Origin of the sequence: Streptomyces sp. NPDC049541 (assembly GCF_044465725.1) — a bacterium.
GTDB lineage: Bacteria > Actinomycetota > Actinomycetes > Streptomycetales > Streptomycetaceae > Streptomyces.
In genome coordinates, this window is sequence record NZ_JBITLY010000001.1 from 311,798 (window position 1) to 423,128 (window position 111,331).

Annotated in this window: 102 protein-coding genes, 1 tRNA gene and 3 pseudogenes; 45 read left to right on the forward strand and 61 right to left on the reverse strand. The window is 69.5% G+C overall.

The annotated features are described in order from the left end of the window. Window positions 1-431: 431 nt before the first annotated feature. Window positions 432-590, forward strand: a pseudogene (locus tag ACIBW9_RS01430) (N-acetyltransferase); the annotation flags it as partial. On the opposite strand, the gene ACIBW9_RS01435 reads toward ACIBW9_RS01430, so the two are convergent. After that, window positions 517-1,515, reverse strand: coding sequence for a LysR family transcriptional regulator (locus ACIBW9_RS01435; protein ID WP_398950069.1), 999 nt, complete (start codon window positions 1,513-1,515; stop codon window positions 517-519). The pseudogene ACIBW9_RS01430 and the gene ACIBW9_RS01435 overlap by 74 nt on opposite strands. Before the next feature lie 50 nt (window positions 1,516-1,565). Here ACIBW9_RS01435 and ACIBW9_RS01440 point away from each other — a divergent pair, with 50 nt between their 5' ends. Next, on the forward strand, window positions 1,566-2,150 hold the full coding sequence (locus tag ACIBW9_RS01440; protein ID WP_398950071.1) for an RBBP9/YdeN family alpha/beta hydrolase: 585 nt from the start codon (window positions 1,566-1,568) through the stop codon (window positions 2,148-2,150). 10 nt (window positions 2,151-2,160) lie between these two features. On the opposite strand, the gene ACIBW9_RS01445 is transcribed toward ACIBW9_RS01440, so the two are convergent. From ACIBW9_RS01445 to ACIBW9_RS01465, 5 genes and pseudogenes are all read right to left on the reverse strand, one after another. After that, the gene (locus ACIBW9_RS01445; protein WP_398950073.1) at window positions 2,161-2,961 is read right to left on the reverse strand and encodes a sugar phosphate isomerase/epimerase family protein; all 801 of its coding nucleotides are present in this window, start codon (window positions 2,959-2,961) and stop codon (window positions 2,161-2,163) included. A gap of 11 nt (window positions 2,962-2,972) precedes the next feature. Continuing rightward, window positions 2,973-3,905, reverse strand: coding sequence for a GNAT family N-acetyltransferase (locus tag ACIBW9_RS01450; RefSeq protein WP_398950075.1), 933 nt, complete (start codon window positions 3,903-3,905; stop codon window positions 2,973-2,975). A gap of 101 nt (window positions 3,906-4,006) precedes the next feature. Further along, window positions 4,007-4,606 (reverse strand): annotated as a pseudogene (locus ACIBW9_RS01455) (dihydrofolate reductase family protein). A gap of 82 nt (window positions 4,607-4,688) precedes the next feature. Beyond that, complete coding sequence (locus ACIBW9_RS01460; RefSeq protein ID WP_398950077.1) at window positions 4,689-4,868, reverse strand: hypothetical protein; 180 nt, start codon at window positions 4,866-4,868, stop codon at window positions 4,689-4,691. A gap of 167 nt (window positions 4,869-5,035) precedes the next feature. Continuing rightward, window positions 5,036-6,082: a LacI family DNA-binding transcriptional regulator gene (locus ACIBW9_RS01465; protein ID WP_398950079.1), complete on the reverse strand. Its 1,047-nt coding sequence runs from the start codon at window positions 6,080-6,082 to the stop codon at window positions 5,036-5,038. 316 nt (window positions 6,083-6,398) lie between these two features. Between ACIBW9_RS01465 and ACIBW9_RS01470 the strand changes: the two genes are divergently transcribed. Genes ACIBW9_RS01470 through ACIBW9_RS01485 form a run of 4 tightly spaced genes read left to right on the forward strand, consistent with a single transcriptional unit; the run spans window position 6,399 to window position 9,893 of the window. Beyond that, window positions 6,399-7,556 carry a Gfo/Idh/MocA family protein gene (locus tag ACIBW9_RS01470; RefSeq protein ID WP_398950081.1) on the forward strand — a complete coding sequence of 386 codons (1,158 nt, stop codon included), beginning with the start codon at window positions 6,399-6,401 and terminating at the stop codon, window positions 7,554-7,556. Then, the gene (locus tag ACIBW9_RS01475; RefSeq protein ID WP_398950083.1) at window positions 7,553-8,704 is read left to right on the forward strand and encodes a dihydrodipicolinate synthase family protein; all 1,152 of its coding nucleotides are present in this window, start codon (window positions 7,553-7,555) and stop codon (window positions 8,702-8,704) included. Before ACIBW9_RS01470 ends, ACIBW9_RS01475 begins: the two co-directional genes overlap by 4 nt. 35 nt (window positions 8,705-8,739) lie before the next feature. Then, window positions 8,740-9,537: a sugar phosphate isomerase/epimerase family protein gene (locus ACIBW9_RS01480; RefSeq protein WP_398952049.1), complete on the forward strand. Its 798-nt coding sequence runs from the start codon at window positions 8,740-8,742 to the stop codon at window positions 9,535-9,537. 53 nt (window positions 9,538-9,590) lie between these two features. Continuing rightward, window positions 9,591-9,893 carry a hypothetical protein gene (locus tag ACIBW9_RS01485; RefSeq protein ID WP_398950085.1) on the forward strand — a complete coding sequence of 101 codons (303 nt, stop codon included), beginning with the start codon at window positions 9,591-9,593 and terminating at the stop codon, window positions 9,891-9,893. A 12-nt stretch (window positions 9,894-9,905) separates the two neighbouring features. On the opposite strand, the gene ACIBW9_RS01490 is transcribed toward ACIBW9_RS01485, so the two are convergent. From ACIBW9_RS01490 to ACIBW9_RS01510, 5 genes and pseudogenes are all read right to left on the reverse strand, one after another. After that, window positions 9,906-11,339 carry a hypothetical protein gene (locus ACIBW9_RS01490; RefSeq protein WP_398950087.1) on the reverse strand — a complete coding sequence of 478 codons (1,434 nt, stop codon included), beginning with the start codon at window positions 11,337-11,339 and terminating at the stop codon, window positions 9,906-9,908. 13 nt (window positions 11,340-11,352) lie between these two features. Next, entirely contained in the window at window positions 11,353-12,741 is a 1,389-nt protein-coding gene (gene eccD / locus ACIBW9_RS01495) for a type VII secretion integral membrane protein EccD (RefSeq protein ID WP_398950089.1), read from the reverse strand. A 336-nt stretch (window positions 12,742-13,077) separates the two neighbouring features. Continuing rightward, on the reverse strand, window positions 13,078-13,467 hold the full coding sequence (gene rbsD / locus ACIBW9_RS01500) for a D-ribose pyranase (RefSeq protein WP_398950091.1): 390 nt from the start codon (window positions 13,465-13,467) through the stop codon (window positions 13,078-13,080). Next, window positions 13,464-14,369, reverse strand: a complete 906-nt coding sequence (locus ACIBW9_RS01505) for a ribokinase (RefSeq protein ID WP_398950093.1) — start codon at window positions 14,367-14,369, stop codon at window positions 13,464-13,466. Before ACIBW9_RS01505 ends, rbsD begins: the two co-directional genes overlap by 4 nt. A 134-nt stretch (window positions 14,370-14,503) precedes the next feature. Next, window positions 14,504-15,250: pseudogene (locus tag ACIBW9_RS01510) on the reverse strand (substrate-binding domain-containing protein); the annotation flags it as partial. 49 nt (window positions 15,251-15,299) lie between these two features. Between ACIBW9_RS01510 and ACIBW9_RS01515 the strand changes: the two are divergent. Both ACIBW9_RS01515 and ACIBW9_RS01520 read left to right on the forward strand, forming a co-directional pair. Continuing rightward, the gene (locus ACIBW9_RS01515; RefSeq protein WP_398950095.1) at window positions 15,300-17,564 is read left to right on the forward strand and encodes an ATP-dependent RecD-like DNA helicase; all 2,265 of its coding nucleotides are present in this window, start codon (window positions 15,300-15,302) and stop codon (window positions 17,562-17,564) included. A 262-nt stretch (window positions 17,565-17,826) separates the two neighbouring features. Further along, window positions 17,827-19,116: a citrate synthase gene (locus ACIBW9_RS01520; RefSeq protein ID WP_398950097.1), complete on the forward strand. Its 1,290-nt coding sequence runs from the start codon at window positions 17,827-17,829 to the stop codon at window positions 19,114-19,116. A 690-nt stretch (window positions 19,117-19,806) separates the two neighbouring features. Here ACIBW9_RS01520 and ACIBW9_RS01525 read toward each other — a convergent pair. The 3 genes from ACIBW9_RS01525 to ACIBW9_RS01535 all read right to left on the reverse strand — a co-directional run bounded on the left by ACIBW9_RS01525 (window position 19,807) and on the right by ACIBW9_RS01535 (window position 23,094). Next, on the reverse strand, window positions 19,807-22,056 hold the full coding sequence (locus ACIBW9_RS01525) for a heavy metal translocating P-type ATPase (RefSeq protein WP_398950099.1): 2,250 nt from the start codon (window positions 22,054-22,056) through the stop codon (window positions 19,807-19,809). 20 nt (window positions 22,057-22,076) lie between these two features. Next, window positions 22,077-22,316, reverse strand: coding sequence for a heavy-metal-associated domain-containing protein (locus ACIBW9_RS01530; protein WP_398950101.1), 240 nt, complete (start codon window positions 22,314-22,316; stop codon window positions 22,077-22,079). Between the two features lie 106 nt (window positions 22,317-22,422). Continuing rightward, window positions 22,423-23,094, reverse strand: a complete 672-nt coding sequence (locus tag ACIBW9_RS01535; protein ID WP_398950103.1) for a TetR family transcriptional regulator — start codon at window positions 23,092-23,094, stop codon at window positions 22,423-22,425. 131 nt (window positions 23,095-23,225) lie between these two features. Here ACIBW9_RS01535 and ACIBW9_RS01540 point away from each other — a divergent pair, with 131 nt between their 5' ends. Continuing rightward, window positions 23,226-25,508, forward strand: a complete 2,283-nt coding sequence (locus tag ACIBW9_RS01540) for an MMPL family transporter (RefSeq protein ID WP_398950105.1) — start codon at window positions 23,226-23,228, stop codon at window positions 25,506-25,508. After that, window positions 25,459-26,502 (forward strand): zinc-dependent alcohol dehydrogenase family protein, encoded by a 1,044-nt coding sequence (locus ACIBW9_RS01545; protein WP_398950107.1) that lies wholly within the window; start codon window positions 25,459-25,461, stop codon window positions 26,500-26,502. The genes ACIBW9_RS01540 and ACIBW9_RS01545 overlap by 50 nt, the downstream gene beginning before the upstream one ends. Here the strand turns inward: ACIBW9_RS01545 and ACIBW9_RS01550 are convergent. The 4 genes from ACIBW9_RS01550 to ACIBW9_RS01565 all read right to left on the reverse strand — a co-directional run bounded on the left by ACIBW9_RS01550 (window position 26,483) and on the right by ACIBW9_RS01565 (window position 29,763). Beyond that, window positions 26,483-27,055 carry a GNAT family N-acetyltransferase gene (locus ACIBW9_RS01550; RefSeq protein ID WP_398950109.1) on the reverse strand — a complete coding sequence of 191 codons (573 nt, stop codon included), beginning with the start codon at window positions 27,053-27,055 and terminating at the stop codon, window positions 26,483-26,485. The two genes, ACIBW9_RS01545 and ACIBW9_RS01550, sit on opposite strands and share 20 nt — an antisense overlap. A gap of 60 nt (window positions 27,056-27,115) precedes the next feature. Continuing rightward, window positions 27,116-27,340 carry a helix-turn-helix transcriptional regulator gene (locus ACIBW9_RS01555; protein WP_398950111.1) on the reverse strand — a complete coding sequence of 75 codons (225 nt, stop codon included), beginning with the start codon at window positions 27,338-27,340 and terminating at the stop codon, window positions 27,116-27,118. Between the two features lie 401 nt (window positions 27,341-27,741). Beyond that, window positions 27,742-28,590, reverse strand: coding sequence for a helix-turn-helix domain-containing protein (locus tag ACIBW9_RS01560; protein WP_398952051.1), 849 nt, complete (start codon window positions 28,588-28,590; stop codon window positions 27,742-27,744). A 252-nt stretch (window positions 28,591-28,842) separates the two neighbouring features. Beyond that, entirely contained in the window at window positions 28,843-29,763 is a 921-nt protein-coding gene (locus ACIBW9_RS01565) for a sugar phosphate isomerase/epimerase family protein (RefSeq protein WP_398950113.1), read from the reverse strand. Between the two features lie 124 nt (window positions 29,764-29,887). Here ACIBW9_RS01565 and iolC point away from each other — a divergent pair, with 124 nt between their 5' ends. From iolC to ACIBW9_RS01620, 11 genes are all read left to right on the forward strand, one after another. Beyond that, entirely contained in the window at window positions 29,888-30,838 is a 951-nt protein-coding gene (iolC, locus tag ACIBW9_RS01570) for a 5-dehydro-2-deoxygluconokinase (RefSeq protein ID WP_398950115.1), read from the forward strand. Between the two features lie 56 nt (window positions 30,839-30,894). After that, entirely contained in the window at window positions 30,895-31,815 is a 921-nt protein-coding gene (locus tag ACIBW9_RS01575) for a deoxyribose-phosphate aldolase (protein WP_398952053.1), read from the forward strand. A gap of 7 nt (window positions 31,816-31,822) precedes the next feature. Beyond that, window positions 31,823-32,650, forward strand: coding sequence for a 5-deoxy-glucuronate isomerase (iolB, locus tag ACIBW9_RS01580; RefSeq protein ID WP_398950117.1), 828 nt, complete (start codon window positions 31,823-31,825; stop codon window positions 32,648-32,650). Then, window positions 32,647-34,533 (forward strand): 3D-(3,5/4)-trihydroxycyclohexane-1,2-dione acylhydrolase (decyclizing), encoded by a 1,887-nt coding sequence (iolD, locus tag ACIBW9_RS01585; protein WP_398950119.1) that lies wholly within the window; start codon window positions 32,647-32,649, stop codon window positions 34,531-34,533. The genes iolB and iolD overlap by 4 nt, the downstream gene beginning before the upstream one ends. A 14-nt stretch (window positions 34,534-34,547) precedes the next feature. Further along, window positions 34,548-36,050 carry a CoA-acylating methylmalonate-semialdehyde dehydrogenase gene (gene mmsA, locus ACIBW9_RS01590; RefSeq protein WP_398950121.1) on the forward strand — a complete coding sequence of 501 codons (1,503 nt, stop codon included), beginning with the start codon at window positions 34,548-34,550 and terminating at the stop codon, window positions 36,048-36,050. 227 nt (window positions 36,051-36,277) lie between these two features. After that, window positions 36,278-37,672 (forward strand): APC family permease, encoded by a 1,395-nt coding sequence (locus ACIBW9_RS01595; protein WP_398950123.1) that lies wholly within the window; start codon window positions 36,278-36,280, stop codon window positions 37,670-37,672. Window positions 37,673-37,879: 207 nt separating this feature from the next. Further along, complete coding sequence (locus tag ACIBW9_RS01600) at window positions 37,880-40,657, forward strand: CocE/NonD family hydrolase (RefSeq protein WP_398950125.1); 2,778 nt, start codon at window positions 37,880-37,882, stop codon at window positions 40,655-40,657. After that, window positions 40,654-41,526, forward strand: a complete 873-nt coding sequence (locus tag ACIBW9_RS01605) for an ABC transporter permease (RefSeq protein WP_398950127.1) — start codon at window positions 40,654-40,656, stop codon at window positions 41,524-41,526. The genes ACIBW9_RS01600 and ACIBW9_RS01605 overlap by 4 nt, the downstream gene beginning before the upstream one ends. A 147-nt stretch (window positions 41,527-41,673) precedes the next feature. After that, a complete protein-coding gene (locus tag ACIBW9_RS01610; protein ID WP_398950129.1) occupies window positions 41,674-43,236 on the forward strand; it encodes a von Willebrand factor type A domain-containing protein in 1,563 nt (520 codons plus the stop codon). 87 nt (window positions 43,237-43,323) lie between these two features. Continuing rightward, a complete protein-coding gene (locus ACIBW9_RS01615) occupies window positions 43,324-45,246 on the forward strand; it encodes an AMP-dependent synthetase/ligase (protein WP_398950130.1) in 1,923 nt (640 codons plus the stop codon). Between the two features lie 119 nt (window positions 45,247-45,365). Next, complete coding sequence (locus tag ACIBW9_RS01620; protein ID WP_398950132.1) at window positions 45,366-46,643, forward strand: glycoside hydrolase family 26 protein; 1,278 nt, start codon at window positions 45,366-45,368, stop codon at window positions 46,641-46,643. 8 nt (window positions 46,644-46,651) lie between these two features. On the opposite strand, the gene ACIBW9_RS01625 is transcribed toward ACIBW9_RS01620, so the two are convergent. Genes ACIBW9_RS01625 through ACIBW9_RS01660 form a run of 8 tightly spaced genes read right to left on the reverse strand, consistent with a single transcriptional unit; the run spans window position 46,652 to window position 56,064 of the window. Next, the gene (locus ACIBW9_RS01625) at window positions 46,652-47,764 is read right to left on the reverse strand and encodes a GNAT family N-acetyltransferase (protein WP_398950133.1); all 1,113 of its coding nucleotides are present in this window, start codon (window positions 47,762-47,764) and stop codon (window positions 46,652-46,654) included. Then, window positions 47,761-48,435, reverse strand: coding sequence for a lipopolysaccharide biosynthesis protein (locus tag ACIBW9_RS01630; protein ID WP_398950136.1), 675 nt, complete (start codon window positions 48,433-48,435; stop codon window positions 47,761-47,763). Before ACIBW9_RS01630 ends, ACIBW9_RS01625 begins: the two co-directional genes overlap by 4 nt. After that, window positions 48,432-49,574 (reverse strand): glycosyltransferase, encoded by a 1,143-nt coding sequence (locus ACIBW9_RS01635; protein ID WP_398950138.1) that lies wholly within the window; start codon window positions 49,572-49,574, stop codon window positions 48,432-48,434. The genes ACIBW9_RS01630 and ACIBW9_RS01635 overlap by 4 nt, the downstream gene beginning before the upstream one ends. Then, the gene (locus tag ACIBW9_RS01640; RefSeq protein WP_398950140.1) at window positions 49,571-50,362 is read right to left on the reverse strand and encodes a polysaccharide deacetylase family protein; all 792 of its coding nucleotides are present in this window, start codon (window positions 50,360-50,362) and stop codon (window positions 49,571-49,573) included. Before ACIBW9_RS01640 ends, ACIBW9_RS01635 begins: the two co-directional genes overlap by 4 nt. Further along, window positions 50,352-52,037 (reverse strand): murein biosynthesis integral membrane protein MurJ, encoded by a 1,686-nt coding sequence (gene murJ, locus ACIBW9_RS01645; protein WP_398950142.1) that lies wholly within the window; start codon window positions 52,035-52,037, stop codon window positions 50,352-50,354. Before murJ ends, ACIBW9_RS01640 begins: the two co-directional genes overlap by 11 nt. Further along, complete coding sequence (locus ACIBW9_RS01650) at window positions 52,034-53,437, reverse strand: O-antigen ligase family protein (RefSeq protein ID WP_398950145.1); 1,404 nt, start codon at window positions 53,435-53,437, stop codon at window positions 52,034-52,036. The genes murJ and ACIBW9_RS01650 overlap by 4 nt, the downstream gene beginning before the upstream one ends. A 6-nt stretch (window positions 53,438-53,443) precedes the next feature. Beyond that, a complete protein-coding gene (locus ACIBW9_RS01655) occupies window positions 53,444-54,907 on the reverse strand; it encodes an exopolysaccharide biosynthesis polyprenyl glycosylphosphotransferase (protein ID WP_398950148.1) in 1,464 nt (487 codons plus the stop codon). Window positions 54,908-54,927: 20 nt separating this feature from the next. Next, window positions 54,928-56,064 carry a glycosyltransferase gene (locus ACIBW9_RS01660; RefSeq protein ID WP_398950150.1) on the reverse strand — a complete coding sequence of 379 codons (1,137 nt, stop codon included), beginning with the start codon at window positions 56,062-56,064 and terminating at the stop codon, window positions 54,928-54,930. 324 nt (window positions 56,065-56,388) lie between these two features. On the opposite strand from ACIBW9_RS01660, the gene ACIBW9_RS01665 reads away from it, so the two are divergent. Next, a complete protein-coding gene (locus ACIBW9_RS01665) occupies window positions 56,389-56,721 on the forward strand; it encodes a hypothetical protein (protein ID WP_398950152.1) in 333 nt (110 codons plus the stop codon). A 411-nt stretch (window positions 56,722-57,132) separates the two neighbouring features. Here the strand turns inward: ACIBW9_RS01665 and ACIBW9_RS01670 are convergent, their stop codons facing one another. The 4 genes from ACIBW9_RS01670 to ACIBW9_RS01685 form a co-directional block, all read right to left on the reverse strand. Continuing rightward, window positions 57,133-57,453: a hypothetical protein gene (locus ACIBW9_RS01670; protein WP_398950154.1), complete on the reverse strand. Its 321-nt coding sequence runs from the start codon at window positions 57,451-57,453 to the stop codon at window positions 57,133-57,135. Window positions 57,454-57,512: 59 nt separating this feature from the next. Then, window positions 57,513-57,830 carry a hypothetical protein gene (locus ACIBW9_RS01675; RefSeq protein ID WP_115908088.1) on the reverse strand — a complete coding sequence of 106 codons (318 nt, stop codon included), beginning with the start codon at window positions 57,828-57,830 and terminating at the stop codon, window positions 57,513-57,515. Window positions 57,831-57,892: 62 nt separating this feature from the next. Then, window positions 57,893-58,213 carry a hypothetical protein gene (locus ACIBW9_RS01680; protein WP_398950156.1) on the reverse strand — a complete coding sequence of 107 codons (321 nt, stop codon included), beginning with the start codon at window positions 58,211-58,213 and terminating at the stop codon, window positions 57,893-57,895. A gap of 306 nt (window positions 58,214-58,519) precedes the next feature. Then, window positions 58,520-58,915: a hypothetical protein gene (locus ACIBW9_RS01685; protein ID WP_260326584.1), complete on the reverse strand. Its 396-nt coding sequence runs from the start codon at window positions 58,913-58,915 to the stop codon at window positions 58,520-58,522. 278 nt (window positions 58,916-59,193) lie between these two features. On the opposite strand from ACIBW9_RS01685, the gene ACIBW9_RS01690 reads away from it, so the two are divergent. From ACIBW9_RS01690 to ACIBW9_RS01710, 5 genes are all read left to right on the forward strand, one after another. After that, on the forward strand, window positions 59,194-59,928 hold the full coding sequence (locus ACIBW9_RS01690) for a beta-glucanase (protein WP_398950158.1): 735 nt from the start codon (window positions 59,194-59,196) through the stop codon (window positions 59,926-59,928). 21 nt (window positions 59,929-59,949) lie between these two features. Beyond that, window positions 59,950-60,429: a hypothetical protein gene (locus ACIBW9_RS01695; protein ID WP_398950160.1), complete on the forward strand. Its 480-nt coding sequence runs from the start codon at window positions 59,950-59,952 to the stop codon at window positions 60,427-60,429. 75 nt (window positions 60,430-60,504) lie between these two features. After that, complete coding sequence (locus ACIBW9_RS01700) at window positions 60,505-61,002, forward strand: DUF5949 family protein (RefSeq protein WP_398950162.1); 498 nt, start codon at window positions 60,505-60,507, stop codon at window positions 61,000-61,002. Between the two features lie 134 nt (window positions 61,003-61,136). Then, on the forward strand, window positions 61,137-61,604 hold the full coding sequence (locus tag ACIBW9_RS01705) for a tyrosinase family oxidase copper chaperone (RefSeq protein WP_398950164.1): 468 nt from the start codon (window positions 61,137-61,139) through the stop codon (window positions 61,602-61,604). Continuing rightward, the gene (locus ACIBW9_RS01710) at window positions 61,588-62,460 is read left to right on the forward strand and encodes a tyrosinase family protein (protein WP_398950166.1); all 873 of its coding nucleotides are present in this window, start codon (window positions 61,588-61,590) and stop codon (window positions 62,458-62,460) included. The genes ACIBW9_RS01705 and ACIBW9_RS01710 overlap by 17 nt, the downstream gene beginning before the upstream one ends. A gap of 13 nt (window positions 62,461-62,473) precedes the next feature. Here the strand turns inward: ACIBW9_RS01710 and ACIBW9_RS01715 are convergent, their stop codons facing one another. Beyond that, on the reverse strand, window positions 62,474-63,433 hold the full coding sequence (locus ACIBW9_RS01715) for a D-2-hydroxyacid dehydrogenase family protein (protein ID WP_398950168.1): 960 nt from the start codon (window positions 63,431-63,433) through the stop codon (window positions 62,474-62,476). 195 nt (window positions 63,434-63,628) lie between these two features. Between ACIBW9_RS01715 and ACIBW9_RS01720 the strand changes: the two genes are divergently transcribed. From ACIBW9_RS01720 to ACIBW9_RS01745, 6 genes are all read left to right on the forward strand, one after another. After that, complete coding sequence (locus ACIBW9_RS01720; RefSeq protein WP_398950170.1) at window positions 63,629-63,907, forward strand: hypothetical protein; 279 nt, start codon at window positions 63,629-63,631, stop codon at window positions 63,905-63,907. Between the two features lie 42 nt (window positions 63,908-63,949). Further along, window positions 63,950-64,312, forward strand: coding sequence for an ArsR/SmtB family transcription factor (locus ACIBW9_RS01725; RefSeq protein ID WP_398950172.1), 363 nt, complete (start codon window positions 63,950-63,952; stop codon window positions 64,310-64,312). Beyond that, entirely contained in the window at window positions 64,305-66,938 is a 2,634-nt protein-coding gene (mgtA, locus tag ACIBW9_RS01730) for a magnesium-translocating P-type ATPase (protein WP_398950174.1), read from the forward strand. The genes ACIBW9_RS01725 and mgtA overlap by 8 nt, the downstream gene beginning before the upstream one ends. A 33-nt stretch (window positions 66,939-66,971) precedes the next feature. Then, window positions 66,972-67,259 carry a Sec-independent protein translocase subunit TatA gene (gene tatA, locus ACIBW9_RS01735; protein WP_398950175.1) on the forward strand — a complete coding sequence of 96 codons (288 nt, stop codon included), beginning with the start codon at window positions 66,972-66,974 and terminating at the stop codon, window positions 67,257-67,259. A 165-nt stretch (window positions 67,260-67,424) separates the two neighbouring features. Then, a complete protein-coding gene (locus ACIBW9_RS01740) occupies window positions 67,425-69,146 on the forward strand; it encodes an LCP family protein (protein ID WP_398950177.1) in 1,722 nt (573 codons plus the stop codon). A gap of 256 nt (window positions 69,147-69,402) precedes the next feature. Next, a complete protein-coding gene (locus tag ACIBW9_RS01745; RefSeq protein ID WP_398950179.1) occupies window positions 69,403-70,326 on the forward strand; it encodes a zinc-binding dehydrogenase in 924 nt (307 codons plus the stop codon). A 710-nt stretch (window positions 70,327-71,036) separates the two neighbouring features. Here the strand turns inward: ACIBW9_RS01745 and ACIBW9_RS01750 are convergent. The 10 genes from ACIBW9_RS01750 to ACIBW9_RS01795 all read right to left on the reverse strand — a co-directional run bounded on the left by ACIBW9_RS01750 (window position 71,037) and on the right by ACIBW9_RS01795 (window position 80,632). Then, window positions 71,037-71,345, reverse strand: a complete 309-nt coding sequence (locus ACIBW9_RS01750; protein WP_398950181.1) for a trypco2 family protein — start codon at window positions 71,343-71,345, stop codon at window positions 71,037-71,039. 1,388 nt (window positions 71,346-72,733) lie between these two features. Beyond that, window positions 72,734-73,498 (reverse strand): XRE family transcriptional regulator, encoded by a 765-nt coding sequence (locus tag ACIBW9_RS01755; protein ID WP_398950183.1) that lies wholly within the window; start codon window positions 73,496-73,498, stop codon window positions 72,734-72,736. A 746-nt stretch (window positions 73,499-74,244) separates the two neighbouring features. Further along, entirely contained in the window at window positions 74,245-74,922 is a 678-nt protein-coding gene (locus ACIBW9_RS01760) for a hypothetical protein (protein ID WP_398950185.1), read from the reverse strand. 777 nt (window positions 74,923-75,699) lie between these two features. After that, the gene (locus ACIBW9_RS01765; RefSeq protein ID WP_398950187.1) at window positions 75,700-76,740 is read right to left on the reverse strand and encodes an AAA family ATPase; all 1,041 of its coding nucleotides are present in this window, start codon (window positions 76,738-76,740) and stop codon (window positions 75,700-75,702) included. A 365-nt stretch (window positions 76,741-77,105) separates the two neighbouring features. After that, the gene (locus ACIBW9_RS01770) at window positions 77,106-77,267 is read right to left on the reverse strand and encodes a hypothetical protein (RefSeq protein ID WP_398950189.1); all 162 of its coding nucleotides are present in this window, start codon (window positions 77,265-77,267) and stop codon (window positions 77,106-77,108) included. Continuing rightward, a complete protein-coding gene (locus tag ACIBW9_RS01775; RefSeq protein ID WP_398950191.1) occupies window positions 77,264-77,578 on the reverse strand; it encodes a hypothetical protein in 315 nt (104 codons plus the stop codon). Before ACIBW9_RS01775 ends, ACIBW9_RS01770 begins: the two co-directional genes overlap by 4 nt. A gap of 13 nt (window positions 77,579-77,591) precedes the next feature. Then, entirely contained in the window at window positions 77,592-77,756 is a 165-nt protein-coding gene (locus ACIBW9_RS01780; RefSeq protein WP_398950193.1) for a type II toxin-antitoxin system prevent-host-death family antitoxin, read from the reverse strand. Window positions 77,757-77,834: 78 nt separating this feature from the next. Then, entirely contained in the window at window positions 77,835-78,407 is a 573-nt protein-coding gene (locus tag ACIBW9_RS01785; protein WP_398950194.1) for a hypothetical protein, read from the reverse strand. A gap of 984 nt (window positions 78,408-79,391) precedes the next feature. Further along, window positions 79,392-80,426, reverse strand: a complete 1,035-nt coding sequence (locus ACIBW9_RS01790) for a tyrosine-type recombinase/integrase (RefSeq protein ID WP_398950196.1) — start codon at window positions 80,424-80,426, stop codon at window positions 79,392-79,394. A gap of 130 nt (window positions 80,427-80,556) precedes the next feature. After that, window positions 80,557-80,632 (reverse strand) — tRNA-Arg (locus tag ACIBW9_RS01795). Between the two features lie 320 nt (window positions 80,633-80,952). Between ACIBW9_RS01795 and ACIBW9_RS01800 the strand changes: the two genes are divergently transcribed. From ACIBW9_RS01800 to ACIBW9_RS01825, 6 genes are all read left to right on the forward strand, one after another. Beyond that, window positions 80,953-82,560, forward strand: a complete 1,608-nt coding sequence (locus tag ACIBW9_RS01800; RefSeq protein WP_398950198.1) for a dynamin family protein — start codon at window positions 80,953-80,955, stop codon at window positions 82,558-82,560. A 150-nt stretch (window positions 82,561-82,710) separates the two neighbouring features. Next, entirely contained in the window at window positions 82,711-84,453 is a 1,743-nt protein-coding gene (locus tag ACIBW9_RS01805; protein ID WP_398952055.1) for a GTPase, read from the forward strand. A 291-nt stretch (window positions 84,454-84,744) separates the two neighbouring features. Beyond that, a complete protein-coding gene (locus tag ACIBW9_RS01810; RefSeq protein ID WP_398950200.1) occupies window positions 84,745-85,221 on the forward strand; it encodes a single-stranded DNA-binding protein in 477 nt (158 codons plus the stop codon). 258 nt (window positions 85,222-85,479) lie between these two features. Continuing rightward, the gene (locus tag ACIBW9_RS01815) at window positions 85,480-86,889 is read left to right on the forward strand and encodes a Cys-Gln thioester bond-forming surface protein (RefSeq protein ID WP_398950202.1); all 1,410 of its coding nucleotides are present in this window, start codon (window positions 85,480-85,482) and stop codon (window positions 86,887-86,889) included. Window positions 86,890-87,005: 116 nt separating this feature from the next. Beyond that, window positions 87,006-87,374 carry a hypothetical protein gene (locus tag ACIBW9_RS01820; protein ID WP_398950204.1) on the forward strand — a complete coding sequence of 123 codons (369 nt, stop codon included), beginning with the start codon at window positions 87,006-87,008 and terminating at the stop codon, window positions 87,372-87,374. A gap of 95 nt (window positions 87,375-87,469) precedes the next feature. Further along, window positions 87,470-87,766, forward strand: a complete 297-nt coding sequence (locus tag ACIBW9_RS01825; protein ID WP_398950206.1) for a zinc-ribbon domain-containing protein — start codon at window positions 87,470-87,472, stop codon at window positions 87,764-87,766. 158 nt (window positions 87,767-87,924) lie between these two features. Here ACIBW9_RS01825 and ACIBW9_RS01830 read toward each other — a convergent pair whose 3' ends face one another. The 12 genes from ACIBW9_RS01830 to ACIBW9_RS01885 all read right to left on the reverse strand — a co-directional run bounded on the left by ACIBW9_RS01830 (window position 87,925) and on the right by ACIBW9_RS01885 (window position 95,344). Continuing rightward, a complete protein-coding gene (locus ACIBW9_RS01830; protein WP_398950208.1) occupies window positions 87,925-89,187 on the reverse strand; it encodes a tyrosine-type recombinase/integrase in 1,263 nt (420 codons plus the stop codon). Then, complete coding sequence (locus tag ACIBW9_RS01835) at window positions 89,187-89,387, reverse strand: helix-turn-helix domain-containing protein (protein ID WP_398950210.1); 201 nt, start codon at window positions 89,385-89,387, stop codon at window positions 89,187-89,189. Before ACIBW9_RS01835 ends, ACIBW9_RS01830 begins: the two co-directional genes overlap by 1 nt. A 2-nt stretch (window positions 89,388-89,389) precedes the next feature. Then, on the reverse strand, window positions 89,390-90,763 hold the full coding sequence (gene repSA / locus ACIBW9_RS01840; protein WP_398950212.1) for a replication initiator protein RepSA: 1,374 nt from the start codon (window positions 90,761-90,763) through the stop codon (window positions 89,390-89,392). Further along, window positions 90,756-90,950, reverse strand: coding sequence for a hypothetical protein (locus tag ACIBW9_RS01845; RefSeq protein ID WP_398950215.1), 195 nt, complete (start codon window positions 90,948-90,950; stop codon window positions 90,756-90,758). Before ACIBW9_RS01845 ends, repSA begins: the two co-directional genes overlap by 8 nt. A gap of 88 nt (window positions 90,951-91,038) precedes the next feature. Next, complete coding sequence (locus ACIBW9_RS01850) at window positions 91,039-91,356, reverse strand: SpdD-like protein (RefSeq protein ID WP_398950217.1); 318 nt, start codon at window positions 91,354-91,356, stop codon at window positions 91,039-91,041. Between the two features lie 24 nt (window positions 91,357-91,380). Continuing rightward, window positions 91,381-91,536, reverse strand: a complete 156-nt coding sequence (locus ACIBW9_RS01855) for a hypothetical protein (RefSeq protein WP_208778086.1) — start codon at window positions 91,534-91,536, stop codon at window positions 91,381-91,383. Between the two features lie 9 nt (window positions 91,537-91,545). After that, a complete protein-coding gene (locus ACIBW9_RS01860) occupies window positions 91,546-91,737 on the reverse strand; it encodes a mobile element transfer protein (protein ID WP_208778085.1) in 192 nt (63 codons plus the stop codon). A 22-nt stretch (window positions 91,738-91,759) separates the two neighbouring features. After that, window positions 91,760-92,419 (reverse strand): DUF2637 domain-containing protein, encoded by a 660-nt coding sequence (locus tag ACIBW9_RS01865; protein WP_398950220.1) that lies wholly within the window; start codon window positions 92,417-92,419, stop codon window positions 91,760-91,762. Window positions 92,420-92,421: 2 nt separating this feature from the next. Further along, window positions 92,422-92,628, reverse strand: coding sequence for a hypothetical protein (locus tag ACIBW9_RS01870; RefSeq protein WP_398950222.1), 207 nt, complete (start codon window positions 92,626-92,628; stop codon window positions 92,422-92,424). A gap of 82 nt (window positions 92,629-92,710) precedes the next feature. Further along, on the reverse strand, window positions 92,711-94,066 hold the full coding sequence (locus tag ACIBW9_RS01875) for an FtsK/SpoIIIE domain-containing protein (protein WP_398950224.1): 1,356 nt from the start codon (window positions 94,064-94,066) through the stop codon (window positions 92,711-92,713). A gap of 2 nt (window positions 94,067-94,068) precedes the next feature. Continuing rightward, window positions 94,069-94,425: a hypothetical protein gene (locus ACIBW9_RS01880; RefSeq protein WP_398950226.1), complete on the reverse strand. Its 357-nt coding sequence runs from the start codon at window positions 94,423-94,425 to the stop codon at window positions 94,069-94,071. A gap of 139 nt (window positions 94,426-94,564) precedes the next feature. Next, window positions 94,565-95,344 carry a GntR family transcriptional regulator gene (locus ACIBW9_RS01885; RefSeq protein ID WP_398950228.1) on the reverse strand — a complete coding sequence of 260 codons (780 nt, stop codon included), beginning with the start codon at window positions 95,342-95,344 and terminating at the stop codon, window positions 94,565-94,567. Window positions 95,345-95,362: 18 nt separating this feature from the next. On the opposite strand from ACIBW9_RS01885, the gene ACIBW9_RS01890 reads away from it, so the two are divergent. Both ACIBW9_RS01890 and ACIBW9_RS01895 read left to right on the forward strand, forming a co-directional pair. Continuing rightward, window positions 95,363-95,830: an NUDIX hydrolase gene (locus ACIBW9_RS01890; protein WP_388821337.1), complete on the forward strand. Its 468-nt coding sequence runs from the start codon at window positions 95,363-95,365 to the stop codon at window positions 95,828-95,830. Window positions 95,831-97,303: 1,473 nt separating this feature from the next. Continuing rightward, window positions 97,304-97,693: a hypothetical protein gene (locus tag ACIBW9_RS01895; protein ID WP_398950230.1), complete on the forward strand. Its 390-nt coding sequence runs from the start codon at window positions 97,304-97,306 to the stop codon at window positions 97,691-97,693. A 582-nt stretch (window positions 97,694-98,275) separates the two neighbouring features. Here the strand turns inward: ACIBW9_RS01895 and ACIBW9_RS01900 are convergent. Next, on the reverse strand, window positions 98,276-98,464 hold the full coding sequence (locus ACIBW9_RS01900) for a hypothetical protein (protein ID WP_398950233.1): 189 nt from the start codon (window positions 98,462-98,464) through the stop codon (window positions 98,276-98,278). 619 nt (window positions 98,465-99,083) lie between these two features. Here ACIBW9_RS01900 and ACIBW9_RS01905 point away from each other — a divergent pair. Continuing rightward, complete coding sequence (locus ACIBW9_RS01905) at window positions 99,084-99,728, forward strand: hypothetical protein (RefSeq protein WP_398950235.1); 645 nt, start codon at window positions 99,084-99,086, stop codon at window positions 99,726-99,728. Between the two features lie 250 nt (window positions 99,729-99,978). Here the strand turns inward: ACIBW9_RS01905 and ACIBW9_RS01910 are convergent, their stop codons facing one another. The 5 genes from ACIBW9_RS01910 to ACIBW9_RS01930 form a co-directional block, all read right to left on the reverse strand. Further along, entirely contained in the window at window positions 99,979-100,443 is a 465-nt protein-coding gene (locus ACIBW9_RS01910) for a hypothetical protein (protein WP_398950237.1), read from the reverse strand. A gap of 693 nt (window positions 100,444-101,136) precedes the next feature. Continuing rightward, window positions 101,137-101,700, reverse strand: coding sequence for a hypothetical protein (locus tag ACIBW9_RS01915; protein ID WP_398950239.1), 564 nt, complete (start codon window positions 101,698-101,700; stop codon window positions 101,137-101,139). Between the two features lie 204 nt (window positions 101,701-101,904). Continuing rightward, complete coding sequence (locus tag ACIBW9_RS01920) at window positions 101,905-102,756, reverse strand: hypothetical protein (RefSeq protein ID WP_398950241.1); 852 nt, start codon at window positions 102,754-102,756, stop codon at window positions 101,905-101,907. After that, complete coding sequence (locus ACIBW9_RS01925; protein WP_398950244.1) at window positions 102,728-103,582, reverse strand: nucleotidyltransferase domain-containing protein; 855 nt, start codon at window positions 103,580-103,582, stop codon at window positions 102,728-102,730. Before ACIBW9_RS01925 ends, ACIBW9_RS01920 begins: the two co-directional genes overlap by 29 nt. A 92-nt stretch (window positions 103,583-103,674) precedes the next feature. Next, window positions 103,675-104,340 (reverse strand): hypothetical protein, encoded by a 666-nt coding sequence (locus tag ACIBW9_RS01930; RefSeq protein WP_398950246.1) that lies wholly within the window; start codon window positions 104,338-104,340, stop codon window positions 103,675-103,677. A gap of 260 nt (window positions 104,341-104,600) precedes the next feature. Here ACIBW9_RS01930 and ettA point away from each other — a divergent pair, with 260 nt between their 5' ends. The 3 genes from ettA to ACIBW9_RS01945 are packed head-to-tail and all read left to right on the forward strand — an operon-like array spanning window position 104,601 to window position 107,359. Further along, window positions 104,601-106,265, forward strand: coding sequence for an energy-dependent translational throttle protein EttA (gene ettA, locus ACIBW9_RS01935; protein WP_398950248.1), 1,665 nt, complete (start codon window positions 104,601-104,603; stop codon window positions 106,263-106,265). 6 nt (window positions 106,266-106,271) lie between these two features. Next, window positions 106,272-106,685, forward strand: a complete 414-nt coding sequence (locus ACIBW9_RS01940; protein WP_351474866.1) for a thioesterase family protein — start codon at window positions 106,272-106,274, stop codon at window positions 106,683-106,685. Beyond that, window positions 106,682-107,359: a hypothetical protein gene (locus tag ACIBW9_RS01945; protein ID WP_398950250.1), complete on the forward strand. Its 678-nt coding sequence runs from the start codon at window positions 106,682-106,684 to the stop codon at window positions 107,357-107,359. Before ACIBW9_RS01940 ends, ACIBW9_RS01945 begins: the two co-directional genes overlap by 4 nt. Window positions 107,360-107,393: 34 nt before the next feature. Here ACIBW9_RS01945 and ACIBW9_RS01950 read toward each other — a convergent pair whose 3' ends face one another. After that, window positions 107,394-108,347, reverse strand: coding sequence for an ATP-binding cassette domain-containing protein (locus ACIBW9_RS01950; RefSeq protein ID WP_398950252.1), 954 nt, complete (start codon window positions 108,345-108,347; stop codon window positions 107,394-107,396). A 200-nt stretch (window positions 108,348-108,547) separates the two neighbouring features. After that, window positions 108,548-111,280, reverse strand: coding sequence for an ABC transporter permease (locus tag ACIBW9_RS01955; protein WP_398950254.1), 2,733 nt, complete (start codon window positions 111,278-111,280; stop codon window positions 108,548-108,550). Window positions 111,281-111,331: the final 51 nt, after the last annotated feature.

Here is a 111,331-nt window from a genome sequence, read left to right on the forward strand (position 1 = left end):
GCGGACACCGCGAGGCGAAGCCGAGTACTGCATTTCCCCGGGGGACGACCCCCGGACCTCCAGCCGGACAAGCAGGTCGGCCGATGTGCCCGGCGCAGACATCGCGAGGCGGACCTGAGTACTGCATCACTCCGGGGGCAACCCCCGGCCCCCCGGCAGAAAAGCAGGTCAGCAGGGGCGGCCGACGCGGACACCGCGAGGCGAAGCCGAGTACTGCATTTCCCCGGGGGACGACCCCCGGACCTCCAGCCGGACAAGCAGGTCGGCCGATGTGCCCGGCGCGGACATCGCGAGGCGGACCTGAGTACTGCATCATTGCGGGGGCAACCCCCGGACCCCCGGCAGAAAAGCAAGTCATGGGCACCACCCGCTGACGGTGCGGGCGGCCGGTGTCGAGGGCGGTGAGGTGGTCCTGGACGCGGGGCAGTCCTCGCTTCGAGGGCATCCTGCGCAACTGGTCCCGCTCCTGGGCACCCGGCGAGGAAGGCCGCCTGCGCGACTCCGCGATCTTCTCGGTCACGGTGGAGGAGTGGCCGGAGTGCCGGGAGCGGTTGGAATCGCGGGTGGCGGGGTTCGTGGCGCGGGCGTAGTGACCGTCGCCGTGGTGCGGAGTTGATCGAGCACCGCCTTGAGGACCGCGTCCTCCTCCGCGCCCGCCCGGACCGCCGCGAACACGTTCCGGGACGGCGGCTGCCCCTGCGTCGGCACCACCGTCACACGGCGATGCGTGTACGACTCCCGCACCAGGCGCGGGACCAGCGCCACCCCCTGTCCCGCCTCGACCAGGGCGGCGAGTGCGGCCCAGTCGTTCACCGCGTGCCGTACGTCCGGCGTGAAACCGGCCGCCGCACACACCGAGCGCGCCACCGCCCCGCAGCAACTGGCCGCCGCACCCACGACCCACGCCTCCCGCGCCAACTCCCGCAAGGCCACCGGCCCTCGACCGGCGAGCCGGTGGTCCGCCGCCACGACGAGGTCCAGGACGTCCGTGAACAGGTCCACCCTGCTGTAGCGGCCGTCGGTGTGCGGCGGAGCCTTCGCGAAGTCCACCGCCACCGCCACATCCAGCTGCCCGGCGTCGAGCGCGGTGAACAGGTCCGGCGGCTCCGCCTCCACGACGTCCACCCTGAGGCGCGGCAGCCGTTCGGCCAGCGCCCGCAGCACCCCCGGCAACAGCCCCAGGATCCCGCTGGAGAAGCACCCGATCGCCACCGACCCGCGCCCGCCCTCGCCGTACGCCGCCAAGTCGGCCCGCGCCCGCTCCAGTTGGGCCGCGATCAGATCGGCATGCGCCAGCAGCACCCGCGCCTGCCCGGTCAGCCGTACGCCCCGGCCGTCCTTCTCCGTCAGCGGTACGCCCGTCTCCCGGGCCAGCGCCGCGAGCTGCTGGGAGACCGCCGACGGCGTCAGGTGCAGGGCCTCGGCCGTTCGCGCCAGACTGCCCCGGCGCTGCAGCTCGCGCAGGACGGTCAGACGGCGCAGATCAACCGTGAAGCTCTCGCTTACCCGTTCCACCCCGAAAGATTAACTGGACCGAGGGAACGGCGATCGGAAACCATCACCCCATGACCGCGAAGCACTTCCTCATCCTGCACGGCTGGCAGAACCACCGCCCCGAGGCCCACTGGCAGCACTGGCTAGCCGATCGCCTCACCGGCCTCGGCCACCAGGTCACCTACCCCCAGCTGCCCGACCCCGACGACCCGAGCCTGGAGGTGTGGCTCACGGAGCTGACCCGGCACCTCGACGACCTGCGGGGCTCCGAACGCGTCGTCCTCGCGCACAGCGCCTCCGTCCTGCTCTGGCTGCACGCCGTCTCCCGCGGGCTGGTGAAGGACGGCGCCGTCGACCGCGTACTGCTCGTCGCCCCGCCGTCCGCCTCCGTCCTCGCCCGGATCCCCGAGGTGGCCGAATTCGCCCCGCCCGCCCTCGATTTCACCCTCCCCGCCCCCACCCGCCTCGTCGCGGGCGACGACGACCCGTACTGCCCGGAGGGCGCCCGGCACGTCTTCGGCGACCCCCTCGGCATCCCCACCGACGTCCTCCCCGGCGCCGCCCACCTCGACCTCGACGCCGGTTACGGCTCCTGGCCGGCCGTACTGGAGTGGTGCCTGGACGGGACGGCGACGATCACGGCCCGCCCGGCCTAGGACGTACGGCTCACGCGCACTCGTTGAGCAGCCGCCCCAGATGCTCCCGCCCCGCCGCCAGCAGCTCCGGCAGCGGTGCGGCCTCCTCGTACCAGCGCTTCTCGTACTCCCAGCACAGCCAGCCGTCCCAGCCGTGCCGGGAGAGGACCTCCACGGTCTCGGTGAGCGGCAGCACGCCGGCGCCGAGCGCGAGCGGGGTCGTGTCCTCGGCGGAGGCGATGTCCTTGACCTGGATGTAGCCGAGGTACGGGGAGAGGGCCGCATACGACTCCGAGGGCTGCTCGCCGCCCAGCCAGGTGTGCATGACGTCCCAGAGGGCGCCGACCTGACGGTGCCCGACCAGGCCGAGGATGCGGATCGCGTCGGCGGCCCTGCGGTGCGAGTCATGGGTCTCGAGGAGGATGCGGACGCCGAGGTCGGCGGCGTACTCCGCCGCCGTGCCGAGCCGTCGCGCGGCCGTCGCGTCGGCGCGCTCGGTGCTCTGCTCGTGGCCGCCGCCCGGGAAGACCCGGATGTACGGGGCGCCGAGGTCGCGGGCCAGGTCGAGGAGGCCGCGGATCTCGTCGATCACCGGGCCGTCGTCGCCGGGCGCGGCCACGCGCGCGTACCCGGCGAGGCCCAGCACCTCGATGCCGCCCGCTTTGAACTCGGCGGCCGCATCCGCCCGCCCGGCGAGGTCGATGCCGGGATGGACCGGCTCCTCGGGATGCGCGCGCAGCTCCACGCCGTGGTAGCCGTGGGTGGCCGCGAGCCGGATCACGTCCGGGACGGGCAGGCCGGGGACGCCGAGGGTGGAGAACGCCAGTCTCATGGTCCCTACTGTCACTCGGGTGTGCCGTGCAGGTCCAGGCGCCAGTCCTGGCCGTTCAGATCCTTTCCGAAAGAGCGGTGCGGTTTCTCGGCGACGAGCACGAAGCCGTGGCGCTGGTAGATGTGACGGGCGGCGGCCAGGACGTCGTTGGTCCACAGGACGAGTTCGCGGTAGCCGACACCGCGCGCGAAGTCGACGACGGCCCGCACCAGCCGGTCGCCGATGCCGAGCCCGCGTGCGTCCGGCTCGACCAGCAGCAGCCGCAGCCGGGCCGTGCCGGGCGCCTCGTCCCGTACGCACATCACGCACCCCACCGGGCGGCCGTCGAGCTCGGCGATCCACACCCGCTCCAGATGCGGGTCGTGGTCCTCGGCGAAGTCGGCGACGATCCGCGCCACCAGCCCCTCGTAGTCGGTGTTCCAGCCGAACTCGGACGCGTACAGCGCGGCGTTGCGCTGGACGATCCAGCCGAGGTCGCCGGGGGCCGGTTCGCGCAGGAGGACGTCCTCACGGCGCGGCGGGCGGCCCTCGGAGAGGATCTCGCGGACGGCCCGCATCGCCTCCGCCAGACGCGGCCGGTCGGCGGAGGGCACGGTGGACAGCAGCGCGCCCACCGATTCGTTCGCACGCTCGGCGAGCAGGGCGGCGGTCTCACGGCCGCGGGGCGTGAGCGAGATGCGCCGACGCCGGGTGTCGCTGTCGGACGGCGTGCGCTCGACCAGCCCGTCCTCCTCGAACTTGTTCAGGATCCGGCTCAGGTACCCGGCGTCCAGCGAGAGTTCGGCCCGCAGGTCGGCCGCGTCCGTACGCGTGGAGTGCGCCAGCTCGTACAGCACGCGGGACTCGGTCAGGGTGAACGGGGCGTACAGCTGACGGCTGTAGTCGAGGGCTCCGATGACGTTCGTGTAGAAGCGGTTGAAGGTGCGGATGTCCTGGACGGTCATGGCGTCGACCCCCGGATGGTTGTCCCGGATACAGGAACCAGATAGTTGACTCAGTCAGAGATACCGTCGGCTCCGAGACTAGGACACCCGCACCCTGGTGACTACCCTTCGTCGGCCACCGGCCGGTACACGCTCACCTGCACACCGGTCTTGCCCCTGGCCGTGGAGACCAGCTCGAACGGCCGCTTGGCCCCGTCCTCGGGGAAGATGGACTTTCCGCCGCCGAGGACCACCGGCATGTGGACGAGCTGCAGTTCGTCCACCAGCCCCTCGCTGATGAGCGTCCGCACGAGGGTGGGGCTGCCCATCATCGCGAGGTCGCCGCCGGGAGCGGCACGCAGCTCCCGGATCCGCGCGACGGCCTCGCCGCCCGGGATGCGCTCGGTGTTGTTCCAGGTCAGCTGGTCGTCGTCGAGGGTGTCGGTGACGACGTACTTCTTCATCGCGTTGAGCCGGTCGGCGAACGGGTCTCCGGCCCGCTCGGGCCAGGCCCCCGCCATCGTCAGATACGTACGGCGCCCGTACAGCAGTGCCTCGGCCTGCTCCAGCCCCGCGGCGAAGGCCCCGCCGACCACCTCCGGATCGAAGTACGGATGTGACCACCCGCCGTGCGCGAACCCGCCGTCGGTGTCCTACTGCGGACCGCCGGGCGCCTGCACGACTCCGTCGAGACTGATGAACTCGCTGACAACGATGCGCATGGGACTCGCTCCCTAATGTTCGTCCACGGTGCCTTGGCCGGCCTTACGTCCATCAGACCGAAGTACGGGCCGGGAGTCATCGCTAGGTCCACCAGAACCGCCACTCGGTCCGCCCGACCAACTCGGCGGCGTACTCGGGAAAGGGTGTGGGCGGGTCGACGATGTTGTCGGCGGTGGAGAGCTGCGCAGAGCACACGGCAGCGGGGCCTCGGAGGACCAGCCCGGCACGGCCGGCGCCGCGGCGGGGCAGGCGAGGTGACATCTCTTCGGACACCTGGTCGGCGGCACCTCTCGGAGTCGTCCGGCAACGCTCAGCCCGTCCGGCGTTTGAGGACGAGGCTTCAAGGCCGAAAGGCGGGGGTCTGGGGGCTGCAAGCCCCCAGCCGACGGCGACGACAACGCCGGGTGCCGATCCACGCGACGGCGTGCTCAGCCCCGAGGCACCCCGGAGGACCCCCGCACCATCAGCTCCCCCCGGACCGTGGCCATCCCGCCCGGCGGCGGCTCCTCGCGCCCCATGGCGATCCGCCCGGCCCGGGCCCCCGCCTCCGCCAGCGGCAGCCGCACCGTCGTCAGCGCGGGCACCGCGTCGACGCTGAACGGCAGATCGTCGAACCCGGCGACCGACACGTCCTCCGGGATCCGCAGCCCGGACTCCCGCAGCGCCGCACACGCCCCGAGCGCCACGGAGTCGTTCGCCGCGACCACCGCGGTGAGGGACGGGTCCCGGCGGAGCAGCTCCAGCGTCGCCTCGTACCCGGAGGTCCGGTCGTAGCGCCCCCACACCGTCAACCGCGGATCCTCCTCGATGCCCGCCGCCGCCAGCGCCGCACGGTGCCCCTCGAGACGGTGCCGCGTCGTCGTCCGCTCCTCCGGCCCCGCGATATAGCCGAGCCGCCGGTGCCCGAGCCCGATCAGGTGCTCGGTCAGCCGCTGTCCGCCCCCGCGGTTGTCGAAGGCCAGCGCGATCGCCCCGGTGTCCGGGGCCGGCGGCCGCCCGCACAGCACCACACGGGTCCCCGCGTCCGCCAGCTTCCGCAGCTTCGCCGCGACCGCCCCCGCGTGCGGCTCGTTCTCCATGGCACCGCCGGTGAGCACGACCGCCGCCGCCCGCTGCCGCTGCAGGAGGGTCAGATACGTCAGCTCACGCTCCGGCGAACCCCCCGTGTTGCAGACGACCGCAAGGCGCTCACCGCCGGCCCGGCCGCCCGGCCCCCCGATCTCCGACTGGATCGCGCTCGCCATGATCCCGAAGAAGGGGTCGGCGATGTCGTTGACGAGGATTCCGACCAGATCGGAAGTCGCCGCCGCCAGCGCGCTGGCCGGCCCGTTCAGCACGTAGTCCAGCTCGTCGACCGCCTTCAGCACCCGCTCACGGGTGGAGGCGGCCACGGGATAGTTCCCGTTCAGCACGCGCGACACCGTCGCGGGCGAGACCTGCGCGCGGGCCGCCACGTCCGCCAGGGTCACCGTCATCTCGTCGTCCTCCGGTCGCGCATTTCGTCGCGCATCTCTCGTACCTCGTCGTACGTCCGTACCTCGTCGTACGTGCTCGTAGACAGACCGCCGAAGGCCCCCGGTTCCGAGCACGTCGAGCAGACCTTACGGCCAGAACCCCCCGCTGTTCGTCCCCTCGAACAACTCGAAGCGGTCACGGTCTTGTCCGGACCACTGCTCAGAGGCTAACTTCTCCTTGTATAGAAAGCGCTTGCTGTGACGCTCATGAGTGGGGCCGACGCGGCGCACACCACCCGCGTACGACGCTGTGTACGACGCCTGCGAAGGGAATGATGTGACACGCAAGACGGTGCGTATCGCCATGAACGGCGTGACCGGGCGCATGGGCTACCGCCAGCACCTGGTCCGCTCCATCCTGGCCATCCGCGAACAGGGCGGCCTCGACCTCGGCGACGGCACGGTGCTGTGGCCGGAGCCGGTCCTGGTGGGCCGCCGCGAGCACGCGCTCAGGGCGCTCGCCGAGCAGCACGGCCTGGACCCGCAGAACATCTCCACCGACGTCGACGCGGTCCTCGCGGACCCGACCGTCGAGATCTACTTCGACGCCCAGGTGACCTCCGCCCGCGAGGAGGCGATCAAGAAGGCGATCGCGGCGGGCAAGCACATCTACACCGAGAAGCCGACCGCGACCGGCCTGGAGGGCGCCCTGGAGCTGGCGCGCCTCGCGAACGCCGCGGGCATCAAGCACGGGGTCGTCCAGGACAAGCTCTTCCTCCCGGGCCTGCTCAAGCTCAAGCGCCTCATCGACGGCGGGTTCTTCGGCCGCATCCTCTCCATCCGCGGAGAGTTCGGCTACTGGGTCTTCGAGGGCGACTGGCAGACCGCCCAGCGCCCGTCGTGGAACTACCGGGCCGAGGACGGCGGCGGCATCGTCGTCGACATGTTCCCGCACTGGGAGTACGTCCTGCACGAGCTGTTCGGCCGGGTGAAGTCCGTCCAGGCCCTCACCGCCACCCACATCCCGCAGCGCTGGGACGAGAACGACAAGCCCTACGACGCCACCGCCGACGACGCCGCCTACGGCATCTTCGAGCTCGAAGGCGGCGCGATCGCCCAGATCAACTCCTCCTGGGCCGTGCGCGTCAACCGCGACGAACTGGTGGAGTTCCAGGTCGACGGCACCGAGGGCTCGGCGGTCGCGGGTCTGCGCAACTGCCGCGTCCAGCACCGCAGCATGACCCCCAAGCCGGTCTGGAACCCCGACATCCCGGCCACCTACTCCTTCCGCGACCAGTGGCAGGAGATCCCCGACAACGACGACTTCGACAACGGCTTCAAGGCCCAGTGGGAGCTGTTCCTCAAGCACGTCTACACCGGTGCCGACTACCACTGGGACCTCCTCGCCGGCGCCCGCGGCGTCCAGCTCGCCGAGCTGGGCCTGAAGTCCTCGGCCCAGGGCGCCCGCATCGACGTACCGGAGATCGCGCTGTGACCATCCGACTCCCGGACCTCAAGGGCGGACTGAGGGCGTACGAGCCCCGCCCCGAGCCCCTCGCCGTCACTCCCGGCTCGCCCTTCACCTCTCGTACGGTCTTCTCGGCGGCGCACGTCGTCGCCGACCCGTACGCGGACGTGTCGCCCGACTCGCCCGCCGCCGTCGACTGGGACGCCACCCTCGCCTTCCGCCGCCACCTGTGGTCCCACGGGCTCGGCGTCGCCGAGGCCATGGACACCGCCCAGCGCGGCATGGGCCTGGACTGGGCCGGTGCGGCCGAGCTGATCCGCCGCAGCGCCGCCGAGGCCAAGGCGGTCGGCGGCCGGATCGCCTGCGGCGTCGGCACCGACCAGATCACCGCCGGGTCTCTCGTGGAGGTCCGGGCGGCCTACGAGGAGCAGCTCGCCCTCGTGGAGGAGTCCGGCGCGCAGGCCATCCTGATGGCGTCCCGCGCGCTCGCGGCGGCCGCGAGCGGCCCCGAGGACTACCTGGAGGTCTACGGCCACCTCCTGCGCCAGGCCTCCGAGCCGGTGATCCTGCACTGGCTCGGCCCGATGTTCGACCCGGCGCTGGACGGCTACTGGGGCTCGTCCGACCTGGACACGGCCACCGACACCTTCCTGGACGTCATCGCCGCGCACCCGGACAAGGTGGAGGGCATCAAGGTCTCCCTGCTGGACGCCCGGCGGGAGATCGACATCCGCCGCAGGCTCCCGCAGGGCGTCCGCTGCTACACGGGCGACGACTTCAACTACCCCGAGCTGATCGCGGGCGACGAGAAGGGCTTCAGCCACGCCCTGCTCGGCATCTTCGACCCGCTGGGCCCGCTGGCGGCTCAGGCGGTACGGGTCCTGGACACGGGCGATGTGGCGGGCTTCCGTGCCCTGCTCGACCCGACCGTCGAACTCTCCCGTCACCTCTTCCAGACCCCGACCCGCTTCTACAAGACGGGCGTGGTCTTCCTCGCCTGGCTGGCCGGCCACCAGTCGCACTTCACCATGGTCGGCGGCCTCCAGTCGGCCCGCTCCCTCCCGCACTTCGCCCGCGCCTACGAACTCGCCGACGGACTGGGCCTGTTCCCGGACCCTAAGCTGGCTCAGGAGCGGATGAAGAACCTTCTCGCCCTGTACGGAGTGCCCCAGTGACCACCGGCGACCTCTCCCGCTTCTCCATCAACCAGATGACGGTGAAGCAGCTGTCGATGCCCGAACTGGTCGATGCCTGCCTGGAGTTGGGCGTGCCGGGCGTGGGCCTGTGGCGCGAACCGGTCCAGTCCCACGGCGTGGAGGCGACGGCGAAGCTGATCCGCGACGCGGGTCTGACCGTCACCACCCTCTGCCGCGGCGGCTTCTTCACGGCGATCGACCCGGCCGAGCGCGCGGCCGCCCTCGAAGACAACCGGCGCGCGATCGACGAGGCGGCCACCCTGGGAACGGACACGCTGGTGCTGGTATCCGGCGGCCTCCCGGCGGGGTCCAAGGACCTGCACGGCGCCCGGGAGCGCATCGCGGACGCACTCGGCGACCTGGGCCCCTACGCGGAGCAGCACGGCGTACGGCTGGCGATCGAGCCGCTCCACCCGATGTACGCCGCCGACCGCTGCGTGGTCTCGACGCTCACCCAGGCCCTCGACCTCGCGGAACGCTTCCCGGCCCACCAGGTGGGCGTCACCGTCGACACGTACCACATCTGGTGGGACGACAACGCGTCCGCGCAGATCGCCCGCGCGGGTGCGGGCGGCCGTATCCACACCTTCCAGCTCGCGGACTGGACCACGCCGTTGCCGGAGGGCGTGCTCAACGGCCGCGGGCAGATCGGGGACGGCTCGATCGACATGCGGGAGTGGAAGGGATACGTGGAGGCGGCCGGATACACCGGGCCCATCGAGGTCGAGCTCTTCAACGACGCGTTGTGGGCGCGGGACGGCCGGGAGGTGCTGGCGGAGACGGCCGCACGGTTCGTGGAGCACGCCGCCTGACCGCACGGAACAACTCGCTGGAACCGCACAGAGGTTCGCGCAGATGTGATCACGTGAGCGAGAGCCTCGGACCACTGGACCGGGTCGACGACCGCTGGGCGTTGGGGGACGCCCGGCGGCCGGGCCGCGCACGGGTGGAGTTACGCCCGGACGGCCTGCACGCCATCGGCCGGGACTCCGCGGCGGAGGTGGTTCCCTGGCCCAGAGTCATGCCGGGCTGCCGCATCACCCTGGGCGGCCGCTACCCGAACCGTGACGTGTACACCCAGCTGGGCATCCTGGGCGGCCTGCCCGGCCCCTTCACGCAGGTCGTGCGAGGCGGGTGGGTACGGGAAGGGGATGTCATACGGCTCTGACGCCGCCGGTGGTCACTGCGCGCGCACCGCCCGGTGCAGCGCCTCGGCCGCCAGCCGCACGGCCGAGTCCTGGGCGGCCCGGCCGAGCAGCTCCGTACGGATGGGGCCGCCGCCGGCCAGATGCCGGTCGTAGGGCAGGACGACGACGGGAACGCCCGTCTCCTTCAGATGAGCGGTGGCCGCCTTCACGTCGAGGATCATGTCGGGGGAACTCGCGGTGAGCGCCACCACGGTCGTCGAGAGCGCCGAATGCGGCAACTGTCCGAGCCAGTCGAGGACCTGCCGGGTCCCGCCGACACCCTCCGCGGTCATGGGCGCGACGACCACCCGGGCGTGGGCGGTGTCCATCGCCGTCCGGGCGACGTCGCCGGGCAGCGTCTCGCAGTCGACGACCGTCACGGAGAAGTAGCGCCGCAGGGCGAGCGTCACCGTGCGGTACGTCCGTACGTCCAAGGGGGCGCCGACCTTGCCCTGGCTCCCGGGCAGCAGCCAGCCGCCGTCGGCCACGGGCACCAAGTACCCGGTCACATGGGTCAGTTGCATGGCCGGCGTCAGGATCCGGGCGAGGTCGGCACACGACCACCGCACCGACTCCGCGCCCATCCGCACCGGCAGCGTGCCCAGCGCGGCGTCCGCCTCCAACGTGAGCACCGGGTCGTGCCGGTAGTGGTTGAACGTACGCCCGAGCAGCGCGGCAACGGTCGACTTGCCGACGCCCCCGCGGATCGAGGTCACGGCAATGACCCGCCCGGTGGCCACTGGCTGCTGCAACTCCCGTGCGATCCGCGTCTGCTCGGCCACGTCCTGCGCAACGGAGGTGGCCAGCCGACGCAGCGTACGACCGGTCCGGTGGGCAAGCGAATCCCCATGCTGCGGACGACCGAGGGCAAGGGCGAGACGGGGGTCGAGCGTGGGGAGGCTTTCGGGGGTGGAGGCGGGCAGGGCGGGGGCTGAAGGGGGAGCGGGGACGGGGGCGGGGGAGCGTGGCGCGGATGTGGGCGTGTGGGGGGTGAGGGGCGCGGGTGGCCCGGGTTTCGGCGCGGTGGGGTGTGCGGGGAGGGTGGTGGTCGGCTCGGGCGTGGTGGTGGGTCGAGCAGGGGGCGGGGTGGGAGCGACCGAGGGGTGCTGGGGCGGGGCGTCCATGGAGTGCGTGAGGGCGGGGGCCTGCGCAAGGTGGTGCGGGGCGGGCGTGGCGGCCGCAGGCATCGGGCCGGCCGACGGACCGGTCTGGCCCCCGCCAGGGGCCGGGACCTCGTCCCGCCCCGAGTGGACGAGCCGCAGGGTGGGCTCGCCACCGGGTCCGGGAAGAGCCGGATCCGCTGCTACGACGGCTTCGCCCGAGGGCGACGAAGGCCGCTGCTGCTCCGCCGGTCCGAGCTGGAACAGCGCATCGCGCCGCCAGTCGTCGTCACCCGCCGGCTCCCGCTCCTGTTCCCCGTGAACCATGCCGTCCCGTCCCCTAAGCGATGGCGCCGAGCAGCCGCTCGTACACGCCGAAGACCCCGATGAGCAGTGGAAGCAGGGCGATGACACCGGCGGACTCCAACAGGTCACCCGCTCGCCGCAGCCGCATCCGGACCTGCTCGGCGGGCCGTACGACGAGCGTGGCGAGCGTCAGCACGGCCGGCGCAGCGAGCACGACCAGGGCAGGCCCCGCCGCACCGGACCGCTCCACCCACACCGCCGACAGCCGTACGGCCACCACGGCGGCACCCACCAGCAGCACCACGACCTCGGCGACCAGCGGAAAAGCCCGCCCCCGCAGGGCCACCACCACCGCCGTGACAACGGCGAGCAGCACGGTCCACACGCCGGGCGCACGCAGCGCCCACACCGCCCCCACGGTCGCCGACACGGCAACGGTGACGGTGGCGAGCACCAGCCCGCGATGGGCGGCCGCCAGCGCCGCGGACGCCTGGTACCGGCTCACGGAGACCTCGCCGGTCCGCCGGTCGTCGAGCCCGGACAGTCCGCCGGCCCTGAGCGCGAGCCGCGGCAGCACACCGAGGGCGACGACGGAGACGACGGCGAGCACGGCCCCTACGTGTGCCTGTTGCCCGGCGGTCTCCGCCCCCGACTGCAAGGCGACGACGCCCTCCCAGCCAAGGACGGTGACCGCGACTGCGCCCGCGCCGACCAGCCCGCTGCGCCCCAATCGGGTGGAGAGGCCCAGCAGTACGAGCGTCACGGCACTCACCGCGGCGAGCGCACCCGCGTACAGCGCACCGGACCAGTGGTGGTCGTCGGAGAGCGCGGAGGCTCCGACCACACCGAGCACCCCGGCCGAGCAGATCAGCGTGCCGGCGACCCCGCCGTGTCGCTCGCCACGCCCCACGAGGGCCCCGACCACGGCGGCGACAGCGGCCACGAGCAGCAACACACCGGCGACGGCAGAGGCGTCGTAGGCGCTCCGCGCGAGAACCGCACCCGCTCCGGCCCACCCCACGGCCGCCGACCCGGCGACGACGCGCCGGGACTCGGGTCCCCACCGCCACACCCGCGCACCAGGATCTTCGGCGGCCTCGTCACGCACGTCGTGCACGACGGACGCGGACGGAGCATCCCCGGCCCGCACGAGCCGCAGCACGGCACCGTTTGGCACCCCGGCGGACTCAAGGCTGCCGTCCTGAGCGACCGCGGACCCGTCCGCGGTCACGAGATGCCACAACTCGGGCCGCTCACCGGGCCGGTCGCCCAGCACCCGAAGAATCTCGGGCAACAACACTCCGACCGGCTCCCGAGCCGGCAACACGAGTTCGACCCGACGCCGCTCCCCGACCAGGGTGACGCGGCTCAGAACCACTGCGGACCCATCGGCCGCTGCACGACTCAAGGCCCCCGCAGACATCACGCAATCGAACCTATCACCGGGTCGAGTACGACCCGCCGGACGATCCCGGCCCCGCTCGAAGGCTGCACGGAACCTCCCTACGGGCGACCAGATCTCCGCTGCGGACATCGGCGACGAAAAAATCCGAAGACGCCGTGCAACCCTTCCGCCACCCCGTGGGTCGTACTTGGCATCAGGACTTCTCGGAGGGGGATCTGGGGGGATCGCGGGGGTTCTGATGGCGGAGGGGAAAAGCCGAGGGGGCCCGGTCGACAGACGGGCCCCCTCGAATCTGTGCGGCACCGTTTCGTCACGAGTCCCGACCACCTGCCGGCAGAACTCCCGGAAAGCCGCTTAGAAGAACACCCCACAGCGCAGCAGCACATTCGCGTACGGGCGCGCCTCCCCCGTCCGCACCACCAGCCGTGCCTCCGCCGACAGCTCCTTCAGCCGCTCGTGCGACACCAGCCGCAGCTCGGGAAAGGCGCCCTCCAGCAGCTTCGCAGCCGTCGGGTTCGCTTCCCGTACCTCGCTCGCCGCCGTGGCCCCCTCCACCACCAGCTCGGTCAGCAGACCGTCCACCACCTCCGCGAAGGACGGCACCCCGGCACGGAACGCCAGGTCCACCACGCGCGGGCCCTGCGGTATCGGCATGCCCGCGTCGCACACCAGCACCGTGTCGCCGTGACCCAGTTCGGCGAGCGCGCCGGCGAGATGCCGGTTCAGGATTCCCGCCTTCTTCACAGCGTGTCGACCTCCTCGGCCGTCGGGAAGGACTCCTGCGCGCCCTCCTTGGTGACGGCGGCCGCGCCGACCCGGGCCGCGTACGCAGCGGCCTCCGCGAGCGACGCCCCCGACCCCAGCCGATACGCCAGCGCCGCCGTGAACGCGTCACCCGCGCCCGTAGTGTCCACCGCGTCCACCTTCACCGAAGGCACCCGCGTCACCCCGGCCGACGACGAGGCCACCAGCGCGCCCTCCGCGCCCAGGGTGACCACGACCGAGCGCGGACCCTTGGCGAGCAGCAGGCGCGCCCAGTCCTCCGGGCGGTCGGAGACATAGGCGTCGCCGAGGACCACCTTCGCCTCGTGCTCGTTGACGATCAGTGGGTCGCAGGCCGCCAGCACCTCGGGCGGCAGCGACCGCGGCGGCGACGGGTTGAGCACGAACCGGTTGTCCGGCGCCAGATTCCGTACCACCTCCACGACCGACTCCAGCGGGATCTCCAACTGGGTCGAGACCACCCGGGAGGCCAGGAACAGGCTCGCGGCGGTCCGTACGTCCTGCGGGGTCAGCCGGCCGTTCGCGCCCGGCGACACCACGATGCTGTTGTCCCCGGAGGGATCGACGGTGATCAGCGCGACCCCCGTCGGCGCCCCGCCGACCAGCACCCCCACCGTGTCCACGCCGGCCGCCCGCTGCGAGTCGAGGAGCAGCCTGCCGTACGCGTCGTCGCCGACCCTGGCCAGCAGGACCGTACGGGCCCCGAGGCGGGCGGCGGCGACGGCCTGGTTCGCGCCCTTGCCGCCCGGGTGGACGGCCAGGTCGGAGCCGAGCACCGTCTCGCCGGCGCCCGGCCGCCGCTCGACGCCGATCACCAGGTCGGCGTTGGCGGATCCCACGACCAGCAGGTCGTAGTCGTACATCAAATGACTCCCCTGAGAGATGATGAGAGATGACGTGTGGCAGGCCGTCGTCGCCACCGGGCAGCCAACCGAGCAACCCCCGGCTCCCCTGGCAGCGACGACCACCCGCCCGTTCCCCTGTGCCGGTCGCCTCGTCAGCCGCTGAACCCGGCCACGTTCTCCTTCGTGACCACCTTCACCGGCACCATCACCCACTTCGTGACGTTCTTGCCCTCGGCGACCTTCACCGCGTTCTGTACCGCGATTCTGCCGAGTTCCGTCGGCTGCTGGGCCACCGACGCGTAAAGCGTGCCCGCCTTCACGGCGGCGAGGCCGTCCGGGGTGCCGTCGAAGCCGATGACCGCGACCGACTTGCCGGCCCTGCTCCCCAGGGCCTTGATCGCGCCGAGGGCCATCTCGTCGTTCTCCGCGAAGACGCCGTGGATGTCGGGGTGGGCCTGCAGCAGGTTCGTCAGCACGTCGAGGCCCTTGGTGCGGTCCCAGTCCGCGGGCTGCTCGGCGACCACCTTGATGCCCGGGTAGGCCTTGAGGCCCGCGGTGAAGCCCGCGCCGCGCTCGCGGCTGGCGGAGGTGCCCGCCTGGCCCTGCAGCACCACGATGGTGCCCTTGCCGCCGAGCCTGTCCGCGAGGGACTTGGCGGCGAGCCGGCCGCCGGTGACGTTGTCGGAGGCGACGAGCGCGGCGGTGTCCGCGCCGTTGACGGCCCGGTCGACGGCGACGAGCGGGATGCCCGCCTTGTTCACGGCCTTCGCCGCCGGTGTCACCGCGTCGGAGTCGACCGCGTTGACGATGATCGTGCCGAGGCCCTCGCTCCTGAAGTTCTGCAGCTGGTTGGCCTGCTGGGAGGCGTCGTTCTGCGCGTCGGTGACGGTCAGGGAGATCGCTGGAGATCATCATCGTGATGTCAGACTCCGGCTGTAGCGTCGGATCATGTCCAATCAGGCGGGGAGCTCCACACAGGCGGGCGAGCGGCGGCTCGCCGTGCTCGAGGGCGTCCTGGAGCGGATCACGTACGCCAACGAGGAGAACGGCTACACGGTCGCCCGGGTCGACACCGGCAGAGGAGCCGGCGACCTGCTCACGGTCGTCGGCGCGCTGCTCGGCGCCCAGGTCGGCGAATCGCTGCGCATGGAAGGCCGTTGGGGCTCCCACCCCCAGTACGGCAAGCAGTTCACGGTGGAGAACTACACGACGGTGCTCCCGGCCACCGTCCAGGGCATCCGCCGCTACCTCGGCTCGGGGCTGGTCAAGGGCATCGGCCCCGTCTTCGCGGACCGCATCACCCAGCACTTCGGACTGGACACCCTGCGGATCATCGAAGAGGAACCCAAGCGGCTCATCGAGGTCCCCGGGCTCGGCCCCAAGCGCACCAAGAAGATCGCCGACGCCTGGGAGGAGCAGAAGGCGATCAAGGAGGTCATGCTCTTCCTCCAGACCGTCGAGGTGTCCACCTCCATCGCCGTGCGCATCTACAAGAAGTACGGCGACGCCTCGATCTCCGTCGTCAAGAACCAGCCGTACCGCCTCGCGGCCGACGTGTGGGGCATCGGCTTCCTCACCGCCGACAAGATCGCCCAGTCCGTGGGCATCCCGCACGACAGCCCGGAGCGCGTGAAGGCCGGCCTGCAGTACGCGCTGTCGCAGGCCACCGACCAGGGCAACTGCTACCTCCCCGAGGAGCAGTTGATCTCCGACGCGGTGAAGCTGCTGCAGGTCGACACGGGCCTGGTCATCGAGTGCCTCGCCGAGCTCGCCCAGCCGCCCGAGGACGGCGAGGACCCCGGGGTCGTACGGGAGAAGGTGCCAGGACCGGACGGCGGCGACCCGGTGACGGCCGTGTACCTCGTCCCCTTCCACCGCGCCGAACTCTCCCTCTCCGCCCAGCTGTTGCGCCTGCTGCGCACCGACGAGGACCGGATGCCCGGCTTCCACGACGTGGCCTGGGACAAGGCGCTGGCCTGGCTGCAGGGCCGTACGGGCGCCGAGCTCGCGCCCGAGCAGGAGGCCGCCGTCAAGCTGGCGCTGACCCGGAAGGTCGCCGTGCTGACCGGCGGCCCCGGCTGCGGCAAGTCCTTCACGGTCCGCTCGATCGTGGAGCTGGCCCGCGCCAAGAAGGCGAGGGTGGTCCTGGCCGCCCCCACGGGCCGCGCCGCCAAGCGCCTGGCCGAGCTCACCGGGGCCGAGGCCTCCACCGTCCACCGTCTGCTGGAGCTGAAGCCCGGCGGCGACGCGGCGTACGACAAGGACCGCCCTCTCGACGCGGACCTGGTGGTCGTCGACGAGGCCTCCATGCTGGACCTGCTGCTCGCCAACAAGCTGGTGAAGGCCGTCCCGCCGGGCGCCCACCTCCTGTTCGTCGGGGACGTCGACCAACTGCCCAGCGTGGGCGCCGGCGAGGTGCTGCGGGACCTGCTCGCCGACGGCAGCCCGATCCCCGCCGTGCGCCTGACGCGCGTGTTCCGCCAGGCCCAGCAGTCGGGGGTGGTGACGAACGCGCACCGGATCAACTCCGGGCACCACCCCGTCACCGACGGCATGAAGGACTTCTTCCTCTTCGTCGAGGACGACACGGAGGAGGCGGGGCGGCTCACCGTGGATGTGGCCGCCCGTCGGATTCCGGCCAAGTTCGGATTCGACCCGCGCCGGGACGTACAGGTCCTCGCGCCCATGCACCGCGGCCCGGCCGGCGCCGGCACGCTCAACGGTCTGCTCCAGCAGGCCATCACCCCGGGTCGCCCCGATGTGCCGGAGAAGCGGTTCGGCGGCCGGGTCTTCCGGGTCGGCGACAAGGTCACCCAGATTCGCAACAATTACGAGAAGGGCAAGAACGGTGTCTTCAACGGCACCGTCGGCGTGGTCACCTCGCTCGACCCGGTCGACCAGCGCCTGACGGTACTGACGGACGAGGACGAGGAGGTCGCGTACGAGTTCGACGAACTGGACGAGCTGGCCCATGCGTACGCCGTCACCATTCACCGCTCCCAGGGGAGTGAATATCCCGCCGTGGTGGTCCCGGTCACCACCGGAGCCTGGATGATGCTGCAGCGGAATCTGCTGTACACCGCGGTGACCCGGGCCAAGAAGTTGGTCGTCCTGGTCGGTTCGCGCAAGGCGATCGGTCAGGCGGTGCGCACGGTGTCGGCCGGGCGACGCTGCACGGCACTCGACTTCCGGCTCTCTCCGAGACCCCTGTGAGAGCCCCCTGGACCCCTGTGCGGCCCCGCCGAGTCGGGTTTGAGACAGGCATCACGAAAAATGATCGATCAAATGAGTCGTGAAGGTCACAGAGCACTTCCGGATGGGGAACCAAAGGGGCAGGATGAGCAAGTTGGCGGCACTCAGTGCCGTCGATAGGCCCGATGGTCGACCCCGAGTGCACTCTCCTGAGCCAATTGGGGGATGGTAGAGACAGTCAGGGCAACCTCGAAGATGAGGCACTACGTCGGTGAGGGAAGACGTGAGCGACAACTCTGTAGTACTGCGGTACGGCGACGGCGAGTACACCTACCCGGTGATCGACAGCACCGTCGGCGACAAGGGCTTCGACATCGGGAAGCTGCGCGCCCAGACCGGGCTGGTGACCCTGGACAGCGGTTACGGGAACACCGCCGCCTATAAATCCGCGATCACCTACCTCGACGGCGAGGCGGGCATCCTCCGGTACCGCGGCTACCCGATCGAGCAGCTGGCGGAGCGCTCCACCTTCCTGGAGGTCGCCTACCTGCTGATCAACGGCGAACTGCCCACCGTCGACGAGCTCGCCTCGTTCAAGAACGAGATCACGCAGCACACCCTGCTGCACGAGGACGTCAAGAACTTCTACAAGGGCTTCCCGCGCGACGCCCACCCGATGGCCATGCTGTCCTCGGTCGTCTCGGCGCTGTCCACGTTCTACCAGGACAGCCACAACCCGTTCGACGAGAAACAGCGCAACCTCTCGACGATCCGCCTGCTCGCCAAGCTCCCGACGATCGCGGCGTACGCGTACAAGAAGTCGATCGGTCACCCGTTCGTCTACCCGCGCAACGACCTCGGCTACGTCGAGAACTTCCTGCGCATGACGTTCTCGGTCCCGGCGCAGGAGTACGACCTCGACCCGGTCGTCGTGGCCGCCCTCGACAAGCTGCTGATCCTGCACGCGGACCACGAGCAGAACTGTTCGACGTCCACGGTCCGCCTGGTCGGCTCCTCGCAGGCGAACATGTTCGCGTCGATCTCGGCCGGCATCAACGCCCTGTGGGGCCCGCTGCACGGCGGCGCCAACCAGTCCGTCCTGGAGATGCTCGAGGGCATCCAGGCCAACGGCGGCGACGTCGACTCCTTCATCCGCAAGGTGAAGAACAAGGAGGACGGCGTCCGCCTGATGGGCTTCGGCCACCGGGTGTACAAGTCCTTCGACCCGCGCGCGAAGATCATCAAGGCGGCGGCGCACGACGTCCTCTCGGCGCTCGGCAAGTCCGACGAGCTGCTGGACATCGCGCTCAAGCTGGAGGAGCACGCTCTCTCGGACGACTACTTCGTCCAGCGCAACCTCTACCCGAACGTGGACTTCTACACCGGCCTGATCTACCGCGCCATGGGCTTCCCGACCGAGATGTTCACGGTCCTGTTCGCCCTCGGCCGCCTCCCGGGCTGGATCGCCCAGTGGCACGAGATGATCAAGGAGCCGGGCTCCCGCATCGGCCGCCCGCGCCAGATCTACACGGGAGTCGTGGAGCGGGACTTCATCCCGGTCGAAGAGCGCTGATACGCGCCGGTGGCTGGGCCGACCCGTTTTTGAGGGGCGCGGGGCTGCATTCACGTGCGGCTCCGCCGCGAGGCGGAATCGGCCCCCACCGGCCAGGCAGCCGGGAAGCAACCTGAAGACCCCGAACCCCCCGGCCAAATCCGCGCAGCGAAAGGCGCCCTGGCGCCGGTCCCCCCACGGGCCGACGTCCAGGGCGCCTTCCCATGTCCCGGTGCGGATTCCCCCCACGGGATCCGGCCGGGCGTCTGCGAAGACAGCGCCTGAATCGCTGTCGAGTGCGGCGAGCGTTGAGCAGAATGAGCAAAACTCGCCGTACTCATGGTTGTGCGGTCTGCCGGGACAACGCACGCTCGGGAGGGCCGCTCAAAGCACCCCGATGTACGTGGCCCCGGCAACGCACCTCTGAGGACGTCCCCCAAGACACCCTCAGATGCCAGGAAACGCCCCCCAAGACGCTGCCTGACATCGTCAACTTAGACCTTCGAACCCCTTCGATGGTTACGTTCACATCACTGTGATCTGCGTCTCTTGCATTTGTCCGTTAGATACGCAAGAGCTCCGATACTGCGATCGGTGCCCAAGCGTAAGGATGATGCGCGAGCCTTGTGAAGAGCTTATGTGAGGCTGGCGCCGGACTCCAGAGGTGCTCTCACCTCGACTTCAACTAACCGCGGGTAACTTCGCCGGGGTTCAACGGAACGTCCGCAGCCGGAGGCTGTTCGTCACCACGAACACCGACGAGAAGGCCATCGCGGCCCCGGCGATCATCGGATTCAGCAGACCCGCGGCGGCCAGCGGCAACGCGGCCACGTTGTAGCCGAAGGCCCACACCAGGTTGCCCTTGATCGTGGCCAGCGTCCTGCGGGACAGCCGGATCGCGTCCGCGGCCACCCGCAGATCCCCGCGCACCAGCGTCAGATCGCCCGCCTCGATCGCCGCGTCCGTCCCTGTCCCCATCGCCAGACCCAGATCCGCGGTGGCCAGCGCGGCAGCGTCGTTGACCCCGTCGCCGACCATGGCGACCGTACGCCCCTCGGCCTGCAGCCGTCGTACGGCCGCCACCTTGTCCTCGGGCAGGACCTCCGCGATCACCTGCTCGATCCCGACCTCGTCCGCGACCGCCCGGGCGACCGCCCGGTTGTCCCCGGTCAGCAGCACGGGCGTGAGCCCCAGCGCGCGCAGCTCGCGCACCGCCTGGGCGCTGGTCTCCTTGACCGCGTCGGCGACGGCGACGACACCGCGTGCCACCCCGTCCCAGCCGACCACGACGGCGGTACGTCCGTCGCTCTCGGCCTCGGCCCTGGCGCGGGCCAGTTCCTCGGGGAGCCCTTCGAAGAGCCGCCCCACGACCACCTCACGGCCCTCCACACGGCCGCGTACGCCCCGCCCGGGCACGTTCTCGAACTCCTCGACCTCCGGGAGCCGCCCGACCCGCTCCTCGGCGCCCAGGGCGATCGCCCGGGCCACGGGGTGCTCGGAGGCGTGCTCGACGGCGCCCGCGAACCGCAGCACCTCCTTCTCGTCGCTGCCGGCGACGGCGTACACCTCGCGCAGGGTCATCCGGCCGGTGGTGACGGTTCCGGTCTTGTCGAGTACGACGGTGTCGACGCGGCGGGTGGACTCCAGGACCTCCGGGCCCTTGATCAGGATGCCGAGCTGGGCGCCGCGCCCCGTGCCGACCAGCAGCGCGGTCGGCGTGGCCAGGCCCAGCGCGCACGGGCAGGCGATGATCAAGACCGCGACGGCCGCGGTGAACGCGGCCACGGTCTCGCCCGTGACGCCGAGCCACACGCCGAAGGTGCCGACGGCGATCAGCATGACGACCGGCACGAAGACCGCCGAGATCCGGTCGGCGAGCCGCTGCACCTCGGCCTTGCCGTTCTGCGCGTCCTCCACCAGCTTCGCCATCCGCGCCAGCTGGGTGTCGGAGCCGACCCGGGCGGCCTCGACGACCAGCCGCCCGCCGGCGTTGACCGTGCCCCCGGTGACGGCATCGCCCACGCCCACGTCCACCGGCACCGACTCACCGGTCAACATCGAGGCGTCCACGGCGGACGCTCCCTCGACGACGGTGCCGTCGGTCGCGATCTTCTCCCCGGGCCGTACGACGAAACGGTCCCCCACGGCCAGCCGGGACACCGGGACGCGCACTTCACGGCCGTCCCGCAGGACGGACACGTCCTTGGCGCCCAGCTCCAGCAGCGCCCTGAGCGCCGCGCCGGCACGACGCTTGGAGCGGGCCTCCAGATAGCGCCCGAGCAGGATGAACGCGACGACGCCCGCGGCGACCTCGAGGTAGATCGTGGACGCCCCGTCCATGCGCGAGACGGTGAACCTGAACTCGTCGTGCATGCCCGGCATGCCCGCGTCGCCGAAGAACAGCGCCCACAGCGACCAGCCGAAAGCGGCCAGCGTGCCGACCGAGACCAGCGTGTCCATGGTGGCGGCGCCGTGCCGGGCGTTCGTCCAGGCGGCCTTGTGGAAGGGCAGCCCGCCCCAGACGACCACGGGCGCGGTGAGCGTGAGCGCCAGCCACTGCCAGTCGTCGAACTGCAGGGCCGGGATCATCGACAGCAGTACGACGGGGAGCGCGAGCAGGGCGGAGACGGTGAAGCGCTGCCGGTAGGCGGCCGGTTCCGGGTCCTCGGCGGCCTTCTCCCCGGCGGGCTCCGGCTGTGGCGGGAGCGGCTCCTCGGCCGTGTATCCCGTCTTCACCACGGTGGCGATCAGGTCGGCGACCTGGATGCCCGCGGGGTAGGTCACCTTCGCCTTCTCCGTCGCGAAGTTCACCGTGGCGGTGACGCCGTCCATGCGGTTGAGCTTCTTCTCGACGCGGGCCGCGCAGGAGGCGCAGGTCATCCCGCCGATGAGCAGCTCGACCTCGGAGGCGTCCGCTGCCGTGCGTATCCGTGCCGGTGTCTGTGTGGTGGTGCTGCTCATCTCGGGCTCCCGGGCCTTGGTCAGACCTGGCCGACGAGCTCGAAGCCCGCCTCGTCCACCGCGGCGCGCACGGCGGCCTCGTCGAGCGGGGCCGCGGAGACGACGGTGACCTCACCGGACGCGGCGACGGCCGTCACCGAGGTGACGCCGGGTAGCTCGCGGATCTCACCGGAGACGGAACCCTCGCAGTGTCCGCAGCTCATGCCGCTCACCTTGTAGACGGTGGTGACGGTACCCGGGGTGTCGGTCTGGGCGGTCATGTCGTTCTCCTCGTCGAGGCGTGTGGGGCTGCGGGGGCCCACGGGAGGCCCTCCACTTCTCACACTATACCCCTAGGGGGTACCCATCCAAGGAGGGGTGCGGCACTCATGCGGTGCGCGTCGTGGCGGCGCCCGTGTCCTGTCGGGTGCCCAGTCGGTCGCCGACCAGGGGCTCCAGATAGCGGATCAGCACGTTCTTGATCTCCTGGGTGTACGCGTCGCGCTCGGCGCCCTCATGGGCGAGCACCAGCTCCAGACCCGCCTTGTACATGCCGAGGCAGACATGTGCGGTACGCGTGACCTCGGCCGGGGGTGCGTCCGGGAGCAGCGAGGACAGCAGGTCCTCGATCCGGGAGACCAGGGTCGCGTGCAGGGCGTCGTGCTCCTCGGCGATCCGCCCAGGGATGTCGGGGCCGTGCATCAGTGCGAAGAACACCGGGTGGTCGCAGTTGAAGGCGATGAAACGGTCCACGGCGGCACCGACCGCCTCCTCCAGCGGTGTCGCCGGGTCGACCGGTGCGAGCGCCTCGCCGTACGTCTCCCGCATCTCGTGCATCAGCCGGTCGCCCAGCTCGATCGCGATCGCTTCCTTGTTCGGGAAGAACTGGTACAGAGTGCCCGGTGAGACGCCGGCCTGGCGGGCGATGGCGTTGGTGCTGGCGGCCGTGTAGCCGGTGGTGCAGAAGACCGAGGCGGCGGCCTCGAGGAGCTGGGCGATGCGGCGCTCGCCGCGGGCCTGGCGGCGGCGCGGCTGCTCCTGCTGTGAGTTCTCGGGCACGCGTTATCCCCAGTTCTCCGAACGCGATTGACAAACGCGAGCGGTCGCTCGCATTCTGGGTCCAGATGAAACACGAGCGCTGTCTCGTGTTTGCCAGTTTATGGTTTTCACGGTGAAGGGGACACCGCACGATGACCGAAGTCAACAAGCCACCGCGCCCCGGGGGCTGGACCCGCTTTGTGACCGCTCGCCCGCGGCTCTCACTCCTTGTGGCCTTGGTCATCACCGCGCTCGCCGTGCTGGCAGGCAGCGGGGTGGCCGACCGCCTGGGCAGCGGCGGCTGGGAGGACCCGGCCGCCCAGTCGACGTTTGCGACCAAGGCGCTGGAGCGCGAGTTCCCGGACTCCCAGCCCAATCTGCTGCTGCTCGTCGACGCGGGCCGCTCCTCGGTGGACGATCCGGCTGTCGCAGCCCAGGCCCGGCGCCTCACCGCGCGCCTGGCCGGTGAGAAGGGCGTCATAGGCGTCGGCTCCTACTGGCAGTCCGAGTCGCCGGCCCTCCGCGCGAAGGACGGCCACGAGGCGCTGATCGCCGCGCACATCACCGGCGACGAGAAGGCGATGGGCGACACCCTGGACCGCATCGCGGCCCACTACCGCGGCACACACGGCGCGGTGCAGGTGAAGGTCGGCGGCCTCGTCGCGGTGCGGCACGAGATGCAGACGATCATCAAGGAGGACCTGACCCGCGCCGAGATGATCGCCCTGCCGGTGACGCTCGTGCTGCTGGTGATGGTCTTCGGCTCGGCGATCGCCGCCCTGCTGCCGCTGGGCATCGGCATCGTCGCGATCCTCGGCACGAACGCGGTGTTGCGCGGGCTGACCGAGTTCACCGACGTCTCGGTCTTCGCGATGAACCTCACCACGGCCCTCGGCCTGGGACTGGCCATCGACTACGCCCTGTTCATCGTCCGCCGCTTCCGTGAAGAACTGTCCACGGGCGCCGACCCGTTGACCGCGGTGGGCACCACCCTGCGCACGGCCGGCCGTACCGTCCTCTTCTCCTCCCTCACGGTCGCGGTCTCCCTCGCGGCGATGCTGCTCTTCCCGCAGTACTTCCTGCGGTCCTTCGCCTACGCCGGCATAGCGGTCGTCCTGCTGGCCGCCGCGGCCGCGCTGATCCTGCTCCCGGCGGCCCTGATGCTGCTCGGACACCGGGTCAACTCCCTGGATCTGCGCCGTCTGTTCCGGCGCGGACGGACGCCGAAGGCCTCCGGCGAGGAGGGCACGGCCTGGGCGCGGACGGCGACCCTTGTGATGCGCCGGGCCCCGCTCTTCGCCGTGGCGACCACCACCGTCCTGATCGTCCTCGGACTGCCCTTCCTGGGCGTGAAGTTCGGCACCGCGGACGACCGCCAGCTCCCCTCGACCGCAGAGTCCCACGTGGTCCAGCAGCACATCCGCGACGGCTTCCCGGGCAGCCCCGGCGGCGGCCTGGAGGTGCTCGCCGAGGGCGGTTCGACCCCTGCCCAGTACACCGCGTACAAGGGCCGCATAGCTGATCTGCCCGGCGTGCTGAGGGTGGACGGCCCGCTGGTGAAGGGGCAGTCGGCGTACTTCACCGTGCTGCCGAAGGGCGAGGCCGTGGACGACGCGGCCCAACGCCTGGTGGGTGAACTGCGCGCCACGCACGCCCCCTTCGACACCAAGGTGACCGGCACGGCGGCCGTTCTGGTCGACTCCAAGCATGCGATAGCCGAGCGTCTGCCCTGGGCGGCCGCCTTCATCGCGATCGTCACCCTGCTCCTGGTGTTCCTGCTGACCGGCAGCGTGCTGATACCGATCCAGGCGGTGGTGCTCAACGCGCTCAGCCTGACCGCCATGTTCGGCGCGGTGGTCTGGGTCTTCCAGGACGGCCATCTGTCCGGCCTGCTCGGCTTCACCAGCCCCGGCTCCATAGAGACCACCCTGCCGGTCCTGATGTTCTGCGTGGCCTTCGGCCTCTCCATGGACTACGGCGTCTTCCTGCTCTCCCGCATCAAGGAGGAGTACGACAGGACGGGCGACCACAACGAGGCGGTCCGCCACGGCCTGCAGCGCACAGGCGGCCTGATCACAGCGGCGGCGGTGATCCTGGCAGTGGTGATGGTCGCCATCGGCACCTCACGGGTCACCAACACCAAGATGCTGGGCCTGGGCATCGCCCTGGCGGTACTGATGGACGCGATGATCGTACGGAGCCTGCTGGTACCGGCGGTGATGAGGCTGACGGGGCGGGCGACCTGGTGGGCGCCGGGGCCGTTGCGACGCTTCCACGAGCGGTTCGGCTTGAGCGAGGGGCAGGATGAGCGCCCCGTGAGGGGCGCGGGGAACGGCGCGACCAGCCACGATGTACCCGCAGAGACAAACGGCGATGGGAGCGCAGATGCGGGCAGTGGTGATCGAGCAGTACGGGAGCCGGCCCGACGTACGTGAGGTACCCGACCCCCGCCCCGCCGACCACGGAGTGGTCGTCCGCGTCGAGGCCACCGGCCTCTGCCGAAGCGACTGGCACGGCTGGCAGGGCCACGACCCCGACATCACCCTCCCTCACGTACCGGGTCACGAACTGGCAGGCGTCGTAGAGGCAGTCGGCGCCCGAGTGACCGCCTGGCGTCCAGGCGACCGTGTCACCGTCCCCTTCGTCTGCGCCTGCGGCAGCTGCGCGGCATGCGCCGCGGGCGACCAGCAGGTGTGCGAACGCCAGACCCAGCCCGGCTTCACCCACTGGGGCTCCTTCGCCCAGTACGTGGCGCTGGACCACGCGGACGTGAACCTGGTGGCCGTCCCGGAGAGCCTGTCGTTCGCCACAGCGGCAGCGCTGGGCTGCCGATTCGCCACGGCGTTCCGTGCGGTCGTGCAGCAGGGCCGGGTGGCGGCGGGGGAGTGGGTCGCGGTGCACGGCTGCGGGGGTGTGGGCCTGTCCGCGGTGATGATCGCGGCGGCATCGGGGGCGCGGGTGATCGCGGTGGACGTATCGCCTCAGGCTTTGGACCTGGCGCGGAAGTTCGGCGCGACGGAGTGCGTGGACGCGAGGCGGACACCGGACACGGCCGCGGCGATCCGCGAGCTGACCGGCGGCGGCGCGCAGTTGTCCCTCGACGCCCTGGGCTCGCCCGCCACCTGCGCCGCCTCGGTGAACGGCCTGCGCCGCCGTGGACGCCACGTCCAGGTGGGCCTGCTCCCGTCGCCCACCGGCACGACCCCCGTCCCGATGGCCCGAGCGATCGCCCTGGAGCTCGAACTCCTCGGCAGCCACGGCATGGCGGCGCACACTTATCCGCCGATGCTGGAGCTGGTCAGAGCGGGCGTGCTCCGCCCCGACCTGCTGGTCACGTCCACGATCACCCTGGACGCGACCCCCGACGCGCTGGTGGCGATGGGGACGGCGCCGGGAGCGGGGGTGACGGTCATCGAGCCGTGGAGTTGAACGAGCGGGCGGTCCACTCCCGGTCGAGGATCGACATGATCACCTCGTCGGCCCACTCCCCCTGCCGTAGTTGCACCTCCCGCCGCACACCCTCGACGACGAACCCGACCTTCTCGTAGACGCGCAGGGCGCGTCGGTTGTGGGCATAGGCCTCCAACTGGATCCGGTGGAGGCGGAGTTGCTCGAAGCCGTACCCGACGATGAGCCGGGTGGCCTCGGTGCCGATGCCGCGGCCACGCCCCCGCGGTCCGATGAGGGTGCGGAACGTGCAAGCGCGCGCCGCCGGATCCCAGTCGTACAGGACCACCTCGCCGAGGAGTTCGCCGCTGTCCGGGTCGGTGACGGCGAGGTCGAGCCGGTCGGGGGCGGTGGCCCGGGAGCCGTACCAGGACCGCAGGCGCTCCGGAGTGAGCTCGGTCGACGGCTCAAAGGTGAAGCGGATCACCTCGGGGTCCTCGATGATCTCTCCCATCACCTTGGCGTCGGCCGCGGTGAAGGGCCGCAGGACGGTCTTCTCGCCGGTCAGTACGGGTTTCACGGAGAAGTCGCTCATGAGACGACTGTGCCCCACTGGTCAGGTGGGGCACAGGTCCTTTTCCGGCAGGTCAGGAGTTCAGGAGGCCGGGTGGTCAGGGGTCTCGTCGTCTCTGCGGCCGCGGTTTCCGGGCCGGGAGGCGACCCAGGCCCGGACGGTGTCCGCGTACCAGAAGGGCTTGCCGCCCTCGACGTGGTCGGGCGGTGGCAGCAGCCCGTGTTTGCGGTAGGACCGCACGGTGTCCGGCTGCACCTTGATGTGCGCCGCGATCTCCTTGTACGACCAGAGCCTTCGGTCGGTCATGGGTAGCACCTCCCCGCGCGCACCGCGGGGGCGGCCGGGGGCGGCCGTCGGGGGAACCGGGCGCTGCGCTGGCGATCACAGATCTGTGCCCGGTCAACGACGGAGCGTGAGGGGAGGGCAGGGTCTGTGGGACTGGTGTGACACATGCCTCGCTCACCTGCGACACCTGTGACACGGGAGGGGTGTTTGTGACACGAGCGCTGCAAACGCGCGGGCGGGCTCAGAAGCGTGGTGGGTTGACATCGCCGAGGTGGGCCGGACCCTTCCCCAGGCTCTCGACTTCGCTCGAGCCCGGGGAGGCCCCTATCGCCGGGCCCGGCCCACCAGGCTCCCCCGCTTCCCCGTGGAGGTGCCGTCGGAGACCTCCCCCCGGGATCTCCCGCCGGACGATCAGGGTGCATTCAGCGCACCCTGCCGGTCTTGGAAAAAAGCGAACTTCGCGTGGACGTGAGCAACAGGCTCGTCGCCTCGCCGGTCATCCGGTCCGCCGCGGGCACACCCGGCTGGGACACCGGCGGAAGCACCCGGGCCCTGGTGAATTCCCGCGGGGTGCACCCCGTCATGGCCTTGAACTCGCCGCTCAGATGCGCCTGGTCGTAGAACCCGCAGATCGCCGCCGTCTCCGCCTGTCCGCGCCCCTGAGCCAGCAAGCGCCGCGCCCGCTGCAGCCGCAGTACCCGTGCCGCGACCTTCGGCCCGAGCCCGATCTGCTCCCGGAACCGGTTCTCCAACTGCCGTACGCTCCAGCCGACCTCGTCGGCGAGCGACCGCACCGGCACCGCACCCCACGTCCGTACCAGCTCCGACCAGGCCCGCACGACCCGTGCCGAACTCGGCGTCCCGGCCTGCGACCAGCGCACCAGCACCTCGTCGAGCAGCCCGAACCGCTGCTCCCACGTCGGCAACGCGGCCAGCGCGGTGGACAGTTCGCCGATGGTGCCGCGACGGTCGCCCGCCCGCCGCGTGCCCAGGATGTGCGGAAGGTCGTCGGGGGTGAGGGTGCGGTCGACGAGTTCGTACAGCGGGGTGCCGAAGAGGGTGAACGCCGTCCACGGCGTCATCAGCACCTCGATGCCCGACAGCCGCCCGCCGTGCTCACCGAGCGCGGGCGTGGTCGTCGGCCCGGCGAACACGGACACCAGTTCCACCGGCGCCCGCCCCGCCCGCGTCACCGTGACCGCCTGCTCGAACCCGAGCAACAACGTCGCCGCCCCGATCGGCGCCTCCAGCCGCCGCCGCGGCCGGTCCAGGGCAAGCCTGATCCCGCGGTAACTGATCACGCCGGGCCGCAACCGAGGATCGGGCCGAGCAAGAACGGTCTCCCACGACCCCCAGGGCCCTTGCCCGGACCGGGCATGCACAGCACTTGTCATCCACCTATGCTGCAACCCCCCCCAGGGGCGCGGGACGGTGTCAATGTGCGGCTCCGCCGCGTGGGCGCGACAAGCCGCGACGAACCCGCAGCCGCAAACGCACAGAGCCCTGCAGACGATCGGGCGCTCTCACGCCCCGCAGGACCGCAGGAACGCCCGCGTCCGCTGCGCAATCGGCAACGGCTTGTCCGGCTCACACGGGTACATGTCCTGCTCGACGATCGCGAACAGATCCACATCCAGCTTCTGCGCAGCCTCCAGCACGGGCCCCAACGCGGGCACCCCTGCCGGTGGTTCGCACATCACACCCCGTGCCACCGCGGGCCCGAACGGCACCTGGTTGGCCCGGACGTCGGCAAGAATCTCCGGATCCACCTGCTTGAGGTGCAGATACCCGATCCGCTCCCCATACGTCTCGATCAGCTTGACGCTGTCCCCGCCGCAGTACGCGTAGTGCCCCGTGTCCAGGCACAGCGACACCACAGAGGAGTCCGTCCCGTCCAGGAAGCGGACGACGTTCTCCTCGCTGTCGATATGCGTGTCGGCATGCGGGTGGACGACGATCTGCAGCCCGTACCGCTCCCGCACCTCGTGCCCGAGCCGCTCGGTCAGCGAGGTCAGGTTCCGCCACTGCTCGGCCGTCAGGGTGTCCGGCTCCAGTACCTCACCGGTCTTGTCGTCCCGCCAGAAGGACGGGATGACCACCAGGTGGGAGGCGCCCATGGCCTGCGCGAGCACCGCGTTGTCCGCGACATGCGCCCAGGTCTTCTCCCACACCGCCTCGCCGTGGTGCAGGCCCGTGAACACGGTCCCCGCCGAAACCTTCAGGCCACGCCGTGAGGTCTCCTCGGTGAGAACGGCCGGATCGGTCGGCAGGTAGCCGTACGGGCCCAGCTCGATCCACTCGTAGCCGGACTGCGCGACCTCGTCGAGGAAGCGCTGCCAGGGCACCTGCTGCGGGTCGTCGGGGAACCACACACCCCAGGAGTCGGGAGCCGACCCGATCCGGATGCGGGACAGTGAGGAAGAAGAGGGTGACAACGACGTCATGCCGGCCAGCTTCGGTGGGACGGTAAGCGCTGTCAAGGTCTCGTCCGAATGTCTGGACAAAACATTGACAGGGCTCCGCGTGCGGGGCTAGAAACGCGGGGAGAGCCGTGACGAAGGGAAGCCGATGGCGTACGACCTGATCACCATGGGGCGGATCGGGGTGGACCTGTATCCGCTCCAGACCGGTGTCCCCCTGCCGCAGGTGACGAGCTTCGGCAAGTTCCTCGGCGGCTCGGCGACCAACGTCGCGGTCGCCGCGGCCCGCCTCGGACGCCGTACGGCGGTGATCACGCGCACCGGCGATGACCCCTTCGGCGCCTATCTGCACGAGGCGCTGCGGGGCTTCGGCGTCGACGACCGCTGGGTCACCCCGGTCCCCGGCCTGCCCACCCCGGTCACCTTCTGCGAGATCTTCCCGCCGGACGACTTCCCGCTGTACTTCTACCGGCAGCCCAAGGCCCCCGACCTGGAGATGGACGCCCACGAGCTCGACCTCGACGCCATCCGCGACGCCCGCATCTTCTGGGTCACCGGCACCGGTCTGAGCGAGGAGCCCAGCCGTACGGCGACGCTGGCGGCCCTCGCCCACCGCGCGAAGGCCGGTACGACGGTCTTCGACCTCGACTGGCGCCCCATGTTCTGGCAGGACCCCGCGGCCGCCCGCCCCTTCTACAAGGAGGCCCTGCGCCACACCACCGTCGCGGTGGGCAACCTCGACGAGGTGGAGGTCGCCACCGGAGTGCGTGAACCGCAGGCCGCCGCCCGGGCGTTGCTGGACGCGGGCGTCGAACTCGCCGTCGTCAAGCAGGGCCCCAAGGGCGTCCTCGCCGTCAACAGCAAGGGCGAGTCCGTCGAGGTCCCGCCGCTCCCGGTGAACGTCCTCAACGGCCTCGGTGCCGGCGACGCGTTCGGCGGCTCCCTCTGCCACGGTCTGCTGGAGGGCCGGGACCTGGAGACGGTCATGCGGCACGCCAACGCGGCCGGCGCGATCGTCGCCTCCCGACTGGAGTGCTCCTCCGCCATGCCGACGCCGGACGAGATCGAAGCCGCCCTCAAGGCCGGAGCAGTGCTGTGAGCACCCGCAAGCGCCGCAAGGGCGTGGACGAGACGGACGACACCGGCTGCCTGGGCATGACCGTGGTTCCGAGGAGCGAGTCCGCTCCCGCACCCCCGACCGTGGACGTCGGCGAACTCGTCCGCATCCGGGCCCACCGCCCCGAGGCGATAGCCGAGGCCGCAGCCCGCCGCACCCGCAGGCCGCTCCTCGGCGACTCCGGCCGGCTGATGATCGTCGCCGCCGACCACCCGGCCCGCGGCGCGCTCGGGGTCGGCGACCGCAGGTTCGCCATGGCCAACCGCGCCGACCTGCTGGAACGCCTCTGCCTGGCACTGTCCCGGCCCGGCGTCGACGGTGTCCTCGCCACCGCCGACATCCTCGACGACCTGCTGCTCCTCGGCGCCCTCGACGGCAAGGTCGTCATGGGCTCGATGAACCGCGGCGGCCTCCAGGGCGCCAGCTTCGAACTCGACGACCGCTTCACCGGCCACCGCGCCGAGGACATCGAACGCCTCGGCTTCGACGCCGGCAAGCTGCTCCTGCGCATCGACTACGACGACCCGGGCTCCCTCACCACCCTGGAGTCCACCGCCCGCGCCATCGACGACATGGCCGCGCGCAGGCTGCCCGTCTTCGTCGAGCCGTTCCTCAGCCGCCGTACGGAGGAGGGCCGGCTGAAGAACGACCTGTCCGCCGAGGCCGTCACCAAGTCCATCGCCATCGCCTCGGGTCTGGGCGGCACCTCGGCCTACACCTGGCTGAAGCTGCCGGTCACCGAGAACCCGGACGACATGTCCGAGGTCATGGAGACCTCCACGTTGCCTGCCGTGCTGCTGGGCGGCGAGGTCGGCGACGACCAGGACGGCGCGTACGAGAAGTGGCGCGGCGCCCTCCAGCTCCCCACCGTGCGCGGCCTGGTGGTCGGGCGTTCGCTGCTGTACCCGGCGGACGGCGATGTGGCCGCCGCCGTGGACACCGCCGTAGGACTGCTGTGAGGACCGCATGAGCAGCAAGGAGCTGTACGTCGCACGGGGCACCACCGCGGATGCCGAGTACGCGCTCGACATCGACCCGGAGCGGGCCGGCTGGGCGTACTGCAGTCTGCGGATCGTCGAGCTGGAGCCGGGTGGTACGCACGCCTTCACCACCGGCGACAGTGAGTGGATCGTGCTTCCGCTGCATGGCGGATGTACCGTGCGCACAGCCGACGGCACAAGCGACGAAGAGTTCCAACTCCTGGGCAGGGACAGCGTGTTCGCGTCGGTCTCCGACTTCGCGTACGCACCCCGTGACGCCCGGGTCCAGATCGCCTCCGGCGCGGGAGGCCGCTTCGCCCTGGCAGGAGCGAAGTGCGAGCGACAACTCCCCGCCCGCTACGGCCCCGCGCCGGAGGTCCCCGTCGAAGAGCGCGGCAGCGGCAACCGGTTGCGGCACGTCCGCAACTTCGCCTCTGCTGACGCCTTCGACTGCGACAAGCTCATCGCCGTCGAGGTCGTCACCCCCGGCGGCAACTGGTCCTCGTACCCGCCGCACAAGCACGACGAGCACCGGCCGGGCGTGGAGGCGGAGCTGGAGGAGATCTACTACTTCGAGATCGACGGCCCGAACGGTTTCGGCTATCAGCGCGTATCCCCTTCCCGTGAGGGCGGATCGGACGTCCTCGCGGAGGTCCGCTCCGGTGATGCCGTCCTCGTCCCCGACGGATGGCACGGCCCGTCGATCGCCCAGCCCGACCACGACATGTACTACCTGAACGTCATGGCGGGCCCGGGCGAGACACGTGAGTGGCGGATCTGCTTCCATCCGGAACACACGGAGGGTTACCGATGACGTCCTCAACGACGAGGCTCACGGTCGCGCAGGCACTCGTCCGCTTCCTGTCGGCCCAGTACACCGAGCGCGACGGCGTCCGGCAGCGGCTGATCGGTGCCACCTGGGGCATCTTCGGCCACGGCAACGTGGCGGGGATCGGCCAGGCGCTCGTCGAGTACGCCGACGAGATGCCGTTCCACCAGGGCCGCAACGAACAGGCCATGGTGCATGCGGCGGTCGGTTACGCGAGGCAGTCGGGCCGCCTGTCCACCCACGCGGTGACGACCTCCATCGGTCCGGGCGCCACCAACCTCGTCACGGGCGCCGCCCTCGCGACCGTCAACCACCTCCCGGTGCTGCTCCTGCCCGGCGACGTCTTCGCCACCCGCCCCGCCGACCCGGTGCTCCAGCAGCTCGAGGTCCCGTACGCCGGTGATGTGTCGGTCAACGACAGCCTGCGCCCGGTGTCGAAGTACTTCGACCGCATCACCCGGCCGGAGGCCCTGATCCCATCCGCCCTGAACGCCATGCGCGTGCTGACCGACCCCGTCGAGACCGGCGCCGTGACCCTGGCCCTTCCGCAGGACGTCCAGGCGGAGGCCTTCGACTGGCCGGAGGAGTTCTTCGCCGAGCGCACGTGGGTCGTACGGCGTCCGGGTGCCGACCCGGCCGAACTCGCCGAGGCCGTACGGGCGATCAGGTCCGCGCGCAGGCCGCTCGTCATCGCGGGCGGCGGCGTCCACCACAGCCGTGCCGAGGAGGCCCTCGCCGAGTTCGCCGGGGCCGCCGGCATCCCGGTCGCTTCCACCCAGGCCGGCAAGGGCTCCCTGCGCCACGACCACCCGCAGGACGTCGGCGGCATCGGCCACACGGGCACGGCGACCGCGAACGAGCTCGCCCGCACCGCCGACCTGGTGATCGGCGTGGGGACCAGGTACACCGACTTCACCACGGCCTCCGGCACCCTGTTCACCGGCGGGGGCGTGCGCTTCCTCAACCTCAACATCGCGTCCTTCGACGGCCACAAGCTGGCCGGTCTGCCCCTGATCGCGGACGCCCGCAGCGGCCTCCAGGAGCTCACCGCGGCCCTCGACCTGCATGCGTACGAGGTCGCGGCCTCCTACGTCACCGAGTACACCGAGGACAAGGAGCGCTGGGAACAGCGCGTCGACGCCTGCTACGAGGCCGACGAGCCGGACGTACGCCCCACGCAGCCGCAGGTCCTCGGCGCCCTGGACGCGCTGGTGGACGAGTCCGACGTCATCATCAACGCGGCCGGCTCCCTCCCCGGCGACCTGCACAAACTGTGGCGGGCGCGCTCGCGGGACCAGTACCACCTGGAGTACGGCTACTCCTGCATGGGCTACGAGATACCGGCCGCGATCGGTGTGAAGCTGGCCGCACCGGACCGGCCCGTGTGGGCGCTGGTCGGCGACGGCACGTATCTGATGATGCCGACGGAGATCGTGACCGCCGTGCAGGAGGGCATCGCGATCAAGGTCCTGCTGATCCAGAACCATGGCTACGCGTCCATCGGCGGCCTGTCCGAGTCGGTGGGCGGCGAGCGGTTCGGCACCGCCTACCGCTTCCGGTCCGACGACGGTACGTACACGGGGGCGCCGCTGCCCGTGGATCTCGCCGCCAACGCCGCCAGCCTGGGTATGCGGGTGCTGCGCGCGAAGACCGTGGCGGACCTGCGGACGGCGCTCGCCGAGGCGCGCGCCGCCGACACACCCACATGTGTCTACGTCGAGACCGAAACGGCCGACACTGTGTCGGGCCCGCCGCCGGCGCAGGCCTGGTGGGATGTACCTGTGGCCGAGACCGCGACCCGACCGTCGGCGGTGAAGGCCCGCGAGCTGTACGAACGGCACGTCTCGACCCGACGCCGCCATCTGTGAAGGAGAAACCGGGCATGACGAAGATCGTCAACCACTGGATCGGCGGCAAGACCGTCGAAGGCGCGTCGGGCACGTACGGGCCGGTCACCGACCCTGCCACCGGCGCGGTCACCACGAAGGTCGCCTTCGCCTCGGTCGACGAGGTCGACGCGGCGGTCGCCGCCGCGAAGGACGCCTTCGCCACCTGGGGCACCTCCTCGCTCGCGAAGCGGACCTCGATCCTGTTCAGGTTCCGGGCGCTGCTGGAGGCGAACCGGGACGCGATCGCCGAGCTGATCACCGCCGAGCACGGCAAGGTGCACAGTGACGCGCTGGGCGAGGTCGCTCGCGGCCTGGAGATCGTCGACCTGGCGTGCGGGATCACCGTGCAGCTGAAGGGCGAGCTGTCGACCGAGGTGGCCAGCCGCGTGGACGTCTCGTCCATCCGCCAGCCGCTCGGCGTCGTCGCGGGCATCACGCCGTTCAACTTCCCGGCGATGGTCCCGATGTGGATGTTCCCGATCGCCATCGCGACCGGCAACACCTTCGTCCTCAAGCCGTCCGAGAAGGACCCGTCGGCCTCCATCAAGCTGGCCGAGCTGCTCGCGGAGGCCGGTCTGCCGGACGGCGTCTTCAACGTCGTGCACGGCGACAAGGTGGCCGTCGACCGCCTCCTGGAGCACCCGGACGTCAAGGCGGTGTCGTTCGTCGGCTCCACACCCATCGCCCGCTACATCCACACCACCGCCGCCGCGAACCACAAGCGCGTGCAGGCCCTGGGCGGCGCCAAGAACCACATGCTGGTCCTGCCGGACGCCGACCTGGACGCGGCCGCCGACGCCGCCGTGTCGGCCGCCTACGGCTCCGCGGGCGAGCGCTGCATGGCCATCTCCGCGGTCGTCGCGGTCGGCACCATCGGCGACGAGCTGGTGGAGAAGATCCGCGAGCGCGCCGAGAAGATCAAGATCGGCCCCGGCAACGACCCCACCTCCGAGATGGGCCCGCTGATCACGAAGGTCCACCGCGACAAGGTGGCGTCCTACGTCACCGGCGCGGCGGCCGAGGGCGCCGAGGTCGTGCTCGACGGTACCGGCTACACCGTCGAGGGCTTCGAGGACGGCCACTGGATCGGCATCTCCCTCCTCGACAAGGTGCCCACCACCGCCAAGGCCTACCAGGACGAGATCTTCGGTCCGGTCCTGTGCGTCCTGCGCGTGGACACCTACGAGGAGGGCGTGGCCCTCATCAACGCCTCGCCGTTCGGCAACGGCACCGCGATCTTCACCCGGGACGGCGGCGCCGCCCGCCGCTTCCAGCTGGAGATCGAGGCCGGCATGGTCGGCGTGAACGTCCCGATCCCGGTCCCCGTCGGCTACCACAGCTTCGGCGGCTGGAAGGACTCCCTCTTCGGCGACCACCACATCTACGGCAACGACGGCACGCACTTCTACACCCGCGGCAAGGTCGTCACCACCCGCTGGCCCGACCCCGCCGACGCCCCCTCCGGCGTCGACCTGGGCTTCCCGCGCAACCACTGACGCAGGAGTCAGGGGCCGTCCGTATTGCGGACGGCCCCGTTTTTTTGTGCCTCGGGACTACGGTTCCCGCATGAGCGAAAGGCTGCGAATTCCCCGCTTGGTGTGCCGTATCCGCGATCAAAGGCCCATTTGATCTACGGATTTCGTAGGTAAACAGCTATTGACGCGCTGGTTTTCGTTGGGATTCCATCGGCGCAATCTGCTGCTCCTGGCGATCGGAACCGCGCATGACCGACACGCTCCGCCCCGTCGACACCGTCGTCGACGCGCCCCACGGCCCTCAGAAGCTCAAGCGCTCCATCGGCGTGGTGGGTGGAACCCTCCTCACCCTCTCCTGCGTGACCCCCGCCTCCACGCTCTTCGTGGTCGTCCCGGACCTGTTCGGCTCGCTCGGCACCGCCACCGCCCTGACGATCGCCATCGGCTCCCTGCTCTGTATCGCCGTGGCGTTCTGCTACTCGGAGCTGGGCACCCTGATCCCCAGCGCGGGTGGCGAGTACGCCATGGTCTCGACGATGGCCGGGCGGCTCGCGGGCTGGCTCGTCTTCGTCCTCTCCCTAATGGTCGTCATGATCGTCCCGCCGGTGATCGCGATGGGCACGGCGGACTACCTGGCACCGGTCGTGCACCTGGACCCGGCGGTCGCGGGCGCGGGAGTCATGCTCCTGGCGACGCTCGCCGGTCTGCTGGACCTGCGGGCCAACGCCTGGATCACCGGCATCTTCCTGGTCCTGGAGGTCATCGCGGCGGCCGTGGTGGCGGTCCTGGGCTTCGCACACAGCGAGCGGGGCGCCGGGAGCCTGGTCTCCCTGCAGGTGGCGGGCTCCGGCCGGCACACGGACACGGTGACGGCGATGATGGTGGTGTCAGGGCTGGCCATCGCCCTCTTCGTCACCCAGGGCTTCTCGACCGCCGTCTACCTCTCCGAGGAACTGGAGCACCCGCGCCGCAACGTCGCCCGCACGGTCCTGGCCACCCTCGCCATCTCGACGGTGATCATCCTGGTCCCGGTGGTCGCGATCACCATGGGCGCCCCGGACCTCTCCACGCTGACCGGCGGCGACATCAGCTCCATGGTCACCGCCTGGTCGAACTCCGCGGTCGGCACCTTCGTCAGCCTCTGCGTGGCCCTCGCGATCATCAACGCGGGCATCGTCATGGTCATCCAGAACTCCCGTGTCCTGTTCGCCTCGGCCCGCGACAAGGCCTGGCCGGAGCCCGTCAACCACCTCTTCGCCAAGCTCGGCCGCTTCGGCTCCCCCTGGGTCGCCACCCTCGCCGTCGGAGTCCCCGGCGCCCTGCTCTGCTTCGTGAACCTGGACACCCTGTACGGCGTCACGGGCGTCTCGGTGACGGGCATGTACCTCCTCGTGGCTGTAGCCGCCCTCCTCTCCCGCCGCGGCTCCCACAAACACACCCCGGCATGGCGCATGCCCCTGTGGCCCGCCATGCCGATCCTCCTGATCGCGGTCCTGGCCTACATCCTCACCCAGCAGGAGACGAGCTACCTGCTGTGGACGGGCGGCATCACGGCGGTGGCCACTCTCTACTGGGCCTTCTACCTGCGCCCGCGCCGCGAATCCCGGTGGCTCGTATCGCTTCCGGAGGACCAGCGGGCATAAGGGGCGCGGGGCGGTATCGATATGCGGCTCCGCGGCGTGGGCGCGACAAGCCACGACGAACCCGCACTCGGCCAACGACAGAAGCAACCGAGCCAGTAGCCGTACAGCACCTGCGGTACAGGCAGATCACCCCGTACTCCCACGGGCTACCCCCGGCTCACCCCCCGGTCTGCCCCAACTGTCAGAGACGCCCCGTACCGTTGAGACATGGATCTTCGACTGCCCCGCCTGCGAGGGCTGTTTCGGGGGCCCCGGAGGCTGCTCGCCGCCGGGGCCGCCGTCGTCGTACTCGCAGGCGCGGGAACGTGGACGGCCGTCGCCTCGGACGACAAGACCCCGGTGCACCGCACCGACCGCATCATGGCGATGGACGGGGTGCGGATCGACACCTCGTACTTCACGCCCGCCTCCACCGGCGGCCGCCACCCCGCCGTCCTGCTCGCCCACGGCTTCGGCGGCAGCAAGCAGGACGTCCGGCAGCAGGCGGAGGACCTGGCGAGAGACGGTTACGCGGTGCTGACCTGGTCGGCCCGCGGCTTCGGGAAGTCCACCGGCAAGATCGGACTGAACGACCCCAAGGGCGAGGTCGCCGACGTCTCCAAACTGATCGACTGGCTGGCGAAGCAGCCGCAGGTCCAGCTCGACAAGCCCGGCGACCCGCGCGTGGGTGTCGCGGGCGCCTCGTACGGCGGCGCGATCTCCCTGCTGGCAGCGGGGTACGACCACCGGGTGGACGCCATAGCCCCGGCGATCACCTACTGGAACCTGGCGGACGCCCTGTTCCCGAACGGCGTCTTCAAGAAGCTGTGGGCCGGCATCTTCATCAACTCCGGAGGCGGCTGCGGCAGGTTCCAGCCCGAGCTGTGCCGGATGTACGAGCGGGTCGCGGAGTCGGGCAAGCCGGACGCGCAGGCGCGTGAGCTGCTGGCCGCCCGCTCCCCGTCCGCCGTCGCCGACCGCATCGAGGTGCCGACGCTCCTGGTGCAGGGCCAGACGGACTCCCTCTTCCCGCTCGGCCAGGCGGACGCGGCGGCGAAGGCGATCCGTGCCAATGGCGCCCCGGTCGACGTCGACTGGATCGCCGGCGGGCACGACGGCGGCGACATGGAGACGAGCCGCGTCCAGGCACGCGTGCGTGCCTGGTTCGACCAGTACCTCAAGGGCGACAAGGGCACGGACACGGGCCCGGCCTTCCGCATCACCCGCACCGGAGGCGTCGACTCCACGGACGGCGCGGCCGTGCTGCGCGGAGCGACCGACGACACTTACCCGGGCCTGGAGAGCGGACAGCGCTCCGTGCGGCTGAGGGGCTCGCAGCAGAGCTTCGCCAACCCCGCGGGTGCCAGCCCGCCCGCCGTCTCCGCCCTGCCCGGCCTCGGCGGCGCCGGCGGCCTCGCCCAGCTGTCCTCGCTCGGCGTCGGGGTGTCACTGGACTTCCCCGGGCAGTACGCGCAATTCGAGTCGGCACCGGTGAGCAGCGGCCTGCGCATCACCGGATCGCCCACCGTCACCGTCCACGTCAGGTCGACGAGCGACGACGCCGTGGTGTTCGGAAAGGTGTACGACGTCGGTCCCGGCGGCGGCGCACCCGTGCTGCCCTCGCAACTGGTGAGCCCCGTCCGCGTCGAGGGCGCCAAGGCCGGCAAGGACGTGACGATCACGCTCCCCGCCGTCGACCACGAGGTCGAGCAGGGCCACCGGCTGCGCCTGGTCCTCGCCTCCACCGACCTCGGCTACGCCTCCCCGACCGCCCCGGCGACGTACACCGTCTCCCTCAAGGGCGACCTGAAGGTGCCGACGGCACCCGGCGTGACGACCGCGGCCGCCCCGCTGCCGTCCTGGGTGTGGTGGCTCCCGCTGGTCGGCGCGATGCTCGCCCTGGCCCTGCTGCTGACCGGCCGCCGTCGCACGATCGCGCCGGCCCCGGCTCCCGAACTGGCGGACGTCCCGCTCCAGATCACGGACCTGAGCAAGCGGTACGCCAAGTCGGCGGACCGCTATGCGGTACGGGACCTGTCCTTCCGGGTGGAGAAGGGCCAGGTGCTCGGCCTCCTCGGTCCCAACGGCGCGGGCAAGACCACAACCCTGCGCATGCTGATGGGCCTGATCAGGCCGGACGGCGGCGAGATCCGCGTCTTCGGCCAGGCGATCCGCCCCGGCGCCCCGGTCCTGTCCCGGGTCGGCGCGTTCGTGGAGGGCGCGGGCTTCCTCCCGCACCTGTCCGGCCGCGAGAACCTGGAGCTGTACTGGCAGGCGACGGGCCGCCCGCCCGAGGACGCCCACCTGGACGAGGCCCTGGAGATCGCGGGCCTCGGGGACGCGCTGGCCCGCGCGGTCCGCACCTACTCCCAGGGCATGCGCCAGCGCCTGGCCATCGCCCAGGCCATGCTGGGCCTCCCGGACCTGCTCATCCTCGACGAACCCACCAACGGCCTGGACCCGCCCCAGATCCGCGAGATGCGAGAGGTGCTGATCCGCTACGCGGCCGCCGGCCGCACGGTGATCGTCTCCAGCCACCTCCTGGCAGAAGTCGAACAGTCCTGCACCCACCTGGTCGTCATGGACCGCGGCCGCCTGATCCAGGCAGGCCCGGTGTCCGACATCATCGGCTCAGGCGACACCCTCCTGGTAGGCCTGGCCTCCGACATCCCGGACCCGCTGCTGGAAAAGGTGGCGGCCCTACCGGGCGTCGAGTCAGCGGTACGGACGGATGGAGGCCTCCTGGTACGGCTAGCGCCCCATAGGGGCGCGGGGCTGCATACATCAGCGGCTCCGCCGCGGGGCGCGACCAGCCACGACGGCGCCGGAGACGAACGACGGCAAATCGCGGCACTCACCGAACCACCCCCAGCCGCCCGCACGGGCACGGGCACCGCCGCCGACCTCCTGGTAGAGCTGGTGCGCCTGGAAGTCCCGGTGGCTTCCCTCGGCCCCCACCGCCGCCTCGAGGATGCGTTCCTCACCCTGATCGGAGGTTCCGCATGAGCCCGCTGGCCGAGCACACCGAGCCCCTCCACGCCGCCTCCGGTTACCGGGCCGCCCGCACCCTGCCCCTACGGGTCGAACTGGCCCGGCAGCTGAAGCGGCGCCGGACGCTGATCATGGCGGGGATCCTCGCCGCGCTGCCGTTCGTGCTGCTCATCGCGTTCGCGATCGGCGGCGACCCGAACGGTCGCAACGGCCAGGTGACGCTGATGGACACGGCCACCGCGTCGGGAGCCAACTTCGCCGCCGTCAATCTCTTCGTCTCCGCGGGCTTCCTGCTCGTCATCCCGGTCGCCCTGTTCTGCGGGGACACCGTGGCGTCCGAGGCGAGCTGGTCCTCCCTGCGCTATCTGCTCGCCGCACCGGTCCCACGGGCCCGCCTCCTGTGGTCCAAGCTCGTCGTCGGACTCGGCCTCAGCCTGGCCGCGATGATCCTGCTCCCGGTGGTGGCACTGGCCGTGGGCACGGCCGCCTACGGCTGGGGCCCGCTGCAGATCCCCACCGGCGGTGCGCTGGACTCGGGGACGGCGGCCCAGCGCCTGCTGGTGGTCGTGGCGTTCATCTTCGTGTCCCAACTGGTCACCGCGGGGCTGGCGTTCTGGCTCTCGACGAAGACGGACGCGCCCCTCGGCGCGGTCGGCGGCGCGGTCGGACTCACCATCGTCGGCAATGTCCTGGACGCCGTGACGGCTCTCGGCCACTGGCGTGACTTCCTGCCCGCGCACTGGCAGTTCGCCTGGGCGGACGCCGTCCAGCCGCATCCCGAGTGGTCCGGCATGATCCAGGGCACGGCGATTTCCATAACGTACGCGCTCGTGCTGTTCGCCCTGGCCTTCCGGGGTTTCGCCCGCAAGGACGTGGTGTCCTAGGTCAACGGAGGATCACCCACCGGTCTCGACCGGCCATGATCGTGGCCGTCTTGAGATTCATCCGCAACACCCCGTGCCGCACATTCCGACCCCCTGCACCGTCACAGTCACAGACGTCGGCGTCAACACACCAAGGGGGCACGGAAGATGGAGCGGTACCGCACACCACGCCCGGGCACGCCACACCGCCGCACCCGACGGCTGCGCGCAGCTCTTCTCGCCCTCACGGCGACGAGCGGCCTGCTGCTCACGGCCTGCAGTGCGGGCGGCTCCGACAGCAGCAACAAGGCCTCGGACGGCTCGCACGGGACGGGCTTTCCGGCCCCTGCCGGCCCGACGGCCGGCGAGCAGCAAGGCGAGGACAGGTTCGCCGGCCCGTCCCCGACCCCGGACGACCACCTCTCCACGTTCGCCCTGGACGTCGACACGGCGTCCTACGGCTACGCCCGCCGCACCCTCGCCGCGGGACAGCGCCCCGATCCCTCGACCATCCGCCCGGAGGAGTTCGTCAACAGCTTCCGCCAGGACTACGAACGCCCCGACGGCAACGGCTTCACGGTCACCGTCGACGGCGCCCGCACCGACGAGAAGAACTGGTCCCTGGTCCGCGTCGGCCTCGCCACCCGCCCGGCCGCTGACGGTGGTGAACGACCGCCCGCAGCCCTCACCTTCGTCATCGACATCTCCGGCTCCATGTCCGAGCCCGGCCGGCTCGACCTCGCGCAGAAGTCCCTGGACACGATGACGGACCGGCTGCGCGACGACGACTCGGTCGCCCTCGTCACTTTCAGCGAGAAGGCCGAGCAGGTCCTGCCGATGACCCGGCTCGGCGGCCACCGCGGCGAGATCCACCACGCGATCGACGGCCTGGAGCCCACCTACTCCACCAACCTCGGCGCGGGCGTCGAGACCGGCTACGCCACCGCCGTCGAGGGCCGCCGCGAGAACGCCACCAACCGCGTCGTCCTCATCTCCGACGGCCTCGCCAACGACGGCGACACCGACCCGGACTCGATCCTGAACCGCATCTCCTCGGCCCGCCGCGAGTACGGCATCACCCTCTTCGGCGTCGGCGTCGGCAGCGACTACGGCGACGCCCTCATGGAACGCCTCGCGGACAAGGGCGACGGCCACACCGTGTATGTCTCGGGGGAGGGCGAGGCCCGCAAGGTCTTCTGCGACCAGCTCCCGCAGAACATCGACCTGACCGCCCGCGACGCCAAGGCCCAGGTCGCCTTCGACCCCGCGACGGTCGCCGAGTTCCGCCTCGTCGGCTACGAGGACCGCCGGGTCGCCGACGACGACTTCCGCAACGACCGCGTAGACGGCGGCGAGGTCGGCCCCGGCCACACCGTCACCGCCCTCTACGCCGTCCGCACCAGGCCGGGCGCCGACGGCCACCTCGCCACGGCGACCGTCCGCTGGCTCGACCCCGACACCCGAGACCCGCACGAGAAGTCCGGCGAACTGGAGACCGGCGCCTTGAGCGACTCCCTCGGGAAGGCAAGCCCGCGCTTCCAGGTCACCGCCGTGGCCGCCTACTTCGCCGACGCCCTCCGCCAGGGCGACGACCGCTGGCGCTCCCTGCCCGGCGACCCCGGCCTCGGCGAACTCCACGACCGCGCCGAGCAGTTGGCGAAGAAGACGGAGGACAAGGACGTACAGCGGCTCGCCGACGCGATAGACCAGGCCGACCGCAGTCAGGGCTAGAACGTCAGTCCACTCACCGCCGCCCCATTGACCTTTCCTTACCTGCGAGTAAGTTGACCTCCCAGTCAGAGCCGACCGGGAGCCGTCATGGGCGTACGCAAGGACCTGAAGAGGGCAAAACGGCGCACCGACCTCGCGTCCCGCACCAGGGTCGAGGTCGTCAGGGACGAGGACGGAGTCGTGCGCGAGGCCCGCACCCCCGCCCTCGCCCCGCCCCCGACCGCCGGCAGCACCGCCGACCTCCCCTTCACCAACGCGGCCGAGGCGCCCGACGCCGTGGTGCTGCGCCGGAAGCACGACGACGGCACCTGGCAGCCGGTGACCGCGGACGCCTTCGCCCGCGAAGTCACCGCCGTGGCCAAGGGGTTGATCGCCGCCGGTCTCGAACCGGGCGGCCGGGTCGCCGTCATGTCCCGCACCCGCTACGAGTGGACGGTCCTGGACTTCGCGATCTGGGCGGCGGGCGGCCAGACCGTCCCCATCTACGCCACGTCCTCCGCCGAGCAGGTGGAGTGGATCGTCCGTGACTCGGACGCCCGCTTCGTCGTCACCGAGACCGCCGAGAACGCCGCCACGGTGACGACGGGCACGTCCCGGCACGAACGGCGGCCGCGCGTATGGCAGTTGGGCGAGGGTGCCATGACCGACCTGGTCACCCTCGGCCGCCACCTCCCCGACGAGGAGGTCGCCAAGCGCCGCGCCGCCCTCACCCCGGACACGACCGCGACGATCTGCTACACCTCCGGCACCACCGGCAAACCGAAGGGCTGCGTCCTCACCCACGCCAATCTGCACGCCGAGGCCGCCAACACGGTCGAACTGCTCCACCCGATCTTCAAGGAGGTCACCCGCCAGGTCGCCGCCACGCTCCTCTTCCTCCCGCTTGCCCACATCCTCGGCCGCACCCTCCAGATCGCCTGTCTGATGGCCCGCATCGAGATCGGCCACTGCCCGAGCATCAAGCCCGACGAACTGCGCCCGGCCCTCAAGGAGTTCCGCCCGACCTTCCTGGTCGGCGTCCCGTACCTCTTCGAGAAGATCCACGACACGGGCCGGGCGACCGCCGAGAAGATCGGCCGCGGCGCCTCCTTCGAGCGCGCGGACCGCATCGGCGTCCGCTTCGGACAGGCGTATCTGAACAAGTTCCTGGGGACGGGCAAGGGCCCGAGCCCCGCCCTCTACGCCGCCTGGGCCCTGTACGACCTGCTGGTCTACCGCCGCATCCGCAAGGAACTCGGCGGCCGTATGCGCTACGCCATCAGCGGCGGCTCCCCGCTCGACCGCAACCTCAACCTGTTCTTCTACGCCGCCGGAATCATCGTCTACGAGGGGTACGGCCTGACGGAGACGAGCGCCGCCGCCACGATCGTCCCGCCCCTGGGGCCCCGCCCGGGCACGGTCGGCGTCCCGGTCCCCGGCACCGCGGTGCGCATCGCCGACGACGGGGAGGTGCTCATCAAGGGGGGTGTGGTGTTCGGCGCGTACTGGAACAACCCGGCCGCCACCGACGCCGTACTGCGGGACGAGTGGTTCGCGACCGGTGATCTCGGCTCCCTCGACGAGGACGGATACCTCACCATCACCGGCCGCAAGAAGGACATCCTCGTCACCTCCGGCGGCAAGAACGTCTCCCCGGCCGTCCTGGAGGACCGGCTGCGCAGCCGGTCGCCGATCGGCCAGTGCATCGTCGTCGGCGACAACCGTCCCTTCGTCGCCGCCCTGATCACCCTCGACCCCGAGTCCGTCGCCCACTGGCTGACGGTCCGCAGGCTGCCGGCGGACACGCCGATGTCGGAGGTCGTCCGGGATCCGCGGATGCGCGCCGACGTCCAGAAGGCCGTGGACTACGCCAACGAGGCCGTCTCCCGCGCCGAGTCGATCCGTTCCTTCGCCCTGGTCGAGGGTGAGTTCACCGAGGACAACGGAATGCTCACCCCGTCGTTGAAGATCAAGCGGCACGCCGTGACGGTGGCGTACGCGGAGCAGATCGAGGCGCTGTACGGCGGCTGACGGCCCGACCGGGTCACTCATGCGGGTGATCCCTGTCCGATCGCCGGACTCAAGTGGTGCGATTAAGTGATATATGACTGTGTGTCATTAATGTGCGGAATTGCGGCAAAGGAGGATGAATGACCCCTCATCGCCGCCGGTCCGCCCACAGGCGGCTGGCGATCATCACTGCAGCGGCGATCGTGTCGGCAGCTCTCGCCTGGGGCCCGGCCTCCCCGGCCGATGCCGCACGGCATCCCGGCCGGCCCGGCCCGCCTCCGAACGACGCGCGCGCCTACTCGGTGGCGGACGTGCGACGCGCCGCGTTCGGCGCCTTCCTCGACTCCGAGCCCGAAGGGCTGGTCCGCCTGCGGGAGTTCAGCGGCTGGCTGGGCGGCACCGAACTGCGCGTGGGACACACCTATCTGCCGGGCGACGTGTGGGAGAACATCGAGGGCGGCTACCACTTCCTCGACAGCTGGGCCAAGTGGCGCCTCGACAAGCCCGACCGGCTGCTCGTCCTCAACGTCCCGCTGATGGAGCACAACGAGGCACAGGTCTCCGACATCGCCGTCGCCCGGCTGCTGCGGCGCGCCGCGGCAGGCGAGTTCGACGAGCACTTCCAGCGGCTGGCGCAGCGCCTGGTGACCCTGGGCGCGACGGACACGGTCCTGGTGCTCGGCTGGGAGATGAACGGCACCACGTACACCCACCGCTGCGGCCCCGATCCGGAGGACTGGATCCGCTACTGGCGGCGCATCGTCACCGTCATGCGCTCGATTCCCGGCCAGAAGTTCAGGTTCGACTTCGCCCCGAACCGGGGTGCGGATTCGATTCCGTGGCCGAAGTGCTATCCCGGCGACGACTTCGTCGACATCGTCGGCATGGACTCCTACGACCAGCCGCGTGGCATGTCGTTCGACGAGGAGGTCTCGGAGCCCTACGGCCTGCAGTTCCACGTGGACTTCGCGCGGCAGCACCACAAGCCGATCTCGTACCCGGAGTGGGGTCTGTACCGCAACGGCGACGACGTCACCTACATGCTGCGCATGCTCGCCTGGATGGACGAGCACAAGCCGCTGTACAACACGATCACCGACTACTGCCCGCACGGCGTGTGGCTGTGCACCGAGAATCCCCGGGCCGCCGCCACCTACCGTGCGGTGCTGGCCAGCTCCGTCCTGCCGGAGCCGACGCCGCTGCCCGTCGTGCCCGTCCCGCCCGTGCCCGTGGTCCCCGTGCCACCCGAGCCGCCCGCGCCACCGGAGCCGACACCGGTGCCGTTGCCGACGCCGGTGCCCACGCCCCCGCCACCGGCAGTTCCCGAGCCCCCGGCGCCGGCGGCGCCGACGCCGCCGGTGCCCGCCGTGCCCACACCGCCCGTCACCCCGCAGGTACCGCCCGCCCCCTCGCCCTGAGTGCGCTGCTACCAGTGGTCCTTGGAGTCGGGGACCATGCGCCGGACCGACTTGGCCCCGTACCGGGCGGCGGCCGCGCAGAGGGTGGCCGCCAGCAGTGGCGCCGTGCGCCGCCCGGCCAGCAGGAAACGCTGGTTGTAGACCGTGTCGGGGCACCAGCGGTACTTGTGCGGCTCGTCGCCGCGCATCAGGCTCAGCACCCGGCCCTCCTCGGTGGGCGCCACATGCTCGGTGGACGCGCGCAGCAGCATCGTCGCCACGTCCACCTTCCGCTCCCGCAGCCCCGGGTGGAAGCCGTACATGTAGTCGCCGAGCAGCCGCCCCGACAGCAGATGCAGATTGACCGCCACCACCGCGCCCTCGAGGAGGAACTCCGTCACCGCGGCCTGCCCCGAGCGGGCCATCGGGACCACCGAACGCACCAGGTGCTCCAGGAACTGAGGCCGGGTGTGCTCCGGTGTCATCTTCTTGCCCTGCCACTGCAGTCGGTGCAGTTCCAGGAGCCGACGCAGCGCGGTCTCCGTCTCCTCGTGGCCGACGACCCGCCACTCGACGCCGAGCCGCCCGAGCTTGTTCACCTTGTTGCGCACCCGCTGGGCGCGCGTCGGCGGCAGCCGCTTGACCAGCTCGTTCATCGGTACGGCGGGCAGTTCCAGGCACGTGGAGTCGCGCAGCCTGCGGCGCGGACCGCGCCAGCGGCCGTAGACCTGCTCCACCGCGCTGCCCGGCCGCACCTCCCGGAAGTCGATCAGCGCGGTGCGGGCCGCCTCGGTCAGGGCGTCGGCCAGGGCCCGGCTGCCGGGCTCGGCCTCCTTCTCGTCGAGCAGCACGTCGCAGAAGTCGGAGATGGCGCCGCCGATGGGCACCAGCTTCGGCAGTGGGTGCCGGACCCGCATCAGCGGTGCGGCGGCCACCAGTTCACCGCCCCGCCGCACCAGGAACAGCCGCAGCCCGTCGGGTGTGCCGTACGAGAGCCACCAGGAGTGCAGCCAGGCGTGGCTCTGGAACGGTGTCGCCGACGGGCAGGCGTCGTGCAGTCGTCCCCATTCCCCGGCCAGCGCGGCGAACGTGCGCTCGTCGGTGCACAGTTCCACCGAGAGCGTATGGCCGGACGCGGTCATCCGAGGGTCCCGCGGGCGTCCGCGGCATGGGTCGGGGCGGGCACCGTCGGCTGGCCGGGGCTGTCGTCGTCCGCCTTGCGCCGCGGCCGTGTCATCAGGGCCAGCCCGCCCAGCAGACCACCGGCGCACGCACCCACCAGCGAGGTGAGCTTCCAGGACGCGGACGAGGGCTCGGCGGGCCGCATCGCGCGGGCGAGCGGCTCCAGCCGGATGCCGGTGCCGGCCTTGGTGTGGCCCGCCTGCGTGACCAATGCGCCGGACACGGCGTTGGCGATGTCCGCGGCCTGGGCGGGGCTCGACGAGGTCGCCGAGACCGAGACCATCGGTGCGTCCGGCGAGGTCGCGACCTGCACGCTCTTGCGCAGGAACGCGGCCGGAACACCCGCCTCGACCTGTGCGTCCCCGAGCACCGCGAGCTGCGGGGCCACCCGACCGTACGCCTGCGCGAAGCCGAGCGCGTCGGCGCAGTCGACATCGGAGCGGCCGCCGGCCGCCACAGCGACGACGGAGCTCGTCGCCGTGTACTGCGGCGGCTTCACCAGTCCGTACGTGCCGCCGGCCACGGCACCGAGCAGCGCGCCGGCCGGCAGCAGCCACCACGCGGGCATCCGCTGCACACGGGCGCGCTCACGGCGCGACAGGCGGGCACGCTGAACGGGGTTGTCGGTCATGGAGCACTCACTTCCAGGGTCGAGCCGGCCAGGGCGGCCGTGTAGACATCCATCAACTGCCGGGCGCTGCACGCGATGTCGTAGCGGCGTACGGCGTCCGGGACGCATCGCTCACCCGGTCCCGCCGCCCGCAGCCGCAGCAGCTCCCGTACGTACGCCCCGGTGGAGCCGGTGACGCGCCGCGCGCCGGGTGCCGCGTCCGGCGGCAGGTCCTCGACGGCGGGGCAGCTCGCGTACAGCACGGGCAGCCCGGCCGCCAGCGCCTCCACCACCGCCAGCCCGAAGGCCTCCTGCGTCGACGGCGAGACGAGCACATCCATCGCCGACAGCAGGTCGACCAGACCGGGCGCGTTGTCACGGGGGCCCGGCAGATACGGCCGCTCGCCCGCCAGCACCACCCGGTCCGCGACCCCCAGCGCCCGCGCGGTGCGCCGCAGCACCGTCTCCTCGGGCCCGCCGCCCACCAGCAGCAGCCGTACGTCACCGGGCAGCCGGGACAGGGCGCGCAGCAGCAGGTCGAAGCGTTTGCCCGGGGTGAGGCGGCCCACCCCGCCGACGACATAGGCGTCCTCGGGCAGCCCGTGGTGCAGCCGGGCCTCCTTGCGGGCGACCTCGTCGAAGCGGAACCGGGGCGCGTCGATGCCGTTCGGGATGACGTGGATGCGTGCCCCGGGCACGCCCCAGTGGCGCAGCCGCTCGGCCACCGTCGGCGAGACGGCGACCGTGGCGCGGCCAAGGCGCTCGCCGGCCAGGTACAGGCCACGGACACCCGCGGTCAGCGGCCGGCCCTCCAGCGCGGTGTCCCCGATCGAGTGCTCCGTGGCGACCACCGCCCGGACTCCCGCGAGCCGCGCGGCGATCCGGCCGTAGAGACAGGCCCGGTAGAGATGGGTGTGGACGAGGTCGTAGCCGCCGGTGCGGATCAGCCGGGTCAGGCGGGGCAGCGCACCGAGGTCGCGGTTGCCGCCCATGCCGAGGTGGACGACGCGGACGCCGTCGGCGGCCAGGCCCGCGGCGACCGGTCCGGGGTTGGTCAGGGTCACCACCTCGCACTGCACGGGAAGGTGCCGCAGCAACAGCCGCAGCTGTTGTTCCGCTCCGCCGACGCCGAGACCGGTGATGACATGCAGGGCCCTCACACGGCCTCCACGGAGCGGCCGAAGAACCGGGCCAGGCGTCGCTTCAGCTCCAGCCGTACGACGGTGTCGATCTCCCCGACATGGATCCGGGGCAGCGCGAAGTCGCCGCAGCCGTCCGGACCGGGGGTGATCGCGCAGGCGTAGCGGTAGCCGGCCAGGCGCACGGCGGCGGCGACGCGTTCGTCGAGATACCCGTACGGGTAGCAGAAGCCCTCCACGTCGGTGCCGGTGATCCCGGCGAGCAGATGGCGGCTGTCGCTGACCTCGGAGTGCAGCACCTCGTCCGTGGCCTTGGTCAGGTCGAGGTGGGTCAGGCCGTGCGAGGCGACCTCCATGCCCGCGGCCACCGCGCGGTGGATGCCGTCCACGTCGAGCAGCGGCTTGCGCGGTCCGAGCGGCTCCCAGGCGTTCTCGCCGCCGAGCCGGCCGGGCAGCACGAACACGGTCGCCGTGAAACCCCAGCGGCGCAGCACGGGCAGCGCGTCGCCGGTGAAGTCGGCGTATCCGTCGTCGAAGGTGAGTCCCACCAGGCCACGCTCGGTGCCGCGGGCGCGCGCCGCGAGCAGTTCGCGCATGCTCACCCCGCGCAGTCCGCGGCTCGACATCCAGGCGAACTGGCGGTCGAGACGGTCGGGGGTGACGGTGACGTTGTACGGGTCGTCCGGGCAGTCCGAGACCGAGTGGTACATGGCCACCCAGACGGCGGGACCCCGCTTGGACCGTCTTCTCGCGGACGATCTGGGATCCGGTTCGGCCTTGCGCGGTGCAGCGGAGACGTCAGCGACCATGACCCAGCTTTCGTGTGACGGAATGACGGAGTGACTGCGCGAGGGGAAGCAGAAGGGACCGGGCGTCCGCCGCGTCGAGGACCCAGGCCAGCAGCAGGAAGACGACGGTCACGCAGACGCAGCAGGCGGTGACGGCCGCCGCGGGCGAGGTGAACAGCCCGGCGACCACCAGACCGGCGACGGTGGCGAGCGCGGCCGCGCACACCGGCCGGACCAGTTCGGCGACGACCCGCCGCACCCGCACCGGCACGTTGCGCGGCCCCAGGCCGTGCAGCATGAGCAGCGCGGTGAGGGTGATGCCGGTCGCGTTGGCCGCGGCGATGCCGCAGGCGCCCCAGGGACGCACGGCCAAGGCGCCGATGACGACGGTGGCGAACGCGCCTACGCCCATCGCGCCCAGCGGGAACCAGGTGGTGCGGCCGGCCGCGAAGTACGACCGCACGAGCGCCCCGACCAGGGTCTGCCCGAGCAGCCCGGCCGCGTACACCCGCATCACGGCGGCGGTCGCGGCAGTGTCCTGGGCGGTGAACGCCCCACGCTGGAAGAGCAGTTGGACGATCTGCGGCGCGCACGCCACGACCACCGCGGCGCCGAGCAGGACGAGACAGGCCATCAGCAGCACGTCCCGCTCGACCCGGTCCCGGGCCCGCCGCGTGTCGCCCTCGGCGATGGCCTGCGCCACCACCGGGAAGGTGACGATGCACACCATCATCGACAGTGACATCGGCAACTGGGCGACCTTCTGGGCGTAGTTGAGGTGCGAGATGGCGCCCGCGGGCAGCGCGGACGCGAAGTGCCGCTCGATGAGGACCTGCGACTGCCGGCACAGCGCGAACAGCAGAACCGCGCAGACCAGGCCCGGCGCGAGCGGCCGCCCGCCGTCGTCCTCGTACCCGCAGTCGTTGCGGCCGGACCGCCCGGCGAGCCGCCGCACCAGCGACGGAGTCTGTACGGCGACCATCAGGCACCCGCCGAGCGCGACCCCGAGGGCGGCGGACCGCACGCCCCAGTGCACTCCGAGGACGAACATCGTGGAGATGATCGCGACGTTGTACGCGATGTAGATCGCACCGGGCGCGAGATACGAACGGTGGGCCCGCAGCGCGGCACTGCAGTACCCGGCGAGCCCGAAGCTCAGCACACAGGTCGCGGTCAGCCGCGTGCACGCGATCGCGAGCGACGGGTCCGGCAGGCCGGGCGCGAGGGCGTCCACCAGCAGGGGCGCCCCGGCCACGAGTGCGGCGGCCGTGGCGGCGAAGGCGAGGCACAGCCGCGGCAGCGAGGCGGCGACCAGGGCGCGCACCGGATCGGGAGTGCTGTTCCCGAGCGCCCGCCGGGCCAGCGCCACGCTGAACGCGGGCACCAGCACGAACGCCATGCCCTCCTCGATCAGCAGGGTCGCCGCCAGTTCGGGCACCGTCCAGGCCACCAGGAACGCGTCGGTCTCCGCACCGGCCCCGAAGAGATGCGCGAGCGCCTGGTCCCGCGCCAGCCCGAGCACCGCCCCGGCCATGGACAACGCGGCGGACAGCAGCGTCGCCCGGGCCAGAAAGCGGGCCGAGGGGGTGTCGGCCTGCCGTGTGGCGGCCGCGCTGGGGACCCCGTCCGCAGGGAGGGCGCCGTCCAGGTCGGCCGCGTCGGGAGCGCCCGCGGTCTTCGCGGGTCCGGGATTCACCGGGGGTCCGATTCAGTGGTAGGCGGTACGGCAGCGCCCCAAAGGGGCGCGGGGCTGTGCCCATTTGCGGCTCCGCCGCGGGGCGCGACCAGCCACGACGGCGCTGCAGACGACTGATGGCACGCCCACCACGCGGCGACCCCGAAGCACAGCCCCGTCAGCGTGGTGGACGGACCCCCGATGTCGGAGTACAGGAAGTTCACCAGCTGCCACAGCAGCAGCCCGCACGCGGCGAGCGCGCAGTCCCGCGCGTCCGCCGCCGCCCGCATCCGCCGCAGCGCGCACACCAGCAGGGCCAGCCAGCTGCCCGCGACGGTGACCAGGCCCAGCAGGCCCTGCTCGCTCAGGAGCAGCATGTACATGTTGTGCGGGGAGAGCAGCGGCTGGCGCCGGAAGGCCTGGCCGTCGCCCTCCGTGTCGCTGCCCGAGGACAGCGCGAGCGAGGCGTGCGAGTCCCGGTAGGCGGGAAACGCCTTCAGGCCGACGCCCCGCACCGGGTGCTCGTCCCACATGTCGATGGAGGCCGCCCACATGGTGTAGCGGTCCACGACCGACTGGTCCGGTGCGCCGGCCACCTGGGTGATGCTGGTCAGCCGCTCCTGCAGCGCCGAGCCGCCCACGCCGAACCCGCCCACCAGCACCACCGAGGCCGCGGCCGCCGCCGCGAACACCTTCACCGCCCGCCGCACCCCGGCCAGCAGCAGCTGCGCCCCGCAGGTCACGGCCGTGGCGATCCAGGAACCCCGGCTGAAGGACAGCGCGAGCGGCACGAGCAGCGCCAGCGCACAGACGGCGGCCGCGACCCGCTGCCGCCGCGCACCCGTCCCGAGCGCCAGACCGGTCAGCGACACCACTCCGGCCGCGACGACCGACGCCATCCCCATCACGTCGTGCGGCCCGAACGTGCCCACCGCCCGGATGTAGGCCCCCTGGTACGAGGCCCCGGTTCCGGTCAGGTACTGCTTCACCCCGACCGCCCCCTGCCACAGCGCGAGACCGGCCAGCCCCCAGAGCACCAGCCGGGCATCGCGCCGGTCGCGCAACAGCAGCACCATCGCGAGCGGGACGAACACGAACACCTGGAGATAGCGCGCGAGGCCGGTGACCGCGTCGCCGGGCGTCACCGCCCCGGTCGCGGAGACCGCGATCCCCACCACGGGCAGCCCGAGTACGACCGCCGCCGTCCGCGTCAGCGGGCGCTGCGCCCGTCGCAGGGTGCGTACCGCGGCCCACAGCAGGACCAGCCCGCAGGTCAGGTCGGCGGGCGTGGCGCCGCTGTCCGTCTCGGCTGGCAGCCCCATGAGGGCGATCACCGCCAGGAGGGGCAGTACGGGCGCGGCCCGCTGCAGCGCCGGCAGTGGCCACGCGAGCGGTACGGAGGCCGCCGAGGTAGTGCTCACCCGCGCTCAGCTCCCCGTCGGCCGTACGAACAGGGCCGCCGTACGCGCCAGGATGCAGATGTCCTGCCACAGCGACCAGTTGTCGATGTAGGCGTTGTCGAAGCGGCACCGGTCCTCGATGGAGGTGTCGCCGCGCAGCCCGTGGATCTGGGCGAGCCCGGTGATCCCGGTCGGCATCCGGTGACGCTCCCGGTAACCCGGGTAGGTCTGGCTGAACTTGGCGACGAAATAAGGCCGTTCGGGCCGCGGTCCGACCAGGCTCATGTCTCCGCGGCACACGTTCCACAGCTGCGGCAGCTCGTCCAGCGAGGTGCGGCGCAGGAACTGGCAGAAGCGGCTCATCTCCTGCTCGTTCGCCACGCTCCAGCGGGTCGCCGCCTCGTGCGCGCTGGCGGGCCGGTGGGTGCGGAACTTCAGCAGGGTGAACGGCCGCCCGTCCTTGCCGATGCGCTCCTGCCGGAACAGCACACCGGGCCCGTCCATGACCCGCAGCACCGCCGCGCACACCAGCAGCACCGGGCAGGCGAGCAGCAGCAGCGAGCCCGACAGCACCGCATCCAGCACCCGCTTGCCCACGCCGACCCGGCGCCGGCCGCGCCCCGGGCACAGCAGCCTGCGCGGGAAACCCGCCAGATGGCCGCCCGCCTCGCGGCGCCCGCCGAGGCCGTACGAGGGCGCGTCAGCGTCCAGCTCCCACACCACGCAGCCGTACGCGGCGAGATCCCGCAGCAGAGCGGTCTTCTCCACCCGGGTGGCCGCGCCCACGACGAGCACCGTCTCCACACCGTTCTGGATGACCGCCCGGCGCGCCGCCTGATCCGTGGTCAGCAGCGGCAGCTCATGGCCTTCACCGGGCCGGGCGAGGACGTCGAGGCCGTCGCCGACCACGCCCACCGGCCGCACCCCGCAGCCCGGCTGGCGCAGCAACGCGGCCGCCACCTTCCGGGCCACCGCGACGGGACCGACCACCAGCGCGGGATCGGGCAGGCGCCGCCGGGCCCGCCGCCCGTGCACCGCCGCGCGGCCCGCACAGGCCGCCGCGCACTGTACGGCGAACGCGCCGGCCAGTACGGCCGGCGGGAGCGGCCGCAGCGGCGAGAGCGCCCCGACGGCCCCCCAGCCGACGGCGATCCGTCCGCAGACGGCGGGCAGTTCGTCGAGCACCCCGCGCACCTGGGAGCTGTCGTACAGACGGGCCCGCCGGTTCAGCCCGATCACCCCCAGCACCAGCAGGGCGACGACCAGCGGATACCTCGGGGCCCCGGGCACGACCAGGACCCCCAGCAGGGCGGCGCCGCCGTCGACGAGCGGCAGCGTCCCCCTGAAGGCCCGCCGCGGCCGGCTCTCTCTGTGTCCGGCGGGCAGTCGACGTCCGGCTGCGGGGCCGCGCGGGGCGAGAACGGAGACGGCGTGCTCGGCCGCCCGCGGCTGCTGCCCCGTACGAGGGGGAACGGTACTTTCCGCAGTCATCTGGTGATGCACTTCCTGCTCTAGTTGGGTACGGCGACCGGCGCGACAACGACGCCGAGCAGTTCGCCGAGCAATTCGCGGTACACGTCGGTCACGGCGTCCGCCGTCTGCCGCAGGTCGTGGGCGGCGAGCACATGCCGGCGGCCCTGCGCTCCCAGCGCCGCGCGCAGCGGCTCGTCCCGCAGCAACGCGGTCAGCGCCCGCGCCAGCGCACCGGGGTCCTCGGGCGGCACCAGGCAGTACGGCAGCTGCTCGGACGGCAGGCTCTCGCGCGCCCCGTCCACGTCCGTGACCACGACCGGGCGGGCGCAGGCCATCGCCTCCAGCGGGGCGAGCGCCATGCCCTCCCAGCGGGACGGCAGGACCACGACGTCGGCTGCCCGGTACCAGGGGGCCGCGTCGGGCGCCGCACCCGCGAACAGCACCGATGCGGGCGCACGGGAGCGCAGCCGGTCCGCGTCAGGGCCCTCGCCGACCAGCGCCAACCGGGCCCCGGCCACCTGCCGTTCCACCTCGGGCCACGCCTGCAGCAGCACGTCCTGCCCCTTCTGGCGGCACAGCCGGCCCACGCACACCACGAGCGGCCCCGGCCCGGACCGGGAGACGTCCCCCTCCGGCCGGAACCTGAGCGTGTCGACACCGTTGGGGACCACCCGCCAGGGGGCGCTGATCCCGCACCGCTCCCCGGTCCGCCGCTCCGCCTCGCTGACGCACACGATCCGCGTCGCCCACCGCGCCCCCGACCGCTCCCAGCCCAGCGCCAGCCGCGCGACGACCCCCTCGGCGGCCTCGAACGACCAGGCGTGCGGCTGGAAGACGGTCGGGAGAGCGCCGCGTACGGCCAGCCGGGCTGCGAGTCCCGCCTTCGCGCTGTGCGCGTGCACCAGGTCCGGCCGCACCTCGCGCAGGATCCGCGCCAACCGCCGTACCTCACCCGGAAGTCGGCGCCCGGGCGAGCGGGTCGCGTCCCAGCGCAGCACTGTGCAGCCCGGCGCGCGCAGAGCGTCCGTCAGCGCGCCACGCTCCGGACAGGCCACGGTCACCCGCAGCCCGGCGGCGAGCTGAGCCGCCACCAGGTCCGCCACGACCCGCGCGACACCGCCCTCGACGGGCTGCGTGACATGCAGGATGTGCGGCACGCGTGGGGAAAAACGCATGGGAGAGGATGCCCTTCCGAACAAAAGAGTCCGAGCCGGGGCCAGGACGTGCGGCTCGTGCTTCTTGATATAAAAACCCGCACCCGTTCGAGAGCGTGAGGTTCGTTGTTCAACCGGCATCGCTGAAATCACGAGGTGAGCCACTCTAGCCGCTCACCCGTATTTATCTGCGGACCGGTCATCTGTGTCGGAATGGTGGCGTTTCAATGAGCTATTTGTCGCCCCGGATCACCCGTTTGGAGCCACGGCAACGGCAACAGGGTTTCCCGGAAGCCGCGCTCTCGTTAGGCCGCTCGAAGACGACTTACGAAAGAAAGGCACACGATGAAGACTCTGAAGGCTGCCGCCGTCGTAGCCGGTTCCCTCGCCCTTGCCGGGGTGGCTGTGCCCGCCGGCGCGAAGGACATGCCGGCCGGGGGACTCGTGGACAGCGGGAAGACGGTCGCGAGCGGTGTCCCCACGGCAGCCAAGGTGTCGACGGGTTTCGTGGGCGACAACGTCGGTCAGGTGGCGCAGAGCGTGAAGGACAGCGTGAAGGGCAGCATGAAGGAGGCGGGCATGAAGGGCCCCGTCGTCGGCGGCACCCTGCCCAACCCGGCCCTTCCCGCGACCGCCGCCGACGGCAAGCTGCTGGGCGGGCTCCCGGTCGGCAAGTAGCCGGCGGATCCACGACTCGGGTCGGCTCCGCATTCCTCGGAGTCGGCCCTTCGGCATATGCGTCCGCACTTCGCGCGCTGGGCCGAACGATGGATTCGGAGTGACCGCAGGCGACAGAACGCCGTTGTGCCCATTGGAATGACCCGCTGGAGCGCCTTTCCCTCCTTGTTGGCGCGCTCTTCGTCGGCCACCTCCTGATCGCGGGGCCTGTCTGCAGCAGCTGCAGACAGGCCCCGCGTGCGTGTATGGAGCGGGCGTGTACGGAGTCCGGAAAAGCTTGATAAAGAGAGCGGGAAAAGAAGAGCGGAAACAGGGTGAAGAGCAGGGAAACAGAGTGGGGAAAGCAGGGCACAAAAAAGCCGATGGCGGCCCGCCGGAGTTCCGGCGGACCGCCATCGAGTGAAGTGTGGCTCAGAAGAGCAGGCCACCCGCGTAGGCGGAGTTCTGCGACTGGTCGACGGCCGCCGTGTTGCACGCGGCGTAGTGCGAGTTCGGAGCCACGATGCCACCGAGGACGGCACCGTTGGACCACGGCGCGATGCAGCGCCCGTCGATCAGCGAGCCGTTGACGACGGCGATGCCCTGCTGGGGCTGGTTCACGACGATCGGGGACTGCGAGAAGCCGCTTCCGCCGGTGACGGTGGTGTTGGAGTCGTTGGCCGCGGCGGCGCCACCGGCCGCGAGCACGAAGCCCGCGGCGAGGGCGGTAATGACCGTAACCTTGTTACGCATAGGATGCGCCTTTCGGTGGGGCGGTTGGGATTTCCGTGCTCCGAATTGCTCGGAGCAGGTCAGAAGAGCAGCCCGCCCGCGTACGGGGCGTTCTGCGACTGGTCGATCTTCGCCGTGTTGCATGCGGCGTAGTGCGAGTTCGGGGCCGCGACGCCGCCGAGCACGGAACCGTTGGACCACGGCGCGACGCAACGGAGGTCGGCGACCGAGCCGTTGACGACGGCAACGCCCTGCTGGGGAGCGTTGACGACGACCGGGGACGACGAGAAGCCGCCACCACCCGAGACGTCGGTGCAGTCCTCGGCCGCGGCAGTGCCGGCCGCCGCGAGGACGAGGCCCGCGGCGAGGGCGGAAATGGCCGAAACCTTGTTACGCATGAGATGCGCCTTTCCGGGCTGTTTTGGGTGTTGCACCTGCTCCGAGTTACTCGGCGCAGGGGTCAGAAGAGCAGGCCACCCGCGTACGGGTTGTTCTGCGACTGGTCGACGGCCGCCGTGTTGCACGCCGCGTAGTGCGAGTTCGGGGCCGCGACGCCGCCGAGCACGGACCCGTTGGACCACGGGGCGATGCAACGGCCGTCAATGAGCGTCCCGTTGACTACCAGAACGCCCTGCTGGGGGGCGTTCACGACGACCGGCGACTCGGCAAAGCCGCTGCCGCCCTTGACGGTGGTGTTGGTGTCGTTGGCCGAGGCGAGACCGACGCTGCTGACCATAGCGCCGAGGGTGAGGGCAGTGATGACCGCGAACTTCCTGGGCAACTTAGTTCCTTCCTCAATTCACGGTTGCGCACGCTTGCGTGTCAGGAAACCTTGATATGCGCGTATAAGTCACGGGACGGGCGCCTAAACAAGGTTTATTCCGTCGGATGGCGCAATGCCGCAGGTTCCTGGGGATCGGACCGGATTGGATCCGGAATCCGTGTGGCGTAAATGAACGACAATCCGAAGAGGGCGCGGGCGCCGACATGTGTCCGGCCCACCGGAGGGGAGAGGGCCGGTGGGCCGGACAAATGCTTCGTATGAGGGCTTTCGCCGGTACGGCCGGCTCCTACGGTTTCCGTCTTGTCACTTGCTGAGCAGGTTCCCCAGACCCGCGGAGGTCGGGGCCTGCAGCGGGTGGACCTGAACGACGCCGTTTCCGGCCGGGTTCTTGACCGGAATCGTGGGCTTCTTGGACGCGTTCGGGTCCATGCCGTCGAGGTAGACGCCCGAGACGCCCGGGGTCTTCTGCTTGTCGAAGGCGCTGCCGTTGGCGAGCTTGCCGTTGCGGGCCAGCCGCGACACGACGTCGGCCGCGGGCACCACCGCCGGGGTCACCTTGGTCGGGGACATGAGACCGAGCAGGCCGCCCGACGCGGCCGGTGCGGCCGGCGGGGTGGCGGCCGACGCCGCGACGGCGGACCCACCCACGAGGCCCGCGCCGATGGCCAACGCCGCAGTGGTGAAAATTGCCTTCTTCATGATTCACCTCGGTTGAAAGTTACCTCTGATCCGACGGCTGGAGAACATAGCAGTCCATGCCCTCCGTAAAAGCGATGCGTTACTCCATACGCATGAAAGTCGCAGGGGTGAACAATGCTTTGCTTACGGTGTCGTCAAAGGGATTCACATGGTCGGTGAATCAATTGATCGTATGGTGGGTCCGGTTTCGACCGGATGGGTAGTGTGAAAGAGGAATTCCAGTGGTCCTGTCGCTGCTTCGGCCGGGGCGGCCGCTTCGCGGCCCTACCCTCACCGCCATGACCGCCGACAGCGCCCAGCCCACGCCGACCGCGTCCCCTGCCCTCGCCACCGGCAGGTCGCTCATCTGGTCGGAGGAGTTCGACGCCCCCCTCGCCTGGGGGACCAAATGGGTCGGCGACAGAACCAGCGCCTACCGCTACGGCAACCACAATCCGGACGACAACAAGCTGGACTGGCTCAGCCCCGGCTGTGTGACCGTCTCCGAAGGCGTGGCCACCTTCACCGCCACCCCGGCCGGCCACACCCTCGAGAACGGCCTGCAGGCCTGGCACACCGGACTGCTGACCACCGAGTACTCCGCCGAGGGCTTCCAGGTGCGCACCGGTGACTACGCCGAGACCCGGGTCAGACTGCCCTCCGGGACCGGCGCCTGGCCGGCGCTGTGGACCTGGAAGGACGGCGGGCACGAGATCGACACCTTCGAGTACCACCCCGACAACCCGCACCTGCTGGAACTGTCCAACCACGTCAACCACGCCGACGCCTGCCACACGGATGCCTCCGCGATCGCCCCGGACGAGTGGGTGACCATCGGCAGCCGGTACGGCAAGCACTCCGTCGACTGGTACGTCAACGGCGAGCGGGTCTTCCGCGACCGCACCGGAGTGGGCGCCGACTGGTCGGCGTATCTGATCCTCAATCTGTCGCTGAGCGCCGGCCAGTACCACCCGGCCCCCTCCGGTCCGGGCCCCCTCACCTTCGCCGTCGCCCACCTTCGCGTCTACCGCTGAGTGTTCTCGAAAGGAACCCCCATGCGTGCACTGCCCGCACGGCGTATCGCGTCCGTCGCTCTGAGCGCCGCCCTCCTGGTCGGCATCGCCGCCCCGGCCGCCGTCGCGGCCGGCTCCGCACGGGAACGCGCCCGCACGTCATCCCTCGGACCCGTCCCCGGGGCGGACGAACTGATCCCGCAGATCAAGAAGCTCGGCGACATCGGCGGTGTGCTCACTCCGGTCGCCCGACTGCTGAGCGCCGTACTGAAGGCCGACGGCGGCCAGTTGTCCGTCGTCGAGGCGCAGAAGCTCGGCGACGCCGTGAAGGACGCCATCGCCAAGGCCACCCCGCTGCGGACCAAGGCGGTCAAGGGGGACGCGCTGACCGCTCTGAAGAAGGCGGTCGACGCCCTGATCGTGGCCGCCACCTCCGGCGACGCCGAAAGGGTCCCCCCGGCCGTCAGCAGCATGGTGAGCGCCCTGGGCAAGGTCCTCGCCGCGGCGGCAACGGTCGGGTGAACCTCGCCCGGGCCCGTCGGTCATTCGGGTGAGAAGGCAGCGGGCCGTTCGGCAACCCGTCGATAAGGTCGCGCGATGACCTCAACCCCAACCGAGACGCGCCCCTTCCGCATGACCGACCTCGGCACCCTCGTCCTGCTGCCCTGGAGCGGCGCCGCCGCCGACGGGGGCGACCTGCCGTATCTGCTGGCCTACTCCCTCGGGGACGCCGAGGGCGGTCCGCAGGCGACGTCCGCCGCGGTCGAGGGGCTGCTGGCCGGCAACGGGCTGCGGGTCGGCGGGGGCCTCGTCGACGGCACCGCCGGGGCCCGGACCGCCGTCAGCCTGTTCCTCGAGGCCGGGCAGGCCTTCGTCACCATGCCGGAGCTGGGCGCCCGGTGCGCCGCTCCGCCCGAGTGGCTCGCGGCGGTCGCCGAACGCGGCTACGCCTATCTCGTGTTCACCACCCGCCCCTGGCCCGAGGGCAGGCCGGGCCGGCCGATCGAGCCCGCGGCGCTGGCCGCCTTCGCCGGCGCCGAGCAGACCCTGAGGGCCGCCGCGCATGTGCTCCTGCCGGCCCTCACTCCACGCTGAGCGCTGCGGCGGCCTGCCGATCCTGACCCGTTTGTGGGATTTATGGACGAGCTGACGTACCGGCTCCGCCGCCGTTCCGCGTGGGCACAGCATCGTATGAACGTACTGGTGTTGACCCTACGAGGGAGCGAGCCATGGTCGTCAGTGCCGGTGGAGTACCGAAGGGCGCCGAGCCGCCGGGCCGGCGGGCGATAAGGCGCCGGGTGCTCGCCTGCCTCGCCGCACTCGCGCTCACCCCCCTCGTCGCCGCCTCGCGCGCCCCGCGGCCCGCCGAAGGCACCGGGGAGGCAGCCGGGCCTGCCTTCGACGAGATCTACCGGGGCCGTCGCATCCGGGGTGCCCTGCTCCCCGCCCCGGGATGCGGCGCGGGCGGCCGTACGTGGCAGGTGACCGTGGACGGCCGCCCGCTGCATCTGATGCGCCGCTCCGACGGCAGCTGGCTGAGCATGGTCAACCACTACTGCTCGTACCGGACCCTGCTGGAGGCCACCCGGGCGGCCGTCGACGAGCTCGGCCCCGGGCAGCGGCTGCGCGACCTGGCGCCGGGCCTGCTCGGCGGAAGCCATCCGCACACGGGGGAGCGCCATGGTGTACGTGCGTAAGGACGTGAGCACGCTGACGCGCGAGGAGCGGCGGCGGTTCGTCAACGCGCTGCTCCAGATCAAATGGCGGGGGGAGTACGACGAGTTCGTGCGGGTGCACATCGCGTACTACCAGGCCGACGGCGAGACCGGCCTGCGTCCCGCCCACATGGGGCCCTCCTTCCTGCCCTGGCACCGCCGCTTCCTGCTGGACCTGGAGCGGGCGCTGCAACGGGTCGACCCGTCGGTGACGGTGCCGTACTGGGACTGGACGCGGGACCGTTCGACGACGTCCGTGCCCTGGAGCGACGACCTCCTCGGCGGCAACGGGCGCAGCTCCGACCATCAGGTCGTCACCGGGCCGTTCGCCCGTGCGCAGGGCTACTGGCGCCTCCGGGAGGGCATCATCGACGTCGACTTCCTCACCCGGGACCTGGGCCGGGCCGACGATCCCATCGAACTGCCGACCGAGGAGGAGCTCCAGGAGGCGCTCGCCGACCCGGTCTACGACACCTCACCCTGGGACTCCACCTGCGACGAGGGGTTCCGCAACAAGCTGGAGGGCTGGGGGACCGGACAGGACGGCGTCGCCTGGCGCAATCACAACCGCGTCCACCGCTGGGTCGGCGGGGCCATGCTCGGCGGCGCCTCCGTCAACGACCCCGTGTTCTGGCTGCACCACGCCTTCGTCGACCTGCAGTGGACCCGCTGGCAGCGACTGCACAGGAACGGCGCCCCGCGCTATCTGCCGGCCCAGCAGCCCGGCCCCCGCAGCGGCCAGCGCGGACGCATCGTCGCCCGGCACGAGCCGATGCCGCCGTGGGGGGTGACCCCGGACGAGATGGAGGACGTGAGCCGGATCTACCGGTACGCCTGACCGACCCCTCGGTTCAGCTCAGCCGGCGTACCGGTGCCCCGTCCAGGAAGGCCCGGATGTCCTCCACCGCCTCCCGGTAGTACGTCTCGTAGTTCGCCCGCGACACATAGCCGAGGTGCGGTGTGGCGAGCAGACGGGGAGCCGTGCGCATCGGGTGGTCGGCGGGGAGCGGCTCGATGTCGAAGACGTCGACGCCAGCGCCCGCGATCCGGCCCTCGTGCAGGGCGGCGAGCAGGGCGTCCTGGTCGACGATCGCGGCGCGGGAGGTGTTGATCAGATAGGCGGTGGGCTTGAGGAGGGCGAGTTCGGCGGGGCCGAGCAGGCCGCGGGTGCGCTCGCTCAGGGCCAGGTGCACGGAGACGTAGTCGCTGCTCGACAGCAACTCCTCCTTGGAGGCGGCGAGTTCGACGCCCACCTCGTCGGCGTACTCCTTGGTGAGGTTCTGGCTCCAGGCGCTGACGTGCATGCCGAAGGCGGTGCCGACCCGGGCGACCCGGCTGCCGATCTTGCCGAGGCCGAGCAGGCCCAGGCGGCGGCCGTGCAGGTCGGCGCCCACCGTCTGCTGCCAAGGGCCGCCGGAACGCAGGGAGTTGTTCTCCTCGACGAGGGAGCGGGCGAGGCCGAGGAGCAGCGCCCAGGTCAGTTCCACGGGCGGTGTCGAGGTGCTCGCCGTGCCGCACACGGTGACGCCGTGCGCCGCGGCGGCGGCGTGGTCGATGACGCTGTTGCGCATGCCGGAGGCGACGAGCAGCTTCAGCCTGGGCAGGCGGGCGAGCAGTGAGGCCGGGAAGGGAACGCGCTCGCGCAGGGTGACGACGATGTCGAAGTCATGCAGAGCGGAGGCGAGTGCGTCCTCGGTGTCGAAGTGTTCGGCGAAGCTGACGGCGTCCACCCGGTCGGCCACGGGCGACCAGTCGGCGAGCTCCGTCGCCACCTGCTGGAAGTCGTCGAGCACAGCACAGCGCAGCCGCACGGCGGGTCCCTTTCGTCGGCGGGGTCGGGTGGCAGGGCGTGATCAGTAATGGTCGCCCATGGGCGTATCAGCGAGCCACTTGGGCATGCGTGGACCGAGTACGCGTAGATCAAGAAGCCTTTAAAGATTGCGCAAGCCGAGAACCATTACACTCGCCACTCCATGCCGCAGGCGTCCATCCATCGGGGGAGATACATGCGGTTCGTGTGTGTACGGGCGATGCTCGTGACCGGCGTGCCGGCCGTGGCCGCGGCCGTGTTCCTGTTCCTCGGGTTCGGCGCGGGCGCGTTCGCCGGGCGGCCCTACGTCGGACAGGGGCTGATCACGGCGGGCCTGGTCGCCGGGGCGGTGGCCGCCGGGACGGCCGTCGGTGACGTCGCCTGGTTCCTGATGGCGGCCCGCGGCCGGTCCGAGCCGGACGACGCGGCGGCCGCCGGCGGCGAGACGGAGGTCAGGGCACAGCCGGACACCTAGACTGGACCGAGCGTGACAACCAGGGCGGGACGGGAGAGGACTGTGGCGGCAGACATCGGGGCCTTCGAGGATCCGTCCGCCGAGGTGCTGGCCGAGGCGGCCGCCGCCTTCGGACTGCTGGCCTCCTCGGCCCGGCTGCATCTCGTGTGGGCGCTGGCCCAGGGCGAGAGCGATGTCACCCACCTCGCAGACCGGGTGGGCGGGGCCTTGCCCGCGGTCAGCCAGCACCTGGCGAAGCTGAAGCTCGCGGGGCTCGTGCGGTCCCGCCGGGAGGGGCGGCGGCAGATCTACTACGTCGACGATCCCGACGTCGTCACCGTGGTCCGGGTGATGGTGGGACAGCTGGCCGCGCGCGCCGACGGGTCGTCCGCGCCCGTGCGCGCGCTGCGCGGGGCCGGTGGCTGACAGCAGCGCGGCCCCGGAACCCGACCCCGGGGCGTTCGATTCCGCGGGAGGGCCGGGACCGGTCGCCGATGCGGGGCAGGCCCCTTCGACCCTGCTGCAGACGCTGCGTCGCCTGGACAGCGGGCCGCGCGGGCTGACGGAGGCGCAGGCCGAGGAGCGGCAGGCCCGCTTCGGGGCCAACACGCTGCCGACGCACCGGGAAGACTCCTGGCCGCGCGCGGTGCTGCGCAGTCTGCGCGATCCGTTCACCGCCGTGCTGCTGTGCCTCGGGCTGGTGTCGGCGGCCGTCGCCTCCTGGGGCACCGCCTGTGTGATCCTCCTCCTGGTCGCCGTGAGCTGTGTGCTGCGCGCCTCGGGGGAGCACCGGGCCGGCCGGTCGATGGCCGCACTGCGCGGCCTGGTCGCCACCACCGCCACCGTCCTGCGCCGCGCCGGGGAGGATCTGCCGCCGGACGCACGGGAGATCCCGGTGGACGAGCTGGTGCCGGGCGATGTGATCCGGCTCGGCCCCGGCGACCTGGTCCCCGCCGATGTGCGGCTGCTGCGGGCGCAGGGCCTGACCGTGCATCAGGCCGTGCTCACGGGCGAGTCGGCCCCCGTGGCGAAGGATGCCGCCGATGGGCCGGGCGCGGCGGGCGGTGGTCTGTTCGGCCGGCCCGAGCTCTGCTTCCAGGGCAGCAGTGTCGCGTCCGGCAGTGCCACCGCGGTCGTCGTGGCGACCGGCGCGCGGACCCGGTTCGCTGCGGCGCACGGCCGGGGCGAGGCCCGGCCCGAGGCCAGCGCCTTCGACCGGTCCGTGCACGGCATCTCCTGGATCCTCATCCGGTTCATGCTGCTGACCCCGCCGCTGGTCCTGATGGCCAATGCGGCGCTGCGGGACCGCGGTCTGGAGACGCTGCCGTACGCGGTGGCGGTGGCGGTCGGGCTGACGCCGGAGATGCTGCCGGTCATCGTCACCATGTGCCTGGCGCGCGGCGCCTCACTGCTGGCCCGCAGTCACGGGGTGATCGTCAAGCGGCTGCCCGCGCTGCACGACCTCGGCGCCGTCGACGTGCTGTGCCTCGACAAGACCGGCACGCTCACCCAGGACTGGCCGGTCCTGTACCAGGCCCTCGGTCCGGACGGCCGGGACGACCCCGAGGTGCTGCGCTGGGCCGCGGTGAACGCCTGGTGGACCCTGCAGCTCGCCGACCTGCCCGCCCCGGACGCCCTCGACGACGCGGTCCTGGACGCGGCCGACGAGGACGAGGTCATGGCGTACGACGGGGTGGCCGCCCTTCCGTTCGATCCGCTGCGACGCCTGGCGACCGCCGTCGTCCGCACGCCGGGACGGCTGGGCACGCACACCCTGGTCGTCAAGGGGGCCGCCGAGGCCGTCCTGGAGCGCTGCGCACTGGAGGACGACGAGCGCGGGGAACTGCTCGCGCTCGCGGCCCGGCACGCGGACGACGGGCTGCGGGTGCTGGCCGTCGCCACCGCGCAGAGTCCCGCCCGGACCCGCGCGTACACGGCCGCCGACGAACGCGGCCTGGACTTCCGGGGCTTCGTCACCTTCACGGACGCGCTCGCCCCCACCGCCGCCGAAGCGCTGGAGGTCCTCGCCGAACGGGGGGTCGCTGTGAGGATCCTCACCGGCGACCACCCCGGCACCGCCGTCCGCGCCTGCCGCGACCTGGGGCTCGCCGTACCGCCGGACGGTGTCCTCACCGCCGACGGCATCGACCGTCTCACCGAGGCCGAACTCGCCGCGGCCGCCGCCCGCACCGTCGTCCTCGCCCGCTGCACCCCCGAGCACAAGGCCCGCTTCGCCGCCGCCCTGCGGGCCGGCGGGCACACCGTCGGCTACCTCGGCGACGGGGTCAACGACCTGCCTGCGCTGCGCGCGGCCGACGTCGGCATCGCACCGCGGGACGCCGTGGCCGTCGCCCGGGAGAGCGCCGACGTGGTCCTGGCCGACAAGGACCTCACCGCGATCGACCACAGCATCGCGGCCGGACGGTACTCGGGCGGCAACATCGCCACGTATCTGCGCATCACCCTCTCCTCCAACCTCGGCAACGTCATCGCGATGCTCGCGGCGGGCCTCCTGCTGCCCTTCCTGCCGATGCTGCCGGCCCAGGTGCTGGCCCAGAACCTGTGCTTCGACGCCGCCCAACTGGCCTTCGCGCACGACCGGCCGCATCCGTCGGTGCTGCGCCGCCCGACGCTGCTGCGCCCGCGCGACCTGCTGCGCTTCATCGTCGGCTTCGGCGTCCTCAACTCGGTCGCCGACCTGGCCACCTTCGGCGTGCTGGAGCTCGCCCTGCACGGACCCTGGGGGCTGGACGACCAGGCGGTGTTCCACTCCGGCTGGTTCACCGAGAACCTGCTCACCCAGGCCCTGGTGATGGTCCTGCTGCGCACGGGGCGGCGCGCGGCGGGGCGCGGACCCGGGCCGATCGGCTGGGCGGCGGGCGCGCTGGCCGCCGTAGGACTGCTGCTGCCGGTCTCCCCGCTCGGCTCGCTGCTCGGGCTGACCCCGCTGCCGCTCCTCTACTACCTGCTGCTGGCCGCCGTTCTCGCGTTGTACACCCTCGGACTGATGGCTGTCAGAAGGGCGCCTTGGTTGTACAGTTGCGCAACGTAGCAACCATGCGAGAAGTGAGAAGGGGTGGGCGGGATGCTCCGCAACGGACTGGAACCCTGGCACCTGCTGGTCCTGGCGATCGTCATCATCGTGCTGTTCGGCTCCAAGAAGCTGCCCGAGGCCGCCCGCGGTCTCGGCAAGTCCATGCGCATCCTCAAGAGCGAGGCGAAGGCGATGAAGGAGGACGGCGCCGCCCCGGCACCCGCCGCCCAGCCGCAGTCCGAGCCCGCCTCCGACGCGGCGGCCGCCCGCGTCATCCAGTCCTCCCCGGGAGATGCCGCATCGGCCCGTCCGGTCTCCGAGGACAGCACGGTTCGCTGAGCCGGAGAGGCATGCCGGTACGGCGTACCGGCCCGGTGCGGGTGGGAGGTGTGACACACCCCACCTGCGAACGGGATAACGCTTGCTATATTGCGCAATCAACCAACCCGAGGGATGCGCCGTGGCGCCGTCGGTTGGCGTCGGCCACAGCGTAGGGAGTGGGAGTTGAGCGACCCCTGGGGCGGAAACCGTGGCCATGCGGCCACCCGAGATCGTTCAGCAAGCGTTCCCCGTCAGCGCGAGGCCGATGACGGCACGTCCCGCCCGCCGCAGGGCGGCCGGGCGGCCGCCCGGCAGGCGGCACGCTCCCGAGGGCGCGGCGCGGGCCGCCGGGCGAAGCCCGTCGCCCGGCGCAAAAGGGTCGCCCGCATAGCCCTGTTCACGGTGGCGGCGATGATCCTGGTCACCGCCGGAGCGGGTGCCTGGCTGTACGAGCATCTGAACGGCAACATCAAGAGCGTCGCGATCGACGACGGCGCCGGCGGGAAAGAGAAGGCCGACGCCTTCGGGCGGACCCCGATCAACATCCTGGTGATCGGCTCCGACGGCCGCAACAACGCGGCCGACTGCAAACTGGGCGGCGGCTGCGGCTCGGCGAGTTCGACCGTCGGGCACAACGCCGACGTGGAGATGGTGGTGCACGTCTCCGCCGACCGCTCCAACGCCACCGTGATGAGTGTCCCGCGCGACACCATGACCCACGTCCCCGCCTGCAAGGACCCGGACAGCACCCAGGCGACCTCCGGCTACTACGGCCAGATCAACAGCGCGCTGCAGTACGGCCCGGCGTGCCAGGTCAAAACCATTCACCAGCTCACCGGCATCACCATCGACCACTTCGTGATGCTCGACTTCGCCGGAGTGGTGAAGATGTCCGACGCGGTCGGCGGCGTCGACGTCTGCGTGAGCGACAACGTCTACGACACCTACTCCCATCTGAAGCTCGCCAAGGGCACCCACACCCTCCAGGGCGATGCGGCGCTGGAGTTCGTCCGCTCCCGGCACGGTTTCGGCGACGGCAGCGACCTGGGCCGTACCGTCTCCCAGCACCTCTTCCTCAGCGCCATGATCCGCAAGTTCAAGAGCGCGGGGACCCTGACGGACCCGGCGAAGGTCTACTCCCTGGCGGACGCCGCCACCAAGGCGCTGACCGTGGACACCGGCCTGGGCAGCGTCACCAAGCTCGTGGACCTGGCGACCGATCTGAACAAGGTCCCGTCCAAGCGGATGACGTTCACCACGATGCAGACCGCGGCCGACCCGACCAACGCCAACCGGGTGGTCCCGGCGGCCTCCGCGAGGTCGCTGTTCGCGACCATCGCGAACGACCAGTCCCTGACCTCGGACAGCGGCAAGAAGAAGACGTCCTCGGCGTCCCCGTCCCCGTCGGCGGCGGCGACCGTGCCGGCCTCCGAGGTCGCCGTACAGGTCGAGAACGGCACCACCACCGGCGGACGTGCCTCCGTGGTCGCGCAGGCCCTCCTCGCCAAGGGCTTCAGCTCGAACACCACCACGGGCAACGCCCCCGCGCCGTCGTCGAGGACGACGATCACCTACGGCCCCGGGCAGCAGGCCGAGGCACAGACGGCGGCCTCCGCCCTCGGACTGCCCGCCTCGCACCTCACCCAGGGCAGCAGCAGCGGCGTGGTCCTCGTCATCGGCAGCGACTGGCCGAGCGGTACGACGTACGGCTCCTCGGGCGGCTCGTCGGCCGCCGCCCCCGCCGACACGCACGCCGCGGTCGCCGACGCCCACGCCCAGACCGCCGACAGGGCCAAGACCTGCGCAAAGGTCAGCCCCTACAAGACGGTGCAGATCAACGGCGTGCCGATGACCCCGTCCCAGGCGTACGCGGCGGCGCGGGGCAAGGAGGACTCGGCGCCGTGATCGATTCCCGCGCTGCGTGAGACCGGCGCGTCTGCGGTGAAGCCGCAGGCGGGCCGGCGGGGACGAAAGGGCCGCGGTTCAGCGAACCGGGCCGTGGGCGGCGGCGATCAGGATCCCGATGCTCCACTTGCCGCCACGCGGTCGAGCACCTCGGTGACACGGATGTGACTGCGTGACATGAAAGTTCCTTCTTCCGGCGACCAGCGAGGTTATCGATGATGACTGCTGTCACACGTCGTGAACCAAGGGGGAAGACATGCCTGTTCGTGCTCTCGTCGTCGATCCGTCCGCATCCGCGGACGTCCGCCTCGCCGAGGTGCCCGACCCCGTGGCCGGGCCGGGCCAGGTCCTGGTGGACGTCTCCCACGCCTCGTTGAACTACGGCGACCTCAACGACGCCCGCTCCGGGCGCATCCCCGTGGGCGTGGTGCTCGGTTCGGACGCCGCCGGAGTGGTCGTTCAGGCCGCGGCCGACGGAACGGGCCCGGCGGTGGGCACCCAGGTGGTGGCGCTGACCGCGGGAGCGTTCACCGAGCGCGTGGCGATCGACGTGGGTGCGCTCGCCGAGGTGCCGAAGGACCTGGAGCCGGCGCAGGCCGCGGCTCTGCCGGTCGCGGGAGTGGCGGCACTGCGCTCACTGCGGGCCGCGGGGCTCGGACCGGACAAAAGGGTGCTGGTCACCGGGGCCTCCGGTGGGGTCGGCCGGTTCGCGGTCCAGCTGGCGGCGCGGGCCGGTGCCCATGTGATCGCGTCGGTGGGCTCGACCGCCCGCGCGGAGGGGCTGACCGAGGTCGGCGCCGACGAGGTGCTGATCGGGCTGGAGGGGCTCCACCGGCCGGTCGACGTGGTCATCGACAGCGTGGGCGGCTCTCAGCTGGTCGCGGCATGGAACCTGCTCGCTCCCGGCGGCAGCGTGCAGAGCGTCGGCTGGACTTCCGGCGAGCCGGCGGTCTTTCCTCCGTACGCGACCGTCGGCCCGGCCAAGTCGCTGAACTCCTTCGTCATCGAGGGCGATGCCGGCGCGGACCTGGCCGTTCTCACCCAGCTGGCCGCCGAGGGGTTGCTCAGGGTCGAGATCGGCTGGCAGGGCTCCTGGGACCGCTTCGAGGAGGCCGCCGAGGCCCTGCGCGGACGCCGTGTCTTCGGGAAAGCGGTCATGACGCTGGGAAGCCCGCTCTGACAGCAAAAAGCTGGGATCCTTGCTCCTGATGTCTGTGCGCGGCGGATTTGCGCATTGGTGTGGCGGGGGTCGCCGCGTACGCCTCGTATGTGCATCGGCGTGAGTTCACGCTGCAGGGTGGGGCGGACCGGACCAGCGCGACGCTGTGGCCGCTGTCGGTTGAAGCCGGTGTTGGCCGCCCGTGGCGCTGCTCCTCGCGGTGGAACTGCTTGCCCATCGTTCCAGCAACGACGTCGGGGCCGATGTTGCAGACGACACGAACGGTGAAGTCCCTGATGCCGGTGATCCGCTGTTGGAGCGTGCCATGCAAGTGGATGCTCGCCATCGGGAGTGCTTCAGCGCCCCGTTTCGGCCGAGTCGTTGCGCAAGGAGCTGAATGGCCGAGAGCCGGCAGGGACGGTGTGCAGGAGAAGGAGGTTCCGACACAGCCGGGAACCTTCGGAACACTGGAGGTTCCACGGCTGAGCTCAGTTCCTGGCCCAACATGCTCACCAACAAGTCGGTGCTGGAGACGTGCCGCAGCGTTGCCGACTCCTGGAGGACGTCCACGACGTCGGCCTTCAACTCATTGCGAACCCGCGCAGGACTGCGCCCTTCCACCCCCGCGACCTCCCGCCCGCCACCAGCCGCCACCAAGCTCTCACCGACAGTCGCCGACCAGCGTACGGCCACCTCTCCACCCCCGTCAGGAGGTCGGTGACCCCCGGTGCTCAGCGTTCCCCGTCCGCTTCGTCGTCGCTGATGAGGACGCTGAGGTGCGTCCCCTCCGGCGTGACGAGTTTCGGCTGCATGGTGATACTGATCGGATGCGTGCGGGCCGACTCCACCTGCGCGTCGGCCCCTGCCTCGACGACCCAGCACCCCACCTTGCCGGTGGCTCCGGCCTTGCGTCCGACGGCGACGGTCGCCTCGACCTGTACCTCCCCCAACTCGAACCGCACCGGTCCTGACCCCCCACCGGCCATGGAGGAGTTCAGCTCTTGCCTCAACTCCCGGAGCATTTCTGCGAGTTCGATCACAATGGGATTTTATCGGCCGTCAGGGTGGGGCGGCAGTCACGCGGGCGCCACTCATTCCGTACTGTCCGAGACGGTCTCATCGGGTGGATGCCTCGAGGACGGCCTGCTGCCGGCGCCACCAACGATGACAACGACGGCGAGTACGGGGGTGGTGAGCGCACAGGCGGGCAGGCGGGCCGGAGTGGGGCGGGGAAATCGACGGCATCCCGCCGGCGCAGGCGGCCGAGCACGGCGTCCCCGTACTGCTGGCCATCTGTGCCCGGTGCCTCTCCGGGCAGCCAGGTGATCTCAAGCAAAGGATCTTGGCTCGTGGAGACCTCTCCAAGGTGCCCGAGACGCCCTGACGGGAGCCTCCGAAACGCCACCGCGTACCCACCGTGGCCATCCGTAGAAACCCCGTGGCAGCCCGGCAGCCCCGGAGCCTTCCCTTGATCGTCGGGGGAGTGCCCGGGGCTTTGTCGTGCCGGAGCGAAACTGCTCTGACCAGCAAAAACGCCCTCCCGAAGGAGGGCGGAGAGAGGGCGCCCCCGGCAGGACTCGAACCTGCGGCCAAGCGCTTAGAAGGCAACGTGACTAGCCAAGACTCTAGCCTGCGGAAACGTGACCTGACTACCTCTCAACACCCATACAGGCACCTTGCGTAGGACTCCCTAGTGAAGGTGCTTCACTCCCCGCCCTGGCCCACAGACGTGCGTCTGCGTGCCCCTCGTGACAGGACGTATGTCCTGGTCGCTGGTGTGGGGGTCGTCCACCGGCCCCATCCTCCGGAGCCATGTCCACCTGCATGAAGCTCTGTGTGCCCCTGTGAGAGCCGTTCAGAGAGTGCCTGGGGTGATGGTCCGGAGAGGGGGTGTGAGGCTGCCAGAAGGGCATACAGGGCCGTCAAGCTAGGTCAAGGACTGAGCGGGGGATGAGTGGCAGGCAGGCAAGGTGAATGGCCAGGCAATAGCTGCGTGTGGATATGAATGCAGACAGGCGCCGATAGGTAATGCACTACCTCTTGCCCTGGCTTTCCTGTCTGCTTCCCGCCGCATTCTTCCCTGTAATCCAGGGTGAATGCAGGCCAGCAATCCAAGGCGAAATTCATACTGGGGCAAAGCGGGAATCCGGACCCGGGGTTATTTAACGGCCGCTTGGGGGGAGGGAGTGAGACCCCTCAGAAATTTGCCATAAAACTTGACGTACAGGGGTGTGTACGTACGCCTTGCTTGCCCCGCTGGACTCTCCTTGACTTGCCCAGGGTGGACAGTGCTACTCGTAAGATCTGGGTAAACTCGCACGGACAAGGAATTATCTGTGTCGGGAGTCTTGTTCTCTGCTCCGGACGCCACTTTCCCCCGCTGCACAGGAAAGGGCCGGGACATCCCCGGCCCCTATCCATGGTTCTCTTAGTCGACAGGAACTCCCCTAGACCACAGTTCCTCTGCATGCTCGGAGAAGCGGGAGAACATTCCCCCGTCACCCATGGAGCGGAGATGGAGTAGCGGGGAGTCGTGACCAACGAGCCTGGCCAGATGGGGTGTCACCAGGGCTTCACTGTCGAAACGGAAGACGGAGAGGGATACGTGATTGACCGCATCCTGAGCAGAGGAGAAGCGAGACTCAATACCTTCCACGCCCTCTAGCTTCTTCAGGTTCTCCAGGGTCATCCGAATGCGGGTGGATACCGTCAGAGCTACATCCTCAATGGTTTCCCTCTGCCTGGTTACCTCTCCGTTGGGGTCGCCGGTCAGGAACCTTATCCGGCACCCCTCCATTGCCTTCCTGCGTAGGAGACCAGAGAAGTCGGGAATGGTGGTCCACAGGAAGTAGTTCGTGTATCCCGAGAAGAACAGTTCCTGGGTGGAGTTCTCTGTCAGTTCTGCCCAAACGGTGGAAGGGCAGGCGGAGCGGTATGGGTAGCTGTGGACAATCTCCCTGTCCCCGCCCGTCTTAATCCGTTCCTTCACTGCCTTGGGCCAGATCATTTCTTCGTCCACTCCCAGTGCTTTGCAGGCATCCTCACGGTTCCTCGGGTGGGGGATTAGGTCGGGGTCATTGATCCACCGCTCTACCGTCTTCCCCGATACCCTCACCTTCAGGGCCAGCTTCCTCGGTGAGAGACCGGCTGACTCCATAGCTGATCGTAGGGCAGTGTTCAAGGTCTCCCCCATGGACATCTAGGACGTCTTCAGAGAGTAGCCCCGGACGTCCCAACTGTCTTGAGTCCTGGCCAGATCCGGCCTGTATGGGTGGCCACAGTCCAGGCATGGCAGACGAGACGGGAGCACCACCCCTGGCAACCCTCCGCATCGGTGTGTACCGGGTGAACAGGGATACCGGGGAGAAGACAGTCATCAAGCCGGACCGAGTGATCGAGGCAGGGGAAGTGCTCATGACTTCCGAGTACCCGCCCTGTCAGTGCTATCTGTGCCAAGCCAAGAACAGATGAGTGAACACAGAGAGATGGGCCGGGGATATCCCGGCCCTTTGTGTTGCTACGGGTTGGAGTTCTGCCATACTCCATCCGACACAGATCAATCACAGGGGTGGGTAATGCAGAATCAGGGTGAGGGGCGCGGTTGCATTGGTGCGTTACTCGGTATCGTCCTAGTAGTGGTAACCGCCTTCTTCCTTTCCCCGTTGGTGGGGGTGTTGACCGTCATAGGAGTTGCTCTGGTTTCGTCTCATCCTGGGCTAGATGACGGCGTTATTCAAGGGCTGAGTGTTGCTGCCTGCGGTCAGTATGCTCTTATCGTTCTCGATAATCTGGCGGAAGGTAGCCTAGTGCCTGGCAGGTTGGCGGGTTCCAGTTTCGGTGCTGCTGTCTGTGCACTGGTGATGTTTGGAGTGTTCGGAGCAACCCAGAAGCGAGACTGAGAAGGTTGCGAGAGGGGCCGGGGATACTCCCGGCCCTTTCTCATGCAGTCAGATCGAGTTCAGTCTTCATCTTCTTGTACTGGGTGTAGACGTAAGAGGGACTGACACCAATCTCCTCTGCCAGTACCGCTGCCTTCTTCCCCGCCAGGAATCCATCCTTGATAGCTCTCTGGTTCTTGGTGAGTGGAGCAGAGTCCTTCACTACAGTCTTCTTCTTCGAGACTGCCTTAGTGACTGTGAACTCCTGAACTTGGTCACTGAGGCTGAGTTCAATCTCGTGGAACTTGCGCCGGTAGGTCGGTGCCACCTCAGCAGAGCAGATCAGTATGACTGGAGCGATGGAGTGTACTGCTACACCAATCCAGTCTCCCTCGGCTATTGCACTCCAGCAGTTCAGGAAGAGACTGGCCAGTCCAGTGATCCAGCGGAATGCAGTAGGCCACCGCCCGGACTCAACACCGTGTCTACTCAGGATGGAGTCAGCAGAGAGGGAAAGGACTAGAGCGGCATCCACCAGGAGAGGGAGTAGCCACCCTGTCCATGCCCAGTGACTGTGAGCAGATACGAATGGAGCGCCAGTCATCAGAGAGAAGACGATGGACCCGGCTGCGATAGTCCACAGCATCCCATCCACTACTCGTCTGGTTCTAGTGATGGACTTCAGTTCACTGGTGGTCTCGGTCTGAATGGTGGTCTTGGAAAGCTCGGTCATCTTCATGGTGTGGTCTCCTAATCGGTTATGGATACCCCGAGCCGGCTGACCCTTTGAAATAGGGCCGGACTGGGGTATGTCTAAAGAGAAGTCTCGGTACGGCTGGTACTACTGGGAGGGCTTAGGTAATGGAGGCTCTCCGGCCCTGGAGGGCACGCCTCCCACAGTGGTGCTAGCGGGTGGAATGCAGGCACTGAACGGGGGACACGGGCCCTAACAGATCAGCGGGGAGAGATGCAGGCACGAACATCGGAAGGCAATGCCAGGGGCCCCAGCAGGGGAAGGCATTGAACCTGCCGGACTCTGGTGCCTCATATCCAGCGGGGAAGAGAGAGCCAGGGGCCCCGTCCAGGGGAAGGCTCTCGGTTGCTGAGATATGGATTCGCGACGATGGCACAGGGGTCTAACGTTGCCCCTTATCGCGTTCCCTGTTCGCCTGGATAGTCCTGCCTGCCGTTGTGCTGTGCCCCTGCTTCCCCCGCTTCGGGTTTAATGGAGAGTGCTCCTTGACGTCGCCTCTCCTCTTCCCCCGCTAAGGGTTCGGGTGGACCGATGCACACCGTTCACGTGCACGCAGCCGTAGCCCTAGCGTTAAGCGGCGATAGCGTGCCTGTCTGGTGAACCGTGGTGCTACCGGTTAGGGGTGACTCCTCCTCCGGTACCCGTCGTCGTCACCCCTGCTCCCTTCCGTCTTGGTCGGGGGTAGGTATAGAGGTAAGACATCTTTCTTTCTTACCTATATACGCTAGGGGGGAAAGAAAGAAAGATACGAAACCTACCGGGTCAGCTCGCCAGTCGGTACAGGTTGGAGCGTCCCTGAGTCCTGCTCTCCAGCTCTCCGGACTGCACCATGGAATCAAGGGCAGACTTCAGTACGGCGGGATTGCCAGGAACCTGCTGCGTGATGGTCCCCTGCTTGACCCACTCGCCAGACCCGAGAGCATTCTTGATCTGAGAGGCGTGGTCCGTCCCCCTGTTCCGGTCGTCCGGCTTCTTGGCCTTCTGCTGAGGGGATCGACCTTGCTTCTTCCGCCTGTCCTTACGGGACTCCCAGCGCGCTCGGGCCTTTGCCACCAGCTCATCGTGCTCTGCCGACATAGCTACTGTTTCCTCTTCTCCGATCAGCGTTACGAATGCCCCGTCGTCTCCCTCTCCACTGAAGTTCAGCGCAATGCCTAGCTCCTTCTCGGGAGTGTTGTTTCCGTAGACCCTGAGGATCCTCAGCTCCTGGTCATCGGTCACCTGCATGAAGTGTCGGCCCCATGCTTCGATAGCGGTGGAACCCATGGGAGTCTGCTGAGAGCCCTGTTCCTCGTTGAACTTCCCGGCATGGTGGACGAGCACAATCGCTATGCCTTCATCCAAGAGGGCCTGAAGCCTGCCGAGTGCTGGCCGTGCATCCGCGTCACTGTTGTAGCTGCCACGCCCGAGGAGAGCGGAAAGGTTATCCACGATCAAGACTTCAACGTCAGTGGAAATGAGCACGTCGGTGAAGTCGGCCCACCACTGGTCTGTGTCCTCGGGGCGAATGTCGGTGATGAACAGTCGAGAGTCTTCCGCCCCTCCTGCCATTGTGAATCGCTGCCACGTCTCATCCTGCTGCCCGGGATCGAGTGCCCACAGGAGAGTGTTCCTAGCCTCCACTTCCCGCCCCAGCCACGGAGTCCCTTCAGCCAATGCCATAGCGGCAGACAGGGCAACGAACGACTTACCTGCCTTGGGCCTGCCGAAGATCATCGTTGCCGTGCGGTGAATTAGGCCCTCCACGAGAAAGGGGGTCTCGTTGCTCGGGGTCATCTCAGAGATCCTCTTGATGTTGAACACGTGATGTATCTCCATTCGGTGTGATGTGCGGTGCGGTCGGTCTTGCGGTCCATAGCCCTCGTCCAATCGGTGTGGTGTTGTTGGGAGGCTTGGTTCTGAATGCCTGAGCATCCATGGCGGGGGAGCCGTAGCCGTTACCGGCGTGGGCTCTCCCACCAAAGACAATCAGATCACTCGTCGTAGAAGCTGTCGCACTTATCGCACCCATCGAGACAGTCGCATCCGGCTACAGTGTTTGGGTCTTCGGTGAAGTGCGACCGACACAGGCCACCTGCGTAGACGGACTCCTCGCACCTCATGCATTCGTTGGCGCTCATGATTGGTCTCCTCCTGTGAACATGGAAAGGGTCAGCCGGCTCGGGGTCTCAGAATCGGGTGAAGCGGGAAAGCTCTATGCGGTCCTCTTCGGTGAGGTAATCCCACGCCACAGAGATCAGCCCTTTCACTGTCGGCAGCGCTTCTGCCCCGTTCTCAAGATGCTCCGCGTACTGCTCCTCGATCTCCTGCCATTCCTCGTACAGGCTCATGCCTCGATCTCCTCCAGCTTCTCCAGTAGGTACAGGGCATTCCCTCGGCCCAAGTCATCCAGGCTCTCGATATCAGCGGGGGTGAAGGTGCCTCGGTCCATAGCGGTGAGGAGTACGGCACCAAAGAACAGAGCCGACTTACGTAGCCCCACCTTGCCTCGCAGTAGTTTGATGTTGTCTGCGATCTCTTGCCTCAGCCCATCAGTTCCGTCGTGGGCTACTCGACCCTCGAACACCCACGCCTTCACTCCCATGGATTCCAGTACCGTGAGGATGCTCGGTATCAGGGTCTGTCTCTTGCGGTATGCCATTCACTCCCCGCCCTCAGTTGTCTTCCATCAGGTTTCGTGTCAGCCGCTCGTATCGCTCTGCCGAGATGATTACCGCCGCATCCCTGTGGTACCGAGTGAGGTGGATGGTCTCTCCGCTCTCCGCCCGCCTGATCAGATCGGGAAGGATTGCCCGCGCATCGTTGCTTGCTATCCGCATTACCGCTGCGTCCTCTCGTGTTGATTGGGTGGGGCCTACGCCGGGGATACAGGGCCCCCGGCTAGGTCCCCATTGCTGTCAGAACCAGTTGTCTTGTTCGCCCTGCTTGATAAGCTCTCGCAGTTCCTTGGTCAGCTCATCAGTGGCCGTGCCTCGCTTGTGCTTCCGTTCCTGCCATCCGGTGAATGCGCCCTGATTCGCTTCAGGGTCAATGCCCTGTTGGCTTGCCCACTGGAGTAGCGACGGATCCGGATAGAACTGTTCGGACTTGCCGGGAACCCTGAGATGGAACCAGCGATCGTGAGTGGCCATCTCCAGCGATTCGCCGCCACGCATGATTGCCAGCACCTGAACGGGGATACCGCCGTCTATCGCGTTGCTCAGCTTGACGAGACGCTCCATACCGTCCTGCGCCGTAAAGCCAATCTTGACGTTCCCACTGGCCAGCCTGATTACGTAGACCCAACCGGGGGTGTGCTTCATTTCAGGGTTGAGATCATCGAGCGTTCTAGCTATCCGCCTGCCCACTCGCTTGCCGTAGGTGGACAGTTCGTAGATGTGGTCTTCACACAGGATCAGGCTGAAGGTACCGAAGGGAGATTCTCTGCCCGGCTCGTTACAGTCGACTGCTGTGCACTGCGTGTTGGTCATGTGGATTACTCCTAGGTGTGTGGTGTGGGAACCAGGGCTACAGAGTTTCCGTATGGCTCTGTGCTGGCCTGTCCCTGTAGCCCTGATGTGATTGGCCCTGCTCGATATCAGAGGCTCTGAGAACGGCTCTCAGGCAGCCTCACGCTGATAACAGGCAGGCTTGCTCTTGGTCCAGTAGTTCGGGTGGACATCCACGTCTATGTACATACCGAGGCTTACGGGGTGCTTGCAGGTGCCGCCCTTGCCGCAGTGGTTAGCGAACTCCTTACTCGTACTGAACTCCTGTCGGCAGGCACAGCACTGGAATCCGGTGAGGGTGCGCTTGTAATGGCGACGCATGGTGGTGCTCCTTGTCTGCGTCCCGGACTAACGCCGTGACGCTGGTGGTGTGGATGCGGGGGAATGTCTGTCAGACCTTGGTTACAGGTGTGCCCCTTGGCCTGAGTGAAAGGGCGGGGGTGGCTGGGCGACTGCCTGCGCTTCAGTTCTACCGGCAGGTGTTGACACTGAGCCGTGCATGCCTGCCGGGGGTGGAGTATGTGGTGTCCGGCGCCATGGGTGGTCAGTGCGGAATGTCGTAGCGACATCAGGGCATAAAGAAGCCCCCGACCGAACGTGTCAGCCGGGGGACTTCAACCACCACACCACATGGGGACTAACCGCTGAGGGTCTGCGTTTCCACCCTCACTATCTACGTAGGGTGCATCTTCGGGCCCGAGTCAGACCAGGATCACGATCGTTACCGTTCTGTGATCTAGCCGGTCGGCACCCTCGGGGAAGTTCAACTCTCACTATCTGCGTAGGGTGCATCTTCGGCACCCAGTCAGGCGCGGGTCCATCATCGTTATCGTTCTGTGATCTGCCAGTGCGGGGGATGACTGGCACTCTCCCTGCTCTCCCCGCCCACTCGTGCAGAAAGGACCGCCGGGCAATGTCCCGGACGGTCCCTCTTGCTGCCTCTGTGGGCCTCTCAGTCAGTCAGGGTCAGTACCTGTCACCCATCTTCCGCGCAGCCTTCACAGCCCTACTCACGGCCATGTCTGCCGCGTACCTCCGGAGCATGGTGGGGTCCTTCCATCCCTGAATGGTCATGACGTCCTCACCACTCATTCCGGCAGAGAGCATGTCGTCTGTGGCTGTGTGCCTGAACTGGTGTGGGTGGCATCCCTCGTAACCGGCCTCTTGTGCTCGCCTGTTGAGCATCCGGTAGAGACCCGAGTAGGTGAGCTTGCTCCTGTTCCTGGTCCCGAGCCACAGCCACTCAGAGCCGGACAGCTTGTGTGTCTCCCTGGCCCTGAGATAGCGGGTGAGAGCGATGACCGTACGAGGCTGGAGGGGAATGACCCTGCCCTCTCCTGTGCTCCTCGCATCCTTTAGAGGAACCACCTGAGCCAACCCCTGTGACAGGTCGAGGGAATCCAGCCTGAGTGTCAGCAACTCCTCTGCCCGGACTCCCTCAGTCAGGACCCTGATGATTGCGTGGTCCCTCAGCTTCTCGAACTCCCTCACTCGGGGATGTCCGTTGCCTGTCACCTTCAACAGGTCGGAGATGAAGTCAGCCGAGAGGGTCTGTGGCTTACCTGCCTTGGGGGGTGCGTACCGCTGGAGCTTCTTGTCACGGTAGGGATTGGCCGTGTCGTGCTCCTCTTCCATCCACGTGAAGAACGGCCGGAGGTTCCTCTGAACGGTGTTGGTCCCGCCCTGGTTGTGGCTCTCGTAGTACGCCCTGAAGAACAGGTTCAGCGTGGCAGTGTCCACGCTGGTGAAGTCCTCTTCGATTCCCTCTCGGCTCATCCACTGGTCGAGGGCGCGGACTGCCTTTGTGTAGGCCGTGACCGTCTTCTCTGTGTAGGGACGGCCGTGCTTGTTGTTGCTGGCCCGGAGATGGGTTGCGTAGTCCTGAGCTGTGGCCTGCCGGACGTCTGACGCGTCCGGATCAGAGGGGATGGCTCGAAGTGTGGTGCTGGCTGTGGTGGTGCTGGCTGCCCTGAGAGGTGACTTCCTGGCCTGTGCCGACACGGGGTGACTCCCTGGTGTCTGGGCTAGGCAAGGTGCAGTCTGCTAGGCGCCTTACCTAACCGAGTCTGGTAGGTAAGCCACGCCGTCTTCAGTGATCCATCTGCCCCGTAGTCCCAGGTCAGAGGTCCAGTGGCGCCCCCGGCAGGACTCGAACCTGCGGCCAAGCGCTTAGAAGGCGCCTGCTCTATCCACTGAGCTACGGGGGCCGGTGTGTGGCCGCTGTCGTGGGTGCCCGGGTGTGGGCCGTTCCGTGACGTTGCCGGGGACAAGGATAGGGCTCCCGTGTCCTTGTCCCTGTTGCTTCGCCTCCGTGGCTCGATGTGGAGGTTCAGTGAAGCGGTCCTGATAATCGCAGGCAGGTACGAATCGTGCATCGCTTTTGGGCCCTCGCGCACCGGGTGTTGTGCACTCGTTATGCCTGGACTGTGCCTGCGTCCCAGTCATCCCTTCCGTCCCTTGTGTCCTGTCGGCGCGCAGACATGCTCATATGCTTCAGAATTCCCCTAAAATCGGGCATTCTCCGCATGTGGTGACCTTGGACGTACGGCCTCAGCTGCTCGACGCACTCTCCGCCCTGCGGGACAGTGTCGCCGCCGCACGCTTCCCGCTGCCCCTGGCCGGGGCTCCACGCGCGCGTGCCAACCGCGACGAACTGCTCGCACAACTCGACGACTACTTGGTGCCCCGGTTGCGGGAGCCCGAAGCACCCTTGCTGGCCGTCGTGGGCGGCTCGACGGGAGCCGGCAAGTCGACGCTCGTCAACTCCCTCGTGGGACGCCGGGTCAGCGAGGCGGGCGTGCTGCGGCCGACCACGCGGACACCGGTACTCGTGTGCCATCCGGAGGACCATCACTGGTTCAGCGGGATGAGAGTGCTGCCCGACCTCACACGCGTGTGGGTGCCCCATCAGGACGCCGGGGAGGACCTGTTGCTCCCCGGGGAGGACCCCGCGCGCGTGCTGCGCGTCGAGACCGCCGACACGATGCCGCGCGGGCTCGCCCTCCTCGACGCCCCCGACATCGACTCCCTGATCGCCGACAACCGTGTCCTGGCCGCCGAACTCGTCTGCGCGGCCGACATCTGGGTCATGGTCACCACGGCCGCCCGCTACGCCGACGCCGTCCCCTGGCATCTGCTGCGCACCGCCAAGGAGTACGACGCCACTCTCGTGACGGTGCTCGACCGCGTGCCGCACCAGGTCGTCTCCGAGGTGTCCCGGCAGTACGGCGCGCTGCTCACCAAGGCCGGACTCGGCGACATCCCGCGCTTCACCGTGCCCGAACTGCCCGAGTCCGCCTGGGGAAGCGGGCTGCTGCCGGCCACCGCCGTGGCCTCGCTGCGGACCTGGCTCGTACACCTGGCGCAGGACCCGGCCGCCCGGCAGCAGGCCATGGCCCGTACCGCCAACGGGATGCTCGACTCCCTCAGGACCCGGCTGCCCGAACTGGCCAATGCCGCCGCCGCCCAGTACGCGGCGGCCCTGCGGCTCACCAACGCCGTAGAAGGCGCGTACGACAGCGAGCACGCGCGCGTGCGCGGGCGGCTGCAGGCAGGCGCCGTACTCGCCGGAGACGCCCTCAAGCGGTGGCGGGCGTTCCCCCTGGACTGCTCCGCCGGAGAGCTCCTGGACGCGCTCGTGGAGAGCCTGGCCACGCTTCTGCTGTGCGCCGTCACCGCCGCCGACGAGCGCATCAGGGAGGCCTGGCGGCGCGAACCCGCGGCGAGCGCCCCGGAGCTGACGGAACAGGAACCGTCAGCGGAGAGCGCCGAGGACCGCATCGGGATGGCCGTACGGCGATGGCGGCGCGAGCTCGAGGAGTACGCCGAGGAAGAGGTCCGCGACCTCGACCGCAATGTCGCACCGGACCCCGAGGCCGTCGCCGCCCTCGTCGCCACCGCGCTGCTGGGCGGCCGCCGGGCGCGTCCGGCCGGCGAAGGGCTCGCCGAGCGGATCGGCGCGCACGGGGCGCTGCGGCTGCGCGACCGGGGTGGGCGGCTGCTCACCGAGCACCTCGACCGGGTCATGCACACCGAACGCGAGCGCTGTCTCGCACCCCTCGACGCCCTTGAGATCCACCCCGAACCCCAGGCCGAACTCATCGCAGCGCTGTCCCTACTGCAGAAGGAGAGGTGACCGGTGACTGCCGTCACAGACCAGGACCACACGGGCCGGGCCGAGCACCCCGAAGAGAGCGCCAAGGGCCTGACGGGAGGGGACCGGACGGCGAAGCAGGGGCCCGGCGAGCGGGAGTCCGGCGTACGTGACAAAGGCGGCCACGCGCGCGTGGTGGACGTCGCCGCCACCCGTCGTACGGAGTCCACGAGCGCCTGGGACGACGGGCTGATCGCGCGGCGCGCCACCGAGGAGCACACCGGGTCCGAGCACGTCCCGGTGGTAGAGACACGGGCGCTCAGCGTCCAGCCGGCGGTCCCGCTCACCTACGACCGCCCCCTGCGCTCGCGGCTCGACGCGCTGCGGGAACTCGTGGGGCTCTCCCGCACCCGCCTCGACGGCCAGACGCTCGCCGAGGCCGGACGGGTGCTCGACGAGGCGGCGGCGCGGCGCAGGCTCTCCGGGCAGCACACCGTCGTCGCCATCGCGGGCGCCACCGGCAGCGGCAAGTCACAGCTGTTCAACGCCCTGGCCGGGGTGCCCATTTCGGAGACCGGCGTACGGCGGCCCACCACCGCGATGCCCATCGCCTGCAGTTGGAGCGACGGCGCGGCGAGCCTCATCGAGCGGCTCGGCATCCCGCCCCGGCTGCGGCGGCGCCCGCTGCAGAACCCCGAGACGGAGGCGCAACTGCGCGGGCTGGTCCTGGTCGACCTGCCCGACCACGACTCGGCGGCCGTGCAGCACCGCGAACAGGTGGACCGGGTACTGGCCCTCGTCGACGCCGTCATCTGGGTCGTCGACCCCGAGAAGTACGCCGACGCCGTCCTGCACGAGCGCTACCTGCGGCCCATGGCGGGACACGCGGAGGTCATGTTCGTCGTCCTCAACCAGACCGATCGTCTGCCCGGTGAAGCCACCCACCAGGTCCTCGACGACCTGCGGCGGCTGCTCGACGAGGACGGGATCGCACTGGGCGAGTACGGCGATCCCGGTGCCACCGTGCTTGCGCTGTCCGCGCTCACCGGAGACGGCGTGGGTGAACTGCGCGAGGCTCTCGCGCAGTTTGTGGCGGAACGCGGAGCCCCGGCCCGACGAATTTCGGCCGATCTCGACGCGGCCGCAGAGGAACTGCGGCCCCTGTACGCGGCGCGGCGGCGGACCGGCCTGAGCGAGGAGGCGCGGGACGAGTTCTCCGCCCGGCTCGCGGACGCGGTGGGCGCCTCCGCCGCCGGCGAGGCGGCCGAGCGCGCCTGGCTGCGCAACGCCAACCGCGCCTGCGGAACACCCTGGCTGCGGCTGTGGCGGTGGTACCGGGACCGGTCCGAAGCGACCACCGGGCGGGTGCCGTCGCCGCCTCAGACGGACGAGGAGGCCACGGCACGCCAGCGCGTCGAGCAGGCGGTACGCACGCTCGCCGACCGGGCCTCGACCGGGCTGCCCGCGCCCTGGGCGCAGGCGGTGCGCGAGGCGGCCGTACGCGGCTCCCACGGGCTGCCCGAGGCGCTCGACGAACTGGCGGTACGGGCGGGTCTGCCGCCGGGCCGGCCACCGCGGCCCGGCTGGTGGCCGCTGGCCGTCATGGCCCAGGTCTCCATGACGCTCCTTCAAGTCGTGGGCGGACTGTGGCTGTTGGGGCAGATCATCGGGTTCATGGCGCCGAACCTCGGGGTGCCCGTGCTGCTGATGGCGGCCGGCATCATCGGCGGCCCGATCGTCGAGTGGAGCTGCCGGATGGCGGCGCGTGGACCGGCCCGCCGCTACGGCACCGACGCGGAACGGCGATTGCGTGAGGCGGCCGCCGGGTGCGGCCGGGCCCGGGTACTGGACCCGGTGGCGGCGGAGTTGCTGCGCTACCGGGAGGTGCGGGAGCAGTACGGGCGGGTGACGGGGGTGGGGACCGGGCCCCGGTGACATCCGGACGAGGCGGTGACACCCGGACGGGGCGGTGGCCTCCGGAGGGTGACGGTGAGCCTCTCTGCAGATGATCACTCTTCGGGGTCCTTCTGGGCTCACTCGTCCGGGTGACGGAGTTTTCCACAGGCGGGGGACGGTCCACAGGGCTCAGCGGGCTCGGCCCGACGGAGGCAGTCTGGCGGTGCGGCGATCGCGAGGGGCGCGGTCGCCGCGGCAGACGCAGCCGTACGGGACGGGCCCGTAGGCATGTCCGCCCGGCCCGGCGGCCGGGCGAAGGAGGGGGTCGTGATGAACGAGACGATCATCTGCGCGGTGGGGAACGTGGCGACGAAGCCGGTGTTCCGGGATCTGGCGTCGGGGCCGTCGGCGCGCTTCCGGCTCGCGGTGACCACGCGCTATCTGGACCGTGAGAAGAACGAGTGGACCGACGGCCACACCAACTTCTTCACGGTGTGGGCCAGGCGGCAGTTGGCCACGAACGTGACGGCCTCGCTGGACGTGGGCGACCCCGTCATCGTGCAGGGCAGGCTCAAGGTGCGTGAGGATGTGCGCGAGGGGCAGAACTGGGTCTCGGCGGACCTCGAGGCGGTGGCGATCGGCCACGACCTCACGCGCGGGACCTCGGCGTTCCGGCGGCCGGGCAGGCCGGATCCGGAGGCTGCCGCCGCAGGACCCCAGCAGCCCGAGCCCAACTGGGAGACCCCGCCCGGCGGTTCGGGGGCGGACTCGGCCCAACGGGAGCCGGAACCCGCTGCGGTGACGTGATGTCAGGTGGTGCCCCGGGCTGACCGTACTGCGGCTTATCGACGAATGCGTTCCGAACCATCCGGTGGATTTGTCGATAAGCCCTGCTCATGGGCCGTCTTGGCGATAACGATTCCGAGTCGGATCGCTTGTCCGACGGTATGACCGGCAAGCGTGGTGCGCCGCGTCCATAGGATGCCCGGCATAGCTCTCGGGGCTTCTGATTCTGCTGGTGGGACCACACCCCCACGTCAATGGTCCTGCTCGAAGGGGAATTTGGTGTTTTCTTCTTTCTCTGCGCCGTCCGCGCGCAGGCGAGGGGCCGTGCGCCTCGCCGCCGCGACGCTGGTGTCCGGTCTTGTGGCCGTCGGGGTGCTCTCCGGAGCCGGTACCGCCACCGCGGAGGAGACGACACAGAGCCAGGGCGGGGCGACCGCCACCATAGGCCTCCTCAAGACGTACGGCACCGCCGTGATCCACGAGAAGACCGGGGACCAGCAGGTCTCGGCGGGCCTGTTCGAGATGTCCGTCGACGGCGGCGGCACCCTGCAGACGTACTGCGTCGACATCCACAACCCCACCCAACGGGACGCCAAGTACCACGAGACCGCGTGGAGCGGCACCTCGCTGGGCGCCAACAAGAACGCCGGCCGGATCCGCTGGATCCTGCAGAACTCCTACCCCCAGGTCAACGACCTCGCGACGCTCGCGGCGAAGGCGGGCGTCAAGGGCGGCCTGACCGAGCAGGACGCGGCGGCGGGCACCCAGGTGGCCATCTGGCGCTACTCGGACGACGCCGACGTGGACGCCGTCGACCCGCAGGCCGAGAAGCTCGCGGACTACCTGCAGAAGAGCGCCGTCGACCTGGCGGAGCCCGCGGCGTCGCTGACGCTGGACCCGCCCGCGGTCTCCGGCCACCCCGGCGAGCTGCTCGGCCCGGTGACCGTGCACACCAACGCGGCAGGCGTGACGGTGACGCCGCCGATGGGCGCGGCGACCAGCGGGGTACGGATCGTCGGCAAGGACGGCAAGCCCCTCACCTCCGCGGCCGACGGCAGCCAGGTCTTCTTCGACGTGCCGGAGCACGCCGCCGACGGCTCGGCAGAGCTCACCGTGCAGGCCTCGACCACCGTGCCGGTGGGCCGCGCCTTCGCCTCCGACACCCGCAGCCAGACGCAGATCCTGGCCGGCTCCAGCGAGTCGACGGTCTCGGCGACGGCCGGTGCGACCTGGGCGAAGAAGGGCGCGATACCGGCCCTCTCGGCGGCGCGGAACTGCGCCAAGGAGGGTGTGGACATCACCGCCGCCAACCAGGGCGACAAGGCGTTCACCTTCGAGCTGATGGGGATCGAGCACAGCATCCCGGCGGGCGGGTCCCGCACGGTGACGATCCCCCTGCAGGAAGACCAGCCCTACGACTTCACGATCACGGGACCCGCCGGCCTCAAGGAGCGCTTCACCGGCATCCTCGACTGCAGGACCCAGACCTCCGAAACGGGCAACGCGACCCAGATCCTCAGCGAACCGAGCCCCGCGACGGTGGGCGGCATCGCAGACGACACCAACCTCGCCGCCACCGGCGGCTCCAGCACGACCCCGCTGATCGCGGGCATCGCCATCGCCTTCGTGGTGATCGGCGGCGCGGCCCTGGTCCTCGTGGGAAAGAAGGACGCACCGACACAGGACTGACCGTCGGAGCAAGCCCCGGCACCGACGACAAGGGACGCCTCCCCAACACCCGCCCCTCCACGACGTGTTCGGCCACATCCGTGGAGCCCGGTGAGCTCGACGGGCAGGATGGCCTCATGACGAAGTCATCCGTATCGCCGGCGCCCTGCACCTCCTCGGGCTCGGTGCTGTCCCTGTGGTCGCAGGACTCGGTGCTGTCGATCGGCTCGGTGGGGTCGGTGCTGTCCATCGGGTCCGTCGGGTCGGCCCTGTCCGTAGGGTCGGTCGGGAGCGTGCTCTCCGGCGGGTCGATCGGTTCGGCGCTGTCGCTGATCTCGGCCGGATCATGGCTGAGCACGGGATCACTGCTGTCCGCGCAGTCCCGGTGGTCGGTGCTGTCCTGGCGTTCCTCCCGCGCCTTCCGGTCGGCGGGCGTGGTCGGGGCGACGGCCGCAGCTGCCCTGCTGCTGGCTCAGCGGCTGCCCAAGGTCGACGGCGGCCACTGACAGTGATCATGGCGCCGAGGGGGTGATTCTGCGAGAAGATCTCGCTCAGCGTCTTCCACCCGGCGGCGGACACCGACCCGAGAAGGGCCGATCTCGTGATCATCTTTGGCACCAGGGGATACCTGTACCAGCTCGCGATACTCACGCTGGTGTGTGGAGGCTGCGGCAACCCTGCCGCGCACACGCTCAGGAAGCGCGTCACGAAGTTCACGCTGTTCTTCGTGCCGCTCTTCCCCATCTCGACGAGGTACGCCACGCAGTGCACCTTCTGCGGCACGGAACAGAAGGTCACCAAGGAACAGGCCGAACAGCTCCAGGCCCATTCCACAGGCACCCCCGGCAACCACCCCCACGGCCAGCCGCATCAGCCCCACCAGCACCCCGGAGCCTGAACACCCACCGCCGCGGGCAGCGAAAGCCCAGGTCACAGCCCCCCGGCCATATGGGTTACCACCCAAGCCTGGACCTCAGGCAAGATGGGGTGTTACTTGCCGCGTGAGGGCATGAAAAGGCCCCTCACCAGCAGGTTTCCCGCCGATGAGGGGCCGTCTCAGGCAGCCTGGGCCGTCTCAGGGCCGTCATGAGCGCGACCAGCGGCCCGGTACATCGCGGAGATGGCTTTCCGGGTGCGGGTCTCGCTGGACGGCATGAGGTGCGTGTAGACGCGGAGGGTGAACCCCGGGTCGCTGTGGCCGAGGTAGAGGCTCAGGGCCTTGATGTTCTCTCCGGCGTCCAGGAGGACCGAGGCGTAGAAGTGCCGTAGGGCGTGCATGCCGTGTTCGCGGGCCGGTGCGTACCGCTGCCCCTTTTCGGGGACGGGGATGACCCCGGCGGACGCCAGAGCGGGCTTCCAAGCCTGGTCGTTGAACCCCTGACTCCAGATGGCGGCGCCGATGGCGCTCGTGAAGACGAGGCGGTGTGTCACCTTCGGGCCGTCCGGCCGCAGCCACGGCAAGGTCACGTCGACGGGCGGGAACAGCTTCATGTGCTCTTCGAGCGCGGCCGACACCTCGGGGTCGAGGGGGACGTCACGGAGCTTGCCGCGCTTGGGTGGGGCGAAGACGAGCGTCCCGCGCACCTTCTTGACCTGTTGGCGGACGTAGAGCCAGCCGAGGTCACCGATGTTGTCGACGGCGAGCCCGAAGATCTCACCCTGTCGCAAGCCGCATCCGGCGCCGACGTCGACTGTGGTTTTGTAGCGCTCGGGGAGTCCGGCCCGTACGCCGAACACCTGCTCAGCGGACCATGGATGGACGCGTGTCGGCGCTGGACGAGGTGCCTTGACTGATCGAGCCCGGCAGGGGTTCGAGGCCAGCAAGCGGTCATCTACGGCCGCGTTGAGTACCGAGGAGACAGCGTCGAAGATCAGGCGCCGGTACTGCACCGACGCTACGGAGTCTTCGAGCTGGCGGTTCCAGTCGCGGATGTGCTCCGGCTGGAACGACCCGATGGGGCGCGAGCCGAGGTACGGCAACGCGTGAAGGCGCAACCGACCTTCCACAGCGGCCCGGCTGGTGAGGTCGATGGTGAGGGCGGCGAGCCAGCGTTCGGCGTACTCGCGGAAAGTGACGCGGGCCGCCTTCGGGTCGATGTACTGCCCACGCGCCATGTCCGCTTCGATGTTGGTCAACCAGGTGTCGGCCAAGCGCTTCTGCTTGTCCGGGAAGCTCTTGGACTTCTCGGTGCCGTCCGGGCCGATGTAGCGGGCGCGGTAGCGCATGCCCATGCCGTGGCGCTCGGTCTTGAACCGGCGGGGCTTGCCGTCCGGGCCGGGCTCGGTCCTGTACCAGCGGTCTTGGACGTGTCCAGCCATCAGGCAGCAGCTCCCTTCAACTGGGAGTCCACCCAGGCGCGTACGTCCTCCGGGTCGAAGCGGAGGTGCCGGCCGACGCGGAAGCCGCGGGGACCGGTGCGCTTGCGGCGCCACTGGTAGACCGTCTCAACGCTGGGCAGCTTGAACATCACCACCAAGTCCTCAGGCGTCAGGAACAGGCTTGGGAGCGCCGATGCCATGGTCACCACTCCCTCTCGTCGGCCAGCGTGCGCAGCTCTTCACGGGCGGTTTCTCGGTTGAGTTGGAGGTCGCGGGCGATGGTGGTGGCGAGGGCGTATTCACCGGGGGTGTGGCCGTGTCCGGCGTATTGCCAGTCGGCGAGCACGAGGACGGTGTCCGGCTCGCGCTCGTCCAGGCCGAGCACGTCACGTTCTTGGGCGGCGCGATAGTCGGCGCGGGCCTGGCGGAGGGCGCCGAGGGTGGTCGAGTAGCGGCGGGACTTGGAGCTGAAGTGGCCCCGGAAGCCGAGCATGTGAGCCCAGGCCCAGAGGCGCCGATCCGGGTAGATCGGGTCGAGGGTCTTGCATGCTTCGATCAGGCGGCGGGTGTGGTCGGGGACCTGGTGGCGGTCGAGTTCAGAGAGTTCGCCGATGCGGCGGTCGAGGGTGCCGGTGTTCTCGGCGGCTTTGGTGGCGTACTTGGCGACGTAGGAGGCGACGGCCTGTTCGGTGATGTCGGAGCCGTCTCCGAAGGCCTTGACCGGGCGGACGTCGAGTTGAGTGCCCCATCGGAAGGTGCGGGCGGGTTGGTCGTCGGCTGCCGGGACCGAGACCGAGGTGTAGGAGTGCGCGGCGGCGGCGCGGATGGCGTCGGTGAGGAGGTCGGTCGTGGCCCAAGCGGGTGGGGGAGTGTCGGGGCCGTCCGGGCCGTCGAGGCGGATTACGGCATGGAAGTGCAAGGCGCCGCGTTTCTGGAACTCGGCGACCTTGCCGTAGGAGACGCGGGCGTGGTCGGGGAGTTCGCTGCGGGTGAGTCCGGCGCGGACGGCTATCTCGCGGCGCAGGCGGGTGGTGAAGCGCTGCCAGAGGTCTCCTGCGTGGTTGTTGAAGAGGACGGCGCCCGCGTAGTCGTACGTCGTCGGGTCGAGGGCCATGCCGAGGTCGGGAGCGTCGGCCAGGTGGCGGGTTCCGCAGCGGCAGGCGCCTCGGTCGGGGCGGTTGTGGACCGGGCCGAAGGACGGGGCGGTGAGGGTGGCGAAGACGCGCGGGTAGTCGCGGACGGTGGCGGGGATGTCGCGGTTGTCGTCCCCGGCCAGGCCCGCGCGGATGAGGTGGTACGTGTCGCCCGCGTACGTCCAGGCGCAGGACGGGCAGCGGGAGGCGCGGCGGTTGCCGCAGGCGAGTCGGAGGCGCCCGCCGGGTTCATTCTCGGTGGAGTAGTGGTGCAGGGTCTCGCCGGTGACCTTGTCCTTGTGGAGGGTCCAGCCGGTGAGGTGGATCGGGTCGGCGCAGCCGCCGGTGCGGCGTATCTGGTCTTCCCAGCGGTCGTAGTCGGCGGCCGAAGCCACCCTCAACAGGTCGCCGAGGGTGGTCGGGTCGAGCAGTTCGTCAGACACGGGCGCCCTCCCGGGTGCGGTGGGTGCGGGTGACGCCGAGGCCGTTGCAGGCCGGGCAGTGCGCCGTGATGGTGCGGAGGTGGCCGTGCCGGTCGCGGCCTCCGAGGGTGATGGCGGCGGAGGCGAAGCCGTCGCAGTTCGGGCAGATCCGGGTGGTCGGGGCGGTGGCCGGGGTGGGGCCGGTCATGATGGAGGTTCCTTCCGGTTCTTCGGGATCGGCAGGTACGGCGCCCGGGCGGCGGATGCTTGGCGGTGTCAGGCCGCCCGGGGGCCGGTCATCGGTGCTTGGCCTCGGAGGCCAGCAAGGAGCGCAGGACGACGGCGACCACGGCGACCGAGACGCCGGTGATGGCGACGGCGAGCAGCAGTGAGACGAGGACGGCACCGACGACCAGGACGACGGCGGTACCGCCGCCTACGAGGGCGACCACGGTGCCGGGCGTGAGCTGAACCACCGGTCGGGATGGCGCCGGAGCAGCCGGGGTGGGCGGCGGAGTCTGGGCGGCCGGGACGACGGCGGTCGGCTCGACGATGGCGGGCGGACTCACGCGGCCGGTCGGTGTCGGCATGGTCGGGATCTTCGGGCGGAGCATGGGCTAACTCCCTTCTGAAGTGGGCTACTTGACGAGCGCGTTGATGGCAGGGGCCAGGACGCTGTCGGCGAGGAGGAAGCCGCCAAGGAGAAGCACGGCGATGAGCCAGGCAGGCGGGCGGATGAGCTTGACGCCGAGGTAGCCGACGACGAGGAGGGCGAACCAGAGCGGGACATCCATGGCGGTCTCCTAGCGAACGCGGCAGCGGTGGGTGCGGGCAGCGAGCTGGGCGGCGGTCTGGCTGGTGTAGTCGGCGGACCAGCCACAGCGATCGGCGCTGCACACGGCGGCGTGCTTGGTCTGGCCGTTGCGGTCCCGGTGGGTGCCGATCTGCACGGGGCCGATCTGCATCAGCGAGTGGAAGTGGTCGCGAGCGGGCATGGCAGGTGGTTCTCCCTTCTGATCAGGCGAGTTGGGCGGCGATTGCGTCGGCGAGATGGGGCGGGACGCCGAGGCGGGTGCGCAGGGTGTCGGTGTCGATCGGGGAGCCGGTGCGGGCCTGATGGTCGTCGGCGACCTTGCGGGCGTGGTCGACCAGCGCGGCCGGGACCGCCGGGGCGGGGTCGGCGGCCGGAAGGGCCGGGGGTTCGTCGGCGGCCGGGACCGGCTCCGGGACGGGAGCAGGGTTCGGCTCGGGTTCGACGTAGGGTGCGGGAGCCGGGGCTGCGGGCGCCGGCGGAACCGGCACCCGGTCGCCGACAGGAGTCGGCGAGTGAGCCAGGAGCGTGCCGCCGAGGAAGGCGAGGGCGGGCCATCCGGCGACACCGAGGCGGAGCAGGGCGGGCGGCTGGTCCAGGTCGAGGAATCCGGCCGTGGCGACGTTGGCTCCCAGCGAGGCGACCAGGGCCACGAGGAACCAGCACCAGGCCAGCCGGGACGGCCCGTCGGAGCGAAGCCGTCGCCAGGCGGCGACCAGCAGCAGGTCGACCGAGACCGGGTAGGCCCAGGCCTTCCAGCCGGACTGTCCGGCCGCTGCGGCGAGGTCGTGCAGGTGGGCGAAGGACAGGGCTCCGGCGATCACGGCCTGTACGAGGACGGCGTCCGGGCGGATCGAGCGGGACACGGTCACCACCCCTCGCCGGGGTACTCCGGGCCCTCGTTGGGGTCGTAGCCGGGCGGGAACAGGCCGGGCGGCGGTTCCGGCAGCGACGCGGCCAGGCACGGGCCCACGGTGTCGACGAAGTCGAGGTCGGCGCCGAAGCTGTCGGCGTAGAGAGCGAGTTGGCCGAGCATCACCACGGTGCGGGCGAAGTCCTCGCAGTGGGGGCACATGGCGGGTGATCTCCTTCTTCGGGCATGGCTCGGGTAGGGACCTGGCGCGAGACGGTCGCGCCGACCGTGGGTTTGGGAGAGATCAGGCAGAGGCCGGGATCGACTCGACCGCCGGGGCATCCACCGGCTTGAGGCTGCGGAGCGCGGGCCGGAAGGGGACCAGGGCGGGCAGGACGGGGGTGCGGTCGGCGTGCCGGTTGCAGGTGTTCACGGCCTGCCGCAGCGAGGTGTGCGGAGCACGGATGCGGTGCCAGCCGCCCGTCGAGTCGCCCGCGATGGCGACGCCGCGCATGTCGGCGGGGATCTGGATTGCGGCGAGGACGGCGTCCGGAGAGATGTCGCCGAAGGCCATGTTGGCGCTGGACTCGTCGTTGACGCGGTGCGCGGTGCGGCCGGTGAGCTGGGCGCGGAGCATGGTGATGCCCTTGCCGAGTTCGGAGCCGAAGCGCTGCCCGCAGATCTCCAGGTAGATCCCGGAGGCACGGCCGAGCTGGGCGAGGCGGGCGAGCGCGGTGATGATCCGGTCCCGGCGCTTCTCCTCCTCCTTGTTGGCGAACAGTGCGAGTTCGGCTACCTCGTCGACCAGGACCACGATCGGGGTCGGTCGCAGGTCGGCGGGCAGGTCCCAGATGTCGGCGGCGATGTCCGCGTCCGGGACGTCGGCGGTGATGCGCTGTTCGGCGCGGATGAGCTGATAGACGCCCTCCATGTGGGTCACGAGCGCGTCGAGCAGCTCGGCAGCGGTGTCGGGGTTGTCGGCGAGGGCGGAGAACCGGCGGGCCAGCGGGAAGAGTTCGACGCCCTGCTTGCAGTCGATGCCGACGAGGGCGACGTCCATCGGAGCCAGCCCGGCGACCAGGTTGCGCTGATAGACGGACTTGCCGGACTCGGTGGCGCCGAGGGTGAGCGCGTGGGGTATCGCCCGGTAGTCGCGATAGTGGATGGCGCCGTCCTCGCGCAGGGCCACAGGTACCCGCATCGCCGCCGTGTCGGTCTTGGCGGGCATCTGCACCCGCTTGAGGACGTCGTAGCCGGTCATCCTCAACTCCACGACGCCGGAGCGGAGTTCACGCGAGGTGACGCCGTACATCGAGAAGGAGTGGCGCAGCCGGTCGGAGGCGGCGGCGATGTCGAACGCGTCCTGTCCGGGCCGGAGCTTGAGCCGTAGGACCAGGCCGGTGCGGGTGGGCCGCAGCCGCAGGATGCGCGGCGGGCGGGACTCCGGCACGGGCCGGTTGGTGACCCGGGCGAGAGTGAGACGCCAGCGCGAGGGCGGGACGGTCAGCCCGCATGCGTCCATGACCGAGCCGTACCGGACCAGGACGCGTGCCATGGCGAGGGTGACCCCGAAGGTCAGCCAGTACCAGGCGGGGCGCCGCCATCGCAGGAGACCCGCAGTGGCGACGACCAGCACCAGCGCGACCGTGAGCCAGGTCATGGTCAGGCCGCCTTGGGCCTCGATGCAGCAGTGGCGAGCGAGGTCACGGCGACCGCGCGGAAGGCGATGCCGTGCCGCTTCTGGCCGTTGAACTCGTTCTCCCACGGCCGGGCGATCAGGCCGGTCAGGGCGACCGGCGTACCCATGCCCAGCTCACCGGAGATGCCCGGCTCCGGGACGGTGATGGACAGGATCTCGACCTCGTCGTTGGCCGCGAACATCACGTCCACGGTCATCATCTTCGCGCCGGTCTCGGCGTCGGTGGCGATCTCGCCGGTACGGCGGTCCTTGACCTTGGGCTGCGGGGTCTTGGCGACCATCACGGTCGCGGCGGAGGTGTCGACGGGAATCTGGCGCACAGCAGATCACTCCTGTAGAGATGCTGGACTCCGTCACTCATGTATATGAGTGACATGAAGAAGAGTGCCTGACTCCTATACATGAGTCAACCCGCCGCGAAGAAGAACTCGCGGCGGGCTGCGGAGGGTTGAGCGCGCGTCAGTCGGCGGCGGGGATCCGATACTCGAAAACGAACTGGTCAGCGGCCATGAGCGTGTCGCAGACCTCGACCACGAGACCCTCGGTCGTACGGGCCTCACGGATCAGGTGAACCACCGGCGCACCGGGGCTGAGCGCCAGCTCGGATGCCTCCGCCTTGGAGGCCGGACGTGCCTGCAGCGTCTCGACGAACTCCGCGAACTCGTGTCCGTGGTCCTCGAGTCGGGCGTAGATGCCACCACCGCCGGGGTTCTCGGCGAACAGCTCTGGGATCTCCTTGACGACGTCCCACGGGAGGTACGACGTCGCGGTTTCGACGGGCGTGCCGTTGCGGAAGTAGAGCCGCCGCCGGGCGAGCACCTGGGTGCCGGCGGGGACCCCCAATCGCTGGGCAGCATCCTCCGGGGCCTCCACCGGGCCGATGTAGAGAACGCTCACCTTGGCCGTGGCGCCGGACTGCGCGGACTCGGCGAGGTACGCGGCCTGGCCGCCCTGGCGAAGCGAGCGCCGGAAGCGGTCGGAGGAGCGGTGCCGTACCGGCGGCCGATCCTTCACGATCGAGCCCTTGCCGTGCCTGGTCTCGACGAGCCCGCTCGCGCGCACCTCGACCATGGCCTTGCGGATCGTGCCGCCGGAGACGTTGTAGCGCTCGACGAGTTCCGACTCGCTCGGCACCATGTCACCAGGCTTGATGATGCCTGCCCGGATCTGCTGCACGATCTCCTCGGCGATCTGTACGTACCGAGGTACGGACCGCTCTCCTCCTACTGCGGTTCCCATAGTCCTTCTCTGCCTCCTATGCTCCTGTACATGAGTACATCACGGGAAGCAAGGTCGTCGATGCCGCTGCACTCCGTATCTGTGGCCGGAGTGGTGGTACGCGATGACGGCCGCCTCCTGGCGATCCGCCGCGCCGACAACGGCACTTGGGAACTTCCCGGCGGCGTACTCGAACTCGACGAGACCCCCGAAGCGGGTGTCGCCCGCGAGGTCCTGGAGGAGACGGGCATCCACGTCGAGGTGGACGAACTCACCGGCGTCTACAAGAACACGACCCGAGGCGTCGTGGCCCTGGTCTTCCGCTGCAAGCCGTCCGGCGGCATCGAGCGGACATCGAGCGAGTCGACGGCCGTCGCATGGCTCACGCCCGACGAGGTCGCGGAGCGCATGGCCGAGGTCTTCGCGATCAGGCTCTTGGACGCCTTGGACGGCAACGGCCCGCACGTACGGAGCCACGATGGCAAGCGCCTCATCCCAGCGGGATAGAACTTTCCCTACTTCATCAAGGCTCGCTGCGCTCGCTCGACCGGCGGCCGACGGCGCTTGACGATCTTCGGGCCGGATACTCCGCCCAAGCGCATCAACGGCCGCCCTGGCCCGCACACCACCGCCACCACGATCCGGCCTCAGGGATGGAAAAGATCAACAACAGCTAGACCCCAACGCCCACGTTTCAGAGGCCACACGCGCACCCCTTTCCACCCGGTAGCCCACAAGGGGTCGGATCAATCCGAGGGCCGCGCCAAGCGCGGCGGCGCCGGTCGGTCGCCGCCGCGCCGCCTCCATGTCTCCGCCACCGGCGCACGCCGCCGCCCGCCCGTCGCCGCACGCAGCGGCCAATTCCAACACGGGCACGGGGGCGAACGGTGAGCCTTAACGGTGCAGGTCAAAGACGCTTTGTGTTACCGAAAGAGGCCGGATCGTGGTGGCGGCGGCATACGGTCCGACGCTGCCAGATACGCGGGCGTTCGAACGGCCCGCCGGTCCCGCACCAGGTCACCGGCCGGACGGCGGATGCGGCCATGGTCAGAGCGGTGCCCCCGGCGGGGGATCAGCCGGCACCGGGATGGAGGGGGCGCCGTACGCGACCGCGGGCCCGTAGGGGCGTGCGCGGGGAGCTCCCATCCCGTCCACCATCGCCCCAGGCAGAGCCGAGCAGACGCGGCCCATGGCGTCCAGGTCGTTCGTACAGTGGCGCGCTCCACCTGGACGCCATGAACCACGCCCGCTCCACGGTGTGTGGGTCGACGGCGGACGGGATGGGAGCTGGGGTAGGTGGGGGCTTATGGAAATACAGCGCGCGGCACGAGTCGGAAGCCTTGATCCTCAAGATTTAAACATCTTCGCGCGAACCGCTCACAACCAGTCGCAACACGTCTCCATTCAGCAATGCTGGACAGGCAAAGGCTGCCCATTCGCCAGGTTGCGTCGCACACGACTCCGAGTACATTGGAAATCAGGGAGACGTCTTCCAGAGATAACCAGAATCTGCAACCTCAGGAGTGACGTCGCGATGAACAACAACTTCTACACCCTGCGCAGTGAGGCCACAAGCAGGATGCTGCGACAGCACCCCTGACAAGGTCGTTTACACGCTTCCCGGCAACGGAGGGGCGTTTCAGATCTGGCACATGGTGAACGTTGAAGGCGGTTTGGTTACGACTTCCAGAAGTGGGAACTATATCCCGTCGGACCAAATTTGTTCGTCGTGCGCAACTTCAAAACCAGGTTTGTCCTAGATAGTAATACCGACGGACATGCATACACCTTCGACGAGAACGGTGGGGCATTTCAGCATTGGTTCTTCATTCAAACGACGCCCGGCACTTAAGAGCCACTGCAGAATGCCCGCACGGCGTCGAACAGCTGCGATACTCAGTGAAAGATCGACTAAGTCGCCCACGATGAATTCCCACCGGCGCGAGAAAAGATGACCGAGCGCGAGACGAGGTGACCGAGATGGCAAATATCATCAACCAGGGCATCAGTGACTATGGGCCACTGCCGAACGATGACAACATCTGGGCGATTACAGTCTCCTATGATATCCGCTTCAGGGACGACGAGGTATCCCTCGACTTCGACGACGCGGTGAAACTGTGGGAGGACGATCGTGGCGAGCCCTTCGGTGGTGGCGACGATCAAATCACCCCATATCCAATCCCTAGCCGATTTAGGGCTTCTTCACCCCTCGTGAGTCGCGAGAAGACCATCACGGTATTTCGTGATCAGCTGGACACGGAAATAGGGAACGAAGAGGTAAAGGCTCAGATCTGGCTACGCAGAGCCGATTCGGGCGGCCCCGCCGACGACGAGGTGTATACACCGATCACGGAAATGAGCCCCTGACTCTGAAGCAGTAGCCCGACACGACCGCCAACAGCCTTCTCCGTCGGACCAGGTCGGACGGAGAAGGTACGGGTAGGGACGGGAGGGGAACTCGCGCCGTGCAGGATCTTGCTCTGCTTGGGCCAAGTCCGCGAGCACCTGCAACAGTCGTTCGCGTCGGTCCAAGGGCTGTTGCAGCAGCACCCAGCCGACGCTCTCCATCATCTTCACCGCTGAGTCGGGGTCTACTTCCTCGTCCCCGCAACTGCCCAGCCACCACACGAGGTCGACGAGCAGACCGGTAAGTGCCGGCACCAGCGGATCCATGGCAGTCACCCGTGCAACCTAGTCGACTCCTGCGACACTGTTTCCGGGGTGGGTGAGTGTTTAACTGCGTGACAACGGAGGCGGACAACGGCGAACGGGCACGGACGTCAACAAACCGTCTCAGCAGGTCAGCAGCGGACTCGCATCTGTTCAGGATCTCTCCTCTGTTGCTTCGGGACAAAGAGGTCCCCAACCAACAGTGCCGGACTTCGGACAGCAGGCGCCTCCGTCTCATGGAGTTGAGACGGAGGCGCGTCCGCAGATGGGGGGTAGATATCAGCTGCGCTTGGCGCTTCCCACCAGTACGCCGATCAATGCAGCAGCAGCGGAGAGCCATTCAGGGGTGACGCCACCAATGCTCGCCAGCACGACCACCGTGATCGTCACGGTGACGACGACGTGCCACCCCTTCGCGCCGTGTGCCGGGCCTTCACCGGGGGCATGCACACACTGAGGTACGGTCACGTACTTCTCCTCTCAGGTTCGCCTGGGAAGCGGGCCCTTGGTGCGTTTCAGGTTGGGAAGCCAGGAACACGCGTCGGGGGCCCTCCTTTGTTGGACAACCAAGTCATCCCCAGGCAGCGCTGGGAGCAAGCGTGACCTCACAACACGGCGAGACGGTGCCACCTTTAGGGAGCCTTCGCGGCACTCAGTGCCACGCGGTCGGTCGATCTCGGTTGGGGTGGACCAGCCGTGATCGAGAAGTCAAACGCCACAGCTGACGGCTGATCTTGTCGCAGCTCGTTCACGGCCAAGGATCGTGGACTATCCGTGGACGGGACACGTCTCGCCGACCAGTTTGGCGGCTGCGACCTGTGCATACGTCTGAGACCGAAGGGCCCTCCGGAGCCGTGTGCGCAGGTTCGGATCCTGCCGGGGGCACCCTTTCTGAGGTGCCTGAAGACCCCGTGACCAGAGAACTCGCTGAGTGCGGGGTCTTTGTGTGTGTGTGTGCAGCCGTACGCTGCCTGTAGCGGCCGAGCCGTGGACGGGATCTTGGGATATTTCCGCAGGTGATGATGAGGGAAGCTGCCACGCCGAGTTCAATCGCCGCCCGCCGGCAGAACGATAGACGGGGAATCTCGTGGATGTGACCACGCTTGCCGTTGCACTCATCAGCGTCGGAGGGACGCTGGGCGGAACTCTGGGTGGAGCGGTTCTGAGCCAGCGCGCCAGCCGAGCCGAAGCGGTGGAGCAGAACCGGCGTGCCGACCGTGAACGGGAGCAGGAGCGCGATGATCAAGCGCTACAGGCCAAGCGCGATCTCTACGCCCATCTGAACACCACAGCTCGCGCTTACCGGATCGCAGCCCAAGACGCCGTCCACGCGGCCGAACGCGGTGAAAGCATCGACCCAGCGCTCCTCGACGCCGCCAAGGAGGCTTGGGCCGACCAGTACTCCGAGGCACAGATGGCACTGCCGACGGACATTCTGCAGGTGGTCTCGACGCTCAACAGGTCGCTGGGAATCGGGTACTCAGTCGTCAAACAGCTGCCGAGCAGCCCCGATCTCGACAGGGCGTACCAGCGAGCGAAGACGTGGTTCAACGGCCCGCTGTCCGATGGCGTGTATCTGCTGCGGGTCGCACTGAGACATGACCTCGGCGTCGAGGTCGACCCTCAGTTCGAGCAGACCCGTATGCAGATGCTCGCCGCGCTCGACAGCGCGCGGAACGACCTCGATCGCCTACTGTCCACGGAACGAGCCCAGGCCACCCGCCCTGATTGAATTGAGCAGTCCCGCCGTTGGGCCGTCTCTGGGCCGTGCGAGGGCGCCCGACACCGACCAACAACGACAGAAGCCCACGGCATCTGAACTGGTCAGAGCCGTGGGCTTCCTCAGCCTCGCTGGTCAGCGAGAGCGGTGATCAGTAGACCGGCTACGCACGCCCAGTGACAGCAACGCTGACGGCAGCGATGGCAGGCGGCAGAGTCGAGAACAGCCGCTACGGGAAGACCGCACCGTTTCCCCCTGAGCCTTAGGTGCTCAAAACGAACCTTTCAACAGACAGCCGGACAACGCCCTTAGAGTCAACGTCATAAAGCACATAACTTCGATCGGCATTCCCTAGGTACATCAGACGCCCCGCGGGCACGGCCGACTGACTAGCCTCCGCAATCGCCGACACTCTTTTCACCGGATGGGCATGCAAATCAAGGATAACCGTATCGAAAAGCATTACAGGAGTCACGCGCTTCCCACTCACGACCCTGTGGGCGCGGCCATCCACTACAGGCAATACGATTAGCAGTGAGATGACAAAGATCAGGGCGACAACCACAATGGTTGCATAAACAAAGAAATGTCGGCGATTGCGAGTCTGTTCTTCTTTGGTAGAGTCACCATTCTTACCTTCAGCCTGGTCTTGCGGTACAGAAGGCCAGGGATCGAACAGGGTGAAATACAACCAGAATGTCGCTGCACCCCCGACTGCCACGATCATACAAATGAACCCCCATGACCTAATTAGAGTGTCCGAGTATCCAATCCCCATCTCGGCGGCACTCATGTCAAATGTGCGATAGAAGTGATCATACATTTGGGCTAGGGCGATAAATAGGGTCAACCCTGAGATGCTCACAAAGAACGCGAAATGATCGAGTGCGCGTAGCCAGCTAGATACTCTTCCCGACTCGACATTTACAACGATAGGGCGCTCATGAACTGCTTTCGGAGAACGTTGCCTCGGGCGTTGCGGCTTCCTGAGCTTTCCATGCTTGCGACTCATGCACATTGCCTACCCCATGTAGCGCGCACAGCGGTGATAGCCGGCGCATATCCACCCGTTCGTCCGCGCCCGCCAGCCGGACCGTTGCGGGCCAGCAAGACACAGCAGGAAAGGCGCGAGCCGCTGTTCGCCTCCGGTGTGTCCCCTTGCGGCAGCGGAGGGGCAGGGGTCAAACGGGGGACCAACTGGGACCTGATGAACAACGAGTACCGGCGTTTCCGAGGCGACTGGTGACGCCCAGGGCGCTGCAAGCCTGGTAAGCCAGGTGCTTGTCGAATGCGTGTCGAAGGGCGGTCGATGACTCGCCGAGGCCGAGAAGAGAAGAGGTCAGCAGCAGTGTGACGCTCATCTCACTGGGCGCCTTCTAAGAGCTGGTTCACTCTGGGCTCCGGTGGTCTTGGAGCGGTCCTACGGCGCGATCGGTTCACCACTGATACGGGCGATAGTCGCGCCGAATGCTCGGTTATCGGCGACGATGTGACGCGCTCGTGACCAGAACCAACCGAAGTACTGGCGTTGCACTGGCACGGTCAGTTCCAGTAGTAGTGCCAATTTGGTGACCTCATCGCGCTCAGAAAGGACCACCATCCGGATGTGGTGAGCGTAGATGGTCGGCATCTGGACCAGTCGGCGCGTGGGCCAGCTACCGGCATACGTCGCAACGTTGTCAATGAGCCACCGGGTGGCATCGTCAATCTGCTTCCACCAGCGCTCCCGCTCACCGCCAAGCCGTTCCCGCATGACAGGTGTCCAATCGGGTTCTTCGTCGGGCGGGAGCTGGCTGATCTGCAGCTGTTCACACGCGGAAATGATCCGCAGCATGTGGGCTCCGAAGGTATCGCGTGCGGTGTGAACTTCGCCCAGTCGTCGCTTGCGGGCTTCCAGCCGAGGAGCAGCAATCAAGCCGGTCGCCGTGGTTGTCACCAGAGCGGTAGCCGCGGCCACTGTGATGGTCGAGAGGGTGTCAGGCATGCGGCACATCGTGGCGCACTGCGAGGCTCCGACGGGCACACTTAGCTTGCCAAGTCTCGGGGTGCAAGCACTGCTCAGGCAGGACCTCGTGAACTGTTCGTGGACAGGCCTCGCTTAGCCAATCGGAGGTGTGGGCCCTGTCCAGCGACGCTTCGTAGGACCGAAGGGCCCCCTCCGGAGCCACTACAGTCGGCTGGCGGGCTGTCATGTGGCCAACCTTCGCGCCCACAGTTGGTTTACGTGGGCTCCATGCCGCTTGTACAACCAAGTAGGAGTGGGTGGTGCTCCCGAAGTAGCAACGCAGTAGTCCCCATAGGCGGATAGAAGGGCACCGATTCGACCCAGCCTGAGCTCATCATCTGTGCAATCCGAAAGTGCTTCCAGGCGGCGATCGAGTAGCTCACTCTTCGTTTCTGCCGAGCGCCAGGCCGCTACCTCCGACCACTGAGTGAAGGCAGCGCCTGAAGCAAGCGCGACCACGATTAGGCGTGCCAGGATCAAATTTTGCCCGTTGGATGCAAGGGGAATTGCTACAAGTACTGCGGCAATGGCTGCGATCACAAATCCCCATATGATCTTTCCGTAATAGTCGGCGGCCTCCTTGTACATGAACTTGTTCCAAAACGCGTTCTCTTGAAGGTGATCGCAAAGTCGGCGCATTCCGGCGGGCGCCGTGCTTGCAAAATAGTCGGGCGATACTGGGGCTGGTGGATTGTCGCCCTCGCGGGGGGAGACCCGAATCAGCCAGTTGTTAAGGTCGACTCGTTCCTCGGCTGACCCTAGAGCATCTAGTAGCAGGCCTCTTGTTCGGCCTTCCTCTCCCTCATTGTGGCGACTTACTGCACTACGACGTACTGACCACGAATAAATCTGCACGCCGAGGGCGAGCAGCGCTGGAATGTAGGTGTATGGATTCGCAATGAAGATTGAAGTAACGCTGAATAGGAAGGTTGTGACTTGAAGCCATCTGCTTCTCCGGTAAAGATCTCCGGCCTTCTCTAGTTGATTATTCGCCAGGCCGATAATCTCAGAAGACGACAGCTGGGAATTGCTCACCGAGCAAGCACCTCCAACGTTCAATGGCTCCAGCCGTGTCGCCCCGTGAAGCTAGTTCAAGTGATTCCTGGGCGATCAATGAGGCTTCTCTAACGATGCTTTGGCGATTCTCTGACGTTTTCTCGGATTCGATCCTTGCTGCCTCGCTCAAGAAGGCGGCGAGTGCCTCCGCAAGCGGTGGAGTGTGCTTCCATTTCTTAGCGGTGTGGCTTGCAATTTCTTCGATTCCGTACGATGGGATCGGGCTGCCGTGGGTCCGACTCCACCATTTTGTTAGACGGATCGCGTGCTTGAACTCCTCGCCGAGCTTTCGGGTGAGCTGCTCAATCTGTTGATTTTGCTCTTCAGGCGCATAGTCGATCCAGGCTCGTTGTTCGGTTGGAATCTTGAAAAGCTTATAGCCGGAGGAGTTATTTCCTGCAGGCAGAGCGGGTACTACATCAATGCCCAGCTCGCCGGGGAATGTGATACGAACAGCGCTCTCGAAGTCTTGGACTTCGTCATATGTGCGCGACAGCAGGTCTGAGATGGTGCTAATTGCGAGACTTGAATTTTCTGAAATGCTAGGATCGTTCCTAATGACGGCAACAATGTCGACGTCTGAAAATGTCTGAATAGCCGTGGATCGCGCCAAGGAGCCTGTGACGAAACAATCCTGCACCAACGGGTAATTGCTAAGTTTTTGGCAAACTGATTCGGCTCGTTTTAGAGCTGCACTTTTCTCGGGCGCGCTTAGGCTGATGCGTTCTAGCAAGACTTGAAAGTTCTTCGCTGGAGAGGTACTCATGAACGTCTGCGCATTCGATGTCTGCTTATTCTGGTACATGGGTGTTCTTATCAACCGAAACCGCGCCCTTCGCTAATTGTCGACAAGCGTTGAGGTGACGACCGCCCGGAGCCCACGCCGGGGTGGCCACCTCATGAGGACTGCTGTTCAGCGAGTTTGGCGGCCAAAGCTTCGAGGGCAGCGTTCGCCTTCTCCCGGTCCGCCTCCGTCAGGTCGCGAGGTGAGTTGCTGTAGGTGATGTACTGACTGGGGCTGATCATGTCGCCCATGCGCAGGGTGAAGGTTAGGAGCGGTCGCCAACCCTTGCGATGGCCCAACGTGCCTTCCAGAGTGACCGTGTAGTCCTTGGCTTGCGGTATGAAGCCAGGGAAGGGGGCCCCAAACTCGATGAAGCGCTGCTCGGCCTTCCTGCCGTCGACGGCGAATACGGCAGGCATGGCCGCGTGATCTTCACTCACAGGCATCAGCTGCGGCCATGAGTTACGCCAGGGCAGGGGGAGAATCGAGTCAGGCTCGTCAGGGAACCGAAGCTGAAGGTTTTGAACTATGATCGGCTTGGGCCCCGTGTTGTAGAACACCAGGGGCAGGCGCAAGAGCGTCAGATGCGGGGTGGCTGCGCCGGCGAACGAGTACGGCTCGTATGACTTGAGCCTTCCCTGGCGCGCGTTCAGCCACCAGAAGGAAGCCACGGTGAAGGCCAGGGCGCACCCGGCGACAATGGCAGCCGCTGGCAACGCGGACGACTGAGCCGTGTGAACGGCAGGTGCCGTGTGAACGGCAGGTGTCGGTGCGAGCACGCCGCAAGCATGACAGCTGGTGATCGGCGAGGTTCCACAAACGGCCGTATCAGACCCTGGTGCCGGGCCGTCCCTGGGCCGTCCGACGCCCCCCGAGGCCACTCGACGATGACCGCCAGTGACAGGCGACCTGCAGTCACCAGCCGCGAAACCCCAGGTCACAGCCCCCCGGCCATATGGGTTACCACCCAAGCCTGGACCTCAGGCAAGATGGGGTGTATCTGCCCACTGCCAGATTTCAAGCTGCCGGACGGTTTCTCTTGGCTGAGTACATCTACACCATGCGCAAGACGCGCAAGGCAATCGGCGACAAGGTCATCCTTGACGATGTTTCGCTGAACTTCCTGCCCGGCGCGAAGATCGGTGTGGTCGGTCCGAACGGTGCCGGTAAGTCGACCATCCTGAAGATCATGGCGGGGCTGGAGCAGCCGTCGAACGGTGACGCGTTCCTGTCGCCGGGCTACACCGTGGGCATCCTGCTTCAGGAGCCGCCGCTCAGCGAGGACAAGACCGTCCTGGAGAACGTCCAGGAGGGCGTCGCCGAGGTCAAGGGCAAGCTCGACCGGTTCAATGAGATCGCCGAGCTGATGGCGACCGACTACTCCGACGCGCTGCTCGATGAGATGGGCAAGCTGCAGGAGGAGCTCGACCACGCCAACGCGTGGGACCTCGACGCTCAGCTCGAGCAGGCCATGGACGCCCTGGGGTGCCCCCCCGGCGACTGGCCCGTCACCAACCTCTCCGGTGGTGAGAAGCGCCGCGTCGCGCTCTGCAAGCTGCTGCTGGAGGCCCCCGACCTGCTGCTGCTCGACGAGCCCACCAACCACCTCGACGCCGAGTCGGTGAACTGGCTGGAGCAGCACCTCGCCAAGTACGAGGGCACCATCGTCGCCGTCACCCACGACCGGTACTTCCTCGACAACGTCGCCGGCTGGATCTGCGAGGTCGACCGCGGCCGCCTGCACGGCTACGAGGGCAACTACTCCAAGTACCTCGAGACCAAGGCCACCCGCCTCAAGGTCGAGGGGCAGAAGGACGCCAAGCGGCAGAAGCGGCTCAAGGAAGAGCTCGAGTGGGTGCGGTCGAACGCCAAGGGGCGGCAGGCCAAGTCCAAGGCGCGTCTCGCCCGCTACGAGGAGATGGCCGCCGAGGCCGACAAGATGCGGAAGCTGGACTTCGAGGAGATCCAGATCCCGCCGGGCCCGCGTCTGGGCAACGTGGTCGTCGAGGTCAACAACCTCAGCAAGGGCTTCGGCGAGAAGCTCCTCATCGACGACCTGAGCTTCACCCTGCCGCGTAACGGCATCGTCGGTGTCATCGGCCCGAACGGCGCCGGCAAGACCACCCTCTTCAAGATGATCCAGGGTCTGGAGACCCCGGACTCCGGCTCCATCAAGGTCGGCGAGACCGTCAAGATCTCGTACGTCGACCAGAGCCGCGAGAACATCGACCCGAAGAAGAGCCTCTGGGCCGTGGTCAGCGACGAGCTCGACTACATCAACGTCGGGCAGGTCGAGATGCCGAGCCGGGCGTATGTGTCCGCCTTCGGCTTCAAGGGCCCCGACCAGCAGAAGCCCGCCGGCGTCCTCTCCGGTGGTGAGCGCAACCGCCTCAACCTCGCGCTCACCCTCAAGCAGGGCGGCAACCTCCTGCTCCTCGACGAGCCGACCAACGACCTCGACGTCGAGACCCTCGGCTCGCTGGAGAACGCGCTGCTGGAGTTCCCCGGCGCGGCCGTGGTCGTCTCCCACGACCGCTGGTTCCTGGACCGCGTCGCCACGCACATCCTCGCCTACGAGGGCGACTCCAAGTGGTTCTGGTTCGAGGGCAACTTCGAGTCGTACGAGAAGAACAAGATCGAGCGGCTCGGACCGGACGCCGCGCGTCCGCACCGCGCCACCTACAAGAAGCTGACCCGGGGCTGATCGATCTTGCGTCACATCTACCGCTGCCCCCTGCGCTGGTCGGACATGGATGCGTACGGCCATGTCAACAACGCGATCTTCCTCCGGTATCTGGAGGAGGCCCGCATCGACTTCCTGTCCCTACGGGGCAAGGAGTCCAAGCAGGGGTCCGTGGTGGCGCGCCATGAGATCGACTACAAACGGCAGCTCGTCCACCGGCCCGACCCGGTGGACATCGAGCTGTGGATCACCGAGATCAGGGCCGCGTCCTTCACCGTCACCTACGAGGTGAAGGACGAGGACCTGGTCTATGTACGGGCCTCGACCGTCGTCGTGCCCTTCGACTTCGAGACGCAGCGGCCGCGGCGGATCACCTCCGAGGAGCGGGAGTTCCTCGAGGGGTACCGGGACGACGCCGAGGAGGAGGCCGTCGCCGCATGACGGTGCTCCACCTTGCCGACGAGCGGGAGGCGGCGGACCTCGCGGCCTTCCTCTCGCGGCTGCTCCACTACGACCGCGGTGCCGCGGTACGCCTCCAGGCCGCCGGGACCGCGCTCGCCGTCTTCGGGCGGCCGCCGTCCTTCGAGGTGCTGGCGATCCGCGCGGTGCGGCTCGCCAAGCCGTACGAGAAGGGGCTCGACGTCGCGCTGGACGTGACCGTGTCCGCCGGTGAACTCCTGGAGACGGTGGACGAGTCGGCCGCGACGGCCGGCGTTCCGGCGGCGGTGACGGGGCCGCCGTGGGCCGGTGTGCTCCCGCCGCGCGGCGGCTGGCGGCCCGAGCCCGGGCTGCCCGCCCCTGATGACCTGCGGGCCATGGTCGGCGCGGCCGTTGCCGAATTCCGCTCCCGTACCGGGGAGTTGGCGCCGGAGCTGCGCACGCGCGCCGAGCTCGACCGCATCGGGCGGGAGATCTGGTCCCGGACCGTCGGCGACACCCCTCTTCCGGTACGGGCCGCACACGCGGCACAGTCGCTCGGGTTCCTCCGGTCCGCGCAGGGTGCCGGGGACCTGGCCTTGGTCTCCTCGGGGGCCTGGCTGCGGCTGCGTACGCCGTACGGGTCGATCGCCGTACGGCGTGCGGGACTTGGGGCGCTGGACGTCAGCGTCCGGTAGCCGTCCGGACAGGTCTGGCGGTCACCTCACTCGATCACTCGCTGTCGTCCGGTCGTACGGCGATGTGGTCCGGCTCCAGTTCCAGGGCCACGCGGTCGCGCATGCCCAGGGCCTCGGTGTACTCGGCGGGGAGCTGGAGACGGCCCGCGCGGTCGAGCATCGCGTACTCTCGGGCGACCACCGTCTCGTGGCCGGTCGTCGCGTCGACTTCGCTGCGGCGCAGGACCTCCGTGGAGGTGCGGCCGTCGCGGATGGCGACCGTGCGCCGGACCTCCCCGGCGACCGCCTGGTCGTGGGTGACGATGACGATGGTGGTGCCCAGGCGTTCGTTCGCCGTGCGGAAGGCGGCGAAGACCTGTTCCGCGGTGTGGGAGTCGAGTTCGCCGGTGGGTTCGTCGGCGAGCAGGACCGCCGGGTTGTTGGCGAGGGCCACGGCGATGGCGACGCGTTGCTGCTGGCCGCCGGACATCTGGTGGGGGCGGCGGTCGCGGCAGTCGGCGACCTCAAGCAACTTCATGAGTTCCAGGGCGCGTTCGGTGTGCCTGCGGCGCTTTGCGCGGGTGCCCGTGAGCTGCATGGGGAGGGTGATGTTCTGGGCCGCGGTGAGGTAGGGGAGGAGGTTGCGGGAGGTCTGCTGCCAGACGAAGCCGACGGTGGTGCGGCGGTAGGTCAGGCGGTCCTTCGCGGTCATGGTGAGGAGGTTGTGACCGGCCACGCGGGCCGTGCCGGCGGTGGGGGTGTCGAGGCCCGCGAGGATGTTCATGAGGGTGGATTTGCCGCTGCCGGATGCGCCTACGAGGGCCATGAGTTCGCCCTCGTGGACGAGGAGGTCCAGGCCTTGGAGGGCTTGGACCTCGGTGCCGTCCGTGGTGAAGATGCGGACCAGGCGGTCGCAGGTGATGAGGGCGTCGTGGCCGTAGGTGGGGCGGTTGCGGTGGGCTGCGGCGCGGTTTGCCAGGTCGGTGAGGGTGGGGTTTGCCGGGGGCATCGGGTCTCCTGGGCATCGGTTTCGGTCGACAGTGGCCCGGGGTGGGGGTTGCTGTTGGGGCGGGGATGCTTGTCTGCGCTTGCGGGTGCCGCTCTCTTTGGGGCGAGAGCCGCCCTGAGCGGCACGATTGCCCGCAGCTAGGGCAGCTAGGGCAGCTAGGGCAGCTAGGGCAGCTAGGGCAGCTAGGGCAGCTAGGGCAGCTAGGGTGGTGCGCTCGCATCCCCGGCCCTCAGTTCCGCCACCGCTCCCCGCCGCCCGGTCCACCAGGCCTGAGCTCCTGCGACCCCCACTGTGACCAGAACAATTGCCGCCGCGGGCAGCAGCAGTGACGTCGCGTCCGTTCGTAGCACCGCGTCCGTTGTCGCTGCTCGGTCCGAGGACGAGGACAGTGCGATGGTGGTGAGATCGACGCCCGGTGACAGGAGTCGGATCGTTGCCCAGCCCGTCAGTGTGCCGCCGGCTGCCGCCAGGACCGCCTGGGGCAGGGACTCGAGGATCAGCAGGTGGCGGCCCTGGGTGCGGGTCAGGCCCATGGTGCGCAGGCGGGCCAGGAGGGCCGTGCGTTCGGGGGCCGTGCGCAGGAGGGACAGGAGAAGGGACAGTACGGCGTAGCCGGCGCCCGCGGCGACCGCCGTCGTGTACACGTGTTCGGCGCCGGTCTGGAGGGGGGAGTCGGCGTAGCGTGCGCGTTCCTCGGAGCGTAGTTGTACGTTCGCCGAGTGGGGTGCCGCTGCGCGCAGGGCGGGTCCGTTCAGGTGGCTGCCTGTCAGCAGCAGTGCGGTGGGGAGGGACGCCTGTCTGTTGAGGCCGGCGCGGTCCACCACCAGGAAGTTGTCGCCGGCGACGGCCGGGGTGCGGTCGACGACGACGGTGATGCGGACGGTGACCGTGGTGCCGTCCTCCAGGCGTATCGGGAAGGGCCGGGTGCCGTAGGCTCCCGCCACCGCGGGGGAGGCGAGTGCCGGGAGTGGTCCGTGGCCCGTCGGGTCCCGCAACTCCCCTTCGGGAAAGGGGCCGAGGCCCGTCCGGCTCGCCAGTTCTGCGTAGTCCCGCGGGTCCACCCCGGCCAGCGGTACCGGCCGGGTGAGGTCGGTCGGCTTGGCCTGGTACGTGATGCTCGCGACCGCGAGGCCCTGTACGCCGGGCGTCCGGCGGATCCGGTCGGGCAGGCCGGCCGGCAGCGGGGACGTCGTCTCGATGCGGGCGTCGGCGCCGACCGCGAGCAGGGCCGCCTGGTCGCGGGCCTCGCGTACGCCCGCGAGGACCGAGCCGCCGAAGGCCGCCGTGGTGAGGGCGGTGAGCAGCGCCAGCAGGGGCAGTACCGCGGAGGCGGAGGTGCGGCCCGCGCGGGCCAGCGACAGATGGCCCAGCGCGCCGCGCAGCCGGGCCGCCGGACGGGCCAGGCCGCGCAGCGGGAGCGGGTAGAGGCGCACGAGCACCAGGGCCGCGACCACGCCCACCAACACCGGCGCCAGCGCCGTCAGTTGATCGCCCGTCGTGCCCCGTCTGCGCAGGGCCTCGACCGCGCCAAGGGCCACCACGACCAGGGTGAGCTCGGCGACCGTACGACGCCGGGACGGCCGTACGGTGGTCACGTCCGCACGGCCGCCCTGGATGCGGACGGTCCGGTGCGCGGCGGCCGCCCGCAGGGGCAGGGCCGCGCAGGCGACCGCCGTGACCGCTGCCGCCGCGGCGATCGCTTGGGGGGCGCGGCCGCCGGGGAGCGCGAGCAGGGCGACCGCCAGGCCCACGGCGCCCGCGGGGAGCGCGACCACCGCGGTCTCGGCCAGCAGGCGGCCGGCCAGGCCGGGCAGGGATGCGCCGCGGGCGCGCAGCAGGGTGAGTTCCGCGCGGCGGCGGTCGGCGGCCAGGCCGCCCGCCATCAGCAGGACCACGGCGGCCACCGTGCCGGCGCCGAAGGCGGCGACGGCCACGAGCGGGCGGACGCCGGACCGGAGGCCGGTGAAGTCGTTCAACACGGTGTCGAGGTCGGTGTTCACCGTCGTGGTCGGGTCGGTGAGGGTGCGGATCCTGCGCAGGGCGGGCCCGGACTCGAGGGAGGCGACGGCGGACTTGAGGCGGTCCGCCTCGTGGGCGTGGAGCCCGACGGGCGAGGGGGCCAACTGCCAGTACCGCCAGGGGCCTACGGCCGTGCCCAGCATCGCCGGGGCCGCCTCGGGTGCGAGCAGCAGAGAGCCGGCCCAGTACTTGTCGGGGTCGGCGCCGTTTCCCGGTACCAGGACGAGATCGGGGGTGCGCAGGAGGGGCTGGGTGGCCCAGTAGGCGCGCTCGGGGTCGCGCGGGGCGACGATGCCGGTGACACGGACGGCCAGCGGGGCGCGTTCCACGCCGGGCACATGGATGACCGAACCGACCTTGATGTGCAGGCTCTTGGCGGTCTCGACGGTGACGGCGGCCTCCACCTCGGCGGTGGCGGCGGTGACCCGGCCCGCGTGCGGGAGGCGTCCGCTGCGCACCGTCGCGTGGTCGGCGAGGCCCTGCTGCGCGGCGAGGGACAGCTGCGCCGGCAGACCGCTCGGTCGGGGCAGCCAACGGTCCGGGACCTCCTGGGGCTTGGTGCGCACCCCGTACGTCGACTGGTCCGGGTCGACGACGAGCGGCCGCGGCACGGCCGCACGGACCTTCGCGTACTGCGCGGCGAGCGTGCCGGGGAGCAGCGCCTCCTCGCGCCGCTCCCGCGGCAGGAACAGGCCGGGCTGCTCGGCCCACACCCCCACGCCGGTGGTCGCGGGCCGGGCGCGCTCGACGGCCCGGCGCAGAGCGGCGTCCTCGTACCGGTCGACCGACCGCGGGAACGCGGCCGCGAGGCAGGCGGTCAGCGCCACCAGCAGCGCCAGCGCACAGGCGGCACCGGGCGCTGCCCGCAGTCGTGTACGCGTCCAGGGAGCCGGCACCGGGTTCATTTCACTCATCCCCTTGCTCCCGCAACGACACCGCCGGGTTCCCGCGCCGCACCGCCAGCG

What these genes read in the sequence shown, in the direction of transcription:
- ACIBW9_RS01705 (WP_398950164.1), top strand. Translation starts at nt 61,137, where the DNA reads ATGGTCGTCAGTGCCGGTGGAGTACCGAAGGGCGCCGAGCCGCCGGGC.
- ACIBW9_RS01830 (WP_398950208.1), bottom strand. Translation starts at nt 89,187, where the DNA reads ATGGCTGGACACGTCCAAGACCGCTGGTACAGGACCGAGCCCGGCCCG.
- ACIBW9_RS01885 (WP_398950228.1), bottom strand. Translation starts at nt 95,344, where the DNA reads ATGGGAACCGCAGTAGGAGGAGAGCGGTCCGTACCTCGGTACGTACAG.
- ACIBW9_RS01555 (WP_398950111.1), bottom strand. Translation starts at nt 27,340, where the DNA reads ATGACCGACCGAAGGCTCTGGTCGTACAAGGAGATCGCGGCGCACATC.
- ACIBW9_RS01875 (WP_398950224.1), bottom strand. Translation starts at nt 94,066, where the DNA reads ATGACCTGGCTCACGGTCGCGCTGGTGCTGGTCGTCGCCACTGCGGGT.
- ACIBW9_RS01845 (WP_398950215.1), bottom strand. Translation starts at nt 90,950, where the DNA reads ATGACCGGCCCCACCCCGGCCACCGCCCCGACCACCCGGATCTGCCCG.
- ACIBW9_RS01530 (WP_398950101.1), bottom strand. Translation starts at nt 22,316, where the DNA reads ATGACCGCCCAGACCGACACCCCGGGTACCGTCACCACCGTCTACAAG.
- ACIBW9_RS01660 (WP_398950150.1), bottom strand. Translation starts at nt 56,064, where the DNA reads ATGCGTTTTTCCCCACGCGTGCCGCACATCCTGCATGTCACGCAGCCC.
- ACIBW9_RS01615 (WP_398950130.1), top strand. Translation starts at nt 43,324, where the DNA reads ATGGGCGTACGCAAGGACCTGAAGAGGGCAAAACGGCGCACCGACCTC.
- ACIBW9_RS01720 (WP_398950170.1), top strand. Translation starts at nt 63,629, where the DNA reads ATGCGGTTCGTGTGTGTACGGGCGATGCTCGTGACCGGCGTGCCGGCC.
- ACIBW9_RS01950 (WP_398950252.1), bottom strand. Translation starts at nt 108,347, where the DNA reads ATGCCCCCGGCAAACCCCACCCTCACCGACCTGGCAAACCGCGCCGCA.
- ACIBW9_RS01850 (WP_398950217.1), bottom strand. Translation starts at nt 91,356, where the DNA reads ATGCTCCGCCCGAAGATCCCGACCATGCCGACACCGACCGGCCGCGTG.
- ACIBW9_RS01545 (WP_398950107.1), top strand. Translation starts at nt 25,459, where the DNA reads ATGCGGGCAGTGGTGATCGAGCAGTACGGGAGCCGGCCCGACGTACGT.
- ACIBW9_RS01540 (WP_398950105.1), top strand. Translation starts at nt 23,226, where the DNA reads ATGACCGAAGTCAACAAGCCACCGCGCCCCGGGGGCTGGACCCGCTTT.
- ACIBW9_RS01675 (WP_115908088.1), bottom strand. Translation starts at nt 57,830, where the DNA reads ATGCGTAACAAGGTTTCGGCCATTTCCGCCCTCGCCGCGGGCCTCGTC.
- ACIBW9_RS01630 (WP_398950136.1), bottom strand. Translation starts at nt 48,435, where the DNA reads ATGACCGACAACCCCGTTCAGCGTGCCCGCCTGTCGCGCCGTGAGCGC.
- ACIBW9_RS01915 (WP_398950239.1), bottom strand. Translation starts at nt 101,700, where the DNA reads ATGCCTGACACCCTCTCGACCATCACAGTGGCCGCGGCTACCGCTCTG.
- ACIBW9_RS01665 (WP_398950152.1), top strand. Translation starts at nt 56,389, where the DNA reads ATGAAGACTCTGAAGGCTGCCGCCGTCGTAGCCGGTTCCCTCGCCCTT.
- ACIBW9_RS01445 (WP_398950073.1), bottom strand. Translation starts at nt 2,961, where the DNA reads ATGAGACTGGCGTTCTCCACCCTCGGCGTCCCCGGCCTGCCCGTCCCG.
- ACIBW9_RS01780 (WP_398950193.1), bottom strand. Translation starts at nt 77,756, where the DNA reads ATGCGGATAGCAAGCAACGATGCGCGGGCAATCCTTCCCGATCTGATC.
- ACIBW9_RS01640 (WP_398950140.1), bottom strand. Translation starts at nt 50,362, where the DNA reads ATGGTCGCTGACGTCTCCGCTGCACCGCGCAAGGCCGAACCGGATCCC.
- ACIBW9_RS01670 (WP_398950154.1), bottom strand. Translation starts at nt 57,453, where the DNA reads ATGCGTAACAAGGTTACGGTCATTACCGCCCTCGCCGCGGGCTTCGTG.
- ACIBW9_RS01760 (WP_398950185.1), bottom strand. Translation starts at nt 74,922, where the DNA reads ATGAAGATGACCGAGCTTTCCAAGACCACCATTCAGACCGAGACCACC.
- ACIBW9_RS01610 (WP_398950129.1), top strand. Translation starts at nt 41,674, where the DNA reads ATGGAGCGGTACCGCACACCACGCCCGGGCACGCCACACCGCCGCACC.
- ACIBW9_RS01810 (WP_398950200.1), top strand. Translation starts at nt 84,745, where the DNA reads ATGAACGAGACGATCATCTGCGCGGTGGGGAACGTGGCGACGAAGCCG.
- ACIBW9_RS01890 (WP_388821337.1), top strand. Translation starts at nt 95,363, where the DNA reads ATGCTCCTGTACATGAGTACATCACGGGAAGCAAGGTCGTCGATGCCG.
- ACIBW9_RS01695 (WP_398950160.1), top strand. Translation starts at nt 59,950, where the DNA reads ATGCGTGCACTGCCCGCACGGCGTATCGCGTCCGTCGCTCTGAGCGCC.
- ACIBW9_RS01710 (WP_398950166.1), top strand. Translation starts at nt 61,588, where the DNA reads ATGGTGTACGTGCGTAAGGACGTGAGCACGCTGACGCGCGAGGAGCGG.
- ACIBW9_RS01685 (WP_260326584.1), bottom strand. Translation starts at nt 58,915, where the DNA reads ATGAAGAAGGCAATTTTCACCACTGCGGCGTTGGCCATCGGCGCGGGC.
- iolB (WP_398950117.1), top strand. Translation starts at nt 31,823, where the DNA reads ATGAGCAGCAAGGAGCTGTACGTCGCACGGGGCACCACCGCGGATGCC.
- ACIBW9_RS01690 (WP_398950158.1), top strand. Translation starts at nt 59,194, where the DNA reads ATGACCGCCGACAGCGCCCAGCCCACGCCGACCGCGTCCCCTGCCCTC.
- ACIBW9_RS01655 (WP_398950148.1), bottom strand. Translation starts at nt 54,907, where the DNA reads ATGACTGCGGAAAGTACCGTTCCCCCTCGTACGGGGCAGCAGCCGCGG.
- ACIBW9_RS01525 (WP_398950099.1), bottom strand. Translation starts at nt 22,056, where the DNA reads ATGAGCAGCACCACCACACAGACACCGGCACGGATACGCACGGCAGCG.
- ACIBW9_RS01785 (WP_398950194.1), bottom strand. Translation starts at nt 78,407, where the DNA reads ATGACCAACACGCAGTGCACAGCAGTCGACTGTAACGAGCCGGGCAGA.
- ACIBW9_RS01465 (WP_398950079.1), bottom strand. Translation starts at nt 6,082, where the DNA reads ATGACGGTGACCCTGGCGGACGTGGCGGCCCGCGCGCAGGTCTCGCCC.
- ACIBW9_RS01755 (WP_398950183.1), bottom strand. Translation starts at nt 73,498, where the DNA reads ATGGGGGAGACCTTGAACACTGCCCTACGATCAGCTATGGAGTCAGCC.
- ACIBW9_RS01565 (WP_398950113.1), bottom strand. Translation starts at nt 29,763, where the DNA reads ATGACGTCGTTGTCACCCTCTTCTTCCTCACTGTCCCGCATCCGGATC.
- ACIBW9_RS01505 (WP_398950093.1), bottom strand. Translation starts at nt 14,369, where the DNA reads ATGTACGACTACGACCTGCTGGTCGTGGGATCCGCCAACGCCGACCTG.
- ACIBW9_RS01700 (WP_398950162.1), top strand. Translation starts at nt 60,505, where the DNA reads ATGACCTCAACCCCAACCGAGACGCGCCCCTTCCGCATGACCGACCTC.
- tatA (WP_398950175.1), top strand. Translation starts at nt 66,972, where the DNA reads ATGCTCCGCAACGGACTGGAACCCTGGCACCTGCTGGTCCTGGCGATC.
- ACIBW9_RS01600 (WP_398950125.1), top strand. Translation starts at nt 37,880, where the DNA reads ATGGATCTTCGACTGCCCCGCCTGCGAGGGCTGTTTCGGGGGCCCCGG.
- ACIBW9_RS01625 (WP_398950133.1), bottom strand. Translation starts at nt 47,764, where the DNA reads ATGACCGCGTCCGGCCATACGCTCTCGGTGGAACTGTGCACCGACGAG.
- ACIBW9_RS01480 (WP_398952049.1), top strand. Translation starts at nt 8,740, where the DNA reads ATGACGGTGAAGCAGCTGTCGATGCCCGAACTGGTCGATGCCTGCCTG.
- ACIBW9_RS01955 (WP_398950254.1), bottom strand. Translation starts at nt 111,280, where the DNA reads ATGAGTGAAATGAACCCGGTGCCGGCTCCCTGGACGCGTACACGACTG.
- ACIBW9_RS01895 (WP_398950230.1), top strand. Translation starts at nt 97,304, where the DNA reads ATGGCAAATATCATCAACCAGGGCATCAGTGACTATGGGCCACTGCCG.
- ACIBW9_RS01775 (WP_398950191.1), bottom strand. Translation starts at nt 77,578, where the DNA reads ATGGCATACCGCAAGAGACAGACCCTGATACCGAGCATCCTCACGGTA.
- ACIBW9_RS01550 (WP_398950109.1), bottom strand. Translation starts at nt 27,055, where the DNA reads ATGAGCGACTTCTCCGTGAAACCCGTACTGACCGGCGAGAAGACCGTC.
- ACIBW9_RS01945 (WP_398950250.1), top strand. Translation starts at nt 106,682, where the DNA reads ATGACGGTGCTCCACCTTGCCGACGAGCGGGAGGCGGCGGACCTCGCG.
- ACIBW9_RS01870 (WP_398950222.1), bottom strand. Translation starts at nt 92,628, where the DNA reads ATGTGCCCCCACTGCGAGGACTTCGCCCGCACCGTGGTGATGCTCGGC.
- ACIBW9_RS01460 (WP_398950077.1), bottom strand. Translation starts at nt 4,868, where the DNA reads ATGTCACCTCGCCTGCCCCGCCGCGGCGCCGGCCGTGCCGGGCTGGTC.
- ACIBW9_RS01835 (WP_398950210.1), bottom strand. Translation starts at nt 89,387, where the DNA reads ATGGCATCGGCGCTCCCAAGCCTGTTCCTGACGCCTGAGGACTTGGTG.
- ACIBW9_RS01490 (WP_398950087.1), bottom strand. Translation starts at nt 11,339, where the DNA reads ATGGTTCACGGGGAACAGGAGCGGGAGCCGGCGGGTGACGACGACTGG.
- ACIBW9_RS01595 (WP_398950123.1), top strand. Translation starts at nt 36,278, where the DNA reads ATGACCGACACGCTCCGCCCCGTCGACACCGTCGTCGACGCGCCCCAC.
- ACIBW9_RS01860 (WP_208778085.1), bottom strand. Translation starts at nt 91,737, where the DNA reads ATGCCCGCTCGCGACCACTTCCACTCGCTGATGCAGATCGGCCCCGTG.
- ACIBW9_RS01515 (WP_398950095.1), top strand. Translation starts at nt 15,300, where the DNA reads ATGTCCAATCAGGCGGGGAGCTCCACACAGGCGGGCGAGCGGCGGCTC.
- ACIBW9_RS01620 (WP_398950132.1), top strand. Translation starts at nt 45,366, where the DNA reads ATGACCCCTCATCGCCGCCGGTCCGCCCACAGGCGGCTGGCGATCATC.
- ACIBW9_RS01440 (WP_398950071.1), top strand. Translation starts at nt 1,566, where the DNA reads ATGACCGCGAAGCACTTCCTCATCCTGCACGGCTGGCAGAACCACCGC.
- ACIBW9_RS01605 (WP_398950127.1), top strand. Translation starts at nt 40,654, where the DNA reads ATGAGCCCGCTGGCCGAGCACACCGAGCCCCTCCACGCCGCCTCCGGT.
- ACIBW9_RS01855 (WP_208778086.1), bottom strand. Translation starts at nt 91,536, where the DNA reads ATGGATGTCCCGCTCTGGTTCGCCCTCCTCGTCGTCGGCTACCTCGGC.
- iolD (WP_398950119.1), top strand. Translation starts at nt 32,647, where the DNA reads ATGACGTCCTCAACGACGAGGCTCACGGTCGCGCAGGCACTCGTCCGC.
- ACIBW9_RS01910 (WP_398950237.1), bottom strand. Translation starts at nt 100,443, where the DNA reads ATGATCGTGGCAGTCGGGGGTGCAGCGACATTCTGGTTGTATTTCACC.
- ACIBW9_RS01450 (WP_398950075.1), bottom strand. Translation starts at nt 3,905, where the DNA reads ATGACCGTCCAGGACATCCGCACCTTCAACCGCTTCTACACGAACGTC.
- ACIBW9_RS01745 (WP_398950179.1), top strand. Translation starts at nt 69,403, where the DNA reads ATGCCTGTTCGTGCTCTCGTCGTCGATCCGTCCGCATCCGCGGACGTC.
- ACIBW9_RS01925 (WP_398950244.1), bottom strand. Translation starts at nt 103,582, where the DNA reads ATGTACCAGAATAAGCAGACATCGAATGCGCAGACGTTCATGAGTACC.
- ACIBW9_RS01820 (WP_398950204.1), top strand. Translation starts at nt 87,006, where the DNA reads ATGACGAAGTCATCCGTATCGCCGGCGCCCTGCACCTCCTCGGGCTCG.
- iolC (WP_398950115.1), top strand. Translation starts at nt 29,888, where the DNA reads ATGGCGTACGACCTGATCACCATGGGGCGGATCGGGGTGGACCTGTAT.
- mmsA (WP_398950121.1), top strand. Translation starts at nt 34,548, where the DNA reads ATGACGAAGATCGTCAACCACTGGATCGGCGGCAAGACCGTCGAAGGC.
- ACIBW9_RS01575 (WP_398952053.1), top strand. Translation starts at nt 30,895, where the DNA reads ATGACCGTGGTTCCGAGGAGCGAGTCCGCTCCCGCACCCCCGACCGTG.
- ACIBW9_RS01770 (WP_398950189.1), bottom strand. Translation starts at nt 77,267, where the DNA reads ATGAGCCTGTACGAGGAATGGCAGGAGATCGAGGAGCAGTACGCGGAG.
- eccD (WP_398950089.1), bottom strand. Translation starts at nt 12,741, where the DNA reads ATGTCTGCGGGGGCCTTGAGTCGTGCAGCGGCCGATGGGTCCGCAGTG.